General features: G+C 52.4%; 98 protein-coding genes and 1 pseudogene. 64 read left to right on the forward strand and 35 right to left on the reverse strand.

Translation table 11 applies throughout. The annotated features are described in order from the left end of the window. Positions 1 to 617: 617 nt before the first annotated feature. Complete coding sequence (locus AB1L42_RS17900) at positions 618 to 1,031, forward strand: hypothetical protein (protein WP_367059087.1); 414 nt, start codon at positions 618 to 620, stop codon at positions 1,029 to 1,031. 183 nt (positions 1,032 to 1,214) lie between these two features. Here AB1L42_RS17900 and AB1L42_RS17905 read toward each other — a convergent pair whose 3' ends face one another. Then, entirely contained in the window at positions 1,215 to 1,970 is a 756-nt protein-coding gene (locus AB1L42_RS17905) for a hypothetical protein (RefSeq protein WP_367059090.1), read from the reverse strand. After that, positions 1,945 to 2,925, reverse strand: a complete 981-nt coding sequence (locus AB1L42_RS17910) for a DUF1559 domain-containing protein (protein ID WP_367059093.1) — start codon at positions 2,923 to 2,925, stop codon at positions 1,945 to 1,947. The genes AB1L42_RS17905 and AB1L42_RS17910 overlap by 26 nt, the downstream gene beginning before the upstream one ends. A gap of 202 nt (positions 2,926 to 3,127) precedes the next feature. Between AB1L42_RS17910 and AB1L42_RS17915 the strand changes: the two genes are divergently transcribed. From AB1L42_RS17915 to AB1L42_RS17930, 4 genes are all read left to right on the forward strand, one after another. Then, positions 3,128 to 3,655, forward strand: a complete 528-nt coding sequence (locus AB1L42_RS17915) for a hypothetical protein (RefSeq protein WP_367059096.1) — start codon at positions 3,128 to 3,130, stop codon at positions 3,653 to 3,655. 340 nt (positions 3,656 to 3,995) lie between these two features. Beyond that, the gene (locus AB1L42_RS17920) at positions 3,996 to 4,601 is read left to right on the forward strand and encodes a hypothetical protein (protein ID WP_367059099.1); all 606 of its coding nucleotides are present in this window, start codon (positions 3,996 to 3,998) and stop codon (positions 4,599 to 4,601) included. Positions 4,602 to 4,654: 53 nt separating this feature from the next. Further along, on the forward strand, positions 4,655 to 4,930 hold the full coding sequence (locus AB1L42_RS17925) for a hypothetical protein (protein ID WP_367059101.1): 276 nt from the start codon (positions 4,655 to 4,657) through the stop codon (positions 4,928 to 4,930). Positions 4,931 to 5,207: 277 nt separating this feature from the next. Next, complete coding sequence (locus AB1L42_RS17930) at positions 5,208 to 5,930, forward strand: HEAT repeat domain-containing protein (RefSeq protein ID WP_367059104.1); 723 nt, start codon at positions 5,208 to 5,210, stop codon at positions 5,928 to 5,930. A gap of 149 nt (positions 5,931 to 6,079) precedes the next feature. Here the strand turns inward: AB1L42_RS17930 and AB1L42_RS17935 are convergent, their stop codons facing one another. Further along, positions 6,080 to 7,624: a hypothetical protein gene (locus tag AB1L42_RS17935; protein ID WP_367059107.1), complete on the reverse strand. Its 1,545-nt coding sequence runs from the start codon at positions 7,622 to 7,624 to the stop codon at positions 6,080 to 6,082. Between the two features lie 255 nt (positions 7,625 to 7,879). Here AB1L42_RS17935 and AB1L42_RS17940 point away from each other — a divergent pair, with 255 nt between their 5' ends. The 4 genes from AB1L42_RS17940 (at position 7,880) to AB1L42_RS17955 (ending at position 14,096) form a co-directional block, all read left to right on the forward strand. Beyond that, positions 7,880 to 11,344 (forward strand): PVC-type heme-binding CxxCH protein, encoded by a 3,465-nt coding sequence (locus tag AB1L42_RS17940; protein WP_367059110.1) that lies wholly within the window; start codon positions 7,880 to 7,882, stop codon positions 11,342 to 11,344. A gap of 342 nt (positions 11,345 to 11,686) precedes the next feature. Beyond that, complete coding sequence (locus AB1L42_RS17945) at positions 11,687 to 12,925, forward strand: aminotransferase class I/II-fold pyridoxal phosphate-dependent enzyme (RefSeq protein ID WP_367059113.1); 1,239 nt, start codon at positions 11,687 to 11,689, stop codon at positions 12,923 to 12,925. After that, complete coding sequence (locus tag AB1L42_RS17950; protein WP_367059116.1) at positions 12,922 to 13,311, forward strand: hypothetical protein; 390 nt, start codon at positions 12,922 to 12,924, stop codon at positions 13,309 to 13,311. Before AB1L42_RS17945 ends, AB1L42_RS17950 begins: the two co-directional genes overlap by 4 nt. Positions 13,312 to 13,406: 95 nt before the next feature. Continuing rightward, positions 13,407 to 14,096 carry a DUF2461 domain-containing protein gene (locus tag AB1L42_RS17955; protein WP_367059119.1) on the forward strand — a complete coding sequence of 230 codons (690 nt, stop codon included), beginning with the start codon at positions 13,407 to 13,409 and terminating at the stop codon, positions 14,094 to 14,096. Between the two features lie 22 nt (positions 14,097 to 14,118). On the opposite strand, the gene AB1L42_RS17960 is transcribed toward AB1L42_RS17955, so the two are convergent. The 4 genes from AB1L42_RS17960 to AB1L42_RS17975 form a co-directional block, all read right to left on the reverse strand. Continuing rightward, on the reverse strand, positions 14,119 to 15,150 hold the full coding sequence (locus tag AB1L42_RS17960; protein ID WP_367059122.1) for a hypothetical protein: 1,032 nt from the start codon (positions 15,148 to 15,150) through the stop codon (positions 14,119 to 14,121). Between the two features lie 164 nt (positions 15,151 to 15,314). Beyond that, positions 15,315 to 16,337 (reverse strand): aldose epimerase family protein, encoded by a 1,023-nt coding sequence (locus AB1L42_RS17965; RefSeq protein WP_367059125.1) that lies wholly within the window; start codon positions 16,335 to 16,337, stop codon positions 15,315 to 15,317. Positions 16,338 to 16,497: 160 nt separating this feature from the next. Further along, positions 16,498 to 18,378: a vWA domain-containing protein gene (locus AB1L42_RS17970; RefSeq protein WP_367059128.1), complete on the reverse strand. Its 1,881-nt coding sequence runs from the start codon at positions 18,376 to 18,378 to the stop codon at positions 16,498 to 16,500. A 466-nt stretch (positions 18,379 to 18,844) separates the two neighbouring features. After that, positions 18,845 to 20,710, reverse strand: a complete 1,866-nt coding sequence (locus AB1L42_RS17975) for a vWA domain-containing protein (protein ID WP_367059131.1) — start codon at positions 20,708 to 20,710, stop codon at positions 18,845 to 18,847. 482 nt (positions 20,711 to 21,192) lie between these two features. Between AB1L42_RS17975 and rpsO the strand changes: the two genes are divergently transcribed. From rpsO to AB1L42_RS18020, 9 genes are all read left to right on the forward strand, one after another. Beyond that, complete coding sequence (gene rpsO / locus AB1L42_RS17980) at positions 21,193 to 21,462, forward strand: 30S ribosomal protein S15 (protein ID WP_367059134.1); 270 nt, start codon at positions 21,193 to 21,195, stop codon at positions 21,460 to 21,462. Between the two features lie 724 nt (positions 21,463 to 22,186). Beyond that, a complete protein-coding gene (locus AB1L42_RS17985; RefSeq protein WP_367059137.1) occupies positions 22,187 to 24,388 on the forward strand; it encodes a polyribonucleotide nucleotidyltransferase in 2,202 nt (733 codons plus the stop codon). Positions 24,389 to 24,418: 30 nt separating this feature from the next. Beyond that, positions 24,419 to 25,159, forward strand: coding sequence for an ATP-binding protein (locus tag AB1L42_RS17990; RefSeq protein ID WP_367059140.1), 741 nt, complete (start codon positions 24,419 to 24,421; stop codon positions 25,157 to 25,159). Between the two features lie 309 nt (positions 25,160 to 25,468). Continuing rightward, positions 25,469 to 25,687, forward strand: coding sequence for a translation initiation factor IF-1 (gene infA / locus AB1L42_RS17995; RefSeq protein WP_367059143.1), 219 nt, complete (start codon positions 25,469 to 25,471; stop codon positions 25,685 to 25,687). 115 nt (positions 25,688 to 25,802) lie between these two features. Continuing rightward, positions 25,803 to 26,270, forward strand: coding sequence for a ribonuclease HI (gene rnhA / locus AB1L42_RS18000; RefSeq protein WP_367059147.1), 468 nt, complete (start codon positions 25,803 to 25,805; stop codon positions 26,268 to 26,270). 120 nt (positions 26,271 to 26,390) lie between these two features. Continuing rightward, complete coding sequence (gene recG / locus AB1L42_RS18005) at positions 26,391 to 28,508, forward strand: ATP-dependent DNA helicase RecG (RefSeq protein WP_367060051.1); 2,118 nt, start codon at positions 26,391 to 26,393, stop codon at positions 28,506 to 28,508. A 258-nt stretch (positions 28,509 to 28,766) separates the two neighbouring features. After that, positions 28,767 to 29,222, forward strand: a complete 456-nt coding sequence (locus AB1L42_RS18010; protein WP_367059150.1) for a glycine cleavage system protein H — start codon at positions 28,767 to 28,769, stop codon at positions 29,220 to 29,222. A gap of 136 nt (positions 29,223 to 29,358) precedes the next feature. Beyond that, on the forward strand, positions 29,359 to 30,393 hold the full coding sequence (locus tag AB1L42_RS18015; protein WP_367059153.1) for a ferredoxin family protein: 1,035 nt from the start codon (positions 29,359 to 29,361) through the stop codon (positions 30,391 to 30,393). A gap of 20 nt (positions 30,394 to 30,413) precedes the next feature. Further along, positions 30,414 to 30,788 (forward strand): VOC family protein, encoded by a 375-nt coding sequence (locus AB1L42_RS18020; RefSeq protein ID WP_367059156.1) that lies wholly within the window; start codon positions 30,414 to 30,416, stop codon positions 30,786 to 30,788. A 351-nt stretch (positions 30,789 to 31,139) separates the two neighbouring features. Here AB1L42_RS18020 and AB1L42_RS18025 read toward each other — a convergent pair whose 3' ends face one another. Both AB1L42_RS18025 and AB1L42_RS18030 read right to left on the reverse strand, forming a co-directional pair. After that, positions 31,140 to 32,060, reverse strand: a complete 921-nt coding sequence (locus AB1L42_RS18025) for a DUF1559 domain-containing protein (RefSeq protein WP_367059159.1) — start codon at positions 32,058 to 32,060, stop codon at positions 31,140 to 31,142. A gap of 171 nt (positions 32,061 to 32,231) precedes the next feature. After that, positions 32,232 to 32,672, reverse strand: coding sequence for a hypothetical protein (locus AB1L42_RS18030; protein ID WP_367059162.1), 441 nt, complete (start codon positions 32,670 to 32,672; stop codon positions 32,232 to 32,234). Positions 32,673 to 33,677: 1,005 nt separating this feature from the next. On the opposite strand from AB1L42_RS18030, the gene AB1L42_RS18035 reads away from it, so the two are divergent. From AB1L42_RS18035 to AB1L42_RS18045, 3 genes are all read left to right on the forward strand, one after another. After that, positions 33,678 to 34,736 carry a Gfo/Idh/MocA family oxidoreductase gene (locus AB1L42_RS18035; protein WP_367059165.1) on the forward strand — a complete coding sequence of 353 codons (1,059 nt, stop codon included), beginning with the start codon at positions 33,678 to 33,680 and terminating at the stop codon, positions 34,734 to 34,736. A 57-nt stretch (positions 34,737 to 34,793) separates the two neighbouring features. After that, positions 34,794 to 36,614 carry a hypothetical protein gene (locus AB1L42_RS18040; protein WP_367059168.1) on the forward strand — a complete coding sequence of 607 codons (1,821 nt, stop codon included), beginning with the start codon at positions 34,794 to 34,796 and terminating at the stop codon, positions 36,612 to 36,614. 334 nt (positions 36,615 to 36,948) lie between these two features. Continuing rightward, entirely contained in the window at positions 36,949 to 37,278 is a 330-nt protein-coding gene (locus tag AB1L42_RS18045) for an iron-sulfur cluster assembly accessory protein (protein WP_367059171.1), read from the forward strand. Positions 37,279 to 37,570: 292 nt separating this feature from the next. On the opposite strand, the gene AB1L42_RS18050 is transcribed toward AB1L42_RS18045, so the two are convergent. From AB1L42_RS18050 to ruvB, 4 genes and pseudogenes are all read right to left on the reverse strand, one after another. Continuing rightward, positions 37,571 to 38,002, reverse strand: coding sequence for a hypothetical protein (locus AB1L42_RS18050; protein WP_367059174.1), 432 nt, complete (start codon positions 38,000 to 38,002; stop codon positions 37,571 to 37,573). Positions 38,003 to 38,377: 375 nt separating this feature from the next. Next, positions 38,378 to 39,265 (reverse strand): annotated as a pseudogene (locus AB1L42_RS18055) (UbiA-like polyprenyltransferase); the annotation flags it as partial. A gap of 61 nt (positions 39,266 to 39,326) precedes the next feature. After that, on the reverse strand, positions 39,327 to 40,199 hold the full coding sequence (locus AB1L42_RS18060) for a hypothetical protein (protein ID WP_367059177.1): 873 nt from the start codon (positions 40,197 to 40,199) through the stop codon (positions 39,327 to 39,329). 225 nt (positions 40,200 to 40,424) lie between these two features. After that, positions 40,425 to 41,498, reverse strand: a complete 1,074-nt coding sequence (gene ruvB, locus AB1L42_RS18065) for a Holliday junction branch migration DNA helicase RuvB (RefSeq protein WP_367059180.1) — start codon at positions 41,496 to 41,498, stop codon at positions 40,425 to 40,427. Between the two features lie 271 nt (positions 41,499 to 41,769). Here ruvB and AB1L42_RS18070 point away from each other — a divergent pair, with 271 nt between their 5' ends. From AB1L42_RS18070 to dapF, 3 genes are all read left to right on the forward strand, one after another. Continuing rightward, positions 41,770 to 42,990, forward strand: a complete 1,221-nt coding sequence (locus AB1L42_RS18070; RefSeq protein WP_367059183.1) for a tetratricopeptide repeat protein — start codon at positions 41,770 to 41,772, stop codon at positions 42,988 to 42,990. 257 nt (positions 42,991 to 43,247) lie between these two features. Next, on the forward strand, positions 43,248 to 44,201 hold the full coding sequence (locus AB1L42_RS18075) for a TIM barrel protein (protein WP_367059186.1): 954 nt from the start codon (positions 43,248 to 43,250) through the stop codon (positions 44,199 to 44,201). 210 nt (positions 44,202 to 44,411) lie between these two features. Next, a complete protein-coding gene (dapF, locus tag AB1L42_RS18080; protein ID WP_367059189.1) occupies positions 44,412 to 45,251 on the forward strand; it encodes a diaminopimelate epimerase in 840 nt (279 codons plus the stop codon). A 221-nt stretch (positions 45,252 to 45,472) separates the two neighbouring features. On the opposite strand, the gene glmS is transcribed toward dapF, so the two are convergent. Then, a complete protein-coding gene (gene glmS, locus AB1L42_RS18085) occupies positions 45,473 to 47,335 on the reverse strand; it encodes a glutamine--fructose-6-phosphate transaminase (isomerizing) (RefSeq protein WP_367059192.1) in 1,863 nt (620 codons plus the stop codon). Between the two features lie 229 nt (positions 47,336 to 47,564). Between glmS and AB1L42_RS18090 the strand changes: the two genes are divergently transcribed. Next, entirely contained in the window at positions 47,565 to 47,816 is a 252-nt protein-coding gene (locus tag AB1L42_RS18090) for a hypothetical protein (protein ID WP_367059195.1), read from the forward strand. A gap of 31 nt (positions 47,817 to 47,847) precedes the next feature. Beyond that, the gene (locus AB1L42_RS18095) at positions 47,848 to 49,305 is read left to right on the forward strand and encodes a hypothetical protein (protein WP_367059198.1); all 1,458 of its coding nucleotides are present in this window, start codon (positions 47,848 to 47,850) and stop codon (positions 49,303 to 49,305) included. Positions 49,306 to 49,421: 116 nt separating this feature from the next. Here AB1L42_RS18095 and AB1L42_RS18100 read toward each other — a convergent pair whose 3' ends face one another. Then, positions 49,422 to 50,231 (reverse strand): SMC-Scp complex subunit ScpB, encoded by an 810-nt coding sequence (locus AB1L42_RS18100; RefSeq protein ID WP_367059201.1) that lies wholly within the window; start codon positions 50,229 to 50,231, stop codon positions 49,422 to 49,424. Positions 50,232 to 50,284: 53 nt separating this feature from the next. Next, positions 50,285 to 51,451: a hypothetical protein gene (locus AB1L42_RS18105; RefSeq protein ID WP_367059204.1), complete on the reverse strand. Its 1,167-nt coding sequence runs from the start codon at positions 51,449 to 51,451 to the stop codon at positions 50,285 to 50,287. Positions 51,452 to 51,674: 223 nt separating this feature from the next. Here AB1L42_RS18105 and AB1L42_RS18110 point away from each other — a divergent pair, with 223 nt between their 5' ends. Continuing rightward, positions 51,675 to 52,523, forward strand: coding sequence for a hypothetical protein (locus AB1L42_RS18110; RefSeq protein WP_367059207.1), 849 nt, complete (start codon positions 51,675 to 51,677; stop codon positions 52,521 to 52,523). A 197-nt stretch (positions 52,524 to 52,720) separates the two neighbouring features. Here the strand turns inward: AB1L42_RS18110 and AB1L42_RS18115 are convergent, their stop codons facing one another. Continuing rightward, a complete protein-coding gene (locus AB1L42_RS18115; protein ID WP_367059210.1) occupies positions 52,721 to 53,215 on the reverse strand; it encodes a hypothetical protein in 495 nt (164 codons plus the stop codon). On the opposite strand from AB1L42_RS18115, the gene AB1L42_RS18120 reads away from it, so the two are divergent. After that, a complete protein-coding gene (locus tag AB1L42_RS18120) occupies positions 53,214 to 53,459 on the forward strand; it encodes a hypothetical protein (protein ID WP_367059213.1) in 246 nt (81 codons plus the stop codon). The two genes, AB1L42_RS18115 and AB1L42_RS18120, sit on opposite strands and share 2 nt — an antisense overlap. Positions 53,460 to 53,611: 152 nt before the next feature. On the opposite strand, the gene AB1L42_RS18125 is transcribed toward AB1L42_RS18120, so the two are convergent. After that, positions 53,612 to 54,346, reverse strand: coding sequence for a hypothetical protein (locus AB1L42_RS18125; protein ID WP_367059216.1), 735 nt, complete (start codon positions 54,344 to 54,346; stop codon positions 53,612 to 53,614). A gap of 365 nt (positions 54,347 to 54,711) precedes the next feature. On the opposite strand from AB1L42_RS18125, the gene AB1L42_RS18130 reads away from it, so the two are divergent. From AB1L42_RS18130 to aroH, 11 genes are all read left to right on the forward strand, one after another. Then, positions 54,712 to 55,518: a hypothetical protein gene (locus AB1L42_RS18130; protein ID WP_367059219.1), complete on the forward strand. Its 807-nt coding sequence runs from the start codon at positions 54,712 to 54,714 to the stop codon at positions 55,516 to 55,518. A gap of 295 nt (positions 55,519 to 55,813) precedes the next feature. Then, positions 55,814 to 56,590 (forward strand): hypothetical protein, encoded by a 777-nt coding sequence (locus AB1L42_RS18135; RefSeq protein ID WP_367059222.1) that lies wholly within the window; start codon positions 55,814 to 55,816, stop codon positions 56,588 to 56,590. Positions 56,591 to 56,787: 197 nt separating this feature from the next. Further along, positions 56,788 to 58,623: a serine/threonine-protein kinase gene (locus AB1L42_RS18140; protein WP_367059225.1), complete on the forward strand. Its 1,836-nt coding sequence runs from the start codon at positions 56,788 to 56,790 to the stop codon at positions 58,621 to 58,623. A gap of 38 nt (positions 58,624 to 58,661) precedes the next feature. After that, positions 58,662 to 59,939, forward strand: a complete 1,278-nt coding sequence (locus tag AB1L42_RS18145; RefSeq protein WP_367059228.1) for a hypothetical protein — start codon at positions 58,662 to 58,664, stop codon at positions 59,937 to 59,939. Positions 59,940 to 60,166: 227 nt separating this feature from the next. Then, a complete protein-coding gene (aspS, locus tag AB1L42_RS18150; RefSeq protein WP_367059231.1) occupies positions 60,167 to 61,936 on the forward strand; it encodes an aspartate--tRNA ligase in 1,770 nt (589 codons plus the stop codon). A 276-nt stretch (positions 61,937 to 62,212) separates the two neighbouring features. After that, positions 62,213 to 63,706 (forward strand): serine/threonine-protein kinase, encoded by a 1,494-nt coding sequence (locus AB1L42_RS18155; protein ID WP_367059234.1) that lies wholly within the window; start codon positions 62,213 to 62,215, stop codon positions 63,704 to 63,706. Between the two features lie 584 nt (positions 63,707 to 64,290). After that, positions 64,291 to 66,120: a hypothetical protein gene (locus tag AB1L42_RS18160; protein ID WP_367059237.1), complete on the forward strand. Its 1,830-nt coding sequence runs from the start codon at positions 64,291 to 64,293 to the stop codon at positions 66,118 to 66,120. A 244-nt stretch (positions 66,121 to 66,364) separates the two neighbouring features. Continuing rightward, positions 66,365 to 66,736, forward strand: coding sequence for a hypothetical protein (locus tag AB1L42_RS18165; protein WP_367059240.1), 372 nt, complete (start codon positions 66,365 to 66,367; stop codon positions 66,734 to 66,736). Positions 66,737 to 66,926: 190 nt separating this feature from the next. After that, the gene (def, locus tag AB1L42_RS18170; RefSeq protein WP_367059243.1) at positions 66,927 to 67,574 is read left to right on the forward strand and encodes a peptide deformylase; all 648 of its coding nucleotides are present in this window, start codon (positions 66,927 to 66,929) and stop codon (positions 67,572 to 67,574) included. Between the two features lie 8 nt (positions 67,575 to 67,582). Further along, a complete protein-coding gene (locus tag AB1L42_RS18175) occupies positions 67,583 to 68,044 on the forward strand; it encodes a CYTH domain-containing protein (protein ID WP_367059246.1) in 462 nt (153 codons plus the stop codon). A 112-nt stretch (positions 68,045 to 68,156) separates the two neighbouring features. After that, positions 68,157 to 68,528 (forward strand): chorismate mutase, encoded by a 372-nt coding sequence (gene aroH, locus AB1L42_RS18180; RefSeq protein ID WP_367059249.1) that lies wholly within the window; start codon positions 68,157 to 68,159, stop codon positions 68,526 to 68,528. A gap of 103 nt (positions 68,529 to 68,631) precedes the next feature. Here the strand turns inward: aroH and AB1L42_RS18185 are convergent, their stop codons facing one another. After that, on the reverse strand, positions 68,632 to 70,041 hold the full coding sequence (locus AB1L42_RS18185) for a hypothetical protein (RefSeq protein ID WP_367059252.1): 1,410 nt from the start codon (positions 70,039 to 70,041) through the stop codon (positions 68,632 to 68,634). 184 nt (positions 70,042 to 70,225) lie between these two features. Continuing rightward, a complete protein-coding gene (locus AB1L42_RS18190) occupies positions 70,226 to 71,668 on the reverse strand; it encodes an ATP-binding protein (RefSeq protein ID WP_367059255.1) in 1,443 nt (480 codons plus the stop codon). Positions 71,669 to 72,250: 582 nt separating this feature from the next. On the opposite strand from AB1L42_RS18190, the gene AB1L42_RS18195 reads away from it, so the two are divergent. Next, positions 72,251 to 73,150, forward strand: coding sequence for a DUF58 domain-containing protein (locus AB1L42_RS18195; protein ID WP_367059258.1), 900 nt, complete (start codon positions 72,251 to 72,253; stop codon positions 73,148 to 73,150). Positions 73,151 to 73,176: 26 nt separating this feature from the next. Here AB1L42_RS18195 and AB1L42_RS18200 read toward each other — a convergent pair whose 3' ends face one another. After that, positions 73,177 to 74,385: a HEAT repeat domain-containing protein gene (locus AB1L42_RS18200; RefSeq protein WP_367059261.1), complete on the reverse strand. Its 1,209-nt coding sequence runs from the start codon at positions 74,383 to 74,385 to the stop codon at positions 73,177 to 73,179. A 92-nt stretch (positions 74,386 to 74,477) separates the two neighbouring features. Further along, positions 74,478 to 76,625, reverse strand: coding sequence for an alpha-glucan family phosphorylase (glgP, locus tag AB1L42_RS18205; RefSeq protein WP_367059264.1), 2,148 nt, complete (start codon positions 76,623 to 76,625; stop codon positions 74,478 to 74,480). Positions 76,626 to 77,092: 467 nt separating this feature from the next. Between glgP and AB1L42_RS18210 the strand changes: the two genes are divergently transcribed. Beyond that, positions 77,093 to 78,328: an ABC transporter permease gene (locus tag AB1L42_RS18210; RefSeq protein WP_367059267.1), complete on the forward strand. Its 1,236-nt coding sequence runs from the start codon at positions 77,093 to 77,095 to the stop codon at positions 78,326 to 78,328. Positions 78,329 to 78,398: 70 nt separating this feature from the next. Continuing rightward, positions 78,399 to 79,070, forward strand: a complete 672-nt coding sequence (locus AB1L42_RS18215) for an ABC transporter ATP-binding protein (protein WP_367059270.1) — start codon at positions 78,399 to 78,401, stop codon at positions 79,068 to 79,070. 52 nt (positions 79,071 to 79,122) lie between these two features. Here AB1L42_RS18215 and AB1L42_RS18220 read toward each other — a convergent pair whose 3' ends face one another. From AB1L42_RS18220 to AB1L42_RS18245, 6 genes are all read right to left on the reverse strand, one after another. After that, positions 79,123 to 80,634, reverse strand: coding sequence for a sulfatase-like hydrolase/transferase (locus tag AB1L42_RS18220; RefSeq protein ID WP_367059273.1), 1,512 nt, complete (start codon positions 80,632 to 80,634; stop codon positions 79,123 to 79,125). A gap of 137 nt (positions 80,635 to 80,771) precedes the next feature. Further along, positions 80,772 to 81,587 carry a hypothetical protein gene (locus AB1L42_RS18225; RefSeq protein WP_367059276.1) on the reverse strand — a complete coding sequence of 272 codons (816 nt, stop codon included), beginning with the start codon at positions 81,585 to 81,587 and terminating at the stop codon, positions 80,772 to 80,774. 140 nt (positions 81,588 to 81,727) lie between these two features. Continuing rightward, the gene (locus AB1L42_RS18230) at positions 81,728 to 82,894 is read right to left on the reverse strand and encodes a hypothetical protein (RefSeq protein WP_367059279.1); all 1,167 of its coding nucleotides are present in this window, start codon (positions 82,892 to 82,894) and stop codon (positions 81,728 to 81,730) included. A 5-nt stretch (positions 82,895 to 82,899) separates the two neighbouring features. After that, positions 82,900 to 83,343 carry an A24 family peptidase gene (locus AB1L42_RS18235; RefSeq protein ID WP_367059282.1) on the reverse strand — a complete coding sequence of 148 codons (444 nt, stop codon included), beginning with the start codon at positions 83,341 to 83,343 and terminating at the stop codon, positions 82,900 to 82,902. A 296-nt stretch (positions 83,344 to 83,639) separates the two neighbouring features. Next, complete coding sequence (locus tag AB1L42_RS18240) at positions 83,640 to 84,239, reverse strand: TadE family protein (protein WP_367059285.1); 600 nt, start codon at positions 84,237 to 84,239, stop codon at positions 83,640 to 83,642. 50 nt (positions 84,240 to 84,289) lie between these two features. Beyond that, the gene (locus AB1L42_RS18245) at positions 84,290 to 84,490 is read right to left on the reverse strand and encodes a hypothetical protein (RefSeq protein WP_367059288.1); all 201 of its coding nucleotides are present in this window, start codon (positions 84,488 to 84,490) and stop codon (positions 84,290 to 84,292) included. Positions 84,491 to 85,163: 673 nt separating this feature from the next. Here AB1L42_RS18245 and AB1L42_RS18250 point away from each other — a divergent pair. From AB1L42_RS18250 to AB1L42_RS18260, 3 genes are all read left to right on the forward strand, one after another. Further along, on the forward strand, positions 85,164 to 85,634 hold the full coding sequence (locus AB1L42_RS18250; RefSeq protein ID WP_367059291.1) for a hypothetical protein: 471 nt from the start codon (positions 85,164 to 85,166) through the stop codon (positions 85,632 to 85,634). 304 nt (positions 85,635 to 85,938) lie between these two features. Then, positions 85,939 to 87,018, forward strand: a complete 1,080-nt coding sequence (gene serC, locus AB1L42_RS18255; RefSeq protein ID WP_367059294.1) for a 3-phosphoserine/phosphohydroxythreonine transaminase — start codon at positions 85,939 to 85,941, stop codon at positions 87,016 to 87,018. Between the two features lie 1,334 nt (positions 87,019 to 88,352). Further along, a complete protein-coding gene (locus AB1L42_RS18260) occupies positions 88,353 to 89,012 on the forward strand; it encodes a PEP-CTERM sorting domain-containing protein (protein WP_367059297.1) in 660 nt (219 codons plus the stop codon). A gap of 450 nt (positions 89,013 to 89,462) precedes the next feature. On the opposite strand, the gene mutM is transcribed toward AB1L42_RS18260, so the two are convergent. Next, the gene (gene mutM, locus AB1L42_RS18265) at positions 89,463 to 90,305 is read right to left on the reverse strand and encodes a bifunctional DNA-formamidopyrimidine glycosylase/DNA-(apurinic or apyrimidinic site) lyase (RefSeq protein ID WP_367059301.1); all 843 of its coding nucleotides are present in this window, start codon (positions 90,303 to 90,305) and stop codon (positions 89,463 to 89,465) included. Between the two features lie 416 nt (positions 90,306 to 90,721). Between mutM and AB1L42_RS18270 the strand changes: the two genes are divergently transcribed. The 5 genes from AB1L42_RS18270 to AB1L42_RS18290 all read left to right on the forward strand — a co-directional run bounded on the left by AB1L42_RS18270 (position 90,722) and on the right by AB1L42_RS18290 (position 95,220). Further along, positions 90,722 to 92,347, forward strand: coding sequence for a DUF1598 domain-containing protein (locus AB1L42_RS18270; protein WP_367059304.1), 1,626 nt, complete (start codon positions 90,722 to 90,724; stop codon positions 92,345 to 92,347). A gap of 24 nt (positions 92,348 to 92,371) precedes the next feature. Further along, a complete protein-coding gene (locus tag AB1L42_RS18275) occupies positions 92,372 to 93,205 on the forward strand; it encodes a hypothetical protein (protein ID WP_367059307.1) in 834 nt (277 codons plus the stop codon). Between the two features lie 242 nt (positions 93,206 to 93,447). Then, the gene (gene nrdR / locus AB1L42_RS18280) at positions 93,448 to 93,915 is read left to right on the forward strand and encodes a transcriptional regulator NrdR (protein ID WP_146510913.1); all 468 of its coding nucleotides are present in this window, start codon (positions 93,448 to 93,450) and stop codon (positions 93,913 to 93,915) included. Beyond that, the gene (locus tag AB1L42_RS18285; protein WP_367059311.1) at positions 93,908 to 94,339 is read left to right on the forward strand and encodes a hypothetical protein; all 432 of its coding nucleotides are present in this window, start codon (positions 93,908 to 93,910) and stop codon (positions 94,337 to 94,339) included. Before nrdR ends, AB1L42_RS18285 begins: the two co-directional genes overlap by 8 nt. Positions 94,340 to 94,455: 116 nt before the next feature. Beyond that, a complete protein-coding gene (locus tag AB1L42_RS18290; protein WP_367059314.1) occupies positions 94,456 to 95,220 on the forward strand; it encodes a (Fe-S)-binding protein in 765 nt (254 codons plus the stop codon). A gap of 33 nt (positions 95,221 to 95,253) precedes the next feature. Here the strand turns inward: AB1L42_RS18290 and AB1L42_RS18295 are convergent, their stop codons facing one another. Beyond that, positions 95,254 to 95,625 carry a hypothetical protein gene (locus AB1L42_RS18295; protein ID WP_367059317.1) on the reverse strand — a complete coding sequence of 124 codons (372 nt, stop codon included), beginning with the start codon at positions 95,623 to 95,625 and terminating at the stop codon, positions 95,254 to 95,256. Between the two features lie 250 nt (positions 95,626 to 95,875). Here AB1L42_RS18295 and AB1L42_RS18300 point away from each other — a divergent pair, with 250 nt between their 5' ends. From AB1L42_RS18300 to AB1L42_RS18325, 6 genes are all read left to right on the forward strand, one after another. Further along, the gene (locus tag AB1L42_RS18300) at positions 95,876 to 96,367 is read left to right on the forward strand and encodes a glutaredoxin family protein (protein ID WP_367059320.1); all 492 of its coding nucleotides are present in this window, start codon (positions 95,876 to 95,878) and stop codon (positions 96,365 to 96,367) included. An 82-nt stretch (positions 96,368 to 96,449) separates the two neighbouring features. Beyond that, complete coding sequence (locus tag AB1L42_RS18305) at positions 96,450 to 97,364, forward strand: glycine cleavage T C-terminal barrel domain-containing protein (RefSeq protein ID WP_367059323.1); 915 nt, start codon at positions 96,450 to 96,452, stop codon at positions 97,362 to 97,364. A gap of 366 nt (positions 97,365 to 97,730) precedes the next feature. Continuing rightward, positions 97,731 to 98,249, forward strand: coding sequence for a hypothetical protein (locus AB1L42_RS18310; RefSeq protein ID WP_367059326.1), 519 nt, complete (start codon positions 97,731 to 97,733; stop codon positions 98,247 to 98,249). A 433-nt stretch (positions 98,250 to 98,682) separates the two neighbouring features. Further along, positions 98,683 to 98,994, forward strand: a complete 312-nt coding sequence (locus tag AB1L42_RS18315; RefSeq protein WP_367059329.1) for a hypothetical protein — start codon at positions 98,683 to 98,685, stop codon at positions 98,992 to 98,994. A gap of 1 nt (position 98,995) precedes the next feature. Then, positions 98,996 to 99,187, forward strand: coding sequence for a hypothetical protein (locus tag AB1L42_RS18320; protein ID WP_367059332.1), 192 nt, complete (start codon positions 98,996 to 98,998; stop codon positions 99,185 to 99,187). Positions 99,188 to 99,422: 235 nt separating this feature from the next. Further along, positions 99,423 to 100,220, forward strand: coding sequence for a hypothetical protein (locus AB1L42_RS18325; protein ID WP_367059335.1), 798 nt, complete (start codon positions 99,423 to 99,425; stop codon positions 100,218 to 100,220). Between the two features lie 82 nt (positions 100,221 to 100,302). Here AB1L42_RS18325 and hemW read toward each other — a convergent pair whose 3' ends face one another. Both hemW and AB1L42_RS18335 read right to left on the reverse strand, forming a co-directional pair. Continuing rightward, positions 100,303 to 101,430, reverse strand: coding sequence for a radical SAM family heme chaperone HemW (hemW, locus tag AB1L42_RS18330; protein ID WP_367059338.1), 1,128 nt, complete (start codon positions 101,428 to 101,430; stop codon positions 100,303 to 100,305). Then, on the reverse strand, positions 101,427 to 102,497 hold the full coding sequence (locus AB1L42_RS18335; protein WP_367059345.1) for a hypothetical protein: 1,071 nt from the start codon (positions 102,495 to 102,497) through the stop codon (positions 101,427 to 101,429). The genes hemW and AB1L42_RS18335 overlap by 4 nt, the downstream gene beginning before the upstream one ends. A 180-nt stretch (positions 102,498 to 102,677) precedes the next feature. Here AB1L42_RS18335 and AB1L42_RS18340 point away from each other — a divergent pair, with 180 nt between their 5' ends. Both AB1L42_RS18340 and AB1L42_RS18345 read left to right on the forward strand, forming a co-directional pair. After that, positions 102,678 to 103,721 carry a ferrochelatase gene (locus AB1L42_RS18340; protein ID WP_367059350.1) on the forward strand — a complete coding sequence of 348 codons (1,044 nt, stop codon included), beginning with the start codon at positions 102,678 to 102,680 and terminating at the stop codon, positions 103,719 to 103,721. A gap of 76 nt (positions 103,722 to 103,797) precedes the next feature. Beyond that, positions 103,798 to 104,142 (forward strand): histidine triad nucleotide-binding protein, encoded by a 345-nt coding sequence (locus tag AB1L42_RS18345; RefSeq protein ID WP_367059355.1) that lies wholly within the window; start codon positions 103,798 to 103,800, stop codon positions 104,140 to 104,142. A gap of 58 nt (positions 104,143 to 104,200) precedes the next feature. On the opposite strand, the gene AB1L42_RS18350 is transcribed toward AB1L42_RS18345, so the two are convergent. Then, positions 104,201 to 105,559, reverse strand: coding sequence for a hypothetical protein (locus tag AB1L42_RS18350; RefSeq protein WP_367059362.1), 1,359 nt, complete (start codon positions 105,557 to 105,559; stop codon positions 104,201 to 104,203). A 247-nt stretch (positions 105,560 to 105,806) separates the two neighbouring features. Here AB1L42_RS18350 and AB1L42_RS18355 point away from each other — a divergent pair, with 247 nt between their 5' ends. Next, positions 105,807 to 108,032, forward strand: coding sequence for a Tex family protein (locus AB1L42_RS18355; protein ID WP_367059367.1), 2,226 nt, complete (start codon positions 105,807 to 105,809; stop codon positions 108,030 to 108,032). 14 nt (positions 108,033 to 108,046) lie between these two features. On the opposite strand, the gene AB1L42_RS18360 is transcribed toward AB1L42_RS18355, so the two are convergent. Beyond that, positions 108,047 to 108,964 carry a TerC family protein gene (locus tag AB1L42_RS18360; RefSeq protein ID WP_367059372.1) on the reverse strand — a complete coding sequence of 306 codons (918 nt, stop codon included), beginning with the start codon at positions 108,962 to 108,964 and terminating at the stop codon, positions 108,047 to 108,049. Positions 108,965 to 109,129: 165 nt separating this feature from the next. Further along, on the reverse strand, positions 109,130 to 111,010 hold the full coding sequence (locus tag AB1L42_RS18365; RefSeq protein WP_367059377.1) for a PQQ-dependent sugar dehydrogenase: 1,881 nt from the start codon (positions 111,008 to 111,010) through the stop codon (positions 109,130 to 109,132). A 259-nt stretch (positions 111,011 to 111,269) separates the two neighbouring features. Between AB1L42_RS18365 and AB1L42_RS18370 the strand changes: the two genes are divergently transcribed. From AB1L42_RS18370 to AB1L42_RS18390, 5 genes are all read left to right on the forward strand, one after another. Further along, on the forward strand, positions 111,270 to 111,542 hold the full coding sequence (locus AB1L42_RS18370) for a WXG100 family type VII secretion target (protein ID WP_367059382.1): 273 nt from the start codon (positions 111,270 to 111,272) through the stop codon (positions 111,540 to 111,542). 7 nt (positions 111,543 to 111,549) lie between these two features. Further along, the gene (locus AB1L42_RS18375; RefSeq protein ID WP_367059387.1) at positions 111,550 to 111,894 is read left to right on the forward strand and encodes a cupin domain-containing protein; all 345 of its coding nucleotides are present in this window, start codon (positions 111,550 to 111,552) and stop codon (positions 111,892 to 111,894) included. A 78-nt stretch (positions 111,895 to 111,972) separates the two neighbouring features. Then, positions 111,973 to 112,860 carry a ThuA domain-containing protein gene (locus AB1L42_RS18380; protein ID WP_367059391.1) on the forward strand — a complete coding sequence of 296 codons (888 nt, stop codon included), beginning with the start codon at positions 111,973 to 111,975 and terminating at the stop codon, positions 112,858 to 112,860. A 518-nt stretch (positions 112,861 to 113,378) separates the two neighbouring features. After that, entirely contained in the window at positions 113,379 to 113,816 is a 438-nt protein-coding gene (locus AB1L42_RS18385) for a hypothetical protein (protein ID WP_367059396.1), read from the forward strand. Between the two features lie 465 nt (positions 113,817 to 114,281). Then, entirely contained in the window at positions 114,282 to 115,319 is a 1,038-nt protein-coding gene (locus AB1L42_RS18390; RefSeq protein WP_367059399.1) for a DUF1559 domain-containing protein, read from the forward strand. The last annotated feature ends 24 nt before the right edge of the window (positions 115,320 to 115,343 follow it).

The following is a 115,343-nucleotide window of genomic DNA, read 5'->3' on the forward strand; positions in this document are numbered from 1 at the left end:
GGAAGGTTTCGGCCTGCGTTCTTCGAAGTGACGTCAGTTTTACCGACGTTTTCGCCTTCTTCCAATGCAGAATCATTTTCCAGTCAGGCGAGTGGATGCGGAACTGATAACGTTAGTTTCGTTGAGAAGTTGCCAGTTGATTGATGGGAGAAGTTGTGCTGAGTCTTCCGAGCGATTGAGATGGAAAGCGATGGGATTGAGCCGGTCGTCGATTCTTTCACCAGATAGGCAGTAACGTAGGCTGGGTTGGCGAGGTGGCTGAAGTTCCACCCCGGATATTGCTCCAGCTTTGGGAAGACGTAAGAATCTCTTTCGAGTGTGACACGACGATGCTCACAATTCCAGACAGAGCTAAACTTGGAAGACGCATAACTCCCTCGCCCGTGGTGCGTGATCGAAGAGCGGATGACGAAGCACTGTCGCGGGAGGCTCAGGCTCTCAAGGACCGACCGGTCAGGTGTTCGGAGATTCCGTGAGTAGAACGACCACTGACAACAATGAAGGTACCATTAAACCTTCATTCATGATGCCGACTAACTACAAATTGTGAGGGCCGGCAAGACAATTCCATACCGGTACTGATACACCAACTCCTGGCATTTCAAGGTGCCTGTCGAATGACATTTACAAAAAGTGCTGTCATCCTCCGATTATTCAATGTACTTGCATGGTTGTTTGCGGGGGCTTTGTGTCTTCTTCTAGTGTTCATTAGTGTTGGATTCGCGTTCATACTCTATGAGCATTCAACCTGGAATGCGTCAATTGTTCGTGAAAGCAAGTCGCGCGGGGATGTTGTTGTGGCATTGCTCGAAGAGCATTATCGCCTGCATGGCCGGTTTCCTGATGCACTTGATGAATTGCACAACGAGAACAATATTCGCTATGAGCAACCAACTTCCGGCGTCAGGCAATGGCAGTATCGAGTAAAGAATGACGGAGATGATTTTGTGCTAACGTTCTCGGCCAATAAGGACAGGTATCCGATATGTTTTTACGACAGTGAAGTGAAAGAATGGTACGGAGATAGTTGATCGTGTGAATCGGAAGGACTGTCTGCTGTGGTCGGTAGGGTCTCACTGTGGCATCTTGCGCGCCCTCAGTAGCTGAAGGGTAGACACTTGCCCTTCGTCAGGAATTTGATTGAGAAAGCCTGTCCATGCAAGTGAGGGCGTGGCACTCGTGCATCTGTAGAGGAGGTTGTCTTCCCGTTCGGGTCAGAGGCTTGACCGTTCTTTCGATTCCACGACGTCCAGCGGAAGCTGCCTGATAACAATGCTTGTGACGTTTTTCGGAAGGTCGGGCGAGAATGAGTCGAGGCAAGGGAATGTGCGGAACTCGATCACATAAGAGCCAGGCGAGAAATGCGATCCGCTGACAAAAGTCCAATACGGAGAAACTTCCACCGGAAAGACCTGCTTGAGGAATGGAGCAGTCACTCGTTGGCCATCTTTCGTAACACTGGATTGTGGGCGAGTTCCAGACGATGAGACTTCCAGCGGTCCGCGATATCCTGCAGCGTCAGAACGGGGAAGAGGAGCTTTGACGATGGAACACATCGGGCGATCGTTTGTAAAGATGGGTTCAGGGCCAAAGTGGAGGGCGTCATCGCCGGTTGGGATTGAGTCCTTCGGGTAAATCGTCGCAAGACAGGCCCAGCGACGGGGGTCGGTAATGATTTCAGAATCGAGATTCTGGTCGGGTGCCAGTTGAACTTCAAGGACCAGGTAAACTCCCTCGTCTTGGGCTAATGTGATTCCCGTTGATAAATCTTCTTTGGAATCGACATCCCAGATTTTGGAGATCGTTTGAAGGGTTGTTCCAGGAGGGCTTTGATACTCGATGAGTGGAGTTGTCGGCGCGTTCGCCCCAGTGTTCTCAGGACGACATCCAATAATCATCGCTGCCAAGAGAGAAACCGTTGTGAACAGAGCGAGTGACTGTCGACTAAAATTGGTGTTGAAACGGTTCATTGTTGCTTCTTGTTCCCAAAGCCATCCAGACATCAAGATCGACCTGGTTTTGGATGAAATGCAAACTGCCATCGGCGAACAGCACGTTGACACCACCTCGATGAGAGCTTGAAGGAGGAAGAATGGTTTCTTCACTGCTGTAACCCCATCTGTTCGAACTGACTGCGTTGATGCACGCCGGATGGTTCGGCCCCAGTAAGTGGTTATATCCGCGATCAGCACCTGTGAGTGGTGCGTGCCCACCGTCCCAGTCACTCGGGACCGTTCGGTGATGCTGACACTGTTCGCGCATGGGGAGCTCTGCTCCGGGGGAGGGCTGTGGTTCGGAGATGAACCAGGCGTATCGACCAGTTTCCCGGGCCAGTGTCGTCGGAGTAGGTTCGGCGATAAGGTACCGTGTTCCCTCTCGATACCTGAGACGTTCCGACAGAGCAGCAGTCTGAGAAAGTCCATCCGTGATCGCACTGGCAGGCGTGTTCAGGCTGACAAAAGATTGATCGAGAAGGTTATACGAATTGAACTTCTGAAATCCGTTGTAGTGTTTGTGCTGGCCTGACTGCTCGCCGAACTTCGTTCCTTCATTCAAGCGATAGCTCGCAAGTTGCCCAAACTCAGCGATAATTGGCATGGTGTCGCTCGGACAGCTGAACTCTTGAACGACTTCAGGCGAGGACACACGGGAGTTGTTAATGAGAAAATCGTAATTCGCTTGATGGCCAAGATGAGGCAGAATTTGTTTGTAGACATCTCGATTTGTTGGAAATGCCCGGTGAGCCGATTCGACATTTGCGAAAGCGAGGCCGAGTTGCCGCATCCGATTCTGGCAACTCGACTTTCGCGAAGTCTCCCGGACATTCTGAACGGCCGGGAGAATGATCGCCATCAGAATTCCGAGAATCGCAATCACAACGAGAACTTCAACAAGGCTCACGCCAGCACGTTGCGATCGATCCATGACAACTGTTCCCTAAGATGCGTAATGCCGAAGCACGCCACCGAAGCGGCGTCTAGCTGGTGCCCTTTTGCTAATCTCAGATTCTCCTTTTCGATTTGAAGACTGTCAATACAATCGCCATATGCCACTGCTAGGTTGTCCAGCGTGGCACACGGCGCCCGTCGAGGTAACGAGATTCGGTACGACTGAAAAGGAGTTGAACATGGAAAAGGAGAGCGACCGTGTCGAGTTGGCGCAACAGGCAATAGATAAATGGCTTGACTCAAGCGGTTTCGTTTCTATCGAAGTCCTTCGGCAGAAACAGTGGCTGGCCCTACCTGTCCCAGATATCCTGAATCCAATGGAAGCCGAATGGTTGGTTGACGCTATCCATATACAGGGTGCCAGGGAAGTCGTTGGAATCGCTTTCGAATATGAAGGTAAGCCTGATGTTGCGACAATACAGGTCTCGCAAGATTCACTGTTGGCGTACAATGGCAGCAACAGTTGGCGGTTCGTAATGTTGACGTCAACCGACGAAACATTCCTATATTACAAAGACGAGGCGAACAGGTACTATTTGCTTTGTGGTAGCGAGGAATTCGTTTCTCATGCGTATCGATGCACTTTGAAAACTGCAAAGACAATGTACTTTGAAGAATGGGCTTACCTTGACCATCACAGTGAGGAGGAAAAGCGTTTCTTGACAGAGGTCTGGAATCGATATGTTGGCGAAAAGAGTGCCGGTTGAGCAAGGTTTCATCGCTTGAACACCGGCACCCCTGGCGGAGGCGGCTTTGGCTTTTTGCTCAAGCTCGTGCTGACCTTCGAATCCCGTGGCGACGGTTCAAAGTTCGATAGCCAAATGACGGCGTTCCTGCCATTGAGCCACCAGCATTCGCTGTCAAGCACGACATAATGAACGCATTGAATGACGCAAGATCGACTGAGTGAAATCACCAACATCCGAGTGGACATCCAGAGGCGGAGAACCCGAACTATGACCCAATTTTCAATTGGGGCAATCCAACATTCGGACCGAGGTTTCCGTCACCGACACCTGCAAATTAGTTTCAGAGTGTAATCGACCGGTGAGTGCGACAAGAGAGAAACAGTGGACTATCGGAGTAGTGCACTTGATTGTATGTCTTGTTGGTGGGGCATTTGTTGCAGTTGGCATTTTCATTGCACCGTTTATACGAGAGAATGCGATCGCGACACAGCTAAGAAACAAGCAGATCTGGCACGAACAATACTGGGGACCCCAAGACGGTTTTGGGCTCCCAGTGCATGGGATTTTATTCAAGCTGAAGGACTTTGCCCCAATTCAGCACGTAGCAGTATATAACCGAGTGAGTACTGATGTGCTTGAGTTATTGTCCGGATGTCGGAAGTTGAACCGGTTGTCACTCTGTGAAATGGCTGTCGGGGTCGAGGAAACTGAGAAGCTCGTGCTCGTTGATGCAGTTGTGATTATGTTCTATAAGTGCACGTTTGACGAATCTTTCGATGGCTTTGTTGAGGAAAGTAACTTTGATTATATCTGGTTTGTCGAATGTTCTCCGGATTTTCTTCCAAGGAAATTGGAGTTCGGAACCATCATACAAGAGGGTGTTGCAACCAATGGAGAAAAGATGTTGTTTTGGAAACGAAGTGATGCCGTAAGCAAAGTAAGGTCTGCTGAGCGGACCGAATAGTGCGCCTCTTTGCTTGGATCGGTTCGATCGCCACGCGCCTGAGGAAGAGAAGAATGATGGAGATTCTATTCTGGGAAGGTGAGTTGTTCGAAAAGGTTTTGGTGTTGATGGTCTTCTTTGTTCCTGTGTGTGTTATTTCTTTCGGTTTGCTCTTCGTTGAAGAGCGTGACACGACGAGCTTTGACAACTGGCGTTTGGGTGAAAAGGATCCTTTTCGGTTTGTCTTCTATGACTCCAATCGGAATATCAGACCCTGGGTTCGACCAGTTGCTCTTTTGGCTGGCAGTGCTTGTTTGACTGGAGCAATTTGGTTTACTGTTATGTATTAGATTCACGGTGCTGCGTCGTTCAGTTTGGAATTCAGGAAGTTTAATCCTCGCGGTTACCGGCCAAGAGTGTATGTTTGGCTGATTGAGTATTTGAAGAGGACTTGCTGCCCAGTTTCGCCATGACGAACGATGGTTGTTGTGAAGCGAGCTGTCCCCGATCCGTCGGACGCAATTCTGGAACGCACGCAGGAGACTGCGCGACCGTCGGGAATCGCAGGAGTCACAAGATATGTCCACTCTGTCAATCGAGAAGACTGCTGTAAGCATCGCTTGCGTCTTGGCAATTGTAGCTGCGGTTGTGTTCGTTCAGGTGCAGTCATCACCGTTAGTTCGTGTTCGCAGAGCTGTTGATAAACGAGATTTTCGTGCACTCAAGGAGTTCTTGGGGCATTCAGATGCTAACGTTCGTTTTTTTGCTGCGAATGGACTTGGCGAAGTTCATACACAAGAAGCCAAAGAGTTTCTAGTTCGATCGCTCTACAACGAGCGTGATGAATACGTACGAGTAACGATTGCGTCAAGTATTCTGAAGTCAAAACAAGCTGACGAAGTAGAAAAACAATCGGCGATAAAGACGATCCAGCGGCATCTGGATAGTTCAATGCCGGCAGTCCGAAGGCACGCAATTGATTGCTTGTGTTCAAATAGGGCGTTGGGGGAGTGGAGCATCGAGGACGAAGTGCGTAACGTTGTGCTTCGGATGTCTACTGATGATGAGTACGACCTTGTGAGAGCATCGGCCTTTAAATGTTCGGTGAGATTCTTAGAGGTGAAAGATCAGGCGAGTTTGATTCGGAAAGCCATCGCTGATCCAAGCGAAGTCGTTCGGTACGCTGCGTGGAACATTGTTTGGCACAAAAGTATTGACCCCGACTACGTACTTGAGGCGGATGTCGCCGAACCTGCGGAAGAGATTGCGGACACGAATTCGGATAGCAGCAGAATCAATGAATTGGTGAAGTCGATTCTAAGCAATCTACACCGACCCACGTCACACTGATTGACGCTGTTATGGTCCGACTTTGGATCGAAGTGTTGTGAGGGATTCAGCAACAACAGGGCTCTTCTCTATCCTCGTCGAGGGGACGGTAGCTTCACTGAAGTTGTCGCATCCTGACCTGCGGTTGCTTAATCAGATTCAGTGCTCAATCAGGGCGATTGCGAGTAGAGCCGGTAGCCGTTGGCTTCTTTGAGGAGGTTCCAGTCGTTAGCGGGGAGAAGGTCTGTTGGGTCTTCCGGGCGGAGGAGGATGAGGTCGATCGGATTGAGCCAGTCTTCGATTGGCTCACCGGATGCCCAGGCGAGGACCTGTTTCTTTCGCTCTGCAAAATCGGGAGTGTTGAACTTGTGCCCGAAGTAGGGGCGGACTGGGGTGAAGGTCGCGGAGAGGTAGCTGACGTCTTCGTCGGCACACAGGAAGACGCCTGTTGCTTCGTGTTCGTTGAGAGTTTCGAAGATGTCGCGAACAGGTGTCGGCAAGGAAAGTTGCGGTTCCGGATGTTGAGTTGAGTGGCCGATGAAGCAGATGTTGTCAAAGCAGGCGAGAGGAACAGCTACTGCGATGCAGATGACTCTGAGAAACATTGGTTGAATATGAAACATTGAGTTCGTCAACGACTGAATCACAGGCAGGCCGAGCAGGAAGAGCGGCATCCAGACATAACCGCGTGTGAAGTGCAGCGGTTGATGTGGAGTGATGAAGAGGTCGTGCTTGATCAGCAAGAACGAGATCAGGCCAGCGACGACGAAGAACCAAATCTCTGGAGTTCGAGTTCGCGGCTGAAACAGTAGTCTCGCTGCGGCCAGCGTGGCGACCGGGCCATAAGCCAGCAGCAGGACGATTGTCGGCACGCTCCAATTGAGTGTCCACGTCTCGCGCAGGTCTCGGTGTTCGGGGAACGACTCCAGAAACCCGAAGTAATAAGTCAGGAACATTCCGAGCACGACGGTGAGCGTCAATCCTCGGAAGAGAGCTTGTCGATCTTTCCAGATGAGCAGTTGGAAGAGATTCCAGCTTCCCATGACGAGAAGATGTTGCACGCCGCTGAACGGATGCGTCGCTGCGAGAGCAGTCACGAGCGCGACCGCTGTCCATTCCCGTCGTTGGATCACGCAGTACCAGGCGGCAGCGACGAACGCATGATAGAGGGCTTCTGTCGGGAGCAGGAGGTTTCTTCCCCAGGAGAAGAACCACCATCCGCCGCCGAGATCGAAGTTGAGGATGAGGTGAAAAGGGTGTTCGTGCGTAATGAAATTGATCACGACCTGCGCGATCGCAAGTGCTCCGCCTCCCCACATCGCCAGCAGGAAGATGAGCTTTTCGTGTTCGTGGTTCGTCAGAAGTGAGCGGACAATCAGAAGTGTGAACCAGCTAGTGATCAGTCCTGCAACGAGACCGATCGCACAGAAGGCAACTTCTGGCGGAATCCCGAGCTGAGTGATCGCTGTTCCGAGCACCCAGGGAAACCATTGAGCGTAAACGACCGGAGCTTCGGGCTGCGGATCGAAGGGGTTGGCGCCTGCGATTCCGTTTCCGTTTTCAAAAACTTCTCGCCCGTTCGCACTGTAGTACGGCATGTCGTACTGAATGAACCCAGTCGCTCCTTCCGATTGCATCCAATGCGCAGCATAGACCGAATAGAACGGCGCCACGGCCAGAAGGACGACGAGAATGTCTGCGACACGCTGTTTCATCGTGATGAGGGATTTCACAAACAAAGGGGACAACTGACGCTAACACCGAGAACGCTACTGTGATTGGGGTTGTCGGAGTTCGCGAGCCAGATGTCAGTCGTCGTGTATTGAAAGAGAGGCTTGTTCCTCTTGTCCCGGATGCAGCGACGGTGTAGCTGGCAGTTTTTCTGACGATGCGTCATGATGTTCAAAACGTATCGGTAAGCATTTGTCGGACATGATGAACCCCTTGGATTGAGCGAGAGACTGTTGTTGATGTTGTGTATTCGATTGCTTTTGGTTGTGTTGGTTGCCTTCGCTGGGTTTGACTGCATTCAGGCACAGGACTTCGGGCAGCAAGTTCGGGAGACTGACCCTCTCACTCCGGACGAGGAGCGCTTGCAGTTTTCCGTTCCGGAGGGATTCGAGGTTCAACTTTTCGCGAGTGAACCAGATATTCAGAAGCCCATGAATCTGGCATTCGATGCTCAAGGTCGATTGTGGATGTCAGGGTCGAACGACTACCCGTTCCCGAACTTTACAGAAGAGGCAACCGACAGCATCCGCGTTCTGGAAGACACTGACGGCGACGGACGTGCTGACAAGTTCACGACGTTTGTCGAAGGGATCACGATTCCGATCGGATTGTACCCGTACAAAGATGGTGTGATTGCATTCTCGATTCCGAACATCATGTTTTATCGAGACACCAATGGCGACGGAACATCCGACACCACTGAGGTTTTGTACGGACCCTTCGACTACTCGCGAGACACGCACGGCCTGAACAATGCGTTTCGTCGAGGACTCGATGGCTGGATGTATGCTTGCCACGGATTTAACAACCAATCATCTGTCACAGGCAGAGACGGGAACACTGTTTCCATGCAAAGTGGAAACACCTATCGATTTCGCATCGACGGTGAGCGCATTGAGCACTTAACTCATGGGCAAGTCAATCCATTCGGAATGGCTTTCGATGCGTGGGGAGACTTGTATTCCTCGGACTGTCACACAAAACCAGTGACTCTGCTACTCAAAGGCGGTTACTACGAGAGTTTTGGGAAGCCGCACGATGGGCTCGGCTACGTGCCAGCAGTCATGGATCACCTTCATGGTTCGACAGCCATCGCGGGACTCAGCATCTATACAGATGATGTTTACCCGGAGGAGTATCGAGACAATTTGTTCGTCGGAAATGTGATGACCAGCCGCATCCATCGAGATACGTTGGAGTACGACGGGTCGAGTCCGCAGGTGATTGAACAGGCAGACTTTCTTGTTTCGGCAGATCCCTGGTTTCGCCCGGTCGACATGCAGTGCGGACCCGATGGAGCGTTGTATATCGCGGACTTCTACAACCGAATTATCGGTCACTACGAGGTTCCGTTGGATCATCCCGGACGAGATCGTTTCCGAGGACGAATCTGGAAAGTGGTCCGGAAGGGTGAGACGGAAGGCAGCCAACGTCCGCAGAATCTGACAAAGTTGACGGCGACACAATTGATTCCATTGCTTGCTGATCCGAATGTGCCGTACGTCAGCCGCGTCGTCGAGCAACTTGTCGAACGATGTGGAAAAGAAGCTGTTCCGGAGTTGAAAGCGGCTCTCAAGAACTCAAACGACGCCAGACAAACGGTCGGACTTCTGTGGTCATTGGAACGACTCGGGGAATTGTCTGATCAGGAACTGGCTGCAGAAGGTGAAAACGAATCGAGTCTGGTACGAGTTCATTTGCAACGCATCCTAGGAGCGAGGAAGAATTGGTCGGCAGCTGATCAACAGCTTGCATCGAACGGACTGAGTGATTCGGACCCATTGGTTCGCCGCGCTAGTGCTCTCGCATTCGCCGATCACCCCGATACGAATGTGATTGCCAAGCTTCTTCAAGCCTATTCGCAAGCTTCGAGTGGTGACGTTCAATTAAAGCACGCGATCAAATTGGCTCTTAAGTCAACGTGTCAATTGCCCGGCGCATATGAGGTCGTGGCGGAATTGAATCCGGGAGATAAAGAAGTCGAGTTGCTGGCGTCTGTCAGTCTGGCTGTCCATTCGACGGACTCCGCCCGTTTTCTCCTTTCAGCGATCGATCAGGTGGAATTACCCGGTGGAGAGTTAGAGACCGTCGTACGGATGGCAGCCCGAACGCTGGAGAGTCAGGAGATTCCTCGGCTCGTCGAGTTGGCTCGCACTCGATATTCCATGGATGTCAATACCCAGCTTTCGCTGCTGCAAGCGATGGAAGAAGGTCTTCGCCAGCAGGGGGAGAACATTCCGGATGCAATGAGTTCGTGGGGACGCGATGTGATTGCTCGCGTCTTGGGCGAACGCGGGGCAGGGCTGTCCGACTGGCAGCAGTTGGCGAATGAAGGGTCGGCAGTCGGGAAATGGGATGTCGAACCGCGAACTCGTGAAGACGCTCAACACTCACAACTTTTCCTCAGCAGTCTTCCGGGAGGCGAGCAGGCTCGCGGCGTTCTAATGTCCAAGCCGTTCCCGATTCCGGAAACGCTATCGTTTTACGTCTGTGGTCATCTCGGATTTCCGAACGAGGGAAGGATCAATCACAATTTCGTCAGCCTGTCGGTGGAGGGGGAGGAGAATCCGGTACGGATTGCTTACGCCCCGCGAAACGATACAGCTCGTCGAGTTGACTGGGATCTCTCGGAGTTCGCTGGAAAGACCGGTGTCCTCAAGGTCGTCGATGGACTGGATTTGTCGGCCTATGCTTGGATTGCAATTGGTGAAATCAATCCACCTGTCGTTCAGCTTCCAACCCAAAGTCTGACTCAAGACCGGCAACGAGTCGTACTCGCAGCAAATCTCAGCGGACGGCTGGGGGCAGGAGAGTTCTTCGATCAATTCGGGCGAATTGCCATGAACCCGAACGAAGCTGGTGAGGTACGGTACGCTGCACTTACTCTCATCGCTGCCTCGCAATCCGGAGACATCCCGGTCGGGCTGCTGGCTGTTTTCGCAGAGCCGGATGTGTCAACGGTGCTTCTCAACTCAATCGCCGATGCTCTCTCAAGTCAGGATGAAGAAGCCCAGGTCGCGGTTCTGAAATCCCTGCCGCTGAGGCTGCAGACGACGTTCGCCCGCACGATGTCTCGTTCGTCGCAAGGAGCGACAAAACTCGCCGACTTGATTGACTTGGGTATGATTTCTCCGGAAGTTTTGAGATCGGACGTCGTGATTGCTCAAGTCAAAGGGACGGGAAGCTCGGAGATCATTAGTCGGCTGGAAGCGATTCGATCGAAACTCCCCGACGGAGGCGATTCAATTCTCGCGATGATCGAAGCTCGTCGCAGCAGCTTCAACGCACAGACAGCCTCAATTGCTGAAGGTGCGAAGGTCTTCGAAAAGAATTGTGCGACCTGCCACACCATCGATGGCAAAGGAAAACAGATCGGGCCGCAGCTCGACGGAATCGGAAATCGGGGGATGGAACGTCTTCTGGAAGACGTTCTAGCGCCAAACCGAAACATTGATGTGGCGTTCCGGACGCGGTTGTACGTCCTCGAGAACGGTCGCATCTACTCCGGACTGTTCCGACGAGAAGAAGGAAATGTCATCGTTCTGGCGAATCAAAAAGGAGAAGAGATTCAGTTCGACAAAAATCTGGTCGACGACGAAGCCATTTCTCCGATCTCGATCATGCCTGAAAACTGGGGCGAGCTGATTCCCGCCGAGGATTTCAACAATCTGTTGGCGTTCTTGCTCTCGCAGAAACAAAAGTAGTAGGCCTCGAATAAGGACTGCCGAACCAGCATGAGGCGAAACTTGTCTGCAACTTCGTCCGTGTTGTGCTGGCTGATTTTCGTAGAGAATTCGGCTCGTGGGGTGGTAGTCAGCAGACTCCTCCCCACCGATTCGAAACCGGATTGATGCAGCACTTGCTGGCCCGTAAAGCACATTAGAGATCCGAGAATGTTCAAAAACACGAAAGGTTTCTGAAGAACTCGATCTCGCCCAACCGAACTGATCCGGATAAGATCCCATTGTCCGGTCCGGTGCCGCCATCACACTGCGTGGTTTCTAGCGAAGCACTCGGTAAGTCCTCAGCTCTTTTTGATGAATGTCATGAGAAGCGAAACAGAAGTCCCAGTCAGCGACAATCCGTATTCCATTCCCGTTGCGGATCGACTGAAAAGATTGCCGCCGTATTTGTTCGGAAAGATCAACAAGGTCAAGTACGAAAAACGCGTCGCTGGCATCGATGTGATCGATCTCGGGATGGGAAATCCAACCGATCCGCCGGACCCGCTGATTCAGGAAAAACTGGCTCAGGCACTGCAGGACCCCAAAAATCACCGTTATTCGGTGTCGAACGGGATCGGGAATCTGCGTAGCGAAGTCGCAAAACGATACTGGAAGAAGTATGGAGTTCGCCTGAACCCCGACGATGAAATCATCGCCTGTATCGGTTCCAAAGAAGGCTACAGCCATATGTGCCTCGGTTTGATGGGACCGGGAGACACTGCCATTGTTCCGTCGCCGACATTTCCGATTCATATGTATTCGGTGATGCTCGCTGCCGGAAACGTGATCGCTCTCGATGTTCGTCAGCCAGACGTTTTTCTGCGCAACGTGGCATACACATGTGAACATCTTTATCCGAAACCGAAAGTGGTTGTGGTCAATTTCCCACACAACCCATCGTCGACGGTGATCGAGCAGGATTTTTACGTCGAACTTGTGAAACTCGCCAAGAAGTATGGCTTCATGGTGATCAGCGACTTCGCATACGCAGATATCTGTTTTGATGGATATTTCGCACCGAGTTTTCTTTCCACTCCGGGAGCGATTGACGTTGGTGTCGAACTGACCTCAATGAGCAAGAGCTACAGCATGGCTGGGTGGCGAATCGGGTTCTGTGCCGGGAATCGCGAAATGGTCCGGGCATTGGCGACGATCAAAGGTTATTACGACTACGGGATTTTTCAGGCAATTCAAATTGCGGCCATCGTCGCGATGCGACACTGCGATGCCGCTGTGGAAGGCATTGCGACTGAATACCAAGGTCGCCGCGATGCTCTGTGCGACGGACTTGAGCGTTTAGGCTGGGAGATCGATCGGCCGAAAGCAGGAATGTTCGTCTGGGCGAAGATTCCTGAGCCTTATGCCCAAATGGGGTCCATCGATTTCTCGATGAAACTCCTCGAAGAAGGCGGAGTCGCTGTCAGCCCGGGGCGTGGTTTCGGAGAAGACGGCGAGGGCTATTTGCGTCTGGCAATCGTCGAAAACACTCAGCGTTTGCGGCAAGCTGTCCGAGAAATCGGAAAGTGTGCCCCACTGGAAGCATCACGGGCTGCCTCATGACGAAGCCGGTTAAGAATGAACTCGATGAGTTGGTCCTCTTGTCGGGGCTGACAAGTCGAGTTGAACCCGTTTTGTTCGGGATCAATCTCGTCCTCACCATCCTTGCGTCGATTCTTGTTGTCCGGCAGCGAAATGCAATTCTGCCGGTGATGGAAGAATTCGACCTAGAGATTCCCGGGTTTGCGGAACTCGCGCTTAGCCCGGGGGCGGCAGCCATTCTGCCGGTGCTTGGAGTGGCCGGGATCGCGGTACACTTTTCGAAGCTTGCTCTGAAGTCAAAAGTCCGCCTACATTGGGCCCATTTCACGATCATTCTCGTGCTCACAGGGATCTTCGTCGGGACGACAATTCCGTTACTGACGAAATTGATTCAGCAGTTGGAGTAGGCAGTCTTCACGGTTGTTCTGCTGGGCAAACGCGAAATCTCATTCCTCAACCTTGTCGCTAAAGCCGAGTGCTTGAAATTCCATCAGGAGCCACGATGGGAACTTTCAATGGATTTCCGCCGTCAGTCTTTCAGTTTCTGGCGGAACTCGAAGCCAATAACGACAAAGACTGGTTCGACGCCAACCGCGATCGATACGAATCGGAAGTTCGCAGTCCAGCCTTGGAATACATCGCTGCGATGCAGGGGCCAATCGAAAAGATCTCAAGCCATTTTCGAGTCGAGCCCAAGAAGGTCGGCGGATCGTTGATGCGAGTCCATCGTGACACGCGTTTCTCGAAAGACAAAACTCCGTACAAAACAAATATCGGAATCCAATTTCGCCACGAAGCGGGCAAAGACGTCCACGCACCGGGGTTTTATCTGCACATCTCACCCGAAGAGTGTTTCGTTGCAGCGGGAGTCTGGCATCCCGCGGGAGAGGACCTCGCCGCGATTCGCAAGGCGATCATCAAGCATTCCAAGGACTGGAAGGCCGCAGTCAGCGACGCAAAATTCGTGAAGCGATTTGCACTGACCGGGGACTCCTTGAAGCGTTCACCTCGGGGCATCGATCCTGATCATCCGCTCATCGACGATCTGAAACGCAAAGATTTTATCGGGCTTTCAAACTTCGAACCGGGCCTTGTGACCTCACCGAAGTTTGTCAACGAAACAGCCAAGGCGTTTAAGTCGGCTGATCGTCTGATGGCATTTCTCTGCTCAGCACTCAGTATTAAATACTGACACGTTCTGAGTAGGTCAGCACTCATTGTTTTGGGGGGGAGCTTTCGCGAGCCGAAAGCTCATCGAGCTGAACGGTCCCCGTCGTCTTATTAATCCCGAGCGGCAAACCGTGAAGCTGGACTGCGGTTGCATTCAGGTTGAATTCACAGTTGACAGGTTTAAGTTCCAACAACCCCAACGGCACCCATTTGCCGCTTTCTTCGTCATACAACTCGCCTTCGGTCATCACATTGAATCCGTTGATACGGACGTTTCTCGTGGCTCGATCGCCTCGCTCCCAGGTGAGTGGAGCCATGTTGTAGCGATGCTCGGGATCGACTCCGCGAATCGTCAGATTTGAAATCGTGGCGTTGACGGCTTTCGATTCTCCGCCCCAGCCGAATTGCAGTGGTGCTCCGTTTCGGTGATGCTCGATAACGACGTTTTCAATCGTGATGTCGTTGTAGATTTTGATCCCATCATCTGCAGTGCTGATCAAGCTGTCTCGAATCGACGATCCCGCAGCTCCAGCGAATCCGTCGCTGTTGTTGTTGTCCCCACTTCGGCTGTCAACGAGTGTGCAGGCATCGACGTGAATGACTGCTTTGTTTGCATATCCAGAAATCAGATACCCGCGCGGATCGCGAACAGTCAGTCCTGAAACGCGAACCACAGCGTCTTCGATGACGCTGATCGCGCTGTACTTCCATTTGTCGTTCTCAGAGATCTTCTGCTTGGCCGTCCATGCCTCTTCCCTCGTACCGAAAATGACGGAGGTCTCTCGATTGCGTCCCACGATGTACAGCGGATTCTTAGGCGCACGGTATTTCACACGAAAACCACCTGTGAATTGGACATCCTCACCAATCACAATTCGTTGAACGCTCGCAGGCACGTTCCAGAAGAAACCTTCCTTACTGAGCGGCATTGAACCGCTTGAGTTGAAGGTCATTGTTCCCGATTCTTCTGCCCACTCAACTTGGCCGGAGTATTGTATCTCCGGTTGAGCGACGGCAGCCTGTCCGGGGATGATTAGAGTCAGGCAGAACAGAGCGATGAAGCGAAAAGTGCGCACGGAGTCACCTGAAAGTTACCGCTGTGAATGTAACGAGTCTGATCGCAGTTCAGCCGAGCGATTAGAGCATTTCTCGATTTGGTGTGCACACTCTCGCACGAACAAACACAGCCTTTGATCTTATGAAACAGAGCAAGCGAGTGCACAGGAAAGAGCAACTTGCTCTAGGAAATTCCGAATCGGTGGACCGTTGTCTGGCGATAGGTTTCATCAGGGCGAAGTGTGGTCGTGCCGAATTCGGATTCGAATTCCGGATGATTGGGAGTGTCCGGAAGATGTTGGGACTCAAGGCAGAAACTCGTGTGCTGTTCCCAACCCGCACTCGCTTGTGTTCCGTCAAAGTGGTTCGCAGTGTAGAGCTGAATTCCCGGTTCCGTCGTCAGAACTTCCATCGTTCTTCCAGAAGCAGGATCTGACGCAATTGCCGCCGTCCGAAGTGATCCGTCTGCTCCGCTGATGAGGAAACAGGAATCGTATCCGCCGTCCGTTTCAGCGAGATCTTTACCGATCGGCTTGGGCGTGCGGAAGTCCCAGGGTGTGCCAGCAACATCAAGAATTGTTCCGGTGGGGAGAACGTCGGAGTCGTTTTCCAAAACCCGGTCTGCTGAGATTTGCAGGAGTTGATCGTCGATGCGCCCGGCACCGGCGAGATTCCAATACGTATGGTTGGTCAGGTTTAAGACGGTCGGAGCATCCGTCGTCGCAGAGTAATTGAGGATGAGTTCGCGACCTTTCAACTGGTAAGTCAGCTCGACGGTCAATTCTCCCGGGTAACCTTCATCACCATCCGGACTCACGAGTCGAAACGTGACTGACTCTCGACTCGGCGACAGTAGCTGCCAAATTTTGTGTGCGAAGGAAACTTCACCGCCGTGAAGATGGTTGGGGCCGTTGTTGATCGCGAGATTGTATTTCGAGCCGTCGAGTTCGAATTCCCCTCGAGCGATTCGATTCGCGAATCTTCCCGCTGTCGCTCCCAAGAACGACGGATTCGTGAGATAATCTTCTCGCTCCTGTGCAGTGACGACGATGTTCTTCCATTCGCCTGTTCGATCAGGAGATTCCAGAGAAACGAGCGAAGCACCTGCGTTCGTTACGACAGCACGGATGTACTCATTTTGCAGTGTGAGACCGCCATAAGAAGCTCCGTCGGCTGTGTCTCCCCAAGTCGTCCAGTTGTCTGGCATGCGTCTCTTCCGGTCTCAGATCATCAACAATTCAGTTGAGAGGTCACGTTCACAGTACATTGAAATAGCCTTCGCGGTTGCACGCAAGCAACCCGAGAGGAAACTATTTCCAACAGTACTGGCGAACGCCCATGCGAGTCCAGAGGAACGACCGAACGGTTTAGAACTTCGGAATTCGTTTGTTGCGATAGGCTTCGTCGTAGTAGCGAGGATCCCAGAATCGCTCTTCAAAGGTGATTCCAAAGCCCCACCGCTTTTCTGCACTGGCACGAACTGCCCACGGAGTTCCGGGGTGTTCTTTGATGACCACATCGTAGAGAGCGAGTGCCTGTTCGCGCTGAGAGTTGAGTTCGGTCATATCGACCTTGGTCCGGCGAATTTGTTCTTCGTCCGGTTCAAGCAATTTCTGTGTGTGCTCGAAGTACCACTCGTTGGATTTCGGGTCCTTCAGTTTCGGGCGAAGTCTCGAGTGTTGATCGAGCGCCAAGAGGAATTGAAACTGGCGGACGCGGTAAGACATCAACTGGGCGTAAAGAAGATCGTAAGCCGCTCGCCAGCGTGGTTCGCGTTCTTCTGCGCGCATCGGGGCGATCCGTTCGACTTCTTTCAGGGCAGCACTCACACGCGACATCGCACGGAGAGTTTTGTCGAACTGCTCTTTCCCCTGAGCATCGAACTCAGCCGGCTCAATCGAATACCCCCAGCGTTTGATGTTGAGCTGCTTATCGAGGTTCGGGTTCAGCATGACAATCACTTGCCACAATGTGTCGCGAAATTCGGATGACTTTCGAGACTGCTCATAGTCACGACGTGCCAGAAGGAGTGGTTCATATTCCTTCATGGCCAAATCGTCGAACTTTCGATCCGTCCAGGCGAGGCGTCCGGCGAGGTCTTGTTCTTCGCCTGACAGCATGAAGAAGATTCCGCCTGATTTCTTCGCAAGGCGCACCTGTCCGTACGGACCGAATCCGCTCGATTGAGAATCCCAGCGATCACCGAATCCTGTGTACTGGAGGCATTCCGGAAATGCGGTTTCCGGACCGCGATCGATCGAAACCCAGTGGGTGAGGTTCGGCGGTTCTGGATCTTTCCAGCGAACCCGAGCTTTGGGATGACCGAAGACCGCTTCGCGTCCGAGGAAGTAGACTGGTGAGCGAATCGTTTCTGACTTGCTGATCACTTCCTCGAGAATTTGATCGTCTGTCCCCGACTCATCGGTGACGACGATGATCATCAGTTTTCGGTCAGAGTTCAGGGCTGTCTTCCCGTACTCGTCGAGAACTCTTGAAATGGCGCTGAATGGATTTTCAATTCCTGAAGGATCATCTTCAACGCGATCAATTGCCTTCTTGATCTCTTCGATTTCGCTCGTTGGTTTCTGCGTCAATTTTCGAATATCGCTTCCGAAGCTGCAAACCATTGTCTCCAGCGGGGAATATCGGACTTTCCTCGACTCCGCCTGATTTTTGGCGATGTTGAGTTCGTCGTAGATCTTGTGGAAGTTCTCGCGAATCTCTTTGCGATCGTCTTGCAAGCTGTTGGAAGCATCGAACATCCAGACAGCGATCACCGGTTGCTCGCGCATCATCCGGATAATTTCCTGAGTGAGGCGATGCATGGCCGCCCCGTATCCTTCGACTCTCGCTCCAACTTCGCCGGAGACTTCGCCTTCGCCCAGATCGACAGCGATTTCTCCAAGTCCCGGCAAGCTGATGTCAGAAATCGCAGTGACTTTGATGTCTGGATCTTTGAGTGCTTCGGACTGCTCAATTTTCGTTTGAGCGGCGGGTTGAGCAGCTGCGGCACCGATGTTGGTCGAGATCGTTCCACCTGACTGCACAGACAAGCTTTCGGAGACTTGTGTGTCGACGCTGACATCCTGTTCGAACTCTTGCTGCAAACGTTCGTCTTCGATGATTGTTTCGACAGCGACAACGTCGAGATCTTTGATGATCTGAAACCGATAGAAGCCCATCGCACCGAGAACGGCGAAGTGGACGATCAAGGAAATAAGGAGCGCGGGAATATTTTTGGAGATCATGTTCGGATCGATGTCCTTACGTGATGTGGCGAAATGTCGGGCGATCACCTTCTTGAATTGTCGACAGACAGGTGATTACCGGAATGAGTCCGATGAAAGAGCATGTCGCTCTTCAATTCCTACCTTAGTGGCAGCAAGAACTGCAGGTTCGACTACCGGTTTGGACTCTGTTCAAAGTCTCAATCAATGAAAATGAATATGTGTGCAAAATCATATGCCATGAACTGGTAACGATCTATGCGCGATTTTGCATTGATCAGAATTGCTGATCGCTTTGAAATGGATGGCGTCAGGATTCGTCTGATCGCGACGATTGTGATGCGACGACGGAGACTGGTGAAAGTCCGTCCCCTCTGTTCACAAACAGTTCGCAGCGATGATCACAGACAACGTCTGCCGCGGCATTGAATTGTCAATCCGTGAGATTTGATTGGGGGGAGCGGTCTCAAACAGGCAAACACTCGACTTAGAGTTTAGGTTTGTCTCGTGGCTTCGAAGCTTTCTTACGTTCCATTTGCCGGCGTTCCTCGTCAGCCAGAAGCAGTCGAGCAACTTCTTCATCACTTGCACGTGTCACACCGTCAGATCCGGGAATCGGTTGGCTGAATTCGTTCCAACTCCATCCGAGCTTTGAACTGAGTTCACGTTCTGCAAGCAGTGCCCAGGGAGTCCCGGGATGATCGTCGATCACGCGTTTCAGATACTCTTGAGCCGTGGCGGCAGCTTTTCGCATTTCCGGACCAGACAAGATGTCGTCGGCTGGCACAAGTCGCCACATATTGCTGTCGTCTTTTTCGAACGACTTCGGAGAGACCTTCATGTTAGCGAGCATCTGGTTGTATCCGAAGTACCGGACACGCATGGCCAGAATACGTCCCATCGCGAGGTCGAATGCAGCTTGCCAGCGTGATTCGCGAATCTTGTCGCGATCATCTTTGCCAGCACTGAGCGCTTCGTAGAAGCGACGAAGTTTGTAGTCAATCTCCGCGACCGGCTTTTGGGCTTCGCCGATGTCGGTTCGCAGAATGTTGTCGTTGTAAGCTCTGAAGGTCAGTTCCGGCACAGGCAAGTCGTCGTCGTATGTCATTTGCGCGACGGTAACGAGCGAAGCTTTCGCGGCATTCTTTTTGACTTCATCCGCCTGCAGTCTCACAGGGCGATAGTCCGGTGAGTATTCACGCATAATGGCCGGATCGAACGTTGGTCCGCGGCTTTCCTGAGTGATGAGGAACATCCCCCCGGTTTCAGCACACAGACGCGTTAAAGCGTATGGCCCGTAGCTGGCGGACATCTGTTTGATTCGCCAGTCACTCTGGCTTCCAATGAACGGAAGCTGAACTCCATCCGGGAAAGCGCTTTCTGGTCCCTGATCGACTTGCAGGTACTCCACAAATCCATCGTCGTAGGTCCACTTCACGTAGCCCTTCTGCTGCCCGAAGATCGCTGCGTTTCCAATGGTGAAGAAACGGGTCTGGGATCGCTTGGCCAGTGAGATGACTTCTTCGAGGTATTGAGGAGCGTCATCTCCGCGTTCGTCAGTGACGATAAAGACGAGCTTGTTCCACGGGCCTTTGTGCTTGTGCCAGTTTCGATACTTTTCGAGGAGCAATTTCGCAGTGCCAAAGACATTTTCTACGCCAGATTTGTCTTCCTGGATTTTCTCGCGAACGGTCGTGCTGAGTTCCTTAATGTCCTGAAGAGGCTCAGGTGTCAGCAGCTGTGGAGTGTTTCCGTATGCAGCGACCACGGAGTAGAGGGCGTCGGTCGAACCCATTTCGCCAACTTGTCGATAGACGTTGTCAAAGCGATCGGCAATCGCAGATCGACGCTCGTTCAACGAGCTGGAGGCATCGAACAGCCAGATGACAAGCGTCTTCCGGTCTCGAAGCGAACTGCGAATCTCGAAAGCAATCCGGTCCATCGCCCCTTCGACACCGCGTTCAATCTTTTCGCTGGAACCTTTAACATCGACGGACGCTGAAATGTCTCCCTGTTGTTCGATGACCATCGAATCGGTCAGGGGACGAATCTGTGGGTTGAGGATTTCTTCGACCTGTTCGTCGAGCGGGGTATCTTCTTTCCCGACGACTGTCGCTGCGCTGAGCGATTGTGTTAGCGAAGATGCGTCGCCTTCGGTCCCGACTTGATCCATTGCGGTTTCGGTGAAGCGAAGTTCTTCCTCATGAGCCGAATCGTCGACGATACTCGTAATGCTTGTCTTGTCGAATTCCGCAGGGCGGTGATAGACGACAAAATGGAAGATCGCCAGAATCGACAAGTTAATGACGAGGCTGATGCCCCAAGCCGGCATGTCCTTCATCGCTTGTGTCATTTCAAGTCCCTGTCGATTCAAAGAAGCCTGTCGAGTCCATAAAACAACGAAGATCGAGCCGCTCGCCTTGTTGATCCAAAGTTGAAATAGGCAACAGGTTTGCGGTCGAAATCGATCAATTCAGTATAGGTCGCATTCGGACATCAATCAAATTGGATCGGTCAGAGTGCAAAGAGATTCGGTGTCGTGATTTACAGCGAGCAGACGCCGTTTTCGAGTGTGTATTCAAATCTAGCAATCTCGGTTACTTTCGTACCTCGGAAAAACTGCGAACGTTCGAAGAAAAAGTGGAGGAATTCTGATTCGAAGCCGCAAACCACTTCTGAATTCGTCGGATTCTTAACCAATTTCGAGACGTAACTTCGTGTCGTCAGTTGAATTGGACAGTGAACCTGTTACATTCCACGGCTTGTCAAAACGGAAAGTTTATCTGGTTAGGATTGTCGCTCCGGCGATATGTGGACGGCTGAGGAGCCGAATGGATGTCAATTACGAAAGAACGTAAGTCTGAATTAGTCAACGAGTTTCAGCAATCAGGCGACGATACTGGTTCGCCCGATGTTCAAATTGCCGTGTTGACTGAACGGATTAACTCACTGACGGAACACCTTCGTTCCCATCAGAAAGATCATGCTGGCCGTCGAGGGTTGTTGATGCTTGTCAGCCGCCGTCGCCGATTGTTGGATTACGTGAAAGAGAAAGATCCAGCCCGCTACGTTGAGTTGATCACGAAGCTCGAGATTCGAAAGTAGTCGATTGTTGTCGAATCTCGCTTCCCGAGTGTTGGTCGTTGCTGGTGGCCGAAGTGGCTCGAAGAGGTTCTGTCGACAAGATTTAATGTGCCTTGGTCCGCCCGGAAGACATTTCGTTCGAGATGAATCGTTCCAGTCAGGCGGACGCGGTGCAGCAAAGCATTGTTAAGATCAACAAGTTGTTGTTGGGTTGAGCAATGCGAGATTTTCAGAGAGTGTGAGCTTGTCAGTAGTTCGGTCACGTTGAAGTTGGAAGTTGTGATCAAATTCGAGCTCTGGGCCCCAAGTCGGGGAGGCCTTCTGGAATCAGGTGATATTGGACAGGATGTGAAGTCTCAGCGGATTTCTCCCGCTGTCCATCTGGGCTTTTGTAAGTGGAATGAATCTGTGGAGAGCTGAAGTCGTCGGGCGTTGCAATTTGCTCAGCTGCAATTGCTTTCGATCGTCAGCCGCAAGTCTCAGTTCGCACAAGAGTCTTCGAAAAAAGAACGAAAACGGAGTTGTTCAACGCGAATTGAGATGTCTTCTATGAGTTGCGGGTTGCTCTTCGGTTCAACCATCACTCAGCCGGTTTCAAGCGAACCGTGATCAAGAAGAGATTCGAAATTGGTGATGGTGTGATCGCTGAAGTTTGTGGAATTCGTGACATCGATTTCCCAATTGTTAGCCGGTTCACCGAAAGCGTTGGATTTTGTTGTTGGTTGTTAGAAAAGAGGTTTGGTAGATGAGTCAAGAATTCGAAGTGTCACGTGAGATTGCCGGTCGAACTCTCAGTCTTTCGACTGGAAAACTTGCGAAGCAGGCCAGTGGATCGATCCTTCTGAAATACGGGGAAACATCACTCTTTATTGCGTCCCAGACAGGTCCCTCACGGCCAGGCACCGATTTCTTTCCTCTGACTGTCGATTATCGTGAACGATTTGCAGCTGCCGGGAAATTCCCCGGAGGATTCCTGAAACGCGAAGGTCGTCCGACCCAACGCGAAATTCTGACCTGCCGTCTGACTGACCGTCCACTTCGACCACTGTTCCCGAAAAATTTTCGGGACGAAGTTCAGGTCATGATTAACGTCATGTCTTCCGACGGAGAGAACGACCCGGATGTCTGGGCGATTACTGGCGGAAGTGCAGCCCTGATGGTTGCTCCATTGCCATTCCAGGGGCCAATTGGCGGAGTTCGTGTTGGACTGATTGACGATGAGTTCGTGCTCTTCCCAACAGTTGAACAAATGGCGGAAAGCGAACTCGATCTCGTCATGGCGGGAAGCAAAGAGTCAGTGTTGATGATCGAAGGATTTGGAAATCAAATCCCGGAAGATCAAATGGTCGACGCACTCATGTTTGGCCACAAAGCGATCATCGAGATCTGTGAGCTTCAGGACGAACTCGTCGAAGCTGCCGGAATCGAGCCTTTCGAATACGAAGAACCAGCAGAGAATCCTTGGATTTCCATCGTTCAGGAAGAAGCTGGCGAGAAGATCAAAGAGGCTCGTCAGAGCACCAAAAAGCAGGAACGTTCAGAAGCGACCAAAGCCGTTCGCGATGAACTGATCGAAAAGCACTTCCCGGATGGACTCGAAGAACTCGAAGATGGCCGGACACTCGGCGATCTGAAAGAAGCTTTCTATCAAGTCGACAAGAAAGCATGTCGACAGCTGACCATCGCCGGTAAACGACTTGATGGTCGAGCAACGGATGAGTTGCGACACATCGAATGCGAAGTCGATTTGCTCCCAATCGTCCACGGTTCCTCATTGTTCACCCGCGGAGAAACTCAATCTCTGGCGACAGTCGTTCTCGGAACGGTTCGCGACGAACAACGGGTCGACGGCTTGTTCGACGAAATTAGCCAGAACTTCTATCTGCACTACAACTTCCCGTCATTCTCTGTCGGTGAAGTTCGCCCGATTCGTGGTCCAGGCCGACGTGAAATCGGACACGGTGCATTGGCCGAACGTTCAGTTGCTCCAGTCCTGCCAAGCCGCGAAGTCTTCCCATACACGATTCGAATTATCTCGGACATTCTCGAATCGAACGGAAGTAGCTCAATGGCTTCCGTGTGTAGTGCGACACTCGGTTTGATGGCAGCCGGTGTTCCGATTTCTCAACCCGTTGCGGGTATCTCGATCGGAATCGTCAAAGAAGGTGACGACTACACGATTCTGACGGACATCATGGGTGATGAAGATCACTTCGGCGACATGGACTTCAAAGTCGCTGGATCACAAAAAGGCATCACCGGGATTCAGCTCGATCTCAAGATTGACGGAATCAACGAAGAAATCATCCGTAAAGCACTGACTCAGGCTCGTGAAGCCCGCCGCGAATTGTTGCGGACGATGTTGATGACGATTCGTCGACCTCGCCCAGAACTTCCAGATTCTGCTCCACGCATTCTCTCGACCAAGATCAATCCAGAGAAAATTGGTCTGGTCATCGGACCATCAGGCAAAACGATTCGTGCGATCCAGGAAGAGTCCGGAGCACAGATCGACATCACGGATGACGGCACAATCACAATCTCTGGAGATTCCAAAGACGTTTGTGCATCCGCTTTGGCTCGCATCGAAGCCATCACCGAAGAGATCAAGGTGGGACGGGTTTACTCTGGAAAAGTCAGCTCGATCAAAGACTTTGGTGCCTTCGTCGAAATTGCTCCTGGCAAAGACGGTCTGCTGCACATCAGCGAACTCTCCGATGGCTTCGTGAAGTCTGTTGGTGACGTCGTCAAGATCGGGGAACTGATCGAAGTCAAAGTCATCGCTGTGGACGATCAGAACCGCGTCAAGCTGTCTCGCAAAGCTGTTCTGATTGAACAGAAGGGCGAAGAAGACGACGATGACGAAGTCGAAGAGGATGATGATCTCGTCGATGTCGATGAAGACGACGACGATGATGACGATCTCTACGATGACGAAGAGGAATAGGTCGCCGCAGTAGTTCACTCGGTGTGAGTTATGGTCGAATCTGATGCATCTGGCTCGAACGGGCGTCGCTCGTTCGAGCAGCAATTTACCGAGATTGCGACGCTCGCTGGCGGTCTTGCGCATGAGATTCGAAATCCACTCTCCACTATCCAGATGAACCTCGAACTCCTGTTCGAGGATCTGGAAGTGAGTGACACTCCCCAGTCGAAACGCACGTTGAAGCGCCTTCGGACAATTCAGGGGCAGTGCGAAAATCTGGAAGGCATTCTCGAATCCTTTCTGCAATTCGCTCGGGCGGGGCAACTTCATTTGGAAGAGGCCAAACTCAACGATGTCGTGACCAAATTTCTCGAGTTCTATCAGGCCGAAGCGGATGAGCATCAAATCGATGTTCGTCCGCATCTGCGGGCAAATCTGCCTCCGGTCTGTTTGGACACTCGCTTGTTCAATCAAGTGCTGACGAATCTGGTTAAGAACGCACAGCAAGCGATGCCAGAAGGGGGAGCACTCGAATTTCAGACGAGTTGCGAAGGCGATAGTGTCGTTCTCGACATCATCGACACCGGAGTCGGAATCTCAAAAGAGGCCTGTGACAAGGTCTTCGACATATTCTTCTCGACCAAACCGAGCGGGAACGGATTGGGTTTGCCGACTGCACGAAAAATCATCGAAGCTCACGGTGGGGCCATTCGCTGTGAAAGTGAACCGGGGCGGGGAACCAAATTTCGGTTAACGCTGCCTGCAGCTGAATCGAACGATGTGCCTTCGTAATACTGCTCCAGCTCAACAAGAAGCAGTTCAATCACTTCAGCATTGAGCGGAGTTAAGTTGCGGGTGTTTGTGAAAACTACCGCGAATGTCGGAACCCGTTTGCTCTTTTCGGCCTTGGGCGATATGATCTTTCCTTCGATTCTTACACTCTGGCGACGCCAGTATCTTAGAGCACGTTGCTTTCCGCGATGCACTCGGCCCACGATTTGAACTTGCAGGTTGCTGCGTTCCATCGTCCGAGTACTGGAAAACGCGGACGAAAAGGCTCTTGGTTGCGATCGCTGTCATCATCTGAAAGGTTGAAAATCTATGGCCAAAGAAGGGGCCATTGAAATGGAAGGGACAGTGCTGGAAGCACTGGCCAATACCCAGTTTCGAGTGGAGCTTGAGAACGGGCACATCGTGCTCGCTCACGTTTCCGGAAAGATGCGGAAGAATTTCATTCGTATCGTTCCAGGAGATCAGGTTAAGGTTGAGGTTTCTCCTTATGACCTCAACCGTGGACGGATTGTCTATCGGGCAAAGTAGTCCGAGACGCCGCGAATATTTGCCGAGCTTCGCGTTCGATCAGTCACGTCATAGACGTTCTGGCTGCTGCTCAGTTATTGGACGGAGGCTGCATTGAGACAAGACTCCGAGAGCGATGACTGAATCGAAGCCGCGTCCGTTTGTTCAACTCTTCACCGACGGCGCCTGTAGCGGAAATCCCGGTCCAGGCGGATGGGCGTATGTGTTGCGGCATCCTGCCAGCAACACAGAAAAAGAGGGAAGCGGAGGCGATCGTGAGACGACCAACAACCAGATGGAGCTGATGGCTGTCATCAGTGGATTGCTTGCGCTGACTCGCCCTTCTGAAGTAGAAGTGGTTACCGATAGCGTTTATGTCGCCAAGGGTTCCAAAGAGTGGATGCCGAACTGGAAACGCAACGGCTGGCGTCGGAAGGAAGGCAAGAGCTGGAAGCCAGTGAAAAACCTTGAGCTGTGGCAACAGTTGGACGAATTGCTCTCCAATCATCAAGTGCGTTTCACGGTCGTCAAAGGTCACAGCGGTCATCCCGAAAACGAACGCTGCGATGAACTCGCAGTGGCTGCGACCAAGGCGTTCCAATAGGTGAATTCTCGCGAAGAACGTGGTTCAAAGCTGGACGGTTTGGCTTCGATCGCATGTCGAGTATGCTCTTAAGAATCCACGAGTTCTCACGAGAATTTGTTGCTTTGACCGTGTGATTCGCTGAGAACGAAAAACAATGATGCTTTAGCCCGACGTCGCCACATGCCGGAACTGACTCTTTCCACCGATGTCCAGTTTCTTCCCGGAGTCGGTCCTGACGTCGCTCCGCTTTTGAGTAAGCTGAAGATTGAGACTCTCGAAGACCTGTTGTGGCATCTTCCTCGTGACGTACTCGATTTCACTCATGTCGCCCGTCCGGAAGACCTGAAACAAGAGACCGAGCAATCCGTCCAAGGGATTGTCGTTGACGTCGACGTGAAAACTCTGCGCAATGGTCGAACATTGACAGCTTGCCTGCTCGACTGCGGATCGGGTTATGTTCGCGGGGTGTGGTTCAATCAACCATGGATGCGAAAGAAGCTTCAAGACCAGCAGCGAGTTCTTTTCTCAGGCAAACCGAAGGTCAATCAAGGACGGTGGGAATTCACACATCCGGAAGTTCAGTGGCTGGATGTCGACGATGAAGGGACCGGTGGGTTAATTCTCACTCGCTATCGGCTGACGGAAGGGCTGAAGCTCCCTCATTTAAAGCGACTCATTGCGACCGCTCTTACTGAATGTGACGATCAAGTTTGCGATCGTCTCCCGGAATCGTTCCTGGAATTGCACCAACTCCCGAGCCTTCGCTCAGCACTTCGAAATGTCCACCAACCGGAGTCGATGGAGGAATATACTCAGGCTCGAAAGCGGATCGTTTTCGAAGATCTGCTTGAGTTTCAACTGGGTGTGGCTCTGCGTCGGCGACAATGGGATGAGCAGCGTGACGCTCCCGTCTTTCAAACTTCGGCCAAGATCGATTCAAGAATCCGCAGGTTGTTTCCGTTCGAATTCACCGACGGGCAGAAAGCCGCGATTCAAGATGTGGTGAGCGATGTTCAATCCGGCAACGCGATGCACCGTCTTCTGCAGGCAGATGTGGGAGCCGGGAAGACTGCTGTTGCGGCCTACGCAATGTTGCTCGCACTTGCTAATGGAAGTCAGTCGGTTCTGATGGCTCCTACTGAGTTACTGGCGAATCAGCACGCACACACGCTGCGAGACCTTCTGTCCGGGAGTGATGTGGATGTCGAGATTCTGACCGGCAGCTTAAGGCCCGCCGCACGGCGTGAAACGTTGGATCGAATTTCTTCGGGCGATGTGAAGGTGATCGTGGGAACGCAAGCGGTGATTCAGGAAGGAGTCGCGTTCGCGAATCTCGGGTTAGTTGTCATCGATGAACAACACAAATTCGGCGTAGCCCAGAGAGCGAAGTTCAGCCGCCCTGAGGGGCAATTGTCGCCTCACGTTCTCGTCATGACAGCGACACCGATTCCCCGGTCGTTGTGTTTGACTCAGTTTGGGGATCTCGATCTGACCGTTGTGAAAGATCAGCCGCAGGGACGTCAGCCGGTGGTGACGACTCGAATTCAATCAGCGGAACAAAAGAAAAAAGCATGGGACTTTCTTAAAGAGAAGTTGGGAACCGGTCGGCAGATGTATGTGGTCTGCCCACTTGTCGAGGAGAATTCCAACTCCGAACAGGCATCGGCTGAGCAGATTTACAAAAGGATGCAGCAAAGCTTGCCTGATTTTCGGTTGGGGCTGGTGCATGGTCGAATGGATAGAGACCTCCGCGAAGAGACGATGCTTCAGTTTCGTGATCATGAAGTCGATGTACTTGTCTCAACGACAGTGATCGAAGTGGGCGTCGACGTTTCGAATGCAACCTTGATGGTCATTCTGGATGCGGAGCGTTTCGGCCTTTCGCAGCTTCATCAACTTCGTGGGCGGGTGGCTCGCGGAAAATTTCGAGGATTTTGCTTTCTTGTCTCTGAAGCGACTTCGCCAGAAGCAGTTGCTCGGCTTTCGGTGCTGGAAGAAACCTCCGATGGCTTCGTTGTCGCTGAGAAGGATTTTGAACTACGTGGTCCGGGGGACATTCTCGGCACACGGCAGCACGGGAGTGTCCCGTTGCGATTCGGAGATTTCCTGCGAGATTCCCGACTTCTCACCGAAGCTCGCGATGAAGCGGGCCGGCTCGTCGAGTCAGGTGAGTTTGATACCGCTGAGTACTCTGCATTGAAGCATTCGGTTCTCGATCGATTTTCGCAATTGTTTGATCTTCCACAGAGTGGCTAACGCGTATTGCATAGTCTCAGAGATCATCTCCAAGAGTGACATCTAGAGAGAGTGGTGTTGTGTCCCTTGGGAGACGCGAACGGTTTTGTGAAAACTGGTATAGTCAGAGTATCGGGTGATTTTAGTTCGAGTTGAGAGCCTCAGAAGTGTCGAACGACGAGACTCTCGCACCATTGAATTTCCGCAGAGAAGAACCTGTCAATCAGATGTTGTTCGCGCGTCGCAGACGCAAACCGGTTACGTGAGAAGAAATCGATAATGTCCGACCCACTGACTTTTATGATGGGCAAGTACGAAGCCCGGATTCCCCAAGATCGCGTGTATTGCGAGAATCACATGTGGGCGCAGGAAGGTCCTGGAGGATTCCGAATCGGCTTCACTGCTTATTCCGTCCGCTTGTTGCAAGACGTTTACTTTCTGGATTGGACCATCGATCCCTACACGGCGGTCAAACGTAAGCAGGAAATTGGGGAGATCGAAAGCTCAAAGGCTGTTTCGACTTTGTATCCCCCCGGTGAGGGGAAGGTGCTGAACTTCAACGAAACACTGCTTGACGATCCTTCTGCGATCAACACGGATTCTTACGGAGCAGGGTGGTTGTACAATTTTGAAACATTGATGAAATTCATGACAGCTGATGAGTATGTCGAGTTTCTCGGGACGAAATGGGAAGAAACCCAGCGAGTTCTCAAAGGGCAGGTCAATCAGGATTGATGTTCGATCGCGGGATTGCATGAAGATCGGAACTTGTCGGGTCGGGGCGGGTTTGAATAGAGTGGAGGAGGCGGCGTTGATGGCAGTCTCTCTCGGCGTCTGATTGAAATGAAGTTTTCCTTCGACAAGACGAGCTATGTCTGACAAGAAAAAATTGACCGTCGTTCTCTCTCAAGGACAAAGCAAAAACCCCAAGCACCGCAAGCTTGAAGAAGAGATTGCGATGCAACTGATCCTTGCCGGAAACGTAGAAGTTTCGTTGGTTCCGCACTTGTACGATCTCGCAGCCGATCATACCGGAACGCTCTTTCTCCGGAACGTGCCAGGCGATCTGGTCGTGCTGTCGTGGCTCTATCCGAGAGCGGCTCGCTGGATTCTTGACCGGCAGCAGATTCGCGGCAAGGAAGGCTTCACGCTCATCGGATCGGATGATGAAGACGAAGACGACGAAACTCCTGAGCAGCCTTCGCCGGATGTCTTGGGATCAGTCGATGTTCCCGACCGGTCGATTTACTGTCTCGATTTGAGAGTCCATTCGGACGCACAAACTTATCTCGAAGAGATTCAGCGCATCGTCGAAGAAGACGCGAAGGAAACAGTCGATCTGCTTTCTTGGATCACTGGGCAACCGAATCCCGATCAGATGAAGCGGTATCTGGCACCGCAATCCAACGGTGGCGAGGAAATCACTCTTCCATCACCTCAGGCAGAAGACTCCCCGAAACGTCGCTGGTACCCGGTCATCGATTACAGTCGCTGCACGAACTGCATGGAGTGCATCGACTTCTGTCTGTTCGGTGTGTACGGCGTTGATACACTCGATCGAATTCTCGTCGAAGCACAAGACAACTGTAAGAAGGGATGCCCCGCTTGCAGCCGTGTTTGTCCGGAGAATGCCATCATTTTCCCTCAACACAAAACTCCAGCGATCGCCGGAGCTGCTGGGGAAGTAGCAGGCCTCAAGATCGATTTGACTCAACTGTTCGGCGGAGGCGGAGCAGGGGACGCCTTAGAGACCGCTGTTGCTGAGCGTGATGCGGAACTGCTCAAGGACGGTCGTGATGCTGTCGGAATGGAAGTCGGAATTCCAAAGCGTCAGGAGAATCGAGACAAAGCCCCGAAAGATGACCTCGATTCTCTGATGGACGACCTTGACGCTCTCGAAGTTTGAACCGTTGAAGCTGAGTGACCATGGCAACTCCTACAGCAAGAGATGTTAAATTCTTCGTTCCGACGAAAGACTTTGAAACATCCGTTGCCTTCTACCAGGATCTCGGTTGGAAGTTGAACTGGCGAGAAGACAAGCTCGCCGAAGTCGAACTCGCTGAGGCAAGATTCTTCTTGCAAGACTTCTATGCCAAAGAGTGGGCTGAGAACTTCATGGTGTATGTCGTTGTCGATTCAGCGGCAGACTGGTACCAGCATGCAAAGGCAATGCTTGAGACCGGTCGCTATCCGTCGATGAGAGTTCAAGAGCCGAAGCTCGAACCGTACGGAGCCACGGTTTGCTACGTTTGGGATCCGTGTGGAGTCTTGCTCCACTTTGCTGAGTTCCCAAATCGCTGACTCACTGCAATCGATGCGGTGAGCTTGCTTTTTTGAGAGTGACAGGATCGGCAAGTTGTTCATCGCACGGCGCCAGCAATTGAATCACTTCTGAGGAGAGATGGGCGCATAGAAAAATCTGACTGAGAACACGTTGTCCCCAGTCAGATTTTCGTCAGCAGCCTTGTTTCGTGGTCTCGTCAGACTTCGATCAGTTTGTCCATACGATTCGCGTTTGTTGAACGGTTGGGGTGACTACTCTTCGGCATCAGTTGCGAGGTCGTTGGATCTCAAAATTAAGCGATGCTGAAGAAGTGGCCCTCAAACTGTCATTGCTTTATTGAATGCTATGGGGATCTGATCGGCTCTGATTTAGAACTCTCCGATGACTTCTGCACCCTTCGCTGTACTCAGGGCTCGCCATGTGTCGAGGCTCAGGTTCTCGGAGATGAATCGGCATGATCCATCAGCAAGTGTGACCTGAACACCACCGACGTGTCGACTGCGTGATCCGAACATCGTTGGATTCGTTGTCGATGAGACATCGCAAGGAAGATTCTGTTCAGGCAGGTTGTTGCAGTAGGACGAGGAGTAAATTCGGTCTGGAATCGCACTGTTCGGAGGAAGATAAGTTGTGAACTGAGTTGCGTCTGCCCACCAGGCGAATCCTCGGAGGTCGCGATCGACACCTTGCAGCACTTCAGATACGAGGATCGTTGAAGTTGTTCCGTCCCTCAGGTCGCTGATGCTCTGGTTCCGAGCAGGGGTGCCGCTTGGCGTGTTGATGAAGGGAGCCCCGCCAAACTCAACGCCGTTGAGTTCTGCATGTTGCCCGAAAGCAGTGTTTCCAAAGTTTACAGCGTAGTTGTGCGATGTGATTTCGCCAATTGGCACGTTCGGTGAATCGCTGGGACATGTCAGAGAAACGAGTCGTGTGGTGGTGACTGGCAAGTTGGCCGCGTGTCCGTAGCGAGCTGTATCTGATGGAACCCCATATTTTCGATCGTTCACATAGATGTTGTAGAGGTTGGCCTGATCGATGTAAGGCAGAATTCCAACGATCCAAGTTCCCCAGCAACATCCAAACTGAGCAACAGGAAACCCTTTGTTGACATCGTGGTAGTTGTGCATCGCAAGTCCAATCTGTTTGAGATTGTTCTTGCACTGTGTTCTACGTGCCGCCTCACGTGCCTGCTGAACTGCGGGAAGCAGCAGTGAAATCAAGATTGCGATGATGGCGATGACCACCAGGAGTTCGATAAGCGTGAATCCGCGTCGACGTTGAGTCTTCATTGAGTTCGTTCCGTTATAAAATCTAAAGACGACCGTGCGAGAGAGATGTCGATGTTCGACGAATGCGGGGAGAGATTTTTCATCGCCTCTCTGCACTCGCTTGAACTCTACTGTTCTGATGAGTGCTGTGTTTGCCCTTGCGAATCACTGCAAGCCAGAGTCGAAATTGCTCTAGTTGGCCATAGTTGGGATTTCGACGTCAAAGACATTCTTCTGATCTGTTTTGACAGTCAGGTATAGCTGGCTTTTTACATTGAATTCAGGCGGGACGATTTGCTTGGCAACAACACCTCGTGACTCACCTGGAACGTCGTGCACAAGTGTGTCTTCATCACTTGCGAAGACACGGACGATGTAGCTTCCCGGAGGAACTCCACGAGATGGGTCAACGTAGTACGAACCATCTTTGATTGTTGCTCCCGAGATGGTTCCTTCGTCGCCCTGTGGATGAAATTCAATCGATCCACTCGTGATTGGTTTTCCCTGAAGCGTGACGACACCTTGAACCGCCTGTCGATTCAATGGATTTGACTTCGAACAGCCCACAAATGTCGTCAGTGATGCAGCTACGAGCAGTGCAGTCCATCGCGATCGGTTTTTGTAATTGGTCATGTCAGTTACTTTGCAGTTAATAAGGAATACGTGGTTAACAAGCCGTCAACAAACAGTGGACGACGAGCGCGTGTCGAACTGAAGTCGTCAATTCCATTTGACACTTCAACTCGGAGGTCCTCCGTCAGCAAAACGTGTGACGTTCGACAATTCTCTGCAAAGCAACAGGTGTGCCAATGGCCAGTTTGTTCGTTTGAGTAGGCAATCAGCTCGCCAAACGAGTTCTGCTTCAATCACGATCAAGCATGTGTTGAAGAGCATGCACAGAAATGCTTCGTATGCGACTAGAGAATACGCAAAGCACGATACATATGTATGAGTTCAATTCTTTCTCTGACCATCAAAATCAAATGATCCCGAAGCGGAAGTTTGCTTGGACTATTAGCGAAGTCCACGGGCAGTGAAGCGTGTCACGAACAGTGACGATTGATCGGCGTCAACCAGATTCAATGTGATCGATAAGCAGAGACGCATTGAAAAGAAGACGCGAGGGTAGAAAGAGATCGTCGATCAAAGGCTCATTGATTGCTCTGAAGAATCAGAGTTTGGCAACAGCCGGAAGTATCTCGTGTTGACGAGCTCGAGGAGATGAGATTGTGCGGCGGCGCGGGGAGATTCTGTTCTTAGTGATTGGCGCATACAACGCCAAACGGAACGCTCAAGCCACATGAATTCACTATCAACAAAACAATCCACGCCGCCGCACAAGATCACCTCGGTGATGTCAGGAAGCATCGTGTCTGCATCGACACGCATTCACGATTGTTCTTCGCGACGTTTCAGAGTCTCTTGGATCTTGGCAACAGGTTCTGTGAACCATCACACAGTCGGGAACAAAGAAGTCGGGGAGCCAGATACAAAAGTGCCAACCGCGCGAAGTTACTTCAGAGTTTGTGATGACAATTGTTCGAAAGCATCCGCTCTGGTTCATTCAGGATGAGTTGGTTTGGTTCGGTCGCTTTGATACTGTTCCAAAATCTCAAACAGTTGCAGGAGTCGTTACGGATGAATGTGAAGATCGGAATTGTTGGGCTTGGATTCATGGGGATGACCCACTTCGAAGCCACCAAGTCTGTCAACGGTGGCAACGTTGTCGCTTTTTGTACTCGCGACGAAAAGAAGCGGTCCGGCGACTGGTCCAGCATTCAAGGCAACTTCGGTCCCCGTGGAAGCGAACAGACGGACCTGACAGGCGTCACAGCTTACGCCAGTCGTCAGGAGTTGCTGGCAAATCCGGACATCGATCTCGTCCACATCTGTTTGCCGACCGATCAGCATGAAGCAGCCGCGATTGAAGCCATGCGTGCGGGTAAACATGTGCTTGTCGAAAAGCCAATTGCGATTGATCTCGATGCAGCAGAACGCATGCTTGCTGTTGCTGAAGAAACCGGTCGAATGTTGATGGTCGCTCAGGTGCTTCCCTACTTCCCGGAATTTCAATGGGCACATCAAGCGGTCTCTTCCGGAAAATATGGAAAGCTTGAAGCAGCTTCATTCCGTCGGGTGATTGCTCCTCCTGACTGGTCCAGCGATATCAAAGACTTCCGTAAACTCGGCGGATGGGGCATTGATCTCCACATTCACGACAACCATTACATCGGGCTCTTGTGTGGAATTCCAGGTCGAGTCTTCTCACGGGGAATGCTGCGAGATGGTTTCGTAAACCATGTCTGCACACAGTACTTATATGACGATCCAGATTTGACTGTCTCTTGCATCAGTGGAGGCATCGCAGCTGGGCAGTTGAAATTCGCTCAGAGCTTCGAGTTGATGCTGGAAGAAGCCACGATTCAGTTCGACTGCGGAACCTATGGCGAAGAATGGGTTGTGAATCGCCCGTTGACGTTGATACCGAACTCAGGGCCGATTGAAACACCCGATCCAGGTGGAACCGGGGAATGGTGTGCCGCGTTCACCAATGAGATTCAGGATGCTGTGCGAGCTGTCCAGGAGGGGGAAGTCCCGCGTGTGCTTTCTGCAGAACTGGCGTGTGATGCCTTGCGTCTTTGTTATGCCGAAGCGGAGAGTATTCGCACCGCGTCTCCGGTTGATGTTGGAAAGTAATCGACGCACCTGTGTTGAGCGTGAAAATACCTCAGGCCCTCGAAGGATAACGGCGAAATGAAACGGACTGTCCCGTTATTGATTACGGCGATTGCCGGATTCGTGTTGATCATTTCCTTCTTTCTTCCTGCCATTCAGGAATGGGGTGAAGGTGCGGCGATCTGGTTCGACATCCTCGCTGCGCTCGCGTTTATTCTGGGCGGTGGAAACCTTCTGAAGCTACACCTGAAAAGTATCAGCGATCAGGAAGCCGGCTGGGGGTACTCAGCGGTCACGATCATTGCCTTTCTCGGAACTCTGCTGCTCGGACTACTCAAAGTCGGGAGCCCACCGACGTCGAATGTGGAGTTCTATGGAGAGACATTTGTTCCGTTTCCCATTTCCATGATGCCGGAGTTCTCTGTCGATGGAGAACTCCCCCAGCGAGGCGATGGAGAGCCGGTTCCCGCGTCCGTTCGCAGGCAACTGAGCGTTGACGATGGAAAATTGGTCTTCCACGGATGGATGAATAAGAACCAGAAGGAAGACCTACTGAAATACGGAGAGACTCTCGACTGGAAGAAACTGGTCGAAGAGCTCTTCGATTTGAGTCAGCCGGAAAATGTCGGTGGCAAAGTCAAGTACTACGCCGATCACGAATCATTGGCCGTTTCAGGCGTGCTGACAGAAGAGCTGGAAGGCCAACTCCTCGAAGACCTGCCAAAGACAGAGTTCGCGAAAGAGGCAGTGGTGAGTCTGGATGAGTTGACCCACGCCGAAACGTCTATCTCCGTCGATCCGCCGGAGACGTTTTCGATTCCCGAATCGGAAGCGAGTCGTGTTCAATATGCCGATGGGAAATTGACAATCGTCGGACCGATGTCCACGGACTTACGCGACAAAATGGCGAATGTCTGGTCGGGATTCCTGCCGGCACTTCCGATGACGGATCAGCAAATTGCAGACGTCCGTTCCGAACTGGAGGAACTGGGCGCTCCATTGAATGATGAACAGGTCGAAGTTCTCGACCAAATTCTCGGCACCGATCCGGGATTGAGTGCACTTCCCCTCGTCATCAATTCGGCCGGAATTCGTCCCGCCAAGCCGAAAACATTCGCAGTCCTGGTTGCCGAACGAGACTCCGGAGTTTCCGACCTCGAACTAATGCTTCCAGCACCTGAACCAGTGTTGATGAACGCCGCTCAAGAAGATGCCATTAGTTCATTTATTGAGAGTGGAAGTGTCGACATGGCCGCCCTGATCGGTGAACTCGAGTCACTGGGGCCACTGCTTGATGAACAGAAAGTGGCAATCAATGTTTTTTGGAACGGACTCGAGCGAGAAGCTGCTCGAACGAAGAATCTGGGGATCGGTTTGTTGAAAGTCGGCCCACTTTCGAGAGACCAGCAAGAGTTTCTGTTCGTCCCCGGAGCGGAACTTTATGCGTGGCAAGTTGCTGTCGGCGAGCTGTTCATGGCTGCCCATCGGGTGAAGTATCCGTGGTCAGGAGAGTTCAGCGCTCAAGGTAACCCCTTCTGGTGGACCTACGAGTACGTGCTTCAGCCGTTGATGACAACGACCTTCGCTTTGCTCGCGTTCTACGTTGCATCAGCTGCATTCCGTGCGTTCCGGGCCAAGAATCTGGAAGCAACGTTGTTGCTGGGCACGGCTTTTATCGTGCTCCTGGGGCGAACGTATCTCGGGACGGCCATGACGAGCTGGATACCCGATCAGTTTTCAGCTCTGAGAATTGATCAGATGACGGTCTACATCATGAAGATTTTCAATACCGCCGGAAATCGAGCCATCATGATTGGAATTGCCTTGGGAATCGCGTCGACAAGCCTGAAAGTTCTACTGGGAGTTGACCGATCTTACCTCGGATCAAGTGACGACTAGAGCAAGTTGCTCGTGTGAGATCGTGCACACAAAATCAGAAAATGCTCTCAATGTCCGATGCGGGAATTTCTGCTCGCCGCTGACCGCAAATTCCATTGATCAGCGGTTTCTCGACGACTGGAAATGAGCCGAAATCGGCTCAAAAACCTCTTCAATCCAGGGAGTCCGGGCTTGTTTAGGGAGGGAAAGTGCTTTTTTCGGTCAATTGATCCGATAGAATACGTGAAGTGTCATCGAGTCATCTTTGACCCGGTGACAAGGCAAGCTATAATTCGCGGAGTTATTCAAACACACTTGTTTCGACTCGTCCTTTCCAGGCGAAGGAGACTGACAGATGGTCATTATCACAGAAAAAGCAGCTTCAGAAATCAAACGAGTCATTTCTGAGCAAAACATGCCAGAGACAACTGTCGTCCGCGTTGGAGTGGCAGGCGGCGGATGTTCCGGATTTCAGTACAAGTTCGGTTTCGACGAAGTCGCAAATCCTGAGCAGGATCACGTTTCGCAGCAGCACGGATTGAGCGTGGCTGTCCAGAAGAACCACGACTTGCACCTGGACGGAACGACAATCGATTTCTACGAAGGCCTCGAAAAACGCGGTTTCACCTTCGACAATCCAAACGTAAGCCGCTCATGCGGTTGCGGTAGCAGCTTCTCAGTCTAAGCTCGTCCACCGCCCGCCTTGAACGCCTTGAAACAGTGCGTTCGGAAAGATGGGAGAGTCCAGGTCGCTCAATCATTACACGATTGCTTGAGCACCGCCGGACGACTCACGGCAGATTGAGAAGTCGACTCAAAAACAAACGCACCTGTTGGTTCACCGACAGGTGCGTTTTCTTTTGACTACTGGCAAGGAAAGCAGTTGATTTAAGGTTTGCACTCACTCGCCCGAGCAAACTCAACCTTCTTAATTGTTGAAACAGCACATGCGAGTGCAGAAGAAAGAGCAACTTACTCTAGTCCCAGAGGACGTTTTCCACAGTTGAAGCGAGTTGCTGCCTCTGATGATCGGGGTCCGGGCTGAGGGCGAGTTGCATCACCGTCAGGTAGAAGCAGAACAGGCCAGCGGGGAAAAACCACGCTGCCAGTGACTCGTTCTGGGCGAACTGCAATGTGCTGACGAAGATTTCGCTGAGTAGAAGCAAAACGATTCCCAGCGAGAACAAGACCTGACGGCCCCAGTTTGGATGTCCGCCCGAAACGCTTTCCAACTGGTGGATTCCAATCGCTGCTCTTAAGAAGGCTGCCAGCACCGGCGCGACGACCGCAGCAACCACCTGTACAATGTGTCCTTCCCGGAAGCAAATCGCGACAAGTGTCGGACTCGCTGCAATCACGAGGGGAAGGAACCCATCCAAAGTGACGTGTTCCCAAGACTCGCTCTTCATCCGTGTGCCTCTCTACGAAAGAGGGGTTATTGTGGCAGAGAACATCGGTTGTTGGGGGAAGTCAGTTTTAGCGGACGAGTGCCGCTGAAAAGTTGGTTCAACTCGATTGAGCAGAATCATTTTCACTCTTTCGAGTGCACTCGTCAAACGTAATTGGCATCCTGCGGAGAGTGATCAATCACTCCGCATGCGACAAGGGAGACGTCGAGAAAGCGTCTACCGATTTTGTTGAGACGTTTCGTCTTCTTGATTCGGAACAGGTGAGAGTTGAAGACCCGATTGAGAAGAAGGGACTTCGTCGATGGTCTCCTGCTGAATCGGATAGTTGAACGGTGTCGAAATTGGCCCGAGCGTCTCCACGATGAGAATGTCGGCGATCGTCACGCACAACAGTCCGACACTGATCAGTGCGTTGATGTGAAAGAAGGCGACGTTGACGCGGCTCATATTCGAAGGGCTGATGATCCAGTGTTCGTAGATGAGGAGCCCGCTCACAAGAATCACGCCGATCAGAAAGATCGTGCCGAGTCCCGAGACAGCCCACAGTGCCAGAAGACAGACAACGGTGAGGACGTGGCTGAAGAACGCGATCTTCAAAGCGTTCTTCACACCGAAACGAGAGGGGATTGAAAACAGGCTCTTTTCCCGGTCGAACTCAGCATCCTGAGTCGCGTAAATGATGTCGAAGCCACCAACCCAAAAGAAAATGACGGCCGCTAAAAGAATCGGCGGCCAGGCAATCGTGCCCGTGATTGCGATCCAGGCTGCAATGGGTGAGAGCATTAAAGCAGCACTGAGCCAGTAGTGACACAGTGACGTAAATCTCTTCGAGTACGAGTAGCTCATCAGGAAGAGCAAGACGGGCACGGACAGAAACAGCGGCCAGCGGTTCGGCCAGAACAGCAGCGTCGACAGGATAAATCCCAGGCTGCAGACGATGGTGAACGCGATCACGATCTTCAATGAAATCGTCCCGGCAGGCAGATGTCTCCCAGCAGTTCGCGGGTTTTCCGCGTCGATTTTGCGATCAGCGATTCGGTTGAAGGCCATCGCGGCCGAGCGAGCAAAGATCATGCAGAGCACGAGGCCGATCAGGTCGCGGAACTCAAACGGCACAGTCCTCCACGCCAGCAATGCAGCCATCAACGCGAATGGAAGTGCGAACAGTGTATGGCTGAAACGAATCAGACTGAGCAGTTCTTTGAACTTAACCCAGAACGATGTCGCGTCCGACGGCACAACTTGTGTGGATGGAGGATTCATAACGATGTTGAGGAAACCGGAATGCAGCGGAAGTGTTCACTGAAAGAAAAAGAGATTCGTCTCAATTCTGTTGCGGCGAAGAGAGACGTCGCTGACGGAAGTAAATCACGTTTCCGGCAATGATCAATCCGATCATCAAGAGGTGAGCGACAAGCTGTGGCCCCATGCGTCGTTTGGCTTCCAGGTAAAGCTGATCAGGGTCACTTCCCAGATACTCATTGACGACCAACGCTTCGTACTCAGCCGCTCCTTTGATCGCACCGAGGAGGCCTTTTAGCTGACCGGGAATGTATGGGTAGAGCAGGGGAGCTTGAACTCCTGTGCAGCCAGCCACCATCCGGATCTGATCCTGATGCGGCGTCACGGCATACTGAACCCATTCTTTGCTACCGGGATAGGAACCGCTGACGTTGACGATCAGGTCCATTTCCTGAACGCTGCTGATCGGCTTGCACATCGGAATCTGATCAATGTTGGTGCCGCGAGCGTCAGTGGTGTAGAGGCCCTTCAAGTCGGTGACGATGACCTTGATGACTCCCTCGTACCCGGATTTGTAGCCGAGGTTCACGTAGTCCTGCCCGTAGACGAGATCGGGAAAATCCTTCTGGATGACTTCAGTGATCGCCTTTTCAATCATCTGCGGACCGACCGGCAGCAGTGTGATGAAGAACATGTTGACCTTCTTCTCACAGCAATGTCGGGCGAACGCAATCGCCATCGGTCCCAACTCCCCTTCTGTCGACGGGTCGTAGTCCCACGCCATGAGAACGTTGTCACCTTCTTCGAGCATTTCAATCTCGTTGAAGACGTCCCGGGCGAGTTGGCTGGGAGACTCCGGGAACTGGAGTCCAAACAGAATTGGGACTGCCACAGCAATTGCCATCAACAGGAAAATCCATCGACGGTCCAAATTCTGCAATCCCTGCATCGGCATGAATCGAGTCCTTTGTGGGGATCAGTAAAAAGGTTAAATCATCAATCCCGTCAGTCGAACGCCACTCATCAGCTGAGCACTTAAAGAGTGGCTCGGGATGTTTCAGAGTATAGAGGGGACCTCCTCACGCTGTCATCCGCCCGTCCATGATTGCAGATTTTTCTGTGAGACAATTTTCATGGTTTCGCGAAACATGCATTGACCACGTCTGTTCTGAGTCGCGTGCTAGAACTGAGATCGAAGACCGGGGCCGGGGCTTTCGCCGAGATGATCATATCCGCGTTGTGTCACAATGCGCCCGCGTGGCGTCCGCTGAATCAACCCGGTTCGCAGGAGGAACGGTTCAATATCATCTTCAAGTGTATCTGCCGGAATTGATAAGCTGTGAGCAATCGCTCGCAGCCCGGCTGGTCCGCCCTGAAAAACGTCGACGATGATCTTGAGATACCGGCGGTCCTGCCGTTCGAGCCCGAGCGAATCAATCTCCAGCATTTTCATGGCATGGGTTGCGATCTCGGTGGTGATTTCGCCATTCGGATCTTTGAGCGTGGCGAAATCTCGAGTTCGGAGGAGGATGTTGTTCGCTTTTCGAGGAGTTCCCTGGCTGCGTCGTGCCACTTCCGAGGCTGCCTGATCGGTGATGTTGGTTTTCAATTTGACGGCATTTCTTCGGACGATTTCGATCAGGTCGTCTGGTTCGTAGAAGTCGAGATGCTCCCGATAGACGAAGCGGTCGCGCATGGGAGCTGTCAACATTCCCGCTCGTGTTGTCGCCCCGATGATAGTGAATGGCTTCAGCTGCATGTTAATTGTGCGGGCATTGAGTCCTTCTCCGAGTGCGATATCGATCCGGAAGTCTTCCATTGCTGGGTAGAGAAACTCTTCGACGGCTGGCCGCAATCGATGAATCTCGTCAATGAAAAGCACGGACCCATGAGAGGCGTTCGTCAAATACGGCAGCAAATCTTTGGGAGCATCAAGAGCAGGTCCCGCAGCGATTTGCAGGTCGACTCCCAGTTCATTCGGGATCACCGTGGCGAGGGTTGTCTTTCCGATTCCCGGAGGGCCGTCAAAGAGAATGTGGCCTAAGGTGTCGTTTCGCTTACGGGTTGCGTCCAGCATGACGCGGACACGTTCGACAACTTGCGTCTGACCAATGACGTCTTCCAGCCTTTGCGGTCGAAGACGTTCGTCGATCTCGCGGGCGTCGACGTCAAAATCTCGGCGGATATCGAGTCCTTCGCCCAGATCATCTTCGTCGTCATCGCCATCGGCAGAGAATACTGTCTCCCGAACCATTGGTTCCCTCCATGTTGAGAATAACGGAACGGTACACAAAAGGTGTTCGTCCGTCCATTGGCAACGCACGGTGAGTTCGAAGTTGGTGTGACCAGCGAGATTTGCCGAAGCAGGCGGGGCAAGGGGCCTTCTGTCGGCGATTTCGGCTCGAAACTTCAAATCAATCTGCCGAAGATTCAGAAGTTTTCATAGTTTCTCGCCATCACATCCGGCGAAGCGGTCCTCGATTCGCCATTTGAAATGTTCAACTCCACTTTGGAAGGGAACGAACATGTCTGACTGTCGCCGAACGTCAAAAACATTCACTGCTGCCGCAAAGAGCAACACTCACGTGCAAGAGCACCTGAGATGGAACCTGTCGCGATTTGGAATCGCGATTTTGGCGGTCGCGTGGATCACATTGTCGTCGGCACTGTCCGGTTGCGGAGCAGCCAACGGATATCTGATGAATCGCTCCGGACAGCGATACTACAACAAAGGGAACTACGAGTTCGCTCGCTACGAATTCGAGCGAGCGCTCATGGATTCGCCTCACAACGCCAACTATGCGTTCAACGTCGCCAAAACGATGGAAAGACAAGGAGAGATTGAGAACGCGGAGGAAATGTTCCAGCACGCACTCACAATCGATCCGAGCCATCAACCGTCATATCACGGACTGGCGTCGATGTTGCAGGAACAGGGGCGAAGTGATGAAGCCAGCCAATTGCTGACAGCGTGGGCTGATACTCAACCATACAACCCCGGAGCCCGACAATTTGCGGGTGCTGGATACGGCGGAGCGGGTTACGGCGGAGCCCAGCAGGCTCAGTTTTCTGCTCAGCCTCATTCTGCTGGCTATGTTTCACACCGTGGACCGATGGGACCACCTCCCGTCGTCAGTCAACCATATTCGCAGGGGCCTCAATTTGCAGGACAGCCCATGATGAGTCAGCAAATGGCGAGTCATCAGGGCTTTCAAGGACAGACGTCTTCCCACTATCTGAATCAAGTTCCTCCATCGGTTCGGATGGCGAACGTGATGCCTCGGACCGACCCGACCATGATGGGGGGACCAGTTGTTTCGCCGCAGTACTCAATGGCGAGTGCTCCAATGTCCGGCGGATTCTCGGGACCTCAGCCGACGCAGGCCGCTCCTCAAATGTGGACTCCAACTGCCGAACCAATGCCGACTCAGACAAACGGGGCATTTCCAGAATTGCGAGTTCCAGAGCCTCAGTTGATTCCTGAAAACGGTAACGCCAGCTATCACCCGCAGTCAGGGAGTATGCCGGGACAGAACCAGATGCCTGGTCAAAACATGGTCTTCCACTCAACGGGCTACGCCCCACAAGGAGCGTTCCCAGGTCAGCCGGTTGAGCAACCACAGATGTCTTCCGGAGACTGGGCTCCTGTTCAATCGTCAGCCCCAATGCTTCCAGCTTCAGCGAGCACCCCGCAAGGCTCTGCTCCCTCAGTCGTGCAGGTTGTCCCAGCAGTTCAGGCGTTTTAGTTGAGATTCTGAAGTTTCAACCCACTCACCCAATCGGCATTTGATGGTGAGTGGCGCCTCTCGTCGTGCGAATCAATTTCAACGCCTGCCAGATAGGTGAGAGTTGAATCGAAATCTGTTAGAAGTGACTTTTCAAAGTGTGAATCGGGCAAGGTCTCGATCGACACCGTGAGTCACGAGCCGCGTTCGGACGAATTCAAAGTCGACGCGGATGACAGAATCGGATCAGTATACATCTCTCATTTGGAAGAACTTTCATGCAACGCCGAGAGTTTCTGGCTGCTGCAGGCGCAGCTTCAACAGTGATCGCAATGACCAACACTTCCGCTTCAGCTCAGGACGGCGGAAGTTCCGCGCCTTTCAAATTGAAGTATGCTCCCCACTTCGGCATGTTCAAAAACTCCGCCGGCAATGATCTGGTCGATCAATTGAAGTTCGGTGCTGACCAGGGATTTCGTGCCTGGGAAGACAACGGCATGAAAGGTCGTTCAGTCGAGGATCAGAACCGCGTCGCCAAGGCGATGACAGATCTCAATCTGGAAATGGGCGTCTTCGTTGCTTACGCGAATTTCGATGAACCTGTCTTCGCAGTGAAGAATCAGAATCGCTGGGATGAAGTTCTTGAAGAAATCAAAGCCTCGGTCGAAGTGGCCAAACGCGTGAATGCGAAGTGGATGACCGTCGTTCCCGGGTCGGTCGATCAGCAGTCGGCCAACTCAGGAAATTGGAACAAGTACGGCGGCCCGCGTCTCGCGGAAGGCTATCAGACTGCCAATGTGATTGAACTCTTGAAGCAGTGTGCCGGAATTCTGGAACCGCACGGATTGGTGATGGTGCTCGAACCGTTGAATTGGCATGCCAATCACGGTGGGACCTTCCTTCGCGATTCCGATCAGGCATATGCACTGTGTAAGGCAGTGAACAGTCCGTCATGCAAGATTCTGTTCGACATCTATCATCAGCAGATCACAGAAGGCAATTTGATTCCCAATATCGATGCCTGCTGGGACGAGATTGCTTACATGCAGTCCGGCGATAATCCCGGTCGAAAAGAACCCGGAACTGGCGAGATCAATTACCTGAATGTGTTTGGTCATCTCCACAAGAAGGGTTTTGAGGGCATCATCGGGATGGAACACGGTAACTCTCAGAAGGGCAAAGAGGGTGAACAAGCTGTGATTGATGCTTACCGCCGCGCGGACTCGTATTGATCGCGCGTTGAGAGGATCGAATGAAGCAATCGGCCCCTGCATCTCGTAGTCCGCGATGCGGGGGTCACGCGAACTGTTTGGTCTTCAGCTGTGTCATCGTTCTGAAGTGAGTTTGTCGACGGCTGAATCCATCGCTGGCACTCCTTCGAACTGGCTGTGATTTGCTCGAAGCTCGCAAAACTGATGAGTATTGTTGGAAGAGGTGCGGAATTGAAATTCACAAAGATGCACGGCGCCGGAAATGACTATGTGTACGTCAATTGCTTCGAGGAAACACTCCCCGAAGATCTGCCGGCACTGGCTCGGGCTGTCAGTGATCGGCATACCGGAATCGGCGGCGACGGGTTGATTCTCATTTGTCCCACGGATGAAGCCGACGTTCAAATGCGAATGTTCAATGCCGATGGGAGTGAATCAGAGATGTGTGGCAACGGAATTCGTTGCGTTGCCAAATACGCCTACGACCATGGAATCGCTCCCCGCGAAGAAATGAAGATTCTGACCGGGAATGGAGTTCTCACAGTTCAACTTACGATTGAGAATCAGAAAGCGACCCAGGTTCGCGTCAACATGGGTCAACCGATTCTGGAAGCTTCCAAAATTCCGACAAAGTTGGAAGGTGCTCCCCCGTTGCGACAGCCTCTCCGCGTTGGCGGCAAGACGTTGGAAGTGACGTGTGTTTCAATGGGAAACCCGCACTGCATTACCTTCGTCGACGAGATCACTGACGAATGGGTTCACGGAGTCGGCCCACATATTGAAATTCACCCGGCGTTTCCGAACCGCGTCAATGCCGAGTTCATTCAGATCGTCTCACCAAGCGAGATGATCATGCGGGTTTGGGAGCGGGGAAGCGGCGAGACGCAAGCCTGCGGTACTGGAGCCTGTGCATCTGCCGTCGCTGCCGTGTTGAATGGTCTGACCGAGCGAACCGTGCTGTGTCATCTTCCCGGGGGAGACCTAACCCTCGAGTGGGCAGAGTCTGGAGACGTCTACATGACCGGCCCAGCGACTGAAGTCTTCTCTGGCGATTGGCCACTCGAAAACTAGTGCGAGTGGCTCTTGCCGGTGCACTCGCTTGTGCTGTTTCATCAAACAAAAGTCTTTGTTTGCTCGTGCGAGAGTGAGCAAACGAAATCTGAGGATGCTCAAGATTCAAGAACTCTTCAAAACGCGGACGCAATTCGTTTTCCGAGTTCGCGCAGGGAGTGCGCGTAAATTCCGAAGAACGCATGCGCAGTCTTCCCCCATTTCGAAGAAGTGCTTTGCGCTTATTCGACGGTCACGCTCTTGGCGAGATTTCGCGGTCGGTCGACATTGCAGTCTCGGAGAATGGCAATGTGATACGCGAGTAGCTGCAGTGGAATTGAAGCGACGAGCGGTTGCAGGCATTCATCGACATCAGGGACGTAAATGACATCGTCTGCGAGTTCCGCGACGCGATCATCGCCTTCGCAAGCGATAGCAATCACGGGACCTTTTCGGGCTTTCACTTCCTGCAGGTTTGAAATCACCTTCGGATAGATTCCGCAGCGCGGCACGATGAAAACGCTTGGGGTTTGTTCGTCAACGAGGGCGATCGGTCCGTGCTTCATTTCCGCAGCTGGATAGCCTTCCGCGTGGATGTAGCTGATTTCTTTGAGCTTCAGCGCACCTTCCAGTGCAACAGGGAAGTTGTAGAGCCGACCGAGATATAGGAAGTTGTTCATCGACGCGTATTTTTCCGCGATCGACTTCACTGCGTTATGGCACTCGAGTGCCTTCTCGACCTGTCTCGGGATATCTTTGAGCTTCCGAATAATGTTCTGCCCAGCACTGTAGGACAGGTGCCGCATTCGCCCGAGATAGAGTGCCAGCAACGTCAGGACAGTCACCTGTGATGTGAAGGCTTTCGTCGACGCCACTCCGATTTCCGGTCCGGCGTGCAGGTAGATTCCTCCATCAGCTTCGCGGGCGATCGTCGAACCGACGACGTTACAGATCGCCATCGTGGTGTGGCCTTTACGTTTGCATTCCTTCATTGCAGCCAGTGTGTCGGCGGTTTCTCCACTTTGTGTAATGGCGAAGACCATTGTCTGATCGCTCATCGGTGGATTGCGATACCGCAGCTCAGAAGCGTATTCGACTTCGACGGGAATACGCGCGAACTCTTCGATGAGGTATTCACCGACGAGGGCTGCGTGCCAACTCGTTCCGCAAGCGGTCAGAACGATCCGGTCAATTTGTCGCAGCTGTTGAGAGGAGAGGTTGAGGCCACCGAAGATGGCTGTCGCTTCATCGTAGTTGAGACGGCCCCGCATGGCGTTTTCGATCGTCGTGGGCTGCTCGAAGATCTCCTTGAGCATGTAGTGTTCGTATTCGCCGAGATCGATATCAGCAGAGACCTGGTTCAGAGTCTGAATGTTTGGAGATTGCCGACCGGAATCTCGATGAATGACCTGCATTCCATCGGAATTAAGAACGGCGATTTCGTGATCCGCGAGATAAACGACTTCATCGGTGTAGCCAATCAGCGGACTCGCATCACTCGCGATGAAGAATTCGTCATCGCCAATTCCGAGCACAAGCGGGCTTCCGTTTCGGGCAGCGATGAGAGTGTCTGGGCAATCGCGGAAGAGGACGGCAACCCCGTAAGTTCCCTTCAGCTTTTTGAGTGTCAGTTCAATCGCAGCCAGGCAAGTTTCGACTTCTGCCGGATCTGATCCGAGTTTGACCTGTTCTGCCAGATGGTGTGCCATCAGATGGGCGACGACTTCGGTGTCTGTCTCGCTTTCGAAGCGATAGCCCAGCTGGCACAGTTGTTGTTTCAGCGTGGAATAGTTCTCGATGACACCGTTGTGCACCAAAACCAGAGATCCATCTCCTCCGATGTGAGGGTGGCTGTTGCTGTCGTTGGGCTCACCATGAGTTGCCCAGCGAGTGTGGCCAATTCCGACAGTTCCAGAGATCGGCGAGGTGTCGACAAGCGCTGCCAGTTCGCCAACTCGGCCGGTTTTCTTGCGTACGGAAATCTGTCCATCTTTTCCGACCGCGATCCCTGCACTGTCATATCCGCGATACTCCAGCCGGTGCAGTCCTTCGATCAAGAATCGAGTGACATCACGTTTGCCAAGATAGCCAACAATACCGCACATGTGATTCCTCGGTGTTCACTGAAGTTCCCCAAACGAGCGACCTTCGTTCAGAGAGAATTGATGACGTGTGTTGAGATGTGTGAGCGTCAGAGAATCGGGGTTTCTGACGTTATACCACTTTATAAGGTACTATGAAGGATTGTGCTGGAACGGGCTCGGAACTTGATAGGGAACTCGCAAAATCCTCTCTTTTCCCATGTTTAGTGTGCACATTGTGCGGACGAGATGCTTGCCTATTTTGCCTGTCTTTCGGATTGTTCGTGAAACGGTCCCGAACGATCGAATTGCTCCGGATATTCGAATCATCCTCAAGTTGAGTATTCCGAAATTGCTGGAGGGACTCGACAAAATGCTTGACATTCTCAAAAACGCTATCCACTCCACCCATCGCTTTGGCCGATCTCCTCTGAGTGCTCAACACTTCTCAGGAGGAGGCCCACCAAACCCATCGGACGGGTTTCATGACATGCACAAAGTGTAAAACGGTACCAACGTCCGAGGATTGACAGGCTATGTGGTTTTTGCAATTGAGAGTGCCGACGGAGAAGTCTGAATTGGTAGGGGCAACAGCGGGTGAGATTGTTGGGATGAAGATCGGTGCAGCGAGTTCCTGTCTCCGTCAACGGGTGTGGGTCATCTGCGCCTCGTTGGGCTTCATTGGAGCCATTGGCAGCCCAAATCTCTACGCTCAAACCAGCTCTCCAGCAGCGTTGCCCGCAGCCAGTGCGGCTCAGGTTGATCCTCTCAACGAAATGGTCGATCGAACAATCGCGCTGACAAGTCGGCGATACCTCGACGCAAACGCTCATACTCCCTGGCAGGTTTTGCACGGGCTTCTGGCTCTGCGAGGAGACTTCATTGTCCGCGATCAGGGACAGCAGGTCAGCGCTCTCGACTGGATTGCAGACCGTGGAAAATTCCGCGGAGTCCCTTGGATTGAAAAGACCAAAGACGGTGGCCGCATCCATCCGTACAACGGAACTCCGTACGAGTTTGAAGGCCACGTCAATCAGAGTCTGGCGATTATCTCAATGTGTAATCTCCCGCTCGATTACAAATTCAAAACCGCATCCGGTCAGCACATCACCATGCAGGAAATGGTTGACCACGCGAAAAAGAATGTGAATTCTCTCGAAGAAATCACCTGGACCCTCTGGTTCCTGTCACGATACGTCGACCAGGATGAAGAGTGGATGAACAACGATGATGAGCCCTGGAGCATGGAACGACTCGTGCGAATGCAGGTTGCTGCCTCTCCTTACAATGCTGCGTGCGGCGGAACTCACGGAATGTTCGCTCTCGCGTTTGCCCGTAATGCTTACCTGAAAAAACATGGCCAGCTGCGTGGAGCTTGGCTCGAAGCCGATCAAAAACTGCAGCGATACATTGTCACCGCTCAAAGAATGCAGAATCGAGATGGCTCTTTCGCGACCAACTGGTTCAAGTCAACCGGTTACAGTGCCGACGTGAGCGAACGACTCACCTACTCCGGTCATATGCTTGAATGGTTGATGGTCGCACTTCCCAAGAGTCGCCTCAACGAACAGTGGATTCGTGTCGGAGTTCAAACGCTGTGCAATGATCTCGTGCAGAGTGCACGAGTTCCGATCGACGGAAAGAAAGTCGGCGGTTTGTATCACGCATTGCATGCACTCGTGCTTTATCGAGAGCAAGTCAATCCAGCTTACACACCAGGCCCAGCACCGGAACTGGCTGCGAGCACGAACGAGCCACACGGCGAAGATGTCTCAGCGAACCATCCAATGAGAGTGGCTGAAGTGCCTCGTGAATCCGCTACAACTCAGCCTCAGATTGTCGGCTCACGAACTCCTGAGCCAACGCCGGAAACGACGCCTGCTCCGACACCGAATGCAAACGGTGGATTCGACGTCGCGATGCCGATTCGAATCTCTGAGATGAACGGCGAGCGGACAGCAAATCGCCGCCGAGAACGTCGAGCACTGCGGTAGGCGGAACTGATCGTCTCTCTTAAGTCATTGAAATGGTCTTCGTACTGCCTGAGTGCAGTCTTGCGAGGACCATTTCTTTTTTGGTTTCGGCGATGACCACGTCTGATCGCGACGCATTACTTGAAAGAGAAGTCTTCTGCATGGGGCAAATCTTCAGTCGAAGCAAGGCCGAACAGGTCGAGGAATCTTGGCGTGGTGGTGTATGCGTCTTCGCTGGAGTCGTTTCCACGGACCAGCTGAATCAATTGACGGCGAAGCAGTTGGCGAATGAATCCGCCGGCTCTCTCTTTTCCGGTTTCTTCAATCTGTTGACGAGTAGCGGGCTGGCGATAAGCGATGAAAGCCAGAACTTCTAACGCATCCTGATTGAGTTTCACCTCTTTCGGTCCCTGTCCGTAGACCCGCTCACGGACAGGTTCGAAGGCTTTACGCAACGACATTACATAGCCGCCTTCGACGAGATGAATTTCGTACGGGCGCCCCTCAGATTCATATCGTGCATTCAGCGAGCGAATCTCCTGGTCGACTTCTTCCGGTCCATTCGATCCGCCGAGCGTTTCACCAATTCGCTTCGCAGGCGTTGGATGATCACTTACGAACAACAGTGCTTCAATCACTTGGGCCACAGTTGTCGGAGTCGAAGAGTCTAACTCGACGGTCTCGCTGAGATCCGGTCGAGGGTCGTCGACTGCGTTGGGCTGAGGCTCCGCTGCTGAAGTGGATTCAGCAACCGCTTCCGCAGGAACGGAGTCGTTCGTGTCCGCTGGAGCGATGCCGTTGTCTAGTGAGTCTGGGAACATCGCGTCCGCAGCGTCGGCCGTTTCGAGCGCCCGCAGGTAAGCTTCTTCGATTTCTGTGAGTGACAAGTCGTCGCTGTCTGCTGGAAACAGTGGATCGTCGTCTTGTTCTTCGTGACTGGGGAGCACTGAAAATTTCCGTGGGTGAAACTAAAGCAGATGGTGCGAAATCGTTGTGGCTGCTATCGAATGATTGGGCTTAAGCCAGGATCGGTTAGTTCCGTAGGAAAGCGGGCTGGTGGGGACGTATCCCGAGGAGTTGGATTTCGGAGGGCTTCCGAGAAGTGATTCGCGAGGAAGGTTCCGAGTCGATGTGTGTAAGCAGCCATTTGCTCGGCGGACATTGGTTCACCTTTTCCCGGAGTGGCCAGGGAAATCGCCGCATTCGGAGCGTCGTTTTGTGCATCGACGTACAGGCTATTCTCGAGCTGGAGATTTGTGATGGCCTGTTGTAGTCGGGCGGTCAATTCGCGTGCCGGCTCAGGGACTTTATCTCCTGTCGTAACATCGGAAGAACTATTCGGAAGAACGGAAACGAGAAGCTTGCAGTCAAACGCAGCAAGCAGGTTCTGCATTTCAAGGAACGCAGAGATTCCGAGCTCCAAATCTTTGGGGACGACTGGTCGAGCGTTGTTTTTCGCAGGCGGATCGAAGCCGGTGATGGCTGCTGAGTTCTCGCTCAGCCAGGAGGCAATCACAAACTCTTCGGTCAGGGTTGCGAGTAGATTCTCTTGTTCAGCACTGCAAGTCGGATGACGAGCAAAAGCCGGGTGTCCGTTTTCGCAAAGAGTCAACCCGCCAGTCAGGTCACTGTCGTTCGGCAGATCGGACGGGGAAATCGCGTAAACGACGAGATCCGGTTCCAAGATGACCAGCGACTGGCGAAGTCTCAGGTAATTCGTGAGCGGTCCGCTCCCGGGGCAACCTCCGTTCAAGACCTCCACATGGTTGAGTCCAGCCTGATGAAACAGCGTCTGCAGCTGGCCGGCTACGGTCTTCTCTTCCCGAATCGTGCTTCCGAAAACATCGTCAGCTCCGAGGCAGAGGATGCGATAAACTCCCGCTGGTTTCGGGATGGTTACGGACGCACCGCGCAAACCAAACTCATTGGTTCGAATTGTGAATTGATTGGTCGAGGGATCGCCAACCGTTTGTTCGATCAGCGGAATGACTTCGAGATAAGTCGTCGTGTTCGGTCTCGTCAACTGGACAGACGTCGGAGGTGGTTTCGAAAGAGCGGTGCGAACGCGTTGAGATCGCAACCAGACTTCGCCCGCGCACAAGATGAGCACCAACAGCACGCAGGCTGCCACGAGTCGCATGAGGCTTCGGGCAAAGGATCGAAACATAGATGGCGTCGCAGTTCATCCTGAACAAGCAACTAAAAGTGACGAGGGCGGGAGTTTACTGCAATAGCTGTGTTGTCGGCAAGATGAACTGTGGCCGATGGTTACGAAGCATTCGGCAGCAATTGCGACATCGATCGCTGTTGCATCGATTTGCGTTGACCAGAGATGCAAAATCGGGGTAGAAACCGCTTCCTGTCCCCCTGTTCTGAGCGTTTTGATCCCAATGCAGCACTCCACATGGATGTGGACTATCGCCCGACTCTATTTGCTGGCCGTCATGATGATCGCCGGCGGGGCGGGCTGCACTGCGCTGTTTCCGGATTCGTCGAAGGCGCAACATCGTTTGCCACCGTTGGTTGGGCCACGGAACGCGATTGAAATCGAAGTCTATTTCGTCGATCGCCGAAAGGGTGATCCGATGATCGGGGACCGGCTCTGGTCGTCCCTCCATTCGGTCCATACTCTCGATCCTGATTCAGCACGACAACTCGAAAACGACGGGTTTCGGGTTGCGATGAGTGCCTCTCGTCCACCGAGACCGCTGGCTGTGCTGATGTCACTCTCCGACGAAAATGATCCAACTCGACGTGTGGTGATGCAGCGGTACACAATCCCGGCTGGTCAGGAAACACTCGTCGTTGCGTCCGAAATTCCTGACGGGACGGTAATTCATCGCCCGGATCAGGACACCGCACGTCCACTCGAAATGCGTCTGGGGCGTGCAATTTTCCGAATTCAAGCAGACAAGGTCGAGGACGGATGGACTCGGCTCGTCGTGATTCCTGAAATTCAGCACGGCCCAATGGCAGCCCGACCCACACCAAGGGAGCAGGATTGGATTTATCAGGAGAGTCAACAGCGAGTCACGCTCTATTCCGATCGAATCACCGCAGAACTCAACGAGCAGGAAATTCTCGCTCTCGGTCTGGGAAGCAGCGACGAAGGCGACATTGGAGGGCACTTCTTCGTGGCCGACTCCGAAAACGGCCTGGAACGCCTCATCCTGATCCGCATCTCCGGCATGTCACGCATCGAACCCGTCCGCTCCGACCTCGCGGACAATCTGAACTAGCTCTCGCATAGTCCATTTGACTTCGTCGAGGTTGCAATGAGAGAGATGAGTTCTTCAGTTATGGGTCGATTTTTCGACTGGGCAAGACGAGACTCAATCTGGCTCGGACATTGTGCCGGTGACGGAACAACAATTGAACCTTTGTATCACAGGGAGTGCTGGAATTTTCATGAGTACGCCTCCAGAACGACAGGACTTCACCATGGTCTAATGTTGTTGAGGCTCAGGTCGTAGAGGTAGATTTTGAATCTTCGGAAAATTGCGAGAGCGGTTTGAACGCGGTCCCAACTGTCACCAAAACGATCAATATTTTCGAGCTCCCATTCGATATGCTGATCCTCCGTCAAGTCTTTTGGGCTGTCGAGAGATGCTCCAGCAAAGTCAAGGATGTATGGAGGTTGGACGATCTCCATTTCGATGATTCCGAGTGTGTCGTCGTACTCCAAGAGTGTTGGGATGTTGAAGTTCTCCTTTCCGATGAGATCTGCGATCTTTTCTTCAAAGATTCTCGTGTAAACCTCACATTCTCTTTGAAACAAGTTCTTGTATTTGAAGACTTTTACCGCAGTACCTTCTGACGTTTTGAAGACATCTCCATCTTGTCCTCCTCCGAGTTTCTCATTAATCTTTTTGGTTCGTTGGGCGCAATAGTCGTGTGCCCTTTCCAAATAACTCTCGTCGAAGTCTCCCATGAACCGCCTGCTTCGCTCCAATTTTTCGGCCGATGTTCAGATGGAGTTGCATGTGAACGGCGTGCAATACAGCGTTGCGAGAAGTGGCCCTGGTTATGTTGTCTTGGCGGATCACGCTGAGATTCAAGGTGGACCAGGGATGGTGAAGATTGTGGTCGATGGTCGCGAAGACTGCAAATCGGTGATCGTTGACGACTATTTTCCATTCGATGAGTTCGTGAGATATCAAGTCATCGAAGAGTGATCGCCGTCTGAGTGCTTTCGCGAGTCACCCGATGTTTTTCTATCTACGCGACAATCTGTTTAGCCCAATCTGCCCGATTCTTCGAGAGATCGGATTTCCGACTCTGCTTTCGCTGATGTAACTAGAAACATCACGAAGTCGATGAGTTGAGGCTACTGAGGATGAATCTGCATTGTCCATCCGTCTGTGACTCTTTGGACAGTAGCGGGTGAGTCGTGGCTGGTGGTTTCGCTGAGGGCGGGGTGCTTGATGATTTCCTGGATGGGTAAGAGTTCCGGGAGGCTGGCTGTCATCAGAAGCTGTTCGTTCTGTTGCTCTGTTTGGGCGGACTGCATGATCGGAGCGGAAGTGCTTGCGAACACAGCTTGCGGTGTTGATCGCGCTGTTGCACCGATCGGGGATTCCCTTTCCGTAGTCGTGCTGAGCTGTGGCGAGAGGATGCCCTTGTGAGGCTGCGAGGCCGGCAAGTTTGGGAGTTGTTTCAGGCGGGCGACGGCGCGGATTGTTTCCGGGATGCGTTCAGATTCGAGGACGATTTCACGGCGGAGTTGTTCGAGTTGTCGAACGGTCGCCCGCGCTCGGGCGACTTCTTCATGTTGCGACTTGAGTTGGCTCAACAGGTCGTTCGTTTCCGAGAGTGAGTGTCGATGGTCAGCGACCTCGGAAAGAGTCGAATCGACGTCGTGAATTTCGGCTTGCAACCGGTCGACGCGTTCGACGAGCGGTTGAACGACGAGCAGATGCATCGTGATGACGCTAATCATGAGGGCTGAGACTCGCAGGGGAGAACTCAGTCGAGAGGCGATTGCCATCAACTTCGATTGGTGGCTGGGTGAATCTGCAGGCGGGGTCCAAAGTTTCACTTTTTTCTCGTCAGTCGATGCCACGTTGTCGGTCCTCTGGTGTATTTGTCTCCCCTGTTTACCTATATCGCCGGATTCGGAGCGGTTCTACCGTGAGAATATGGGTAGAGAGGGCGATTTTTGAGGTGGCATTGGAGAATGCGTTTGATGTGGGAATCTGGAGAAATGCGTTCCAATTGCGCACTTGATTCGATGCGAATAATCCGAAAGATTTGACAGGAAGAGTGGTAAGTGACTGTGGAGTAAGGGGTTAAGTGTTGAGGTTGTTTTTCGGGAAATCCTGCCTGTTTCTTCTAATGTTCTGGCGAGCTCAGCGAATTACTTTTTGTGATACGGGACAGCTGGTGAGTTGGCCCTGATTCAAGAGTTGACCAAACAAGGAGATACACATGCTTAAGAAACTCGCACTCGGAACAATGACAGCCGCCGCAATCGGTGGATTGGTGTTTGGAGGATCAGCCTTCAGCTATCTTCGCACCGGAATGCATACCGCTCAGAAGCGGATTCGCAGCGAAGTGCCGCTTGAGTTTGAAATTGAGCGGGCTCGTCAGGAAGTCGCGCAGCTCGTGCCTGAAGTTCGTCGCTCGATGCACCTGATCGCAGAAGAACAGGTGGAAGTGGCATCACTTCAGGAATCGATCGTCAAGCGAGAAGAATCACTCGCCAGCCAGGAGGAAGCCATCCTGTCGCTTTCTGCTGACTTGAAGTCGGGCGATTCGCACTTCGTTTACGCTGGCCGAGCTTACAAGCAACGCGAAGTTGAGAAGGACCTCGCAGAACGCTTTGATCGGTTCAAAGTTGCACAAGAAACTCTCGATCGAGAAAAAGACTTGTTGCGAACAAAAGAACAGGCGCTCTTCGCTCATCGCGAAACGCTCGAGGGAATGCTCTCACAGCGTAAGAGCCTCGAAGTTGAACTGGAACGATTGGAAGCTCGTTTGCGAACGATCAACTCACGTAAGCAGATTGCCAGCATCCAGGTTGATGACTCAAAATTGAACCGGGTCAAGTCATTGATCAGTACAATTGACAAGCGACTCGATGTGGAAGATGCCGTGCTTGCCGCTGATGGAGAGTTTTCGGGATTGATTCCGGTCGAGAACAACATTGAAGTCGACAACGAGAACATCGCCAATGCTGTGGAAGATTACTTCGGAAATCGCCACAAAAAGGACTTCGTTCAAGTGACCGACTAAAGCTGGTTGCTCTGACCTGTGCACTCACCTGAAGCATTTTCAAAGGCGAGTCCCACACGAAGTGATCAGGAAAGAGTGCTATCAGTTCGAGAGCAAGATGCTCACGGTTCAAAAAGATTTTGGTCAGCTCAACATCCGCTCGATCACTTTGATCGAGCGGATTCTTCCGCAGACTGAGTTGGCTTTCGAAGGAAGGTAATGTTGGAGAAGATGGATCTTGAGCAGACTGGAACGTTGAGACGCCAGTTGTTCGATGAGCTGCAATGTTTGGTGTTGAGTAGTGCGAGTTAATCTGATGAGCGTTCTCAACGGTGTTGCACTCAAGGCGGCGATTGGATGGAAGAGTGGCAGGCAAATGGATTCGCGAGAGGGTAGCGGTTGGCGAAATGGAGACAGGGAGAATGGTGAACTGATGCAGAACGTTCGTCCGGCCGTTCGCCTGTGGATTGACGGAGTTGGGTGCTGGTTGATCAGTCGATCACAGCATCTCACGGTGGGAAGTATGCAGCCCGTCCGTCCAGTGGCCCTGGACAGCGGGGAAAGTCAGTCATCAGAACACGTCGGAATTTTTGCGGATCTGCGATCAAAACATGCGAGTTTCTCGCGAGAGGATGGATCGTTCATTCTGGAACCACGAGGAAACGTACGGGTTGGGAATATTGATCAGGTTTCAGCAGTGCCTCTCTCAAACGAGACAACAATCCAATTGGGCGATGAAGTGTTGATGAAGTACTGCCTCCCATCTCCTCTCAGCGGTTCAGCCCGTTTGACTCTGGAGAGTGGACATCGCTTCGCCAGCAGTCTCGACGGGATCATTCTTCTGGAAAAGACCTGCCTGTTGGGGGCTGGGAGTCAGAGCCATATTGTTTGCAAGAACTGGCAGCGAGACATCGTCATCTTTGAACGTGGAAGCTCACTCTTTTGCAAAGTGTCTGCTCGCGAATCATCGGTGGCAGACAGTTCAGGGGGCGGGCGTGAGACTCCGCAAGTTGTAGAGTGTCATCCCGGTGAAATCCTCAGTGGGGAAGACTGGTCGTTCCATGTGGAAGCGATCGACCTTCCTGAAGTTTGAAACAAGACATTGCCATGCAAGCAGGACGCAAAAGAATGATCCAGGGAGCCTGATGAAACGTATTAAACTAAGAGCGGAGTTGTGCAGGCTTGCATTGTTGAGCACAGCTTCAAACCGGTGAGTCCGGTCAGATGAGTTCGTCCCGGATTGCGAACGGTCACCCCTCGAGTCGGCGAGCGGAAAGAGCGAGCAAGGATATGAAATTCACTTTTGCACCAGAGTCAAGACCCCTCGAAGGATACACGATCAAACGTGCGATCTATCGAGGTGGATTCGGAGAGGTGTACTACGCGCTTTCTGATGCTGGACGGGAAGTGGCTTTGAAGTTGCTGCAGCACAATACGGATGTCGAACTCCGTGGTGTACAGCAGTGCCTGAATCTCTCGCATCCGAATCTCGTCACCATCTTCGACGTTCGTCAGGATGGCGATGGAGATCATTGGATCATCATGGAGTACATCGCGGGGGAAACTCTCGACACAACTCTTCGACGTCAGTCTTCCGGGATGCCTGTCGAAACCGTTCGAAGTTGGCTGCGGGGATTGACTGACGGGATGACCTATCTCCATAGTCGTGGGCTTGTTCATCGAGACTTGAAGCCGGCCAACATGTTTATGGAGAACGGGGTCGTCAAAATTGGGGACGTCGGGCTCTCAAAGTTTATCGCTCCCAGTCGGCACAGCGCTCAAACTCAAAGCGTTGGAACCGTTCACTACATGGCTCCCGAAGTTGCCAAAGGACGATACGGACGTGAAGTCGATATCTACGCGATTGGAATCATTCTCTATGAAATGTTGACCGGGAAACTCCCGTTTGATGGCGAATCGACCGGGGAAATCCTGATGAAGCATCTCAGCGAACCTCCGGATCTCTCGCCACTTCCACCGAGAATTCGGCCGGTCATCGAGAAAGCACTTCAAAAAGATCCCAAAGAACGCTTCTCTCGTGTTGAAGCATTGCAGCGAGCATTCGAAGAAGCAGTGCTGGGAGTCTCTTCGCCGAAGTCGACTGAAGAAGTTCCTGATGCTCCTGGACATGCCCGTGTTCCAGATCGCCTGCGAAGTCCAACCGCTGGTTACGCTCAGCTTCGAGAGGGGCAGACTCATCGAAAAAAGGGAAGCAAAGGATGTGGAACCGCTTGTGGTCCGACTCCTGCCTGGGTGAAAGGCGTGGCCTTCGGCGGATTGGGACTGCTCGGCATGGGAACCGTTTTCGGATGGGATCTCAGTTTCCCCATGGTCGTTTCCATCCTCTTCTTCAGTGGGCTGATTGCGTATTCCAACAGCAAGAAGGCGGAGAAGAAGTCCAAGCTGAATCAAGTTCGTCAAGCTGCAGCTGTGAAAGTCTCTACGCCACAACCGCAGCCACCGAGAGTGCGGCAATCATGGGGAACGACCGGCGATTTGTTGGGATCGATGTTCCTCACGGTTCCGATTTCAGTGATGCTGATTACCTGTCTCGCAGCCCTCAAACCTTCCTTGCTGGGCGGGGCGAGATCGTTGAGTGAGGTTGACCCGGCGAATATCGGATTGTTTGCACTCGCTTCCATTCTCTCCAGCTGGGTGCTGATTTCGATTCCGTTTTCAATTCTCAGAGCACCTGAGAATCGGTTCCGAAGGATTTCCCGATATCACTACGGCCTGGCTGGTTTGTTCGTGGGCGTCGTGGTGTATCTGATTGAGCAATTCCTGATGGTTGCGGATCTCGGCACTCCTTCTCGAGCGATCTTCAGTCGTTTGGGAGACCAGTCGCTGTTCATCGATGGCGTTCCATCATGGATTGGATTCATGGCCTTCTTCGCCGTGCTGTTTTCGTTTGCGAACTGGCAGCAGTTGTCTTCCCCTCGCCGGAAAGACCGCTTCAGCATCGCGGCAGTCATTGGAGTCGTCTTTGTTGCATGGCTGACAACGACGGTGTTTGCCTTCCCGACTCAGTTCGGAATGGCTCTGGCTGTGATCATTGCCTGTGTGACACAACTCTCGAGTCCGTTCGATGACTGGCGCTCGAAGCAGAAGTCTCGCAATATTGCGTAAGAATCAATGCATCTTGAGGGGACATTCAGGTGTTTTCGATGATTGAATTTCTCATTGTTATGGCAGTTGTGAGCGGCGTCATCGCCTGGCTCGTGAAGTCTGTCAATTCGACCGGAGAGTCACGTTGGCTGGGGCTGATCGTCACTCTGTTCGGACTTCAAGTGGTCATCGGCATCGGGGCAGTCGTGCTCTATGCACGGCATCAGACTGCTGATGCAGCCAGGCACGAGGCAGCCCTCCAACAAGCGATGGCGGCTGAAAAACTGGCGCTTGCCGTCAATCGCTCGTCGGCGGATTCTTCGCTTAACGAATTGTACGAAGCCTCGAATCCCCCCACTCCACCGATGCCTGAGACACCGCAACCTCTTGAGGAAGTGGATGCTTCTGCCGAAGAGAGTCTGGACTCGAACTCAACAGGAGCAAAACATCCTGCCACAGTCATTTATCAGGATGTTTCCTTTACCTGGATCGGTTTGATCGCCGCATTTGGAGTGTTTCTGCTCGGTGTTTCGGTCGTCTTCTGGGGTGCAAGAAAAGCTCCGGCGCTCGTGTTTGCAGCTGTTTTGGGACTGCTGCTGTTCGGCACGATGTTCGGCATTTCAAGTACGAAAATGAGCCCGAACATTTCGGGAGAGCAGTGGTCGACCGGGCAGTATCAAATTGCGCGCCCGGCAGAATGGGATGCTTACGAAGGTGGAGTGATTGCCCCCGATCCGGTGATTGAGGGCAGTCTCGTTACGACTCAAATTCCCGTCACCGAAGAGGAAGTCGCCTCGCTCGAAAGAATACCGGAACCCAAGGAAATCCAAAGAATTGAATACACCGGACTCCATCGGCACGTCGAGCGGATGTCTGAATTGCCGGAATGGGCTTCCAGCACCAGTCAAGACCAGCAAGTGATCCCGGCTAATGACGAAGTCCGACTGACGTCAAAACGGTATTCAACAGTGGAAGAAGCAGAGAGAGAACTCTGGCCGATTGCGACTTCCATGGTTCAGCAAGTGCTCCGTTCGAAACCCCACGATCGGTATCCGACGGTTGTGACGCGTGAATTGCTCGCGAATGCGTTTGCTCTGAAGGAAGCAGTTGTTGTGACCTGGCCATTCGAAGTTGATGGGCTTTCGTCAGAGGTCTATCAGGTTCACTGGAAACTCAACGTCGATAAAGAGGTGCGAGAATCGCTTCATCGGCGATGGTCACGTCAAGAAGTGGCTCAGCGGCTGTGGCTGCTCGGAGGAGGAGTCGGAATCCTGACCTTGCTGTTCGGGACAGGAGCTTCGATCGCCAGGCTTCGAGAACGTCGGCACGTGGCCTGATTCGCTTTGCCGTAACAGTGATCTCTCTCTGAATCCTTTTGATTGCTAAGCGATCACTCGGCGGCCATGAGTTTCCCAAGATTCTATTCAGAATCTGGTTCTCGTGCTTCGACCAACGTTGAGTGAGTCTTCTGGTCCCCTATAATGCCCGCTTCCCCCGGAAAGGTCAGTGTTCGGTTGAACACGTTGGTCCGGGATGAGTGGGAATTTCAAAGGATACCAGTTTCGTGCTACGAACAGCGACTTGCGGACAACTTCGGGCCGATCAGATCGGACAAACTGTGACCCTCTGTGGATGGGCGGATAAGTATCGCGACCACGGCGGTGTTGTCTTCATCGACCTGCGTGATCGATACGGGATCACTCAAATTGCCTTCCGGATGGAAGAGTCGAGTGAGATTCAGCAGCTCTCGTCAACGATTCGTCATGAAGACGTGATTCAGGTGACAGGCGAAGTAGTAAGCCGAGGGGAAGACAACAAAAACCCTAAGCTTGCAACCGGCGAAGTTGAGCTGCGAGCCAACAATCTGGTCGTGCTGAACAAGAGCAAGACGCCTCCATTTGAACCTCGCGGAGAGTCGTTGGCGAACGAAGAGTTGCGGCTGCAGTACCGATTCATCGATCTGCGACGACCCGCTTTGCAAAACAAAATGGTTCTGCGTCACCAGCTGACCAAATCAGTTCGCAATTACTTCGATGAACTCGATTTCATCGAAATCGAAACTCCAATTCTCGGTCGCAGCTCGCCTGAAGGGGCTCGCGACTATCTGGTTCCCTCACGTGTTCACGAAGGGGCATTTTACGCGCTTCCGCAGTCTCCCCAGCTTTTTAAGCAGATTCTGATGGTCTCCGGATACGACCGGTACTACCAGATCGCGAAGTGCTTTCGCGACGAAGACTTGCGAGCGGATCGACAACCTGAGTTCACGCAAATCGACATCGAAATGTCATTTGTCGAGCAGAACGACATTCTCTCTTCGATCGACGGGCTGCTGGCTCGAATGGTCAAAGACGTTCGCGGTGAAACGCTGCCAACACCGTTGCCACGCTACACACACGCCGAAGTGATGGAGCGATTCGGAACCGACAAACCGGACCTTCGCTTCGGAATGGAACTGACGGACATTTCTGATCTCGTTACCGAATCAGGATTCGGCGTCTTCAAAAACACTGTTGGAGGAGGCGGGAAAGTTCGCGGTCTGTGTGTGCCTGGCGGAGCAGAGAAGTACTCCCGAAGAGTCCTCGACAACGATCTGAAGAACCTCGTCGGAGAATACGGGGCGAAAGGTCTCGCTTACTTCAAAGTCGCCAATGGCGGGCTCGATTCGTCGATTGCGAAGTTCTTTGACGAGACAGAACAGGCTGCCATTGTTGAACGCATGGGAGGCAACGACGGCGACCTTCTCGTATTCGTGGCCGATACTTATCCAGTTACCTGTGCTGCACTCGCGGCGCTTCGCAATCACCTTGCGAAGGACTTGGAACTGTACGATCCGAAAGAGTTGAACTGTTTGTGGGTCGTTGAGTTTCCGCTTGTGACGTGGAACGAGGACGAAAACCGCTGGGATGCTGAACATCACCCATTCTGTGCAGTCCATCCGGACGATGTTGAGTACTTCGAAAGCGATCCTTCCAAGATTCGGGCGTTGTCGTACGATCTCGTGTGCAACGGGTACGAAGCGGCCAGTGGAAGTATTCGTATTCACGATCCAGCAATTCAGCAGAAGATCTTTGACCTGCTGAACATCGATGCAGAAGAAGCTGAGGAACGCTTCGGGTTCCTGCTTCAGGCGCTGCGATACGGGGCTCCGCCGCACGGGGGAATCGCTCTCGGTCTCGATCGATGGGTGATGTTGATGACCGGAACCGACAACATTCGCGACGTCATCGCGTTCCCGAAAACTCAGAAAGCGTCTGACCTCATGATGGGAGCACCTTCCGAAGTCGATCAGAGACAGCTTCGTGATCTGCACATCAAGATCGATCTTCCGGAGTGACATTCTCCGACTCGAACCTTCCGTAAACCCTGAATCGCTCTCGGTGCAACATTGAACGCCGTTTGAGAGTGTGTTGACGGGAAGGCGCTCGATTTCTGTAGAATTGAAGGAACTTTTTCGCGATTCATGACGCAGTTATGGATTGATTGGTTGATCCTGCGCATAATCCGGCTTGGATGGAGAGAAGAATCATTGCCGAGGTGGATTTCATGGTCCAAGATTGAGAGAGCCAGCGGACGAACTTGGTGAACCTCAATCTCGACCAATTGAAATCCTATGAACGTTGCATCTAACTCGATTCAACTCAACGGAAACACCGGAATGTCAGGTGACAGGAAATCGACGGTGCTCGGGGACTTCCTCCTGAAAAGGAAGCTTGGCAAAGGCGGGATGGGGACTGTTTACCTCGGGCATCAGGTCAGTCTCGATCGTGATTGTGCGGTCAAAGTCTTGTCTAAAGAGTTCGCTCAAAAGCCGGGGTTTGTGGAGCGATTTATCCGGGAAGCTCGAGCGATGGCCCGGATCGATCATCCCAACGTTGTGACGTGCTATGCCGTCGGAGAAGAGAAGGGCTACAACTATGTCGCCATGGAACTCATGGACGGGCAGAGCATGCAGGACTGGGTCGATCAACTCGGTCGATTGAGCGTTCCCGATGCGGTTCTCACCGCTCTTATCTGCGCGGATGCTTTGGAACACGCCCACGAAATGGGCATGATTCATCGTGATGTAAAGCCTGATAACATACTCGTCACGAAAAAGGGTGTTGTTAAAGTCTCAGATCTTGGGCTCGCGAAAGCGGTTGACGATGACGAAGAACTTGGGCTGACACAGAGCGGAACGGGTCTCGGAACACCGCATTACATGGCTCCTGAACAAGCCCGGAACGCTAAATACGTCGACCGACGTGTCGATGTCTATGCCCTCGGTGGAACGCTTTATTATCTTTTGACAGGTGAAAACCCATTCACCGGCGATTCGGTCCTTGAACTGATCATGAACAAGGAGAAGGGGCAGTTCACTTCCGCACGGCGACATAATCCGGAGATCCCTGAGCGGCTCGATTTAATTATCGACAAGGCATTGGCAGCGAAACGCGAACATCGGTACCAGACCTGTGCGCAAATGATTTCAGACCTCGAATCGCTTGGTCTGGCGGGCGACTCGCTTTCGTTCATCGATGAGGCTCAGCGAATCGTTCCGCAGAGAGGGGGAGCAGCTGTATCGACGAGCAAAGTTAGCACACCCAAAGTTCCAAAGCCGTCGACGAAGAGGACTCCGTCCAGAGCAAGCAGCACCTCGGAGTTTGAAAAGTCTCAGACGATGATCAATCAGTCGGGACAGTGGTACGTCAAACGTATCGGCTCGGACGGCCGTGTCAAAGTCGGCAAGATGACTGCTCCGCAGATCGTCACAGCTATGAAGACCGACAAGCTGAATGGTAAAACGACAGCTGCCACGAGTTCAAAAGGCCCATTTTTGCCGCTCGCTCAGTTCCGTGAGTTTGAAGAAGAAGCCAAGCGGATGCTGACGCGACAACTCTCGAAAGAACGAGACAATAATCTGGCAGCTGAGTATCAGAAGCTCGCGCGTCAGTATGAACGCAGAAAGTTGTGGCGTTCGCTTTGGAAATTGACGAACAGCGCTGTCGGCTTTTTGGGGCTGCTGTTATGGATCGCACTCATCGCGGGTGTGATCATCGGTTTGTATTACATCATTCCGTGGGCATTCGACGAAGTCGCCTCGCAAGTCGGCGTTCAAGAGTCTTAGTCTCTTCTTCAAAGTTATGAATGAGAGAAAACCAAGCCCGTCGGCAACACGCCAACGGGCTTGTCTCGCCGGTTTGCGGGCATGCTGGTGGCGAGTGACGGATGCGACCGTCATGACTTACTTCGTCTGAAAATGGCCTGCTCAATTTGCTCATTGGCCAATCGATTCTGATTGAAGAGAGAGACGGCAGATCTGCCGAGATTCCACATCGGGCGAGTCACCACCACCGTTGTTTTACCCCACGATTAGAGAGTCATTAGCGGGGATAACGGCGTTCTCGCTTTCGAAATCTCTGCAAAGTACTCTTGCAAGCTTTGCAACTTTGGTCTCACACAGCCAGTTTTTATGAACACGGCATCGGCGAGTCCTGCCGGTTGGTCCGGTTGCAATTGTCTGTTCAACGAGGCGAGGAAGCTTGGGCAAACTTTGCGGGGGCCTCAAGCTTTTCGTAATCATTACTTCGCAATGAATTCGTGGTTTGGGCACAGCTTCTGCCTGAAGAACTTAACACCTGCTACCTGGCGACTTGTATTGTGGAACTCAAAGGGGTTCAGGGACTCAAACCTGGAATTCGAGTAAGAGCTATGACCAATCAGACACCTATGAGATCGACGATTCTAGCTTTGATGCTTTTGCCCGGAGCGATGGCATTCTCGCGCGAATGCTTCGCTGACGAGGACGCTGTTGCTGCTGAGGAGCCAGCTGCAGTCACGACGACAGAGACCGCCGCGCCAGTCGAAGCACCGGCTGGGGTTTTGTCGGGCGAGAAAGACGAAATCGCTGAAGCTCTTAAGAACGAAGAAGCTTTGAAGACCGCTGTGGCCTTGAATTATTGCCGCGCAGCCTTTCATCGCATTCGTAAGAATCCGACAGAAGAAGTGCTGCGTGAAGAGGAAGCCAAGATCCTCAACAATCTCAATCTGACACGGGTTGAAGATAAAGAAGTCGTCACGCTGTACTCGGCAGTGCTCGATGAAATCTCGCAAATCGGTCTGACGGAGACGGAAGAAGATCTTGTCAGTTCGCATCACGGTCGATCCGTGCGTCGTCAATTGACCTGGGACGCACTGGCATTCGGAACCGAATTGGCGACTGCTCAGTTTGGAAGTGCGATTCGCACAGGAGCCAACAGTTGGTGGGACTACCGAAGTAAGGGCTATCAGCGCGATATGGATCTCCTGAAATTGGAGAAGTCTCGCATTGCTGGTATCTTGAAGCGGTCGAACCAGCTTCTCGACACCTTCTGGGAAATGGCGCGACGAAAAGAAATTCCGGACCGCTGGCTGGTGCGTGGTGACGATCTCGATCACCTCGAAGAAGCAGCCAATCAGGAAGATGCCGAACGGCGTTTGCGAATCCTGCAGCGGATGAAGTCTTACATGATTGCCTATCCGCCGTATTGGTATTACCTGAGTCGCACACAGCAGGAGCTCGGACAACTCGACGAAGCTCTCGAGACCTATGACTACCTCGACAAAATCGGTCGCGATCACTTCCGTAAGGACGATATGCTGGCAACCGCGATGGCGAATTGTGCAGCGATTCAGGATTACCGCGGCGACTCGTCAGCTGTGGTCTATGCGCAGAAATCATTGAACTACTCGCCGGATGTCTGGGAAGCCAATCTTGTCGCAGCGAGGGTTCTCCAGCGACACGGACAGATCGCGATGGCTGAAGATGCCATCCTGCGAAATCTGGACGTTGGACTTGAAGAGCCGCGCAGCCATGTCTTTCTGGCGTCTCTTTACTATTTCGCACGGGAAGAGGAAAAGCTGGCGAAGCTGATTCAGGACCCTCGCGTCGTGGCACATCTTCCCGCGCCTGTGCTGCTGCGTTGTTCGGCTCTTGTTGGTCCAGACCGAACACCGGAGTTCGTGATGAGAAGCATTCACGCGTCTCTCGCAGCTTATCCACAGAGTTCGTTCGGTCGAGACCAATTGACGCTCCGCGTCGGTTACGCGTGGCAATTGCATCTCGCCAGCTTTGAAGTTCGGCAGGGCGGAACCAAACTCGCCGATCCGAGTGTGCAGCCTGGCAACGGTTTTTACGACTTGCGTTTCGCAGAAAACGTCAACTGGGGATCTCCGATTGGATCAAATACTCCAGCACCGGAAGTCGAGATTGCTCTCACCTATCCGGATACGACTGTCGTTCGCGTTCAGTTGATCGGTCAGAATCGTACCTTCGGCCGCGGTGCCGTCGCTGTTTCGAGTCCCACAGCTATGACGATTTCTGCGGTTCAGGTCGGCGATGATCAAATTGCGTTTCGCACTCGTGAAGCTTATCTGGACGACCCAGTGACCGTCACAACTGCTCGGCCAGTTTCGATGGAGTCAATCGATGGTGAGCCAAATGCATCCTTCAGAGATGACGCGAGCTACGCTGACAGCAACACTGAGGAGAACAGCTACTAGAGCAAGTTGCTCTTTCCTGTGCACTCGTTGGCGCGGTCTCGCTCATTCGCAAGCTCTTCGGACCCTCTTGCTCGAGACTGAGAAGGCGGGATCTGATTGATCCCGCTCTTTTGACGCGATGGGCAAATCCCATCCTGGTCGATTGACTCAGCGGGCTGGCTTGGTTTCAATGGCTGTCCGTCAGTTGACGCAGCCGTCAATTGTGGTCAGGACACGACGCGCCGTCGGAACGCAGGAGAGTGACATGTTTGGGTTGTTCGGTGGAAAAGACTGGAACATTATCGCCGTAATCTTTGAACGGCGTGACTTGTACACAGTCAGCGGACAACGCGTGAAGGGTGGCGGAGCCGTGAAGGCCCGAGACGGCGCCAAGCGACATCCAAGGACCGTCTACTGGGCTGTCTTCGACCAGAAGGGCAGCTATCTCGAAGGCGGAGAAGGGGCTGGCTCGATCAACATCCCCGGAGATGTGCTTAAGAAGTTGAAAACGCAACTTGCCAAGAACGGAACGGTTCTCGGGATTCTTAAAGGTCTGGAGACCAAACAGGCGGACAAGTTGGCGAAACCTCTCGTCTGGGCTGGCTATCCTCCTCGCGAAATGCACGGACAAGATTAAGCGTTTCGCGGCGTTTCTTTGACTCTCTGGCCTGATATTGCATCGCAAATCTCGTCACGACTGTGTGAATTGCGCTCTTGAATAAGACGAACCGGAGAATTCCGGACGTGCGCCGCTTGTCGGTTCCACTTCAATCGACAACACTGGTGATTGATTGCCTTATTCAACACAAAGAAACGCAAAGTCGACCATGGAGATCATTCACTTCCCCCATCCAGCCCTGCGATTCCAGTCCGTCGACGTGCAGCGGATCGACAGTTCGTTGAGAAAAACAATTCAACGAATGTTCGAGCTGATGTACGAGGCGAATGGAATTGGTCTGGCTGCCAATCAGGTCGGGCTGCCTTTTCGTTTCTTTATTGTCAATCTCGCTGCGCGTCCTGACGAACCGGATGAAGAGCTCGTTTTCATCAATCCAGTCATCCGAAAACGTCGCGGAAATGTTGTTGGCGAGGAAGGGTGTTTGAGTCTGCCTGGATTGTTTGGGGACGTCACACGGTCGGAGCAAGTGACCATTGAAGCGTTTGATCTCTCCGGTCAAGGGTTCACGATGGACTTAAGTGAACTCCCAGCCCGTGTTGTTCAGCACGAGTCGGACCATCTCGACGGAGTCATGTTCACTGATCGAATGCGAGAAGAAGCAAACAGCGAAGAAGTGGACCTGATTCTTCCTAAATTTGAATCGAATTTCCGAGACGCTCAGCAGGCTGGTCATTTCCGCACAGATCAAGAACTTGAAGAGAGCCTCAAAGAGATGGCAGCCAGTGGAGGCGTTCCCGCAGGATTTGTGGAGACATCCGTCTATCGTCTGACTCCTCCGAAACTGGACTCCGAATAGCAACCAGCATGGGCATCGAAATTGAACGCAAGTTTCTGGTTGTCGGAGACTTTCGCACCGGGCGGTCGGTCCCGTTCAAACAAGGCTATCTGTCTCGTGATCCCGCGCGGACTGTGCGAGTGCGTATTGCCGGCGATCAGGCTTGGCTGACGGTCAAGTCTTTGACGAACGACACCACTCGGCAGGAATACGAGTACGAAATCCCTGTTGGCGACGCGGAAGAGATGTTGGCACTTTGTGATGGGCCGTTAATCGAGAAGTATCGCTGGTTTATCGACTTTGCGGGAATGGTCTGGGAAGTCGACGAGTTTCTGGGGGACAATTCAGGTCTGATCGTGGCAGAGATCGAACTCGACTCAGACGATCAGCCGTTTGAGAAGCCCCCTTGGCTCGGAGAAGAAGTGACCGGTGATCGCCGCTATCACAACTCCAGTCTAGTCAAAACGCCGTTCAAGGACTGGCCTCAGTAAATTCCACGGCGTGTTTCTGATCGCTGTCATTGAGTTTTTGAGGGTACTTCCGTTATTTTCCGCGTTGGGACTGATTTCAAAGTTATTCATCTTTTGTCAGAGAGAATCGGTAATGCCCGTACGAGGGGTGAGAGGCGCCATTACAGTTGAGACAAATTCCAAGGAAGAAATTCTGCAGGCAACGCGGGAACTTCTCGAACAGGTCATCGCGCGAAACGATTTGCAGGACTTCACGGAAATCGTTTCAGCCATCTTCACAACGACATCAGATCTGAATGCAGCCTTTCCGGCGGAATCGGCCCGCGAAATCGGAATGGGGGCTGTCCCACTTTTATGTGCTTCGGAAATCAACGTCGACGGTGCATTGCCGCGCGTGATTCGAATTCTTCTGCACGTGAATACCGAGAAGAAGCAAGCGGACATGGTTCATGTTTATCTGCGAGAAGCAATGAAGCTTCGCAAAGACATCACCAGCGCCCAATGAAGGACCGGAGAGAGTTTTCAATCGTTTGATTGAAAGTGACAGCCCGAACAATTCTTCAACGAAGCAGTAGAGAACTTTCGGAATTAGTCGGCGGGTGAAAGTGTCAGCTCTCAGGAGTTACCTGGCTGGTCTCCGTCCACAGATCAATCTTCGACTGAATACGTTCCGCGTCGCCAGAGTCCGGGTTCTGTTCCATAGCCCTTTGCAGGGTCTGAATCGCCAGGTCGCGGCGTCCTTCGCTTTCGAGTGTGATGGCCCATTGAATCTGAACGACGGGCAATGTCGGTGTGATTTGTCGCGCGTGATTCCATAACGTCACCGGGTTGGCCCAGACGTTGAGATAGTCGAGTGTGCGGAGCGTGTAGAGCCCACACAGCATGACTCCCAATGTCACTGCAATGGCTGGGGTTGGAATTCGACGCGCGAGTGAACTCGATTCAGTGCTGCGGATTTTCATCCAACAAACACCAGCGACATTGAAGACTCCCACAAAAAACGGGATGAGCGGCAAGTAGAGATAGCGATCGTTCATCAGAGTTGTGATCGGGAACAGGTTCAAGACTGGAAAGAGAAGGAACAGCCACGTGACGAAGCAGAAGAGCGGAACCGGATTCGAATGACGGGTGCGGAACGTCCAGACTCCGACGCCGACCCAGCCGATGACGGAAAGTGCAATCCAGTGAGCGATTCCGGTCGTGGCGGGATCGTAAAGAACACAGAGATTCGTCGGGTACAATGACATTCCGACATAACGCCAGAGAATCGTGGCATCAATCGCGAGAATCCAGAGCTTGCTGGCTCCAATGTGACCACGAACGCCGCCGACAATTGTCGTCTGGGCTGACATCGTCACGAGAATCAAAAGAACCGAAAAGAACATCGGAACGACTTGTTTCGCGAAGCTCTCCGCGAATGATCTTCGGGCGATCAGAACATCGTAGGCGATGACGATGGGAGGAACGACGACGGCTGAAGCTTTGCTTAGGAGGCCGAGAATCAGCCAAAGCGTTCCGAATCCTTCATCCCGGGATGTGCGATCGGGGCGAAGCCAGCATATAAAACTGGCGAGCATGAACGTTGCGGAAAGAAGTGACTTTCGGGATGAAACCCAAGCGACTGTTTCCACCTGAACGGGGTGTAACGCAAAAATCAGACTGACTGTCCAAGCGAGGAGTGAGCTTCCGGTCAGGCGTCGCAATAGGGCGTAGGCGAGAATTGCGTTAATGGCATGCAGAGCCAGATTCGTGAGGTGATAACCTCCCGACCACATTCCCCACAGCGTGTGCTCAATCAAGAACGTAAAGATCGTCAGCGGGGCGAAATTGCGAGCGACCGGTTCCGTCGCGATGCCGTAAAGCCCTTCAAAGCTCCATGACTGAATGAGCTCATTGTTGATGATGTACCAGGTGTCATCCCAGTTTAAGAATTCGAATCGGATCACCGGGGAGTAGACAGCGAAAATCCCGCAGAGTAATCCCAGCACTTCCCAGCGATTAAGTTTCAGCCAGCTCACGAGCGACTGCGTCGCACTGGGAGAATTGGTTGAATCGTTTTTGGAGGGTGTTGACTTAGTTTGGGCTGGGGTGAGACTCGGTTGCACGAGAACTGTCCTGATGGGGAGTGATCGATCGCGCAACCTTAGCCCGCAAATGATTGATGCCGAAAAGCAACGAATCGGAAATGGCGACTCAAGACGATCAGTTGACCGTTTCGATCAATTGTGACGATTGTTCGGACACGGGAAGCATGACTCGGATGAGTGTCCCACGACCGGTCTCGCTCTCGACTTCGATTTCGCCCCCGAAGACACCCATGCAATGTTTCACAATCGCCAGCCCGAGTCCCGTTCCTCCCATCCCCCGAGAACGCGCTTTGTCGACACGGTAGAAGCGTTCAAAAATTCGGGATTGATGCTCCTGAGGAATTCCGATTCCGTTGTCTTCCACCTCAACGATGGCTCTTCCGTCGTGGCAGAACCCGCGGACGGTCACTGTCCCCTGATCTGCTGTGTAATTGAGAGCATTGTTGATGAGATTGTCGAAAACGGTGCGAAGTCCTTCTCGATCTGCGACGACTGGGATTTCATCCGCAGGAGGATCGTATGTCAGACTGACGTTTCGAGAACGAGCGACAGCCTGGCGAGCGTCGACACAGCTTTCGAGAACTTCGGAGAGTGAAATCGTCTGCAACTGAAAAGCATCCGCCTGGGATTCGATTCTCGCCAGACGCAGCATGTCGTGAATGAGCGTTTGAAGTCGGCCCGCTTGCTCAAGAATCCGGTCCACGAACATCCGACTGTTTTCGACGTCTTCCAGACCGCCTTCGATTAGGGTGTCGGCGTATGCCTGAATTGCTGTGAGTGGTGTTTTCAACTCGTGGGAGACATTGGAGACGAATTCGCGACGCATTTTTTCGAGACGGCGAAGCTCCGTAACATCGTGGAGCACGATGAGAAGTCCCTGGCCGTCGTTGACTTCGATCGGAACAGCACTGATTCCGATGATGCTTTTCGTGCGAGGGTGTTCGAATTCGTTGCGGACAATGCCTTCGCTTTCGAATGCAATCTCGATGGTCGATTGCAAATCGGCGTTGCGGACAACTTCCCACAGGTTTCGACCTTCGATTGCCTTCCAGTCGCGGTCAAGGAGCTTTCCTGCTGACGAGTTTCCAAACGCGACCTTTCCGTCACAATCGATGAGCAAAACTCCTTCCGACATCGCTTGGAGAATAGACTGGTATCTGGCATCGCTCTTGCCAAGTTGAGCGTTTTTCTGGTGGAGCGAATTCGTCAGCTCGATGACTTCATCACTCAACTTCTGAAAGAGTGAAACTGTGGGCGATAGTGAGCCTGCGTTGAGGCTGGCCTGTGAAGCGGATGACTTGATCGAGTCTGTCGAAGTTGAGTTAGCCTGAAGGTTTCGCAGACCTTGTGAAAGTCGGCGGAATTCGGTTTCGAGTTCTTGTTGTTGTTTGCGTTCTGTTCGAACGAGGAGCCAGGCGGACAACGTGGACAACAGAATTGCTGTGGCAATCGTACCAATGGCAATTACGGAAGAGGCCAGCGCAGCGACGATCATCACTCCTACAGCAGGAAGAGCGACGAAAAGGAATACGCGCAGAATGTCGGACATTTTTTGCATCTCGATCCTTCTCCGCAAACAATACCAGCCACGGCATTCTTGCGTGGCACTCGCCTGAAGTCATGTCTTGCGTTGAAAGCTGTTTGATTTTGCAAATCGCTTTCAACACGTCCTTGAAATGCTCTCAAGCAGGTTGCTCATGCCAGTGCACTCGCTTGCGCGGTCTCACTCACAAAAAGCTGAGTATGCCATCGCGAGTCAGTGCAAACCAATTTGAAAACATTCAAAGAGTCAACAGTTGATCAATTCACGTCATCAATCACTTGAAGGAATCATATCCCATCCATGAAACTGCTCTCAATCGATTTGCTCAAGTTTGTGTTACCAGACGACTGCAAAAATTCGTTGAAACCCCGGTGAAGAAAACGTTTAGAGCAAGTTGCTCTTTCCTGTGCACTCGCTTGCACTGTTCCATGGTCAAATGGCTGGGCTTGCTCGTGCGAGATCGTGCGTACAAAATCAGAAAGTGCTCGAGTGAGCGTTGCTTTCGACTCCAAAGTTGCTCGAACTGCTGGTGAGACATCCCGTGAGAGTCTCCACTTCGATGAGTCAATCACCCGGAAAAAGAGATAAGAACACTCCATGTCATCTCAGCAAGTCAGTGACGATCCCAGTGCTCTCGCCAAGTTCGGACGGCTTGAAGTGGTGGCCAAACTCGTCGTCGAGGGGTTCATGATCGGCCAACACAAAAGCCCCTTCAAAGGCTCAAGTGTTGAGTTTATCGAGCATCGACAATACTACCCGGGAGACGAAGTTCGCCACATTGACTGGAGAGCATACGGAAAAACCGGAAAGTACTACATCAAAGAGTTTGAGGAGGAAACGAACCTCCGCTCATACGTGATCATGGACTGTTCTGGAAGCATGGGGTACGGCTCGAGCACGATTTCGAAGTTCGCCTACGGAACTCAACTCGCAGCATGTTTTACGTATTTGCTGCATCGGCAACGCGACGCTGTGGGCCTGACGACTTTCGACACCAAGATCCGCGATCGGATTGAACCGTCGACAAGTCCAAAAATCGTGCAGCACATCAATCAGCTTCTTGAATCGAGTAAAACCGGGAGCGAAACGAGCCTCTCTGCGGTGTTTGAGAAGTTGATTCCGACTCTTAAGCGGCGGAGTATCGTGATTCTGATCAGCGACTTCTTCGATGATCTCAAAGCATTGCGGACAGCTTTGAGTTCCTTTCAAAGACATCATCATGAAGTGCTTCTGTTTCAGATTCTGGCTCCCGAAGAGCGGGACTTCCCGTTCAGTAAGCCGACGCAGTTCCGCAACCTGGAAGACGTGCAAGACAAGCTGCTGGTCGACCCCCACCGATTGCGAACCATTTACATGGAACAGTTCGAGAAGTTTGAACAGGAACTGACCGATCTGAGCGCCCACACCGGATTTGATCTGCTGACGCTGACGACATCGGACCCGTATCACAAGGCTCTGGGCGCATATCTTTCGTCACGATCACGTCGCACACGGTAAGTCGTTTTTCAATTCGTGCCAAAAAATCAGGGCGACTCAAATTCAGGACTCAGATCGTCAGCCGATTCGGATTCCAACATCTCCAGTCTCTGCAAGATCCTTCGGGCTGCAGACTGAGACTGAGCAGGGAGGCTGGGAGAGTCGAGAAGGTCTCTGAGAAGATGTTGCTTTCCGCGGAGTGCATCAAAGTTGTCAAGCAGAGCTTCGTAGGCTGTGAGTCGAATACGGCGATTTTCGTTTCCCAATTCGACAGTTAGCACGCCGATGGCTTTTTCATTGCCGGATTGTTTTTGAAGCAATGCTTCTGCGGCCAAGACTCGGGTAAGTGGGTTCTCGGACGTGAACTGCTGTTCGAGAATTTCAATCAGAACCGGAGATGATCGAATCCTGCCGATGGCTCGGATAGCAAGCTTCTGAACTTCCGGATCGGGATCATCGATCAACTGATCGAGAGCCGAAATGCTCGCTCCACCGATGTTGCCCATCGCATCTGCAGCAGCTTCGCGAACTTCGCCAGCTTCATCGAAGAGAATGATGTCGACGAGAATGGAAATAGCGATTTCCGACTGCGGCCCGATCTCTCCAATGGTGGTCACAGCTGCCAGACGCAGAGGAGACCACGAAGAACGTGTCGCTTGAATCAAATCCGGCAAGGCCACAGCGGCGTCCGGTCCGAGGTACCAGAGAGCTTCCGATGCAGCCATTCGAAGTTGTTTGCCGGATGTTGAATCTGTGTCCGGTTGGGATCGTAAGACTCTGAGGAGAGTCGGGATTGCCTGCGGATGTTGACGTCCGACGCGTCCCAGCGTGTCCATCGCGTTGACGCGCACCTGAAAAGGCATTGCCTCGTTTAATACGATCGCGGCGATTGTTGGAGTCGCTTCTTCGGCGACGGTTTCAAACAAAGAGAGTGCCTTAAGCGCCCACAAGCGAGTTCCTAACTCGTTCTTTCCGGGATTCTCAACAAGCTGAATCAAATTGGGAACGACGCCTGCAGCCGGTTCACCCACGCGAGCGAGTGTCTGCGCAGCCATTCTGCGACTCGACTCCGGAGCTTCATCGTCGGTGACGATCGCATGCATTCCGCGGACGTACCGTTGATCGGCAAGCGTCGAGAAGTCGAGTGACTTCATGACATCATGCCATTCCTCGAGCGTCAGATGTCCGTACGTCTTTTCAGTGGGCTGTTGCGACGCTTCAACTCTTCCCGCAGACGGTGCGAAGAGGAAACTCATGCCAATACTAAGGCACAAAAAGTTGGCGACACATTTGCGACTGACTTGGTGCATCCGTTTCGACGTTCGGAGTTTCCACGTGGATTGCTCTATTACGGGATGATTCTCATGTCGCATGACTCGCTGCCAGCTGCCGGAAGGTATGCACTCTTGACGTAATCCATCACCATTCGGTCCGCGTTAAACCGCCAGCCCAACGTTCTGACAGCTCGCTTCATTTTGTTTATCCACTTCAACGGCAGATCGTCGTCGTTCCGCGTGTAATAGAGAGGGATGACTTCTTCCCTCAAGGTTTTCATCAGGAAGTCAGCATCTCGCTGGTCCTGAATCTCCTGATTCGCGTGAATCTGACCATCGCCGATGGCGAATCCGTTCAAGCCATCATACGCTTCAGCCCACCAGCCATCCAGAACGGAAAGATTGAGACCTCCATTCAAAACGACTTTCTGACCGCTCGTTCCGGACGCTTCGTAAGGGCGGCGAGGATTGTTCAACCAGACATCGACTCCCTGAACCAGACGTCGGCCAAGTTTCATGTCGTAGTCTTCGAGAAAGACGACTCGTCCCCGGAAGCGTTTCTCCTGAGTCATTTTGAAGATGCGCTGCATGATCTGTTTTCCCTGTTCATCGGCAGGGTGTGCTTTCCCGGCGAAGATGAATTGAACGGGACGATCATCATCGCAAACGAGTTGTTCGAACAACTCAAGGTCTCGCAGCACGAGATCGGCCCGTTTGTACGGGGCGAATCGACGCGCGAAACCGATGAGCAAGTGTTGCGGGTCGAGTGTCGACTGAGTCGCTTGAATTTGTTCGTCGCTTAGACCATTTCTTTTGGCTTGAACAAGCAGTCGATGGCGTGCGAAAAGGATCAGGCGATTCTTCAGCGACTGATGAGTTTCCCAAAGTTCGGTCGGACGAACTTTGTCAAACTTTGAGAAGACAATCGGATCACCGCTTCGTCGGGACCAGTTCTCAGGGAGAACTCGATCGTAGAATACTCGCATCGGCTGCGCGAGCCAGGTCGAGACGTGAACGCCGTTAGTGATATGACCAACGGGAACTTCTTCTTCGCTCCGCCACGGCCACAGGCTTTGCCACATTCGTCGACTGACGATGCCATGTAGATTGGAAACTCCGTTCGCTCTCCGCGCAGTTTTGAAAGCGAGGACTGTCATACAGAACGATTCGGAATGGTTCTGCGGATCGACTCTGCCCAGTGCCAGCAGATCGTTGTACTCGAGGCCGAGTGAATCGCGAATCGGCCCGAGATGTTCTTCTACGAGTTCCCCATCGAATCGGTCATGGCCAGCTGGAACGGGCGTGTGTGTTGTGAAGACTCCCGATGCTTGTGTTTCGCGATGAGCGTCGTGGAACGAGAGACCATCGTTAACCATGCGTGAGCGAATGATCTCAAGCCCAGCGAACGCTGAGTGACCTTCATTCATGTGAATGACGCGAGGGAGGATGCCCACCGCGTTGAGAGCTCGAACTCCGCCGATTCCAAGCAACAGCTCCTGGCGAATTCGCATGCGATGATCACCGCCATAAAGGCGGGAAGTCAGCTTGCGATCTTCGTCGTTGTTTTCGTCGATGTTCGTATCGAGCAGATAGAGAGGGATGCGGCCGACATCCATCTGCCAGACTTTGGCATGAATGACGCCGGTGCGCGTTTCGAGTTGAATGCGAAGTTCCGAACCATCCGGGTTGGAGACTTCATTCATCGGCAAGTCGGCAGGGTCGGCATGGATGTACTCTTCGCTTTGCCAGCCATCTTCTTTCACGACCTGTTTGAAATATCCCTCATTGTAAAACAGTCCGACTGCCACGAGAGGAATTCCGAGGTCTGAAGCACTCTTCAAGTGGTCACCGGCCAAAACTCCCAAACCACCGGAATAGATTCGGAACGATTCGTGAAGCCCAAATTCAGCTGAGAAGTAGGCGACCGGGCGAAATCCCAAAACGCCAGCATGAATGTCGCCCCAGGTGCTCGTCGAGGACATGTAGTCCTGCCAGTCTCGATAAGCAGCATTCACTCGCGAGTGCAGCATCTCTTCGCGGGCGCGTTCTTCGAGTCTCTCTGGCGGATACTCGCGAAGGAGAAGAATGGGGTTGTGAGAAAGTTCGCTCCAGCGAACTGGGTCGATTTCTCGAAAGATGGCGGTCACGTCAGGCTGCCAGCTCCACCACAAGTTCCCGGCCAGTTCACTGAGTTTGTCGTGGATATCTTTTTTGGGGGACATGACTCACACTTTCTCGATCAATCCAATGTGTAGACCACTCGAAATGCGCCATTCGAGGTGATGCATCATAAACAGTTTTCTGGAAAAGTAATCTGACTCGCTGACTTTGCATGTTCGCGATTAAGAAATTCTGAAGGTGTTCTGTATTCTTGTGGTTCTCCATGCACGACATGTCCGCGGAATTCGACTGGCTTGATTTCCTTGTTCGCACTTTTCGCTTCAATACGTCACAATTTTGAATCAACCCATGCTTATCAAGTGAACGTTGAAGCGTCGAAACGGTTGATGTGAATGCTTCAAACATTCATCGAGATTCAGATTGTATGTGACATCACGATCCGCTGATTATTGTTGAGCAGAACGAGAGAAAACGTTTAGAGATGGGGCAGTGATGTCCACGAAGTTAGACAAGTGAGAACAGCCACGGCATGATTGGTTTTGCAATTCGAAATCTTGCGAGTCGACCCATGCGGACGCTGCTCTCTGTCTTAGGGCTGGCAGTCGCGATTGGCGGAATGGTCGGGCTGTTTTCAATCGCCGGCGGGTTGGACGCCATTGTTCGGCGGACTTTCGAGCAGATTCCAGGGCTTCTTGTTCAACAGGCGGGCGCTCCGATTCCGCTGTTCTCAAGCCTTCCGGCTCATTGGGCTGACGATCTGAAAGAATTGCCAGGAGTCAGGACCGTGGACTCTCAAGCTTACTTCCGTGTGAATCAACTGGACGGTGAAGTGATCATCAATCCTCCTCGACTCGCGGTGGGAGTGGATATTGCCTCGAATCTTCGACTTGAACGTGGAGCGTATCGAGAGAATATGCTTGATGGTCGCTTTCTCGATCTTACAGATGTTGGAAACAATCACTGCCTGATCAGTCGGGAAATCGCAGACCAGCTGGCCAAAGGTGTCGGTGAAAAGTTCTCGTTGAACGGGAGCGAGTTTGAGGTCGTTGGAATCTACTCCACCGGCTCGGTGCTCTTGGACGTCAACATTCTGATGAGTCTTGAAACCTGCCGCACGGTGGGACGCATCAGCCCGGACACGGTGGCCTGCTTTTATGTCGAGAGCAACGGAACGCAGACAGACGAAGAACTGAAACGCTCGATCGACGAGATACTGGCTGGGCGTTCTCTCGCAGAAGGAGGCAACTCCGGCGGGACGGGACTGGGCAATCTGTATCGCGCTCTCGAGCAAACACTCTCCGGTCAATCACAGAAGTCCGGCGAACCGGAATCGGGCAGCGAACAATCCCCGGTCGAGATTCGGACAGCCGACGACTGGGGGACCCGCGTTCGTGAATTCAGTCAAGACCTCAATTTGTTTCTGACGATCATGACAGCGATCGGTGTGTCGATCGCCACACTCAGTATCGTGAACACCATGATGATGAGTGTCTCCGAGCGAACAACAGAGTTTGGAGTCCTGAGAGCGAATGGCTGGTCACAGGCAAACATCGTCCAACTGATGACGATCGAAAGTGGATTGATCGGGTTGTTGGGAGGAGCTTTGGGAGCCTTCTGCGGTTGGCTCGGTACGTTGATCGTCAACGGTCTTTGGCCCGACCGGTTGCAATTGCATGCCGGGCTGGGGCTGCTCGTGTCGAGCATCGTGTTCAGCATCATCCTCGGGTTGATTGGTGGACTCTTCCCAGCTTGGTCAGCTGCGAAACTTTCTCCGATGCAGTCGATTCGAAGAGGAGGAGCCTGACAGTGAATCGATCGGTTCCAACAATCTTAATGATGAGACGGCAAACAAGTGCTCGAAGGAGTTCGCTCGTATGATTGCTCTGAGAGGGGTCAACAAGTCCTATGCAAGTGCAGCGACGACCGTTCATGTTCTGCATGATTTGGAACTGGAAATCCCGCACGGGGAATTTGCGTTCATCCTCGGACCATCGGGCAGCGGGAAGAGTACGCTTCTGTATTTGCTGGGAGGACTTGAACAAACGACGTCCGGCGAGATTTCGATCGACGGAAACTCATTGAGTGAAATGTCCTCTTCTGCGATGAATCAGCTGCGGCGGGATGAAATCGGTTTCATCTTTCAGAGTTTCAATCTCCTTCGCACCCTCGATTGCCTTGATAATGTTCTCGTGCCGTTTCTTCCGACCGGACAAGCTTACAAGTATCGTTCAGCAGCAAGGCAGTTACTGATCGACGTGGGCCTCGGCGATCGCATTCATCATCGCCCCAGTGAACTCTCCGGCGGCGAACAGCAACGTGTGGCGATTGCTCGCGCTCTTCTGAAGAAACCGAAGCTGATTCTTGCGGACGAGCCAACCGGAGAACTGGATTCTGAAACCGGCGAGCGAATCTTCTCGATGCTTCGTGACTTGAATCAGAATGAGGGAGTGACCGTCGTGACGGTGACTCATGACCACCGCTACCTGCGTGAGAATGATCGTATCTTCAGAATGGAAGACGGCAGACTTGTGAACTCTTCGAATTGAAGGGCTTTTCGAGCATTTTGGGGTTGGTGTGCACAGGAAATGGCAACCTGCTCTAAAACAGCTCTTCCACGAGTTCCTGCTGGGCGGGCGGAGCCAGAAACTCAGAGACGATGTTCGGATACTCTGCCGCGAGATCCTGAAGCTCTGCGGAATCATCTGGGAGATGGAACAATTTCATCTGATTCTCCCCGGGAAGTACGATGACTTTCCAAGGGCCTCGACGGGCAGCTTGTCCGCCATCCGAATTTCGCCAGTAGAAAAATCGTTGGTCTCCGATGCTCTGATTTCGAAGCGCTGGCAGCAGTGACTGTCCAGAAAGCTCGTTCGGTCGACGTCGCGCAGCTCCGATTTCAGCAACGGTGGGAAGCAAGTCGACGACGGAGCAGGGGGAGGAGTTTTGTGATCCGCGTGCGACATTTGTTCCCCAGAAGACAATCATCGGCGTTCGCAGATTTCCTTCGTTCAGCCCGCTGACTGTGGATGTCAATCTCCCGACGGACTCGTATTCGTGCTGCTCGGTCTCGCTGTTAGATGTGATTCCAGCGACGATCAGGCACGTCCTTCCGGAGAATCCAGTTTCGTTGAGCGAATCAACAATTTCGCCAATCGAGCAATTGTACTCGATGAGCATCTCTTCGCGGTCAAGTCCTGCGAGTGTCGGCAGTGCGATGTGAACAAACAGGGGGCGTGTCGATTTCTTTCGTTGATCAAAAAAAGCGATCGATTCGTCGGTCAGGATTTCGATTCCGTTGATCCTCGATTGCTGTTCAACTTCAACGTTTTTGTTCGAGACGATCTCCGCTCGTGTCAGCTGAGTGAAGAGTGCATCCGGAAACTCGGGGATCATGCTGTTTGCAGATGCGAATCCGGTCCACTGGTCAAACCCGGACTCCAAGGGATGTTGTTCAAACGGCCAGACACCGATTAAAGTTGTGTCGTACCCAGACTGCCAGATCGTCTCGGCGAGATTCATTTCATTTGAATACCCTGAGCTGTCGGCGGAAAATCGTCCGGCAAGTAGTTCTGAGCGCGACGCTGAGTAATTCTCGGAGGTGACATAGCAGTCGGTGAGCAGCATGCCACTGTTCCGAATCCCAGCCAGTCGCGGCATTCTCTCGACTTCTGAAAAGTGAAGCGTCGGCAGTGTGACGAGAACCAGATTCGGACTCTGCTGTGCCCGCCCGATTCGCACTTGTCGATTGGCATTGGCGATCGCGCGGCGGTTCGAGAGGCGGATATCTCGGAGATCCTGCTCAGCCTGTTGAAGTTGCTGAATCAAGCCGTCTCGAACATCTTCGTCCTCATAGACGGGACTTCCCTCGACGAGGCTCTTCAAGCTGTCGATGAAACCAGTTCCACTCTCATCAGCTTCTGGGGGAGTGTTTTCTTGTGCAGCAGCGACGGGATATGAGTCACCGAAAACTGTTGGTGCATCTTCCCTGTAAGAGACGTCGCTTTCGTTTTGAGCTGACTGCAGCGGCAACTTGGCTTGTGGATGATCAGAGAGTTCACCTCCGCATCCGAAGATCCAAAGTAGAGACCAGCAGTAGAACAAGCGGTTCATGAGTTGCTCGGAGTCAGTATGGGCGTTGCGGACATTTGAAGTCTGACAACACTATGTCGCCGAAGAAGTCGAGCCGTTGTGACTTGCCGGGAACGCAAGGAAATCGCCCTGTTCATTCCGAACAATCAGTTCGAAAGTCACTCACCGTAGAGAAGATCTTCGAGGTTGGGAATCTGGTCCGTATCAGGAAGCCAGTCCGTTTCAGTCAGTGGAGCAGGTGGATAAGTGGTGGCGTACATCTCCTCGTAAACTTCGTCAAAGACCTCGGTCGAGTAGGGATGGTTCCGATTTTCTCCAAGTCTTAAGCCAGTCTCGCGTTGCTCAAGAACGTTGACATAGTTGTACGGGCGAAAATAGTAATACCCGTGATGTTCCGGTCTGTATGGATAGTGCGGATACATGTCACCCGTCGTCCAGACTCGACACCACTTCAGTTTCCCATTGGCTTTTCGCTTGTGGATGCCGGGCATCGTGCAGCACTCGTGTCCACAGCAGCAACAACGATACGGAATGGCGAACCCGTCGCAGCAAGTGGCACCCGGAGCGTACGGAAGCTCGGAAGCTTCCATATGCGGTTCGGGGATCAATTCGTCACTCGAGTGTGTCGAAAACAGCTCTTCGGCGTCAATTTCGTGTCCCGATTCGAGCGGTGCAGAAGGAATAAGTGCCGGTGCTGGTGCGAGCGACGGAGCCGGTTCGAAGTCGTCATTCAGCTCTGGGCTGGGCGGAAGGGGAGCCAACTGCTCTCCAAACAACTCCGTGGAGATGAGACAGGCAAAGAGCATCAGGGGAATGCAATAGGTCGAACTGATTTGCATGGCAGGCCTGAACAGTCGTTGTTCGCGCGGAAGGTCGAGATTGGGAATTGTGTTCTCAAACTCTTTGTGCAATTCGTCGCGCAAATGGTCCGAGATCGCCGTATCAAAACCGCTAAAGATGTGATCGGCCGTCATGACTGGAAACGTGTGCTCTTCTGCTGAATGTCGAATGAGCGCTACGATTCGCACAATTCGCAGAGTCTTTCTGTTTGACCCAAGTTGCCACCCGTGCTGTTTCTATGGCATTCCCGAAATTCTTGAGAGATTGGTCCTGTTCAGTCTTGAGGCGAAGCGGAGAAGCTGGCGTGACAGAGTTCGACCGCGATGCAGTCCGCTCCAATTCGCCCCCGACGATCGGTTGTCGAAGCAGCGATCGAATTGAGAATCGACCAGTCAGCATCGAAACGCTTCCGGCCTGATTGCGAGGCTTCGGCAGGTAAATGCTCTTGAAGTCGAAGCATTTGATCTCGGAGAACAAGAGAACGAACGAGTTGAGGCAACGCGAGGTTCGGTTGAGAAACAGAATTCAGTGTCCCTGCAAATTGATCTTCCGAGAACTGGCAAGCTGCCGTGCAGAGGCGTTCGACCTCCGTGAGCCTCTCCGCATCGAGAGCGTTCTCCAGTTGAAGAGCATTGACCGAGAGTTGGGCTGAAGAAATCGCGTTGATGGCTCCAGATTGACGACCATTGAACGATGCTGATTGCCACGCGAGATATTTCGTCCAGGGGGCGATCTGCTCAGCCAGCGGCAGCTGACGGGATTTCGCTAATCTCGCTTCTGCTGAAGCGAGTTCAAACGGACTCGCCAACCCGAGATTCATTCTTTGACGGACTGTCGAGACCCAACGTTCCGCTTCGCCAATCTCGCGAAGGCGTGCAGCTTCGATGTGAGAAGAGTCTTCTGTCAGTTGAGCAATTTGAACGGCAGACTCGGCAAGCGCGAATCGGATTGCGCAGCTTTCCTGTTCAAAAACTGAAGGGCCGGACGAGCCGGAGGCCATGTTGAGACGTTTGGCGATTTGTTGAATCTGTGACTGATAGTGCTGCCAGATGATTTGCACTTCGCGTTTTGAGCACTTTCGATGGCTCAATCGGGCATCTCTCGCGAGCGACTGGTAAAAGAGAAAATCGCTGGCGGACATCAGTCCTCGTGAACACGCAGATAAGCTAGTTTGCTCAAGTCGATCCGGCAGATTGCCTGGCGACACACCGCTTCGCGTCAGCTTCGGAAATTGGGTTGGAAGCTGAGCGGAAGTTGGGTGATAAGCAGCTGTGCGAGACTGAGTTGCGAATCTGGATTGCGCGTGGCAGGTTGAGAGATTGCCACTCAACACGAACATTGCCAGAGAAGCGATGAATCCCCAGAGTTCCGGCCGCTGAATGAATTTTGGCGACGCTTTCAAAATTCGTCGACCGTCGGAATTCTGGAGGTGATGATTCATCCCGCTCACATCTTCGCAACGAGAATTAGCAGAAGAGCAACGCACACTGGCGGGGCGAACGCAACGGTGTGAGGTTCATTGTTGCGTGCAGGATTCGTGATTTTGCGAAGAAGACTCACGATCAGAAGAAAGAGCACGACTACTGCCGACATGACGATCACTGAGATGATTGTCTGAGCACCGAGCCACGTCCCGAGCCCGCCCATCAGTTTCACATCTCCGCCTCCACTGCCGCCGGTTGCGAAGAGGAGGAAGAAAACGCCGAAGCCAATGGCAAATCCCAGGAGTGACGATTGGAAACCGGCCCAACCGAACATCAGTGATTGACAGACAATGCCGAGCGGAATGGCGGGGAGCGTCAGCCAGTTCGGGATTCGTCTTTCCCGGAAGTCCCAGATCGTCGCGGTGATAACGATCGAGAGAGCCATGATCGTGAGGAACATCGTCATGAGGACTTCGCCTTGTCGGACGAGATACGGGAATTTGAGGATTGATCGGATGCCGAGTCGGACTTCGAACGACGGCCTCTTATGAATCGAGCAGCGAGATGGGTTGCGAGAAGAATGACTGCCGAGACGCCCAGGAATCTAGGAAACCATTCAAAGAATCGCTGAAAGACCTCTTCCATGAATGCATTCCTTCCAAAGCAAAAAAAGTTCGCGACGGTTCTATTCTCCCGAGTCACGCTCGATTTCGGTCACACTCGCTCAAACCGACGGAATTGGATCAAGTGGTTTGCGTGAGATCACTCAAGGCGTCCACGAGTTGTCATTTGAAAATGGCTGCCATCGAGATCAAATCCAACGGGAGCTAACCAGTTGGGAACAGGTCCACATGGCTTGATCGCATCTGGGTTTCCAGTGAGGTGGAATCCAAGTGTGACGACGACTTCGTTTGCATCTGAAGGGGGAGGAGTTGTGCGTTCCGGGACAAATTCCGCATCTGCAGGACGAACTATGGGGGCCTGCTGATAGAACTCCACCACGATTGTTGCATTCGAGATTTCAGGATCGTCGGGAAAGCCGTTGGCCTCATCAGCGATCTCGAGGCAATGGATTCGCAAGTGTTCGTTAAACGTCGAGATCACTGTGTCGACGCGATCATTGGCCGCCCCGACCGAATCGAGAACGAGTTGGCTCGGTTGGGCCAAAGTTGCCTGTCGAGTTCCCTCGATGAGCGCCGACGTCGCTGCGAATTGAGCGAGAGAATAGAACCAGAAGGTGAGCACCGCGAGGAGCAGGATGAAAACCACCGGGACCGATACGATAAATTCAAGCGTTACCGATCCCGACCGCTGTGACGCGGAAGAGGTGGTCAGTTTCAGGCTTGAACGCCGGTTTCTCATAACAATTCGTGCAGGTTGCTCACGGAAGTTCCCAAATTCGGAAGGCTGCCTCAGCAGTTGATTGCTTCAATTGCATTTGCCAGGTCAATCAGTTCGTTGACGAGTGCCGTTCGGATGCATGCCAGCCCGACGAGCACACCAATTCCGACAATTGTGAGCAGGAGAACGTATTCGACAAAAATTGTCCCACGTCGAGACTGCTTTCGCTTTGGCCGAGCGATTGTATTTTTCAACGATGTCAGTTGTTTCATGGGTTGTTGATCCGAAATCGAATGCTTCGAACCACTTGCGTGTATCGAAAGCTTGGCAGAACTGTCTGAACAGGATCGTGCAAACCGCTCAGGTTCGACTGGAAGTCTTTGCGGAGTTGCCCAACCAAACTCAAGCTGCAATTCCCAATCCGATTCGTCAGTCGCTGCACAGAAGATCGATGAGAACTCTTCCACTGACTGTCGGGGAAGTGATTAGTGCGATTGGTTGTCAGCTGATCTGAGAATTTCCGGGATTCGCACGAAGCGCATCGGAATTGGTTCAAGTCGGCGATTGAACATTTCCCAGCAGGGTGAATGGCTTCCTTCGCTTAGTTGCGGCTGAGTTTTTCAACGCCCGAAGTACAAATTCCAATAAGTTTAAGAGGCAGCATTTTCGCTTGTTGAATGTTTCCGGTCGGACTCAAGTGTGAACCGGTGTTAACAACGGTTTCTTGTTGTACTTGCCAGTGAATGCTGATCGGCTGAAAGCCTTTCATTTTCTGAAACGGGCATTGATTCTGCGAAGTTGCGAATTCGATAAGGAAGAAAAGCCCGCACGTTTGGGAACTTACCGGTCAGAACTTCCTTCCTTTGGTGAACAGCTCGTTCGAACTGGATTTTTCTTTGAATGAGGATGAAGGTTTCTGGCTGATTGCCTGACTGAGTGAATTTCATGATGAGTCAACTGAGCATGTCCGATCGAAGAACTCCTGTCAGATCCGGAGCGGGTTTTGCGCTCACGTTCATCGTGGCGCTGTCACTTTGCGGATGTGCCAAGTCGCCAGAGGAATTGCTCATCGGACGCTGGTATTCGGGCGAAATGACGATTCGCTTTCGTTCGGACCGCTCAGTTGTCTGGAACAGTTCCGCTGGAATGGCCATCGGGCGCTATCAGTTCGCGGGTGAGACCCGGCTCTCAGGTACTTCGTCAGGGACGCCGAACCTTGTCCTCGATGTGGTTCGAAGAGGGGAGTCAGGGCGATATCAGTTTCAGGCGACCTTACTCGGAAAGGATCGGTTGCAGCTGAAAACCGTGAGCCAATCCGAGGGATCATCAAGTGGGCAATCGCGAACTGCGATGGTGCTGCGTCGTGCTTCTGACGATAAACTTGGGGGCGGAGTCGCTCAAGCAGCCAGATATTAGTCGCGGTTTGATGAGCTCTCTGAAATCAGGTCGTCAGGATCGCACGATCATCGAATTTCACCCGCGAACTCTGTCACGGAATTGATTGTCATCTCAGTCAATCGGTATGCATTCACGAAGATTGTGAGTTCGTCCGAATTTCTCACACACTGGACTCAAACTCCCCGAGGATTGAGTCCATGCCCCTCGATTCGTTACACCACAATCCCAGCGTCTGGAAAATCGATTGATTCTTCTCGACAATGCCGGGCGTGAACGAAAAACTCGTCCACGTACAGCCTTCAAATATTCAAATGAGTCCGAAATGTCAGAGCGAATTTTCAATTTCTCCGCCGGTCCTGCAGTTCTGCCTGTTGAAGTGCTCGAAGAAGCTCGCGAAAGCCTGTTGAACTTCAAGGGGACGGGCATCGGAATTATGGAGCACTCCCACCGTGGGAAAGCGTTTAGCGGAGTGCTCGCTCAGACCATCGCAGACTGCCGGAAAGTCGCCCAAATTCCGGATGATTACCAAGTTTTGTTCATGCAGGGAGGTGCATCCTCTCAGTTCTTCACAATCCCGATGAATCTTCTGTCGACGGATGATACAGCCGATTATCTGGTGACAGGATCCTGGTCGAAAAAGGCGGTCTCACAAGCGAAGAGATTCGGTTCCGCTCACAAAGCTGCTTCGAGCGAAGACCGCAATTTTTGCTATATCCCCACGGAAGTGAGCTACTCGGATGCTCCCAAGTACGTTCACATGACCTCGAATAACACCATCTTCGGGACCCAATTCGCGTCGGAACCGCAAGTTCCGAGCGGAGTTCCGCTGATTTGCGATGCCAGCAGCGACATCTTTTCGCGGCCGATCGACATTCGCAAATACGGAATGGTGTACGCCGGCGCTCAGAAGAATCTCGGACCTTCCGGCGTCACACTTGTGATTGTCCGAAACGATCTGGTTGAACAAGCCAACTCTGATATCCCGGAAATGCTTCAGTACCGGACCTTTGCAGAGAATGATTCGTGCTACAACACTCCGCCCACGTTTGGCATTTTCATCATGGGCCTCGTGTTCCAGTGGATCCTGAAAAACGGCGGGTTGGAAGAAATAGGGCGCAGCAACGAGAAGAAAGCTTCGATTCTTTACGACTATCTCAAGACGAGCGAACTCTTCAGTGCGACTGCAGATACTGACAGCCAATCGTTGATGAATGTCACATTTGTCACAGGCAACGAGTCAACCGACAAGAAGTTCATCGAAGCGGCCACCGCGGCTGGCTTTGACGGGCTCAAGGGACACCGAAGCGTCGGCGGGATGCGAGCGAGTATCTACAACGCATTCCCGGAGCAGGGCGTTGTTGAACTCGTCAAATTCATGAAAGACTTTGAAGCGAAAGCTTAGACGGTCCAGGGAGATTCGCATTCCTTTATTTTTGCGAATGTGAGGATCGCCCGGGCAAATGGCTCAAGATCGCACGGATGGCAGTGATCTGGTCAGTCGGGAAATAAGTACGAGGCGGAGCGGAATGATTTCCGTTGTCCGCCTTCTTTTATGCAGATGTCGGGCTTGCGGTTCACTGTCATTAATCTGCAGTGAACTTGACCTGCTTCGTGAAGATGTGAAATCGCACACCAGGGAAGCGGATTTCTCTTCCATTTCGTCATATGTGTGATTCATGATCGATCATTGCATGTTTGCAAATCCTTCTCGAAATCAGTCGCGCTGATCGACTTGATTACAAAAGACATCGACTCTGTTGCGCCGGTGCAACCGCTGGTGCGTAAGTCTCAATCTTGTGTAGACGTACATAACCCTTGATCTGCTGGGGGGTTGTGCAGTCCTGCCTCTCTTTGGCCCGAGAGTGCTCAAATCGTGGCACGACTTGTGCAACTCATCTGAGCATTGAAACGCCCAACAAAGCAAGAAGTCGTCGATGAGTCGCAACTCTAGGCGAGTTTAATGCGAGGTCGGTTCAAGGTCGAAAGACTGACTGAACAACATGCCTTAGGTCTCTCCCACAAATGCCTGAGTGATTGAAATGATGTGGTCGGTGCTTTCGGGAAAGTCTTTTTCTATGGATGGAGAAGAACATCACCCCTTTGAGAACGCTTGTTCGGCAAACGGATTCCGATCACCGCGTGACTAAGGAAAAGGCAAGCAGAATTTGAGCAATCTGGTCAATGTTTTCTGCAATCTCCCTTTTGAGCACCTCTTGAATGGTGCGACTGAACTTTTCGATTCGAACTCCAGCGATTCGGCAGACATCGCTGGTGAAGACTGAATCTGAGTCCTCGTCCGGACCGAATCCCTAATTGGGTCTTTTGGTCAACAGGTACGTACTAAGCGACTGCGCTCTCGGTACGCGCCGCTGATGAGGTTCAGGCATCAATCAAAAGTTTGAATATTAGTTCGGGTTGGATCGAAAACTCCGATTGTATCGATTGGTTAGCAGAAAACGCCCGGGATGTTGCCTCTGTTTAACAGAGTGATAAGGGATCTTAGCGCGTGTTAATCAGGTGAAATGTTTGGTTCAAAATTGTTGGTTTTACCGTTTTTTATGCCACAAAATCCCAATCGTTGCAATCCGGATAATCTGCAAAATCTGACCGAAAAGTTGTTGAGTGTTGTGGAGAGCGTCCTTTAAAAGAGTCGCGTGGCACAAGTAAGTCAAGCAGCTAAGTCAATACAGGTTTAGCTGCTAAGTCGAAACACAAGATTTAAGAATGGAGAAAGTTATGTTGCGTCGATACGGTTTTGCTGCACTGTTTGCAGCGCTTATCGGAGCTGGTTTTTGCAATCAGAGTGAAGCTGGATTCATCATCTTCACTGATCGTGCGGCATTTGATGCTGCGATTGCAGGTGGAATCACTACCGATAGCTTTGAAGACGGGTTTGCGACTGGTGACAGCGTGACTCGCGTTGGTTTCTCGATGAGCGAAACTGGCGGATTGACAAACTCGATCATGGCTTCCGATGCAGCAATGCTCGGATTCCTCGGACTTGGTGGTGCGAACACCGAAGGTGCACTGGCTGGAACATTCGCCGATGACGGCAACAGTGTTCTGACATTCAACTTTGACAGCCCAATCAATGCATTCGGCATTGATCTCACCAGCAACGTCGCAGGCTCAATCACCATCGGGGGCGATGTGGCTTCTTCAGTTGCTGTCGGAGCTGGAGGTTCTCAGTTCTTCGGTGTGATCAACACAACCGGAACTTTCGACGAGCTGACCGTTGGTTTCAACGGCGAAGCGAACATCGGATTCGATGATCTCGACTTCGGAAACGCAGACCTGAACACAGTTCCAGAACCTGGAACAATGGCTCTCTTCGCATTCGGAGCCCTCATGATGGCTGGTGGATACGTCTACCGACAGAAGGGATTCAACCTGTAAGCGTTGAATCGTCACCATCGACCGTGAAGAATTCGTTGATCGTGAGAGTGAGTGAGCTTCAACGGTCGTTGGCCTTCAAGAGTGAAAAGCCTGGTCGAGGAGAGACGTTTCGCAGCTTTTTCGACCTTTGGCGATGCAAAGAGTTTCTCCCCTCGAAACAACATTGCCACTACAAAGGTTTGCTTCGTTCAAAGTACTCATGACTGGTGTCAGGTGAATCCACGATCAACTCGTGACGCTTGACCGGACCGTTCAAGAGGTGCCGCGAACAGGCAACGTTTTTTCAGACGTAACATCGGACTCCTCGATCAGCCCTTCTGGTCGAGGAGTTCTTTGTTTAACGAAGAGATTCTCTGCGATAGGCAGGAATTTGGCACGTCAAAGAAGCTAGAGAATTCGGTCTTCGACCTGAGTTGAAGCCAGTTAGCGTGGGACATTTGACCAACCAGTTTAGCGACGCTGGCATCGACGGCAGTAGAACGTCGATCGTTGGGCTTGAACAATGCGGGTAATCGTCGTGCTTTGACAGTTCCGGCAGGTTTCTCCTTCGCGTGCGTAAACCTGGTGCTTGTTTTGATACCCGCCGTCTTTGTTCAGAGCATTGCGATAGGTGCCATCGTTGAGGGTTGAGCCTTCGTAAGCGATAGCTTCGTTGAGAATCCGATTCATTGCGGTGTGGATTTTCAAGAGACGCTGTTTTGAAAGTGTCGCACTGACCTTTTCGGGGTTCACCGACGCTTCGTGAAGGATCTCGCTTGCGTAGAGGTTTCCGATCCCGGCAACGAGTCGCTGGTCGAGCAGGGCGACTTTGATCGGGCGTTGAGTTGCTCTGAACTTCTGAGTGAATTCTGCTACGGAAATCTCGAGGGCATCCGTCCCTAACAAGTTCGAACCCAAGTCGTTTTCGAATTGCTCAGGTGTGTATAAGCGGACTGTTCCCAAGCCCCGGCGATCCCAGATGAACAGTGATCGTCGCTGGCGATTCTTTTCGAGATCAAACTGAAAACGAAGGTGTTCCACAGATGGAGGATCTTCCAGCAGCACGAGTCCAGTCATTCGTGGCTCGAAAACAATGCGGTGATCGGTGTCGAGATTGATCACAACGCGTTTGGCTTTTCTCCAAACTTTTAGGATTGTCGATCGCTGAACGGTTTGGGCGAACGAGTCGAGATCCGGAGAGAGAGTCATGGGTCTGCAAGAATTCGGGCATGCATCGAATTTTCGTATGCGAGTTCCGACAACCGCCTGCCGGATTCCTCGGACCATTGTTTCAACTTCGGGGAGTTCGGGCATGAAAGCGAAGAGAGGTATTGACTTGTAAGAAGGAGTGATTCGGTCGTTGTCGGTGCCGATGGAATACGTTCTCGTCGGAGATCCGGAAGAACTGTCAGAACCGGCACGGCCAAGAGAACTTATGAACTTTCTCTCAGTGTTGTAGCGACTGTTCTTATTCTTTTGCCATCCACGAGTGAGGTTTCTGAGATCATGAACATTTCAACGAAAGTTCTTGACGCCCAACCCGCGTCAGACGATCCTAGATCTGAGACTCCAGCGTCGTCACTCGAAATTTGGATTCGGTAGCAAATCAATTGACTGGACGATTACGACTGGGCTGGATTCGAGAGCACATCTTCCGTGGTTAATGAAAGTGCCATCAGGCATCACTCTCATTGATTATCGTGACAAACATCCCCGTTGGAGTGACGTAGATGATGATTTTGGAAACGTGGAATCGACGCAACCACTCAATGCGGGTGGATCGTGTCTTTGTCGCGGCAATGGCGTTCACGTGCTTGACACTGACGCAGGTCTCTGCCGCCGAACCGAATGACGTAGCAGGGCTTCTTGCTGCCGGTGAACTCGATGCGTCAAGCCAGATGGTTTCCGATCGAGATACCAACCTTGAGAGTGCTCTGCAAAGTGCCCTTCAAGGGGGAACCGGAGCTGATCCGGATGCTTTGATCAATCTGATTCTCAATCAGACTGAAGGACCCTGGCAGTCAGTTCAAGGGGAAGGTGCTGCAGATCCGGAATTCTTCGAGAGTGGAGTTCGTGTCGATCCGAATGGTGTGCTGACTCTCTCCTCACACAAAGACCTGACCGGCAACCTGGCCGCAATGGGCGTGACTTCACGAGTGGCTGCCCTCAACGAGGACATGGCACAGAGTTCACCGCTTCGATTGGTCTCGCTGACCCGTCTCGAAAAAGCAGTTGCTCAACGTCTCGAAGAAGGCAAGCCTGTCGTTGAATCGATGAAGCGACTGGCCGGACTTTCGAAAATCGAATACGTCTTCGTTTATCCAGAGAGTGGCGAAATCGTTCTCGGCGGACCAGCTGAAGGATGGCAGTACGATGAGTTCGGAATGGCCGTCGGAACAGATTCCGGACGTCCAATCCTGCACCTCGACGACTTCGTGACTGTTCTGCGAACCTTCAGCGAAGACGGAACACGCATCTTTGGCTGCTCGATTGATCCTCGCCAGGAAAACTTGAAAGCTGTCCGTGAATTCGCAACCGCCAGCCAGCAGCAAGGTGCTCTCTCGGCTTCGCGAGTCAATCGCTGGGCTCAGCAGATTCGAAACTTGCTTGGTCTTCAAGACATCACTGTCTACGGAGTGCCTGTCGATAGCCGCGTCGCTCGCGTTCTCGTCGAAGCCGACTACCGAATGAAGCTCATCGGAATCGGTGAACTCGAAGGTGGAGCTGAGATTCCTGACTACTTTGAACTGCTCCGTGAAGATCCACAATTCGTTAGCGGCGGACTCGATGCTCTTCGCTGGTGGATGACCATGCAGTATGAATCAGTTCTGCACTCAGAAGATCACGATGTTTACCAGATCGCTGGCTCAGCAGTGAAATGTCAGTCTGAAAATCAGTTCCTGGCAGATTCAGGAGAGCGAGTGAGCACCGGTCAATCGGAACCAGTGAACCGTCAGTTTGCTGAAAACTTCACTCAGCATTACGCCCAACTCGCCCAGCAAGATTCAATCTTCGCTGATCTTCAGGGGATCTTCGATCTCGCCCTCATCGCAGCTTTGATCGATCGGGACGAACTTGATCACAAAGCCGGATGGGACCGCGGAGTGTTCGCTTCAGGCGGAGAATATCAGCCAGAAGTTTACGCTGCTCCTCGACAGACCGAATCGGTCGTCAACCACAAAGTCTTCAACGGTCGCGACATTGTTTTGCAAGTTGCAGGCGGAGTTCGAGCCGATGTCGTCGCTGCTCTTGATTCAACGCAAGTCGCTGAGGACACATCTTCTCTTGACACGACTGCCGAAAACGCGAAGGCTGTTGATCTTCCTGAGAATCGATGGTGGTGGGACGCCAAGTAACAGCAATCGCCCACGGAGGGAAACATGCTGAATCCATCTGCGAGGAGGGGAACCTCCTCGCTTTTTCTATTTGTCGCGTGCGTTCTTCTGCAGGAAGAACGTCTCTTGGCCGAACCGCCTCCGCTGCTTGTTCCGAATGGGAAGCAATTTTCCGAGCCGACAGCGTCTAGCGCGGTAGAGTCGATTCACCAGACAACTCTCTCGGGGCTGATCCGCGAGATCGTCATCGAAGCTGCCGACGATGAAGTCGTTGACAAGAAGCACTGGAATAAAGAGGCCGAACGCTTTGATGGGCTGAAAGTCCGCGGACTCAAAATCTCGAAGCGGAAGAAGACCGTTCCACATGGTTTTTGCCGCAGGTACAAAGCTCATCTCGTGAAACCGGATGAGACATTCTCTCTCGAAATCGAGCAGCAGGAGTCGTCTCCGTCTGATGATGCCATTCGCTTCTTGATCTCGACGCGATTGATGGTCCGCAGCGAAGCGACGTTTGCCCACTACGTTTACGGCGTCAAAGGAGTCAACGGAACCGCGATCGCTGATGCAGTCGTTCGCGCGCAGGTGGTGCTCACGATTTCTCCACAAGCATCGTTTGACTGGAGTTCCCCGCTTCCGAAGTTGCATCTCAATGCTGAAGTGAAGCGAGTCGATCTCGACCTCGAAAAGTTTCGTCTGCAGAAGTTGGGGCCGCTGGGCGGAGATTTCGCGAAGGTTCTGGGGCAGGGGAGTCGCGAAATCGTCGCTGCGTTGATTGACTCTCAAGAGCGGCAGCTGCATCGGAAGTTGCAAAAGAAGCTCGATGAAGTTCAGGGAGATCCGTCTCGGAAGGACGGGGCAGCTACGAAACGAGAATCGTGAAAACTCGGATTCTTATTCTTTCCTGTTTCAGCTAATCTTTCAACGTGGCGAACTCCGATTTGCGAGCGCCAGCTACACACATTTCAAACAGGTGGACAATCTCAGGCAAGCTCTCAGGGCGTGGTCAGTGCCCGGGAACGATAAGCTGTCATTAATTGTTTCGATCGCCGGTGATTCAATTGTCGCTGGAGAACTGGATCGGTTTCGCGTCCGTTTGAGACGAACATCAGTCGAGAATTTTCATGCGTTGCCCATTTTGCCGCGAAGGAGAGAGCAAAGTCGTCGACTCCCGCGGGAGTCAGGACTTTGTGATTCGCCGTCGCCGGGAATGCCTTGCTTGCGGACGTCGATTTACGACGTATGAGAAGATGGAAGAATCACCACTGAAGGTGATCAAGAAAGACGGGTCGCGCGTTCCGTTCGATCGCGAGAAGATCCGCTCTGGCCTCGAAAAAGCTTGCTACAAACGACCGGTCAGTCCGGATCAGGTGGAACAGATTCTGGATCGAGTTGAACATTCCGTTTACGAAACGTTCGAGCGAGAAGTGCCGTCGCGATACATCGGTGAACAGGTCTGCGAGGCACTTCGGCTTGTCGATCAAGTTGCGTTCGTGCGATTTGCTTCGGTCTATCGATCGTTCCAGGACGTGAATGACTTCGTCGAAGAACTGCAAACCCTCAGGGAACGGAGTTCACGCCGGGATGATTGAATCGACGGCGATTGTCGGTGACGCGCGCTCGATGGAGGCCGTCATCGCAGAAACTCTGGCTGTCTCTCGATTGGCTGAGTATTTTTCGACGCTTCAAGATTTGCTTGAGAGCGAATCCGCGAGTCCGAACTTGATCCTGGTTCTCCAGCAATGGCCGGATGAATATCGAGCGAGCGAGATCGACGCACTGTTCCGACAGTTTCCGCTGAGCCGGGTTCTTTGTTGCTACGGCGTTTGGTGTTCTTCGATGCGGCGAACGCGTTCGGTCTGGCCAGCTGTGGTCTGTACCTCGGAAGATGAATTTCTCGAGCGGCTCAAACTTGAGGTCCGCGTCATTCAGGAAGAAATTCCTCCGCTACCACTGACTGCCGGTCTCGATGAGCTGTTCGGGTACGTGAACGCACATGCGGAGTCGGAAAGTTGATTCAGCGACCCACTCGCCCGCATTGATCCATCTGACTATCATCCTCCTACCCAACCACACGAGACACTGCGATCGTGTGACGCGATGGCTTTCATTTCAACGAGATTTACGATTCCATGAGAGTTGGACTTTTCATTCCTTGCTACATCGACCAGTTCTTCCCGCAAGTCGGGCTGGCAACAGTTGAGTTGCTGGAACAGTTTGGTTGCGACGTCGAGTATCCCGAAGATCAAACCTGCTGCGGCCAGCCAATGGCCAATACGGGACTGCTCGAACAGGCGAAGCCGCTCGCCAAATCATACGTCTCGATGTTTGCTGATTTCGAGTACGTCGTTTGCCCTTCGGGAAGTTGTACAGCGATGGTGACTCATCACTATGACAATCTTCTCCCTGAAGGTGATGCCGGGTTGAACAAGGTCAAAGAGAACACCTACGAGCTGACTGAGTTTCTCACAGACGTTCTTCAGGTTGAGAACATCAAAGCGAAATTTCCGTATCGTGTGGGGCTCCACAATAGCTGCCACGGACTTCGCGAACTTCGACTGGGTTCTGCTTCGGAACTCATGCAGAACCGCTTCAGCAAGGCCCGTCAGCTTCTCGAACAGGTCGAGGGAATCGAACTCGTGGAACTCTCGCGAATCGATGAGTGTTGCGGTTTCGGCGGGACGTTTGCCGTCAGCGAAGAAGCAGTCTCATGCATGATGGGTAACGACCGCATTCATGATCACGAAGAGGCAGGAGCTCAGATCATCACAGCTGGGGATATGTCCTGCCTAATGCATCTGGACGGTCTCTTGAGAAGGCAGAAGAAGCCGATCCAGGTGATGCACATCGCGGAAATTCTGACCGGTGCCACACCTTCGAACCCGGTTGGCAACTGAATCTGAGGTGTTTGGCGAAAGAATGCGAGGAGTTTAGGCAGCTCTCTTTTGTGAACTACGTCGACGAAGGATTTCGACGAACGGATCTGGTTCTTCGAACTCTTCAGAAGTTTGAGGAACTGCAGAGGCGGAACTAGAAGTTTCGTTGATGGAGTGAATTTCAGCGAATTGATCGTCGGTAAAAAGCTGTTGTTCATTCAATGCTGACTGAACAAGCAGCATTCCGATGAGGCTTCCACCAAACACGAAAATCGAAGCCACGGAGAAGAGGACGACTCCCTGAATCGTGATGTGGTCGAAGTAAGAGAGGCAACCCAAAAGCAGCCCGAGCGTCGCGACTCCCGACAGCAGTTGGCCTCGCCAGTCTTTGTGCCAGGAGGTGCTTTGACTCACTTTGCCTTGCATGACATCGCTCTTCCATGATATTGCGGACGCCGTTTTCGCAGGGAATAGAGGAATTTTCCGTTTGCGGCAACCCCAATTGATGCCACAACGCCTGCTCCTTCCAATCGGTTTCGGGCTGGACACGTCCTTCGGACTCCGTATTCTTCTGCTGTCCACTCCTTCATCTCGTTCTCAACCGCAAATCCATGGCATCATCGGCAATTCAGTCTGCTGGCTGAGAGAACGAATTTGATCAACCTGCGTCGCTGTCATGTCTCCTCAACGAACTCCTGTCGCTGTTTCCAGCTGTCTGGTCCTTTTGAGTGCTTTCGGCCTGCTGCTCGTGATTCAAGCCCAGGCAGGTTTCTTTACGGGAGCACTCAGCTATCCTCTGAGAGAACATCCGCAGTTGTGGATGTTCTGTTTTGTCGGAGGGCTGGCTCTCGGGATCTGGCTGCTTTGGAACCGTTCCCATTCCGTGACCGACTGGAAACCGGAATACGATGGTCGTCGGTTCGGCAGTGCAGTCCTGTACACACGCGATGGTTGTCCGTTGTGCGACGAGGCAGCGGAAGTTCTCGCCCGGTATCGCCAATGGCTGCCCCCCACAACAGAGGTTGATATCGACCTCGATCCGGATCTCAAGATGCGGCTTGGGGCAGAGATTCCTGTGATTCAATTCGATGGACAGACACGATTCAAAGGGCACGTGAACGAAGTTCTGTTGCGACGCCTTATTGATGGGACGCCACCTGTCGCGTAATCTTGAATTGAAATCAAATTCGAATCGCCGCTTCTGTTGCGATGATCAACTGAGTGCGGCGAATGACTGGAAAGTGTGACACGTGACTACGACTCAACCTCTGAAGTGCTTCAACCTTGCGGGCTGGACGCAGGTTCTGCTTTCAGGACCAGATTGCAAATCGTTCCTTCAGAGTTTCTGTACCAACGACATCTCCAAGCTTCAGGCCGGCGACGTGTGCGAAGCGTTCATTCCGGATATCAAGGGACGTATTCTCGCGCATGTCATCGTACTTGCGGGTGAAGATTCCCTCCGCCTGATCTCCGGTCCCGGAACTGGAGAAGTGCTTGTCCCTCATCTAACGAAGTACCTGTTGGGGCTGAATGCCGAGGTCGTCGACGTCACAGCGACGAGTCGACTTCTCGTCGTCGCTGGTGAGGATGGGATTCAAGCACTCGATGCGAAAGAGTTCGCCGATCAAACCGGAGCACAAGTCGTATCTCTGGACGTGCTGGCAGAACCATCGATTTGGATTTCCGCAGCAGCTGAACACGTTGACGCAATCGAGTCTCGATTGCAGTCGCAGGGAGTGACAGAGGGGACAGAAGCAGAATTTGAACGCCTCCGCATCGCTGCCGGTTTTCCACTTGTCGGTCGTGATTTGAGCGATGCGAACATCGCCCAGGAAGCAGGCCGAACAGACCGAGCCATCAGCTTCACAAAAGGTTGTTATCTCGGACAGGAACCCATCGCCCGACTCGACGCGATGGGGCACACCAACAAAGAACTTCGCGGCCTCCTCGCCGAGCACGAAGCCATCCCGGTCGACAGTGTAGTCCTCGCCGAAGAGAAAGAAATCGGACGCATTTCCTCCGTCGCATCACTCGGTGAAGGCCGTTCAATCGCACTCGCAGTCATCCGCACAAAGTTCGCATCCCCCGGAACCTCTGTCGCAATCACAACCGAAAACGGAACATTCCCAGCCACCATCTACTGGCCACGACTGGATGTCGAGTAGTCCTCCATTCACTAACGTAAGTCTGTGTTGATCGACTTATTGCACTGCGCGATCATGCGTCTCGATAATGTGGGGTAGCGTCAGCGTATCTGTCGAAACTGGAGGGGTGACAATACCAATCTTAAAACATTAGAGCGTCGTTCTAGTATGCGGGGCGGTCTCCCTTTCGGAATCGAATTGTTCGGGTCGGTTCACGAACGCTGGATAATTGAGTGACGCCGTGTGGATCGTCGGCTTATCCCATGCTCGAAGGATAGAATTCGATTCTTTGAACAAGTTGGGCCTTTGTCATTCATGATTACGATCGAGCCGAATTGCTGTGAGCGGAAGCCTGTACGTCAGAAGAAGGCAGACAACCGACTCCGATTGCAACGGTTCATAAAAGCGTCCGGTTTTGGAGTCATTTCTTTGATTCTGACGGGCGTTGTTTATTCAGCATTGGCGTTGTTCGTTCCGTCGTCGTCGTTGTTGATTCTCGTTGCGGTTGCCATTGGAGTCTTCGGGGCCAGTTATGTTTACATCCGAGGACGGAGAGGCCAGGATTTTGTTTCATTTGAAGCGTCCAACGTTGTTAATCGTGTTCTGATTCAAAGAATTACCAAGGTCATTTCCATTGATGATCTCGAAGATTTTGGTCCAGGCTACTACGTTGTCACTGCCAATGAGCAGTCAGCAATCATCATCGGACAGGTAATTGCAGATGTCGATTCCAGAGGAGAAGGTTTGCCCACCAACTTGATTCTTGAAGTCGATTCCGGGTCCAAGGAGATTCTTGTCGTCCACGGTGATGGCGACGAGATTCCAGTAACGTTGAACTGCTCACTTCAATCTGTTGGAATTGATGTCATTGTGGGTTTCTCGCTTTGCGATCCCTTTGGGGGTTGACTCGGCTAATCGAAATCACTCGCAACCCGCAAATGCCTCATTCGAGAAGCGAACACTTTGTGTCGACGTGCCACTCAGTGTGAGCCAGAGCTCCGTGTGCATAATGAAGAGTTCAAGAGTACTTGTCAGGCTTTTCCACGAACTTGAGTGACTGCTTGTGAGAATAACTAAGACCGTTAACTGGGCAATGAAGCATCGATATGCTCGCGTAGCGATTATCGGTGCGATTGTGTTTTGCATTGTATCCTTAGTCTTTGAAGGAACATTTCCGTTTGAAAGACTGATACTCAGTGTTCTCATCGGATACCTCCCCATTCTACCTTGGCAACGTGAGTCGATTCGACCCTTTGTTGTGGGTGCACTCATCTGCTTCTCTTTGCTTCCCAGAATGATCACTCAATCAAGGGTCGCGAAAACCGTCAGGACCATTCAGGTGGCTGATGTCGTGTGGGCAAAGACGGATGATGTGACGATAGGAGCCGGAACTGCAGAACTTGCGCTGCTTGTTGAATCGCTGAATGCCATGCAGCCTTGCTTTTTAGGACCTAAAGGCGGGGGGCGAAGCACCGGGCATCTTCTTGTTGAACTCAAGGATCGCGGTGACTTGCGATTCAAGGTTTTCGAGCCACCAGACATGCCTGATAAAGTGATCTTGCGGTTCCAGGCAGCTTTATCCGTCAGCGAATTGTGCGGGCCGAGAACTCAATTCCTGAGAGCAATCGAGCGGTCCAAGTCAGGGGATTGAAATGCTCGTCTGCATTTGGTTTGAGTGGTGGCCAGTGATCGCCAGTGTGTACCTGACAGTTCGGTTCTTCTATGTTCTATGGCGAATGTCGCGGGGCGAAGATATGGGCGGTGGACCACCAATCGTGGGCTTTGTGATTTACATACTCATTAACATCTATGTATGGGTGTTGTGGTCATACCTTCATGCGTAGTGAATGAATTTCTCACACTGAAACCTGACTGCGGCGTGAGAATCGACTGGGGTGTCATAGAGGATGATTCGCTATTTGAGTAAGTTTGTTGTTGAACTGGCGATTGTCAGCTAATCGTAGAGGTTGGGGTGGATGCGTGTCTCCATCTATTCAATTCCTTAATCAAGTCCCTTGCAGCACCGGTTGATCATGTCGGAGTGTCGGAAACATGTGTCGAAGAAATAGAGTTGCTTTCTTGTCTGTTACCGTAACTCTCGCGATCCTAACGGTTGATGTTCAGGCTGAACTGCTTTTCCTCCCAGGTGATTCGTTCTTTTGTACTGAGCTAACAAGTGCGAAGTTGTCGGAATGGAGGAATGGCGAACGCATGACAATGACGTACAAACAACCTTGGAGCGAACGTGGGCTGAATGGGTATGCTGGATTTCGTCAACTAGAGATTACTGGAGATTTCACCCTTCTCTTGGAGAGAATTGAACGCGAATACAGCTTGCTAAGGAAGGGAATTCCCAAGACTGTCGAGATAAGCATCGACGAAAACGGGAATGAAGTCCTGAAAGAAATAAACGGATTCACTTTGCTTCTGTACAACAAGCACTTCGCGTTTTCACATTATCACATTGGGGTGACGTACAATGAGGATTGGAATGCTTACAGCAAAAAGTTGAAGAAGTCGGATCGACGGCCTGGAAGTATTTTAAGAGAACATCAGTCTTTCGTGCGAACCTACGATGCGGCAATAGAAGATTGGAAGCACGCGAAAGATGTCGAGCCACTCGCGGTCTCTGTACCCGACGACATTGATTGGTGGATTTTAGGACGGCCCATCGAGACACCTGTGAAGGTTGATGCAGACGATATTGTCGTGGTCGTGTTGATCCGATGTTCGATGAAAGACTACTTTTACCGAATCCCATTCTGCCGGTTTTCAGCGATTACTTCAAAGAGAACGAGGTCCTATGAGTTTAGAGAAGACCGCGTTTTCGGGGACGATTGGATGAACAACAAAATTCGAATCGTCAGTGGGGAATAGCATGACGCCAGAGGGTATTGCTATTCGATCAATAGTATTCGCAGGGAGCTTGGGAGGTCGTTCCGTTGGAGTTCGAAGTCGTTCATAGGAATTCGGCCATGATGGAGTCGGCGATGAAGCGGCCGGTTTTTGTGAGGCGGAGTTTGCCTTGGTCGAGAGTGAGGAGTTGATCCTCGATGAGACGATCGAAGGCGTTCGGAGCGAGGTCAGGGAGTGGGTAGGAGAATCGTTGTTGGAATTGCTCGAGGTCGATGCCTTCAACTTGTCTGAGTCCGAGCATGACGGCTTCTCTCGCTCGGTCTTCTGAGTTGAGTTCTTCTGTCTCCGCGATTCCGGATTCTCCAGCCATGATTCGCTTGATCCAGGTGGTCACGCTTCGATGACGCATGGCGCGGACTCCGTTGAGGTAGGAGGCTGCTCCCGGTCCGAAGCCGAAATACGGGGCGGATTGCCAGTAGACTTTGTTGTGTCGACACTCCATTCCGGGCTGGGCGAAGTTTGAGAGTTCATACTGGCGGAAACCGGCGTCCTCCAGCGTGTTCATTGCGACGGAATACATTTCCCGTTCGAGTTCATCGTCGGCGGGGATGAGTTGCGACTTCATTCGCCGCGTCCAGAACTGTGTGCCTTTTTCGAATGTGAGTCCGTAGGTCGAAACGTGCTCGGGATTCAAAGCGATGACCGTTTTCAGGTCCGCTTCCCAGTCGGCGAGTGTTTGATCGGGGACAGCGAAGATCAGGTCGAGCGAGATATTCGTGAAACCATTGTCTCGTAACTGATTGAAGACGGTGTCGACAGTCTCAGCGTGATGCGTTCGTTCAAGTGTCTGAAGGTGTTGGGAGTTGAACGATTGCACGCCGAGGCTGATTCGATTTACCGAATGAACTCGCAGGATTTTCATCTTGGCGGGAGTCAGTCCATCAGGGTTGCACTCCATTGAGAATTCGCCATCCGGTCTTAACGGAAACCATTGATTGACGACCGTGAGGAGTCGTTGCAGTGCGGGTTCCGGGAGATAGCTGGGGGTTCCTCCTCCGATGAAAATTGTGGAGACCGGTTGCGGGCTTGTAATGGAGCGAGCGATCTCAAGTTCGAGGCATTTGAGATAGTCGTCGATCAAGTCATCTCGGCCAGCGATCACAGTGAAGTCGCAATAACCACATCGATGGATGCAAAACGGAACATGGATGTAAACTGAGTCCGCCGTCATTCGTGGCACCATGTTGCGTGGTCGACCGTTTGTCCGTTGACTTGATGGGGGGATGTTCGAATGGCACCAGGCACCGGAGTTTCACGAGAGTGTGTCCAGCCGACGTCTCTTCGATCTGGGAAGCATTGTTGAGCCCAGAAGCAGGCCAGTCGGCCCATTGTCCAGCGACCGTTGATGTCCTGCAGGGGGCGGACTTGGGGTCGCTGATCCGCGCCCTGATAGATCATCGCATCGATTCCGACTGGACCGAAGTAGCCATCTGCCTGGAGTCGCTGCACTGCTTGACGTTGAAACGAAAGAATTGCGGTCGTCGGCTCTTCGGGCAGATCACTCGGATGGACGATTGTCTGAGTATACCGCCCTTGTGCAGATGACTTCAGCTGCGTGACGGCGAACATGACTGGTTCTCCAGATTCGGGGATGTCCCACTGGATTCCAAGTTCCAGAATCGGAGTAAGTCGCGGTTCGAGAAAGAGTGAACTGCCTGTCTTGAGTCGCTTCTTCACCCAGGCAAGTTGACTGGCGGCGAGGTCGGTCGTTTCGGATCGGATTTGTCCTCGGCCGGATTGCCCGAATTCCGTTTTGATGACGAATCCGTTCTCGTAGACTATTGATGCGAGTGCAGAGATCAGATCGTCCATCGAATCGATGAGAATTTCTCCGGGCAAGGGGCATCCAAGTTCGATCGAGAGCTGTCGCGATGTCTTTCGAGAGTTCACGTCGCGGACAGCTTTCTGGCTGGGAGAATGCATGAGGAGCTGAAACTTCTGACAGAATTCTCGGGCGGATTCCGTCCATCCCCAAGGTTGTGTTCGCTCGATCGAGGGTGCCAGATCGCGGAGTTCGTCTGGTGTCACGAACTTTCGGTTAGCGAGTCCCATAGCTTCCAGTTCGGGCCAGTTTTCAGGAGTCCACGGGGTTTTCGTTAGAATGAAATCACCGGGCTGAGAAGCTGCGATCAGGCACGGAGTCAGTTCGGCTTCCAGTCTTTGGAGTTTGAGAGGAAGTGTTTTGGCGGCGTCCAATTCGTCTTCGAAACAGAAGTTTCCAATCCATAAGGTCGACATCAGAAGGGCAGTAGATCAGGGCTTGGTTCGCAGGAGGTGACTGGACGATTCGTAGAGTTTGACAATAATCCAAAGAGCTTGCATCTCAGATGGCGAAAGTTGCATTTTCAAGCAGTTTTCGCGGACTGATTCAGAGCTTCGAATTGGTTTGAGAACAACTTCTGGAAAAAGTGAATTCTGGTGAGTGAATACAACTACGACGCGGTGCTTTTCGTAGCGTTCGGTGGCCCCGAATCTCGGGATGACGTGATGCCGTTTCTTGAGAATGTGTTGCGAGGACGAAATGTCCCGCGCGAGAGAATGCTCGAAGTGGCGGAGCATTATTACCACTTTGACGGTGTGAGTCCGATCAATCAGCAGATGAGGGAACTGATCGACGCGGTGACTGAGGACCTTGCCAGTCAGGGCGTTGAGATTCCGATTTATTGGGGGAATCGAAACTGGCATCCGATGCTTACGGAGACAATGCAGAAAATGGCGGATGATGGGATTCAGAACGCGATTGCGTTCGTCGCTTCCGCCTACAGCAGCTACTCCGGTTGTCGTCAGTATCGTGAGAACGTTTACGCATCCCAAGATGAGGTCGGCGAGTCAGCACCGGACGTCGACAAGATTCGCACGTTCTACAATCACCCGGGATTCATCTCCGCGAATGTCGCGAGGATTGAGGATGCGATTGCACAACTTCCGGAACGGTCTCGTGGAGAGTTTCACGTCGCGTTCACGGCTCACAGCATTCCGAATTCAATGTCAGACAACTGCGATTATGTGCAGCAGCTTTCGGAGACATGTCGGCTGATCGCTGATTCGATTGGTATTCCTCAGGATCGCTGGAAGCTTGTTTATCAAAGCCGCAGCGGTCGACCGGAAGATCCCTGGCTTGAGCCCGACATTCTCGATCACATCGATCAACTCAATCAGCAAGGTGTTGGGGGGCTGATCATTGCTCCGGTCGGTTTTCTGTCTGACCACATGGAGGTACTGTTTGATCTTGATGAAGAAGCAGCCCTGAAGTGCAAAGAGCTGGGAGTGCCGATGTCGCGGGCGGCGAGTGTCGGGACGCATCCTGATTTTGTACGATGCGTGAGCAAGTTGATCATGGAGCGATTGCTTCTAAACGTAGAGAAGGAAGCGATCGGTCAGTACGGACCAAACTGGGATGTCTGTCCTCAGGACTGCTGTCCCGCTCCTGTTCGTCGACGGCGACCGTCTTCATCAAGCTGATATCGGCTGCTCTCCGGACTCATCAATCTCACGATCATTCAATTTCGAGAATTGCACCAGCAAGGACACCGCGACAATGTCGGAGCCAACGATCTTCAAGCGAATTATCGACGGAGAGATTCCTGCGGAAATCGTCTATGAAGATGAACAGTGTCTCGCGTTTCGTGACGTCAACCCCCAAGCACCGGTTCACATTCTCGTGATTCCCCGCAAGGAAATTCCTTCTCTCGCTGAGACTGACGATGAGGATCAAATGCTGCTGGGGCATTTGATGATTGTGATCCGTCGACTGGCTGAAGAGATGGGGCTGAAGAATGGATTTCGGGTCGTGGCCAATTCAGGTGTTGATGGTGGGCAGACAGTGAATCATCTGCACTTCCATCTGCTCGGACAGAGAAACCTCGACTGGCCGCCGGGTTAAGAGGTCTCCGTGATTTCTCTGCCTGGCCAGATCTGACTCCTGTCCTTGGTCCAGGTTCTTAGCGAACGATGTCGACCTGAACCATGAGTGCCGCGTCGAACTGGCGGTGATCGTTTCCTCGGAACGGGAAGACGCCTGCGACTCGGGTGTTCATCCAGCGAGTCAATTCGGTGTGAATTCCGGAGGTGAAGTTGTAGACGTCCTGGCGGTTGTACAACGATCCGAAGACCGCGTTGGTCAATGTCTCGTCGCCATCTGCGATGAATGCAAACCCTTGCGAGTCCTGTCGCTGTCGACCGTAGTGGAATTCAAGAATCGGAGCGACTCCTCTCAGGAATCGGCGTTCGGTGTGACGGGTCATCCAGTAACCGACTCCCAAGTCGATGTTGTAGTAGTCGGGAACGTCGACGTATCCGACTCGTCCTTCTCCCGGAACGTGGACGGTAATGTCGTCCGTGGAGAAGTCTGCTTCGAAGAAGGCCTGCATGAACCAGCGTCCCTTGCCACTAACAACGAAGGCGAGGAATGGGTTGAAGTGATAAGCAGAGTTGTCGACATAGAATTCCGCGTCGCCCACGGTGACATGAGTCCGGTCCGAGGCAGCGAAGGTGATTCCGGCTCCGCCTGTCAGTAATGCTGAGGCGTGTTCGCCATGCCATTCTCCGATCACTCTCTTGAAGTTTAGAGAGATGTTTCCGTTCGGATCGTCGCGTCCCATGCTGAACGCGGTCGATGTTGGATCGATGACGCCCGGAACAGACTGATCGACTTGAACAATGATCGGCACCCGCAATTCGAGACTCATCGAATCGCCGAAGAATGCCTTTTCAATCCCGAGCATGAACTGATCGTGATTTAATTGGGCGTTCGTTCCCGTCGCTGGGATCGGTTGCAGGTCGTCATCCATATCGTTCGGATCATCGACGCGAATGTGCGAGGAGATCGGATTTGCGAAGTGGCTGTAGCTCATATAGAAGCGGTCGCGCGGAATCGGGCTGTTGTTTTCCGCGATGTTGGTGACGCGGTTGGCAGCTGGTACGCCAAAGATCCCGTCGACGGTTTCGTCTGTCGCAATGTTGACGGAACTGAATGCGACTGACTCAACTGTTCCGAAGTGTGTTCCGACCATATTGGCAACGTCAAAGGCGGCGTAGCGTGACGTGGCTATGTCTTGCGGATAGATCGGCCCGTAGGGAGCACCATTCGTTGGAACCGAGTATGTGTAATTCTGGGAGTAGTAGGGATCGAGGTGCTGTTGTTCGCTAGCCTGCACAACACCCGGATTCGGAGTTGGAGCCATCGGTTGAAACTGCACTGGAGCCTGAGCCAGAAGGGCAGGGCCAGACATCAATGTGGCAGCCACTGGAGCAGCCCAGTGGCGAATTTTCTTTTGAATCTCACGCCAATGCAGACGCATCGTCGGTCCCCCAAATGCAGTTCTTGTCCGAACATCCGGCAACGCTTTTGTTTCTCGCCATATCAATGGAGAGAGTGAAGCTGGCCTGCATCGCGCTTCAAATCTGATGAATTCTCGGGCGTTCTTCGATGCAGTTTCTCTGTGAATTGTGCTTCTTCGTTGTCATCGTCGTCGGCACGATCCCGACATCACACAAAACGCATAGAATCGTTACAATCCCACGCTGTTACGAATTGAGAGCGGCGGAATGTGCCGCTCGCGAGGTGTTGTCACGGAGAAAGATCGAATGGACTCGGAACAGGAATTGATTCAACGGCTTTCATCACAGCTTGGTCTGAAGCTTGATTCGGTCCGCAGAACGGTTGAGATTTTGGATGAGGGCAACACCGTTCCGTTTATCACTCGTTACCGAAAGCAGCAAACCGGCGGGCTCGACGAGAACCAGATTCGTGCGATTCAAGAGGGAATCGCCACGCTGCGAGAGGTTTCCACAACTCGGGCTCGCATGATTGAGTCGCTTCAAGAGCTCGGCAAGCTGACTCCTGAACTTCAGGCACAACTCCTCGAGGCCGATTCCAAACGTCGACTCGACGAACTCTATGCGCCGTTTCGTGTCAAGAAGAAAACCAAAGCAACTGAGGCTTTGGAACGCGGATTGGGGCCGCTGGCCGAGGCGATCTGGAATGGGCGCGTGGGTGATGACCAAGTTGAGAAAGTGGCTGCCAATTGCGTCGGGAAGCATCCGGACCTTGTCGATTCACAGATCGTGATCGACGGAGCGCGGGAGATTATTGCCAGTCGCATTTCTGAGTTGGTCGCTATCCGCGACATCGTACGCGAGACCGCCCGGCGGACTGCGATGATTCGGACCAAACTTTCGTCTGGGGGAAAAGACGAGGAACTCAAAAAAACATTCAGCGACTACGGCGGATTCGAAAGTTCCTTCAAACGATTGGCACCGCATCGGGTGATGGCGATCGATCGAGGAGAAGCCAAAAAAATCTTGCGTGTGTCATTGGATTGGGATGGTGATCAGGCGCAGAGACGAGCTGCTGCCAATCTCGAATTGGGAATACACCGTGCAAAGCGATTTATGGCTGAGTGTCTGAGCGAATCTTTAAAGCGGTTTGTCAATCCTGCTGTTGAACGAGAGCTCAGACGGGAGGCGACAGAGAGTGCACATGTTCATTCGATGGGCGTCTTTGCAGCGAACCTCAGAAGTTTGCTGATGCAGCCGCCGCTTCCGAGCAAGACGGTCATGGCAATCGATCCCGGATTTCGATCGGGATGTAAGGTGGCTGTCATTGATCGTCTTGGAACGCTGCTGGAATCTGATCTGATCTTCGTGATTGGAAAAGACTCACGCGAATCTCAGGCTGAGAAGCTGAGCCAGCTTGTCGCGAAGCATCAAGTCGATGTGATTGCAATTGGCAACGGGACAGCGAGCCGCGAAACCGAAGCTCTCGTCAGCGAAGCGATCCAGAATCACAATCTTTCGTGTCGATACACGATCGTCAACGAGGCAGGGGCGAGTATTTATTCTGCGAGTCAGGCAGGGCAGGAGGAGTTTCCGGACCTCGATGCGACAGTTCGTGGAACCCTTTCGATTGGTCGACGTTTGCAGGATCCGCTGAGCGAATTGGTGAAGATTGAACCTCAACACCTTGGTGTCGGGATGTATCAGCATGATCTTCCGGAGAAGCAACTTGAGCAATCGTTGAGTGAAGTTGTTGTCTCGTGTGTGAACAGCGTTGGAGTCGATTTGAACCGGGCCAGCACTGAACTGCTTAAGTATGTCTCCGGGCTCAATCGCAAATCAGCTGAGAAGATCGTTCAGCGTCGTCATGAGAGTGGACCTTTCCGTCGTCGTCGAGAACTGCTCGATGTTCCGGGAATCGGGCCAGCCACTTATACGCAGGCAGCTGGTTTTTTGAGAATTGCCGACGGGGACGAACCGCTGGATGCCACTTGGGTGCATCCGGAGAGTTATTCGCTCGCGAGGCAAATGCTGAAGAGTTTCGGAGTCGAACCGCAATCTATGCTGAAAACGAAAGGTCCAAAACTTTCCACTGAGCGAATCAACTTTGATGAACTGTCGTCTTCCTTGCAGAGCGATCGATTCACGGTTGAACAGGTTTACGAAGCAATTTCCCGACCCGGGCGCGACCCTCGTGAAGATGTTGCGGGGCCTCTGTTTCGCTCGGGCGTGATGAATTTCGAAGACCTGAAGATTGGAATGAAACTTCAGGGAGTCGTCTCGAACGTGGTCGATTTCGGGGCGTTTGTTGACGTCGGACTCAAGAACGATGGGCTCGTGCACATCAGTCGTCTGTCTGATCAGTTTGTTTCGTCTCCTCTCGACTGCGTGAGCCTGGGAGACGTCGTGACTGTTTGGGTTGCGCAACTCGACGAAGAACGCAAACGCCTCGGTCTATCAATGATTCCGTTGGAAGATGCGGACCTCGAACGCTGACTACAACGATTGCTTCACTCGCTTTCCGCATCCTCGAGCAGTTCTTGCGATGTCGTGGGGACTCCTCGACCGCCGCGAATTTGCATGTTGACCAGTTCGACAGCCAGCGAGAACGCCATCGCGAAGTAAATGTATCCTTTGTTCACCGGGGTTCCGATTCCCTCAGCGACCAGCAGAACTCCGATCAAAATCAGGAAGCTGAGTGCTAGGATCTTGATCGTCGGATACTTCTCCACGAACCCTTCGATCATCCCGGCAAAGAGCATCATGACAAAGATCGCGATGACGACCGCGAGAATCATGATGTTGATGTGATTCGTCATCCCAATCGCAGTGATGACTGAATCGAGTGAGAAAATGATGTCGAGGATCCCAATCTGAACGATGACGCTCCAGAAGTTGCCGGTGTTCTGATTGGATTGATGGCCGCCTTCGCCTTCGATTTTATGGTGAATCTCGACAACAGAGTTGGCAATCAGAAAGAGACCTCCGAGCAGGAGAATGAGATCTCGCCAGGAGACGGAATTAATGTTGTGCTCATCATGATTGTGTGAGCCGTGGCTGAGAGTCAGCTCTCCAGCATCTGAATCGGGAATGTCATGAGAGCTGGCAGACTCGTCGTCGGGCGCAGATTCTTCGGTTTGATTTTCGGCCGCGAGTCTGAATTTCGTTTGTTCTTCAGTTTCCACGAACGAGGCAGGAATGCCTAAATCGGTCAGGTAGAAGATCGGTTGAGTCAGGCCCAGAACCCAGGTCAGAGAGAGCAGCAGCAGAATCCGCGTTCCCATGGCCAGGCCAAGACCAATCGTTCTGGCCATTGCTCGCTGGGCTGGTGGAAGCTTCCCACACAAGATGCTGATGAAAACAATGTTGTCGATGCCGAGGACGATTTCCATCGCCGTCAACGTGACCAGTGCAATCACCCACTCCATCTGTTTCCCCTGCTAGAGCAAATTGCTCTTCCCTGTGAACTCGCTTGCGCTCTCTCGCTCATTGAAACGTGCGAGTCAGTGTACGCGAAATTTGAGAATGTTCTAAAAGAAATCCCCGCACCAAAATGCATTGATGCGGGGAATCACGTTCTCAATCAATTTCAGTTACTCGGCAGCAAACGTGTAAATTCCGTTGCCGTCGTTGGTCACGATGCAGAAGTAAATCTCGCCTTCAGCATCTTCTCCGAACGTAATGACGGGCATTTGCGGGCTCGGAATCGACTCGTTCGAAACGACTTTCTTCTGAGTGGCGTCGTAGTTCAATGCCCAGATCAAACCGGAGACGTAGTCGGCGTAGATGTATTTTCCGGCGAGTGACGGAAGACGTGACCCACGATAGACAGTTCCCCCAGTGATCGATTTTCCGACTCCGTGATCGTACTCCCAGATCGGATCGATGACTTGAGTGTTGAGTGAGCTGCTTGAACCGAACGGATGGGTTCCCTCTTTCAGGTTCCAACCGTAGTTCCCGCCTTTGACGATGATGTTGATCTCTTCCCAGAGATTCTGACCGACGTCTGCACACCACAGGTCTCCGCTTTCGCGGTCAAATGCCATTCGCCAGACATTTCGAAGTCCATAGGCATAGATTTCTGGACGTGCTTCTCGATCGCGGACGAACGGGTTGTCCTCAGGAATCGCGTAGTTCTTGCCATCCTGTGTGCTGTCGATATCGATTCGCAAGATCGAGCCGAGCAGGCTGGAGAGGTTCTGAGCGTTGTTGAATGGATCGTTTGCGCTTCCGCCATCACCGAGTCCAACGTACAGATATCCATCAGGACCGAATGCAATTGTTCCGCCGTTGTGATTCCAGAACGGCTGTTCGATTCGCATGATCTCGAGTTCCGATTCTGGATCGACCTTGTTGGGATCGTCAGCCGAAACGTTGAATCGTGAGATAACAGAAACCTGTCCCGGAACTTCCGTGTAATAAACGAAGACTTCGCCGTTCTCTTTGAACTTGGGATGAAACGCCATTCCAAGAAAACCTTCTTCGTTCTGGCGATCGGCGTATTTGACGCTGTTTCGCAAGTCGAGGAAGACATTCGATTCTGTCACGTCAGGCTTGTTTTCGAAGGAGTAGATGACTCCGTGCTGTTCCATGACGAACAAGCGTCCGCTTCCGTCGTTGGCGTGTGTGACCACGATTGGACGGAATGACTGAGGACGACCTTTTTCATCAACCGGTTCCCAGTCTTTCCATTTCAGATTTGGAAACGCAAGGACCGGTTTGACGCCCAGTTCACTGTCGACTGGATTCTTGACGGCGTTGTCTTTGCTCAGGTCACGGATTTTGATGTTGCGGAAAGCGACTTCGTTGCCGTGGTCCTGAAGTGCGATGTGTCCCTCTTCAGCCTTGGCGAAGTTTTCAAATGGAGCAAACTTGCTGGCAGCCACTTTCTTGTTCCAGTCGTCGCTTCCAACTTGGAAACGGACGTACCGGACGCCATTCATGTTGACTTCCGATTGCTTCGGATCGATGACGACGTGCAATTGATTCCATTCCCCGGCTGGCCGTGTGGAATCGATTGGCTTGCCGGTTTCTGGATCATTCGGTGGCTGATAGAGCTGATAGAGCCAGCCAGCTTTCTGAGCGTCATGCCCGTCGACGTTGTCCTGAATCTGAATTTCCGGACCGGAACGCCATGGCGTCGGGTACTCTTCGGTCACCAGAAACATCAGTCCACTGTTTCCGCCGGGAGAGATCTTGTAATCCAGCATCAGTTCGAAGGCGGTGTATTTGTTTTTGGTGATGATGTCACCGGCGCCTTTTTCTTTTCGGATCAAGGCACCATCTTCAACCACCCAGCCGTCGCTGATGGCGTCTTTCTGGTAGTTGCGAAAGTTCTCGGTCGAGGTTCCATCAAAGAGGAGTTCCCAACCGGCTCGTTTTTCAGCATCGGAAAGCTGATTTGGACCAGCGGCGAAGAGCGACGACGCGGAGAGAACTCCGGCCAGAGCCGCACAAAAAACAGTCTGTTTCATTGTTTCGGGTGTGCTTTCATTTCATCAACGTCCATTCCTTCTGGAATCACCTCATCGTGCGGACGATTCTTGTCGTGTTTGAACGTTTTGTATGGTGTCAGGCAATCGCAATAGACAGACTTCTTGTCGATTGCCAAGATCGTACCGACCGAACGAAAAGACCGCAAAGCATTCACACATGAAAAGGCTTTGAAACTTTGTTGTCTCAAGGTTTTATCATGTAGCGACCTGTCCTCGTTTTCGCTCACAGGAGAATTCCATGGCTCAAGCAATTGCCAACCCCGAAGAACTTCGGGCATTCGCAATGAAGCTCAAACAATTCAACAGTACTCTCTCCGATCAGGCTGCGAGTCTTGCCAGTCAGCTGGATGCATTGAGCACGACCTGGCGTGACCAGGAGAACGCGAAGTTCACGGAGGAGTTCAAAGATCATATGCGGCTGCTGGCCGCTTTCGTCGAAGCCAACAATCAGCACATTCCTTATTTGCTCCGCAAAGCTGAGCGGATCGAAGAGTACCTCAACCAGCGGTAGTGCAGCGATGAAAAATCTTTTCGCCCCCATCGCCGAGAGCTTGCCTGAAGAAGTTGTCGAGTGCCTGTTGGCGGGTCAAGAGTTTCGCGTGGAACGAATCGTTTCGCACGGCCATCATTCGCCGCCTGGATTCTGGTATGATCAGGAAGAGCATGAATGGGTCGTCGTTCTCACAGGGATGGGTATCATCGAATTCGAAGATGACTCGTCAGCGGTCACCATGAATCCGGGAGATGCGCTGCTGATTCCTGCTCATCGTCGACATCGGGTGTTAGAGACGTCGGACAGCGAACAGACGATTTGGCTGGCGATCTTCTTTCGGGATGACAAGATCGTTGACGCGGACGATTGAATCCTCGGCTGCTGGTCGCACACAATCGCTCTCCCAACCAGTTCACTCACCACGAATCAGAGAAGAGGGGAAGTCTTCATGTTGCGGATCTTCATCGCGATCTTAAGCATCACTCTGTTGACGACTGAATGGCTTTCAGTCGCAAGAGCGGAGGAAACCTCACATGTGCTCGTGGTCGTGGGACCCAGTGGGCATCCTCCCGGATCGCATGAGGTTTTAGCCGGAGGACGTGTGGTTGAAGCGTGCCTGGAAAATGCTTCTAACCTGGAAGGCATGACGGTCACCGTGGTCGATCACTGGCCGAACGATGAACAGCGCGCAAATGCTGATTCGGTTGTCTTCATCGGAGATACTTTTCCGCCGAACCGATTCGAGAACCCGTCACAGAACTTGAAGGACCTCGCGGAGATGATGGATCGCGGGTGCGGCATCGTCTGCTTGCACTACGCGACCGGTTTGTTGGGACTGGACGTCGCGAAAGATGGGGCTCATCCGCTTCTGAATTGGATGGGCGGCTACTTCGCCAATCGTTCGTGTCCACATCATGAATCGATTGCTCGCATCTTCCCCGAAGCAACCATCGTCCCAGCGACTCCGGATCATCCCGTCTCGCAAGGGTGGCAACCGTTCAAAATTCATGACGAACCGTACATCAATAACTACTTCGGTCCCGACGGGAATCGTCCAGCTGGCAACGTGACTGTTTTCGCAACATCGATGCTTCCGCCAGAATCACCTCAGCGAGAAATTGTCGCCTGGGGTGTTGATCGTCCCGATGGGGGCAGAGGATTCGGAATTGTGATGCCTCACTTCTACAAGAACTGGCAACATCCCGATCTCAGACGATTCATCTTGAACGGCATCGTCTGGACTGCCCAACGGCAGGTCCCTGAAAACGGAGTTGAGTCCGAATTGACTGACCTCGAAGCTTACGAACCGATGTCAGTTGAGTTTTCACCCCGGTAGACATGTTTGATTTTCGGCACGCCCAGCTTCTTCCGATCACAGATTGATTCCCAATTCATGGAACTCATCGAGTATCACGGACATCTCGAACGACGAATCTGGAAACCGAGCTTAGACTGCGGTACGATCAGTCGTGTGGAGAGCGAGCCCGGGTTGCCGTCTAAAAAATCGGACGGCTTGATGAAAAGCATATTGCAATCGTGCCCCGAAGGCTCAAGACAGTTCGATCATTAATAAACCGCAGGGTTTTGTGCCTGTTGGTGGCGATCGGTACTGGACTGGCAATAGTGCCCGTTACTGTGCAGCTCAGCACACAAAGTCCAGCTGGCCAAAAAGATCGCTCGACCCCTTTCCCGTGCCAGGATCGTCCCTGTGGATGTCTTTCGGCGGAAGCATGCTGGGAGAGTTGCTGTTGCTTTACAGATTCTGAAAAGGTGAGTTGGGGGCTTCAAAACAACGTCGAGATCCCTGATTTCGTTAAGATTGCGGCCGCAAATGAAAAGGACTCGCCTGCCCCAATGAGCAGTTGTTGTTCGAGTCAGACACTTGCTGAAAGTTCAATCGAAGAATCCGAACTGCAAAATTCGCCTCGTCTCGATCTGACACTCTATCAAGTTCGTGAATCGTCACCGGAGAGTAGTGATTTGGACTGTGGAGAGTCGTGCGGTACTTGTTCCGTCGCTTCAACAGCGAGTTCTTCTGAAGACAGCTCATCACATTCAGACGATGCAAAAGAAGCTTCGCCGAAGACGAAAACCGTTCTGGGCATCTATGCATTAAAGTGCCGAGGTATCGGTGGGTTCTCGGATTCCATGCCGTGGGCTGAGACATTCTGCTTCGATGATCTCGATCTTCTTTTCACTCTGGTTGACAGAGTTTATCCCACGGAAGTGTTGATGGAGAGTGCGGATCTCAACCCGCCAGATCCTCCTCCGCGGCTGCGGTTCTTTCTCTGAGAGATATTTTGTCTCAGGCTGCTGTGTGCATTCGTCGTTCCACACTTTGTGAGAACGGTGCGGATGCTCTCTGGAGCGGCGTGTGCTAGCACGCTCACCCAGGACTTGGTTCGCTCTCCACAAAGCTGGCTATGGGCCTGACGTGAGCGTGCCACCACCTGCCGCTGATCCAGTCGAGACAACTCTCTCCATTCACGGTTCATCAAAGTGCGCTAAAAACCTGCGCGGACTCGCCTGCTTTCCAGCTTGGAATGATCGGCGTTTGCCGTGGTTTTTGTCGTCACTCTGCTTGTCAGTCGACCCCGCAGCGCATTCGCCAATCGTGCGATGTGGTTCGCGAAATCGACCGAGCAAAGCGAATCAGACGGGCCGCACTCTTAGCGCGAATCGAGCCATCGATGAGCTACGTCATCAATTGAAAATGTCGGGAAGAATTCAGTCTCAATGGAAATGGAATCACAAGATATGTCTGTTTATAAACCTTCGACGCTGCGTCGAAATGCGTTTACGTTAATCGAACTTTTAGTCGTCATCGCGATCATCGCGATTCTCATTGCGTTACTACTGCCCGCCGTTCAACAAGCCCGCGAAGCAGCACGTCGAACGCAGTGTAAGAACAACCTCAAACAAATCGGACTGGCACTCCACAATTATGAGTCCGTCTATGGTCGGCTCCCGTGTGGCTGGAATGGCGTTCATGATCCCGCACAGGGAACAACGTTCCGATGGAGCTATCTGGCTTCAATTCTGCCGTACTTGGATCAGGCCAACACTTTCAATCAGTTGGACATGAACTTGACGCTCTACCCGCCGGGAGGAGGCCAACCCCCTCGGCCAGAGCATGAGGACGTGATCAAGCAAATGATCCCGGTTTACATGTGTCCAAGTGACCGGTCGTCGTTTATTTCCAGCCCGTCCGGAGTTGTTGACTCTGCTCCGACGAATTACGTCGCTTGCAGTGGTTCGGGAGTCAACCGTGTTTCCGACCCCAACGATGATGGTGATCCCGGAAACGCAGCTGATGGAATGTTCTCGTCATTGCATTGGCGTCGGTTCGCGGACTGCACAGATGGGCTGAGCAATACCGTTCTCGTCTCGGAAAGTCTGCTCGGGTCCGGTGGCGAAGATCTGCCTGCGGGATCAGATGCCGATCCACAGCTTTTCATGGCTCTCGTCGTCCCAGCTTCGCAAGTGACAGCTGCAAATTGCGATCAGGATGTTCCGGGAGGCGTCAACCGATTCATGGCAAGTCGTGGTCGATTGTGGGCTGGGCAGGCGTATGAGAATACGATGTACAATCACTTCTTCACGCCAAACAGTTCACGATACGACTGCTTTTTCTGGGTGAATCGCGGATTAAAAGCAGCCAGAAGTCGTCACGTCGGAGGAGTTCAGGTTCTGATGGGAGATGGGTCCTGCCGATTTGTCGGAGACAGCATCGATCGGGGAGTCTGGCAAGGTTTGGGAACTCGCGGCGGTGGAGAGATTATCGCTGAGTTCTAAAACCTCTGGTGCGTCGATGAGAGT

The organism is Thalassoglobus sp. JC818, from assembly GCF_040717535.1.
GTDB lineage: Bacteria > Planctomycetota > Planctomycetia > Planctomycetales > Planctomycetaceae > Thalassoglobus.

Coding starts and splice junctions, on each gene's coding strand:
- AB1L42_RS17900 (WP_367059087.1), top strand. CDS start 618: ATGACATTTACAAAAAGTGCTGTCATCCTCCGATTATTCAATGTACTT.
- AB1L42_RS17905 (WP_367059090.1), bottom strand. CDS start 1,970: ATGAACCGTTTCAACACCAATTTTAGTCGACAGTCACTCGCTCTGTTC.
- AB1L42_RS17910 (WP_367059093.1), bottom strand. CDS start 2,925: ATGGATCGATCGCAACGTGCTGGCGTGAGCCTTGTTGAAGTTCTCGTT.
- AB1L42_RS17915 (WP_367059096.1), top strand. CDS start 3,128: ATGGAAAAGGAGAGCGACCGTGTCGAGTTGGCGCAACAGGCAATAGAT.
- AB1L42_RS17925 (WP_367059101.1), top strand. CDS start 4,655: ATGATGGAGATTCTATTCTGGGAAGGTGAGTTGTTCGAAAAGGTTTTG.
- AB1L42_RS17935 (WP_367059107.1), bottom strand. CDS start 7,624: ATGAAACAGCGTGTCGCAGACATTCTCGTCGTCCTTCTGGCCGTGGCG.
- AB1L42_RS17940 (WP_367059110.1), top strand. CDS start 7,880: ATGTTGTGTATTCGATTGCTTTTGGTTGTGTTGGTTGCCTTCGCTGGG.
- AB1L42_RS17945 (WP_367059113.1), top strand. CDS start 11,687: ATGAGAAGCGAAACAGAAGTCCCAGTCAGCGACAATCCGTATTCCATT.
- AB1L42_RS17950 (WP_367059116.1), top strand. CDS start 12,922: ATGACGAAGCCGGTTAAGAATGAACTCGATGAGTTGGTCCTCTTGTCG.
- AB1L42_RS17955 (WP_367059119.1), top strand. CDS start 13,407: ATGGGAACTTTCAATGGATTTCCGCCGTCAGTCTTTCAGTTTCTGGCG.
- AB1L42_RS17965 (WP_367059125.1), bottom strand. CDS start 16,337: ATGCCAGACAACTGGACGACTTGGGGAGACACAGCCGACGGAGCTTCT.
- AB1L42_RS17970 (WP_367059128.1), bottom strand. CDS start 18,378: ATGATCTCCAAAAATATTCCCGCGCTCCTTATTTCCTTGATCGTCCAC.
- AB1L42_RS17975 (WP_367059131.1), bottom strand. CDS start 20,710: ATGACACAAGCGATGAAGGACATGCCGGCTTGGGGCATCAGCCTCGTC.
- rpsO (WP_367059134.1), top strand. CDS start 21,193: ATGTCAATTACGAAAGAACGTAAGTCTGAATTAGTCAACGAGTTTCAG.
- AB1L42_RS17985 (WP_367059137.1), top strand. CDS start 22,187: ATGAGTCAAGAATTCGAAGTGTCACGTGAGATTGCCGGTCGAACTCTC.
- AB1L42_RS17990 (WP_367059140.1), top strand. CDS start 24,419: ATGGTCGAATCTGATGCATCTGGCTCGAACGGGCGTCGCTCGTTCGAG.
- infA (WP_367059143.1), top strand. CDS start 25,469: ATGGCCAAAGAAGGGGCCATTGAAATGGAAGGGACAGTGCTGGAAGCA.
- rnhA (WP_367059147.1), top strand. CDS start 25,803: ATGACTGAATCGAAGCCGCGTCCGTTTGTTCAACTCTTCACCGACGGC.
- AB1L42_RS18010 (WP_367059150.1), top strand. CDS start 28,767: ATGTCCGACCCACTGACTTTTATGATGGGCAAGTACGAAGCCCGGATT.
- AB1L42_RS18015 (WP_367059153.1), top strand. CDS start 29,359: ATGTCTGACAAGAAAAAATTGACCGTCGTTCTCTCTCAAGGACAAAGC.
- AB1L42_RS18020 (WP_367059156.1), top strand. CDS start 30,414: ATGGCAACTCCTACAGCAAGAGATGTTAAATTCTTCGTTCCGACGAAA.
- AB1L42_RS18025 (WP_367059159.1), bottom strand. CDS start 32,060: ATGAAGACTCAACGTCGACGCGGATTCACGCTTATCGAACTCCTGGTG.
- AB1L42_RS18030 (WP_367059162.1), bottom strand. CDS start 32,672: ATGACCAATTACAAAAACCGATCGCGATGGACTGCACTGCTCGTAGCT.
- AB1L42_RS18035 (WP_367059165.1), top strand. CDS start 33,678: ATGAATGTGAAGATCGGAATTGTTGGGCTTGGATTCATGGGGATGACC.
- AB1L42_RS18040 (WP_367059168.1), top strand. CDS start 34,794: ATGAAACGGACTGTCCCGTTATTGATTACGGCGATTGCCGGATTCGTG.
- AB1L42_RS18045 (WP_367059171.1), top strand. CDS start 36,949: ATGGTCATTATCACAGAAAAAGCAGCTTCAGAAATCAAACGAGTCATT.
- AB1L42_RS18050 (WP_367059174.1), bottom strand. CDS start 38,002: ATGAAGAGCGAGTCTTGGGAACACGTCACTTTGGATGGGTTCCTTCCC.
- AB1L42_RS18060 (WP_367059177.1), bottom strand. CDS start 40,199: ATGCCGATGCAGGGATTGCAGAATTTGGACCGTCGATGGATTTTCCTG.
- ruvB (WP_367059180.1), bottom strand. CDS start 41,498: ATGGTTCGGGAGACAGTATTCTCTGCCGATGGCGATGACGACGAAGAT.
- AB1L42_RS18070 (WP_367059183.1), top strand. CDS start 41,770: ATGTCTGACTGTCGCCGAACGTCAAAAACATTCACTGCTGCCGCAAAG.
- AB1L42_RS18075 (WP_367059186.1), top strand. CDS start 43,248: ATGCAACGCCGAGAGTTTCTGGCTGCTGCAGGCGCAGCTTCAACAGTG.
- glmS (WP_367059192.1), bottom strand. CDS start 47,335: ATGTGCGGTATTGTTGGCTATCTTGGCAAACGTGATGTCACTCGATTC.
- AB1L42_RS18095 (WP_367059198.1), top strand. CDS start 47,848: ATGTGGTTTTTGCAATTGAGAGTGCCGACGGAGAAGTCTGAATTGGTA.
- AB1L42_RS18105 (WP_367059204.1), bottom strand. CDS start 51,451: ATGTTTCGATCCTTTGCCCGAAGCCTCATGCGACTCGTGGCAGCCTGC.
- AB1L42_RS18110 (WP_367059207.1), top strand. CDS start 51,675: ATGCAGCACTCCACATGGATGTGGACTATCGCCCGACTCTATTTGCTG.
- AB1L42_RS18120 (WP_367059213.1), top strand. CDS start 53,214: ATGAACCGCCTGCTTCGCTCCAATTTTTCGGCCGATGTTCAGATGGAG.
- AB1L42_RS18115 (WP_367059210.1), bottom strand. CDS start 53,215: ATGGGAGACTTCGACGAGAGTTATTTGGAAAGGGCACACGACTATTGC.
- AB1L42_RS18130 (WP_367059219.1), top strand. CDS start 54,712: ATGCTTAAGAAACTCGCACTCGGAACAATGACAGCCGCCGCAATCGGT.
- AB1L42_RS18135 (WP_367059222.1), top strand. CDS start 55,814: ATGAGCGTTCTCAACGGTGTTGCACTCAAGGCGGCGATTGGATGGAAG.
- AB1L42_RS18140 (WP_367059225.1), top strand. CDS start 56,788: ATGAAATTCACTTTTGCACCAGAGTCAAGACCCCTCGAAGGATACACG.
- AB1L42_RS18145 (WP_367059228.1), top strand. CDS start 58,662: ATGATTGAATTTCTCATTGTTATGGCAGTTGTGAGCGGCGTCATCGCC.
- AB1L42_RS18155 (WP_367059234.1), top strand. CDS start 62,213: ATGAACGTTGCATCTAACTCGATTCAACTCAACGGAAACACCGGAATG.
- AB1L42_RS18160 (WP_367059237.1), top strand. CDS start 64,291: ATGACCAATCAGACACCTATGAGATCGACGATTCTAGCTTTGATGCTT.
- AB1L42_RS18165 (WP_367059240.1), top strand. CDS start 66,365: ATGTTTGGGTTGTTCGGTGGAAAAGACTGGAACATTATCGCCGTAATC.
- def (WP_367059243.1), top strand. CDS start 66,927: ATGGAGATCATTCACTTCCCCCATCCAGCCCTGCGATTCCAGTCCGTC.
- AB1L42_RS18175 (WP_367059246.1), top strand. CDS start 67,583: ATGGGCATCGAAATTGAACGCAAGTTTCTGGTTGTCGGAGACTTTCGC.
- aroH (WP_367059249.1), top strand. CDS start 68,157: ATGCCCGTACGAGGGGTGAGAGGCGCCATTACAGTTGAGACAAATTCC.
- AB1L42_RS18190 (WP_367059255.1), bottom strand. CDS start 71,668: ATGCAAAAAATGTCCGACATTCTGCGCGTATTCCTTTTCGTCGCTCTT.
- AB1L42_RS18195 (WP_367059258.1), top strand. CDS start 72,251: ATGTCATCTCAGCAAGTCAGTGACGATCCCAGTGCTCTCGCCAAGTTC.
- AB1L42_RS18200 (WP_367059261.1), bottom strand. CDS start 74,385: ATGAGTTTCCTCTTCGCACCGTCTGCGGGAAGAGTTGAAGCGTCGCAA.
- glgP (WP_367059264.1), bottom strand. CDS start 76,625: ATGTCCCCCAAAAAAGATATCCACGACAAACTCAGTGAACTGGCCGGG.
- AB1L42_RS18210 (WP_367059267.1), top strand. CDS start 77,093: ATGCGGACGCTGCTCTCTGTCTTAGGGCTGGCAGTCGCGATTGGCGGA.
- AB1L42_RS18215 (WP_367059270.1), top strand. CDS start 78,399: ATGATTGCTCTGAGAGGGGTCAACAAGTCCTATGCAAGTGCAGCGACG.
- AB1L42_RS18220 (WP_367059273.1), bottom strand. CDS start 80,634: ATGAACCGCTTGTTCTACTGCTGGTCTCTACTTTGGATCTTCGGATGC.
- AB1L42_RS18225 (WP_367059276.1), bottom strand. CDS start 81,587: ATGACGGCCGATCACATCTTTAGCGGTTTTGATACGGCGATCTCGGAC.
- AB1L42_RS18230 (WP_367059279.1), bottom strand. CDS start 82,894: ATGAATCATCACCTCCAGAATTCCGACGGTCGACGAATTTTGAAAGCG.
- AB1L42_RS18235 (WP_367059282.1), bottom strand. CDS start 83,343: ATGACGATGTTCCTCACGATCATGGCTCTCTCGATCGTTATCACCGCG.
- AB1L42_RS18240 (WP_367059285.1), bottom strand. CDS start 84,239: ATGAGAAACCGGCGTTCAAGCCTGAAACTGACCACCTCTTCCGCGTCA.
- AB1L42_RS18245 (WP_367059288.1), bottom strand. CDS start 84,490: ATGAAACAACTGACATCGTTGAAAAATACAATCGCTCGGCCAAAGCGA.
- AB1L42_RS18250 (WP_367059291.1), top strand. CDS start 85,164: ATGATGAGTCAACTGAGCATGTCCGATCGAAGAACTCCTGTCAGATCC.
- serC (WP_367059294.1), top strand. CDS start 85,939: ATGTCAGAGCGAATTTTCAATTTCTCCGCCGGTCCTGCAGTTCTGCCT.
- AB1L42_RS18260 (WP_367059297.1), top strand. CDS start 88,353: ATGTTGCGTCGATACGGTTTTGCTGCACTGTTTGCAGCGCTTATCGGA.
- mutM (WP_367059301.1), bottom strand. CDS start 90,305: ATGCCCGAACTCCCCGAAGTTGAAACAATGGTCCGAGGAATCCGGCAG.
- AB1L42_RS18270 (WP_367059304.1), top strand. CDS start 90,722: ATGATGATTTTGGAAACGTGGAATCGACGCAACCACTCAATGCGGGTG.
- AB1L42_RS18275 (WP_367059307.1), top strand. CDS start 92,372: ATGCTGAATCCATCTGCGAGGAGGGGAACCTCCTCGCTTTTTCTATTT.
- nrdR (WP_146510913.1), top strand. CDS start 93,448: ATGCGTTGCCCATTTTGCCGCGAAGGAGAGAGCAAAGTCGTCGACTCC.
- AB1L42_RS18285 (WP_367059311.1), top strand. CDS start 93,908: ATGATTGAATCGACGGCGATTGTCGGTGACGCGCGCTCGATGGAGGCC.
- AB1L42_RS18290 (WP_367059314.1), top strand. CDS start 94,456: ATGAGAGTTGGACTTTTCATTCCTTGCTACATCGACCAGTTCTTCCCG.
- AB1L42_RS18295 (WP_367059317.1), bottom strand. CDS start 95,625: ATGCAAGGCAAAGTGAGTCAAAGCACCTCCTGGCACAAAGACTGGCGA.
- AB1L42_RS18300 (WP_367059320.1), top strand. CDS start 95,876: ATGTCTCCTCAACGAACTCCTGTCGCTGTTTCCAGCTGTCTGGTCCTT.
- AB1L42_RS18320 (WP_367059332.1), top strand. CDS start 98,996: ATGCTCGTCTGCATTTGGTTTGAGTGGTGGCCAGTGATCGCCAGTGTG.
- hemW (WP_367059338.1), bottom strand. CDS start 101,430: ATGACGGCGGACTCAGTTTACATCCATGTTCCGTTTTGCATCCATCGA.
- AB1L42_RS18335 (WP_367059345.1), bottom strand. CDS start 102,497: ATGTCGACCTTATGGATTGGAAACTTCTGTTTCGAAGACGAATTGGAC.
- AB1L42_RS18345 (WP_367059355.1), top strand. CDS start 103,798: ATGTCGGAGCCAACGATCTTCAAGCGAATTATCGACGGAGAGATTCCT.
- AB1L42_RS18350 (WP_367059362.1), bottom strand. CDS start 105,559: ATGCGTCTGCATTGGCGTGAGATTCAAAAGAAAATTCGCCACTGGGCT.
- AB1L42_RS18355 (WP_367059367.1), top strand. CDS start 105,807: ATGTGCCGCTCGCGAGGTGTTGTCACGGAGAAAGATCGAATGGACTCG.
- AB1L42_RS18360 (WP_367059372.1), bottom strand. CDS start 108,964: ATGGAGTGGGTGATTGCACTGGTCACGTTGACGGCGATGGAAATCGTC.
- AB1L42_RS18365 (WP_367059377.1), bottom strand. CDS start 111,010: ATGAAACAGACTGTTTTTTGTGCGGCTCTGGCCGGAGTTCTCTCCGCG.
- AB1L42_RS18370 (WP_367059382.1), top strand. CDS start 111,270: ATGGCTCAAGCAATTGCCAACCCCGAAGAACTTCGGGCATTCGCAATG.
- AB1L42_RS18375 (WP_367059387.1), top strand. CDS start 111,550: ATGAAAAATCTTTTCGCCCCCATCGCCGAGAGCTTGCCTGAAGAAGTT.
- AB1L42_RS18380 (WP_367059391.1), top strand. CDS start 111,973: ATGTTGCGGATCTTCATCGCGATCTTAAGCATCACTCTGTTGACGACT.
- AB1L42_RS18385 (WP_367059396.1), top strand. CDS start 113,379: ATGAGCAGTTGTTGTTCGAGTCAGACACTTGCTGAAAGTTCAATCGAA.
- AB1L42_RS18390 (WP_367059399.1), top strand. CDS start 114,282: ATGTCTGTTTATAAACCTTCGACGCTGCGTCGAAATGCGTTTACGTTA.